Here is a 111776-nt window from a genome sequence, read left to right on the forward strand (position 1 = left end):
GGCAGGCGCAGCCCGATGCCAATTACCAGAGGATCGTCAGCAAGATCGGCAAGGCTCCCCCGCAGTACCCGGACATCGACGACGAGTGACGACGCACCGTGCCGCATCGAAAGGGTGGGTAATTACCCTCTCATGCGATGTAAAGAGAACAATGGCCGTCGGCTAATGTTCCACCGCACTAATTCAAGCGAGAGCCAACGAAAACCGAAACAACCATGCGGCATTGAATCAAATTCGAGTTGCGCGGGGCTTCGAGCGTGTTGCCGTTCTTGCCCGGGAGGAACAAACCACCGAGGCAAGATCAAGCAGCTAACCGCTAAAATCCAAATCGGATCCAGACACGCCGGCGATAACACCGCCTGCGCCGGTAGCCATAGCGCCAATAGCTGCGGCAGTACCGTCTCCAGACGCGGCGCCTGCGGCGGCGATATTGGCGGCGGTGCCAGTGGCGATGATAGACAGGCTCCAGATCCGCCTGCGTGCCATCGTCGTCGAAAGGCTCCGTATCCGGCGCGTCGAGCTCATCGAGAATGCCGGGGCCGACATTAGGAACCCCGGCCACCGCATTGAGTGGTCGAACCGCGCTGGCAAGGGCCGCTGCCCCCGCAACACCAAACATTGCCGTCAAGAATGATCGCCGATCCATAGAAGGCCTCCCAGTCTTAGCAACTCATGAAACAAGTGCGCGGCCTGCCATGGCAGGCATTGCGCACGGTGCAAATTGAGGGTTCACAAACCGCCAGTGGCGGCTCGCGAACCCTATCGGCGCAGGAAGGGACTAGACTGCGCAGATTCCATTCAAATTGTTCTTGTGTCATCTTGGAATTTAGCCAAGCGCTATTCCAATCGCCAAGAACATGATGGCGACCGCGAACATCGGTGCGAGTAACCAGCGGGCCTGGTCGACACTCTTCTCCATGAGTTCCTCCATACGCTTGTGGCGTGCAACGAAATACCGGCAATCGCGGTTCCGGCCGCCGCCCATGCAGTGGCCTATTGCGCCTGACAACTGCACAAAGGTCCCACACCGATTCAGACCGAAGGCCCTGCCAGGGAACGTTCGCAAATGCCTGGCGTTGGGGGAGCTTCTGGCGTGAAGACGATGTCGTCTGGCGCAACTCACACCACTAGGAGGAAACTATGAGAATCCATCTCACCGCGGCCGCTGCGGGGGTTTTGCTGCTCGCCGGTATCGGTGCGGCCGCCGCCGACACCGTGATCATTCAGCCGGAACAGGAAACCGTCATCCGGGAATATGTGAAGAAGCAGCCCCTGGCTTCAGTGACGCTTCCTGGGGTGGAGCTCAATATAGGCACGGCTCTGCCCGATACGGTCGAGCTTCGTGAAGTCCCCGACGTGCAATACCGCTACGTCGTTATCGACAACCGAACAGTCCTCGTGGATCCGGGCACGCGCAAGATCATCAAAGTTTACGAATGAGCCAAGCGCTTTTGCTGAAAGCCCGCCGCACAGAAATGAGCGGCGGGCTTTCAATTAAGAGGAGGAGCCGCCAATGTTGAACCGCGAGATCGGACGATCCCCCGCCTTGAAAATGCGCCCGTCCCTACTCTGGTTCACCCCTAAGGTCCCTGTGAAGACCAATGCCGGTCACCGTCGTCTGATCAGCAGTGTACAAGCTGCTTCCGAGGAACTCCTGACATGGACCAGGCGTGGCGCTCATTGGAACCGAGCGGCACGCGTTTGCATCGCCGCTCTGGCCGGTGAGGCGACACCGCAGGCGGCCAGGAGGTGCTTCAGGTTGTGCCATAGACGATGGCCGCCTCCTGCCACGCATTGAGGAGGACGACTGAGTAAAATGGCCCAGCGCGCCGGTGGCGCCAAGCACGGCGGGCCTTGACCGACCGGAATTGCGAGGCCAGCCGGGTTTTAAAATGATGTGCTGTCGGCGGCCCGCTCCGCAAGCGGGACCAGGGTCCGGTTTCTGCTGATCCTGGCATCGCGGAGTCGAACTTAACACCGGAGCGGCCCAGCGGTCGTGGCTGGGTGTGGGGTCGGCCGCCGGGCCTAACCGGCGATAGAGGGGGTAGTTTCGCCGGCTGGCTTATCCATAGGCCATTCGCGCATCTTTGCTAATTTGCCAAAATGGCCATGGCCCGAGCCGACATATCGGATGAACTCCGAGTCAAATCCGGTTGAGATAGAACGCTTGCGTCTGGCGCGGTAACCTCGTCAACGGCCGCAAACATCTGCGCAGCGAGGAAGGCTTGCGACACGCCTCGCCGCAGGATTTCCGGGAGGTATCAGTGGCATAGGCCACTGGGCCATTTGGTCACGTCCTCACGATCCTCAGCCTCGAAGAACCCCAGGGATCAGGACCAAATAGACGACCGCGGCAACGAGCAACCAGCAGACGGCCATTCCGATAACCACGGCAATGCCCAAGCGCTCCGCTCGCCTGGAGATGTCAGCGAAATCAGCTTCACTTGGGATGAGATCAAGGATGGAGCACTCACTGGCGTCAGGGGTATGATTGTCGTTTGCAGCTTGGCATACGGCATCATCAACGTTTTGATCGCGCGACGAGATATGGTTCACACATCGGCCTCGTTAAATCGGTGCCCGCCGCCGGGGGACAACAGCGGGCACCGAGGTTGACCGCCGATGAAGGACTTCATACTCGGCAGTCCATTCCAATGTCTTGGCGAGGCATCGGTTTCCACCCTAAGGCCTTTGCCGCTGAAGCTGAGACTTCAGTCGGACCCTCATAGGACCGTAGCCCACAGGCGGAACGAATGCCTTGAGGCTCCGTTTGCATCCAGTGAACCTAGAGGGGAGGACGTCATGGCTGACGGACCAACTGTTGTAAATTCAGGGGGTGGAGGCACCGAAGGTCGAGGCGCCAGCAACATCTTCGGCACCTGAGCCGGCAGCCCCGGCTTCCGCACCGGCCCCGGCAACCCAGAACCGGCTCCCGCTAACGGCGGTTGAGCGAGTACGGCGGAGGCTCCAGCGTCGGTGGGAGGTGCGCTGGAGCCTTTAACTCAGCGATAAAGGAGCGAAGGCATGGACGATCGGCAGAACAGCATTATGGAGGCTCGGTGGCTTCTTGCAGTGCCCGCCTCGCTTCTCCTTACGGTCGTTCTGGCTGCCTTCCTGCTTGCCTAAAGCTTATCACTCCGTTGGCGGTTCGGAGCTTTGACTCGGCCATCTGGTAACCATAGCCTCATCCGCCAGAAGCCGGGCTAGATGATCGCGGCTCAGGCCCAACGTTTGCTTGAGAAACAATAGGAAGGTGCGCGCGCTATCTATCGACTGCCCGGTTTCCTCTGCGTGAGCCACCACCTCAAGCTGACGCGCTAATCGCTGCTCAATCTCGCGGATGTGCTGTTCGACCCGTTCGATTTCGGCGGAATAGGGCGTCATGGCTTAGTCGTTCTTGTCCTGCGCCCTTGCATTGTAGCCTATTCGACCGGCCCTAGTAATGGCCGGTGCAACGGGGGCTCCTTGGGGTGCGCTGCACCGGCGCCGCCCGTTTTGAACATGGTCTCAGGAACCTTTCATGCGCGAGCCGCTTTGTGTGCATGTCCAAAGCCGTTGAACCACCCTTATTGCCAAAGGGTAGCCCAGATCGGGAGGCCAACTGTGAAGTCGCCATGGAAGCCGCATTCGCAGCGCTGGTGACTGCCTCAGAAGCGCAGGGCTGGACGCCGCGCGAGACGGCTGCCGCCTTGCTGAAAATCGCTACGGAGCATGCCCGGCAGTTCAGGCTTATGCCGGCTGAGCCGCCAAGGTGGCAAACGCGAAGAGGTATATTGATCGCGTGTGCCGCGCTCGTGTTTTTGCTGTGTGCCGCCACCGTTTGGTGGATGCTTAGGTGAAATCGGAACAAATGGGATCGACGCCGGTTAACAATCGAAGGGACTGCGACGAGTGCGGGAAAATGGTTGATCTCTTGAACTTGGAATTGGCAAAGGCCAGACAGCGCGTGAAACGAGCCGAGAATTCTCTGAAGCGCGCGAATGAGTTGCTGGACGAGGATTGCGGCGTCGGAATCAACATCGCGTTGTGCAGCCGGATAAGGTCCGAGCAAAGGCGTGTGGTCGAGGCGAGGGAACGTCTGTCGAAGATCGATCCCGTCAGTACTGACAGCGTCCGCGCGGGTTGAACCATCCGGCCGCCCAGGGGCGACTGGCCCAACCGGCCTAGCTGCCTCGCCCGGCGAAACTCGTCCGTCTTTTGCTCAAGGAACTCGTCGGCATGTTCCGTCGACGACGGCAGTCTGGCGCTGCTGGCGTTGGTTTGCCGAAATCACCGCGGCGGTAAAGCTGCTGGCTCTGCCGCCGCTCGGCGGCCTGCTGCTGCTGGTCGGCTGCCTGGCCATCCTGTCGCATAGCGTTCGGCGCGCCGCGTACAGGCCAATGATCAATAGAGGGTGAAAAACACCGGCAGCACGCCGCTGTTCCTCAATTGCTCGGCCAGCTCGATGATCGGGAACAAGGCTAGGAAATAAAGCCCGTCCCGGAACGTCCGCTTCAAGGTGCGCGTCGAAAACTGGCGCTCGGCCTGGTCGTTGTAGAGCAACGGGTTCGGCCAGAACCGCGGCGTGCGCTCCGTATAGGCGCTATAGGCCGGGCCGAACTTTCCGAGCAGGAACTGGGCTTCCTTGCGCGCCGTGACCCTGAAGACGACGAAGCTGGCCAGACCCAAGGCCGCGGCGGCCAGCACGGACCCGTACATCAATCCAACACCTGTCGCTCCGACGGTGGAGAAGAAGTAGAGCGGGTTCTGGGTGACCGAAAATGGTCCCGCCGAAATCAGTTCGGCGTTCTTCTTGCCACCGACATAGAGGATGCTCCACAGACGCCCGAAGAAGCAGACGAGAACAAATCCGACACCGAGCATTCGACGATTTCGTGCCCGTTCGAGCCCTCGCCGAGGAATGGCTTCGCAAAAGCAGCGAGACAACGGCGACGACTGCCGCGACCTGTACGACGACCAGGCGTTTGTGCTGCTCGAACACCTTCACCGCCGGCTTGAGGGACGCGTCGCTCATCGTATGTCCGCAAGTCCGGGGTCGGTGGAGATAGCCCGACGCCATCCATTAGCCGTTTCGCATGGCGAGGTACCTGCGCGGGATCTTGGCCATTCTTACGAACTTGTAAGCGGCGAGACAGAGTGCGGCCTGGGCCTCAGTCTCGTGCCGGCGATCGCCGACCTGCATGGCGCATCGGTCACGCTCGAGGATCGCCATCCCGGCCTGACCGTCGCTTTCCCGGCGCGCCGGTCACTCAGAGCATGTCGTCGAGGCTCCAGTGATTGTTCCAGCGGGCATCGATCTCGTCGTCGACATTCTGGTAGCGGATATCGGTCGAAAGGCGGATGCGCCTGTCGGCGCTTTGATTGGTCGTGGAAGCGTGGATCATGAAGGGTGAGTGCAGCACCACGTCGCCGGCCTCGTAGTCGGCGACCAGCCATCGCGTGTCGAAGCGCTCGGCCATGTAGGGAAGATCCTTGGACACCCAGCCGCCCTCGGTCATGGTTGCGATTGAAGGCGCTGATCCGCTCCTCAGGCGCAACAGCGGCATTGGACTTTTCGAACCGGGCCTCCATCGCCGTCCCGATCGCATGAGAGCCTTCCAGATAGGCAAGGCCACCCATCTCGATGGACGTGTCGCCGATGGGTATCCAGGCGGTGACCACGCGGCTCGTGCCGCCGCGCAGATAGACCAGATCGTAGTGCGCCGGGGTTGCGGTCGGCGTTCCGGGCTGCGTGAACCGCATGAGCTTGCGCTTGTGCAGATAAGACAGGCCGCCGAGAAACTGGTCCATGAAGCCGGAAAGGTGCGGCTGGGCGCAAAAGCCCTCATAGGCGGCCGAACGCACCAGCGACATCAGCCGACGGTCGGCGAGGCTCTTGTCGAGCATGCCGTCGGCCGCGATGCCCAAGGCAGGATCCGAGCCGGGCTCGATCAGCCCGGTATCGGCCAGGCGGGAAAACACCCAGCCGCGGAAATCGATGACATCGGCCCGGCTGAGAAAACCCTTCAGCCAGACATAGCCTTTTGCCTCGTAGAGTGCGCGGATTGCCGCGACGCCGACAGCCGGATCGGTCGGCACGAGATGGCCGAGCCGATCGGGCGCGCTCGACAGAGTCTTGCCATTGGCGACGAGGTTGACCGGCGCGACGGCTCGAGGTCCGAACATCTAGAGGACGGAGTATCCGGCATTCGCGCGCTCGCGCCGAAAATCCGATGGCGACATGCCGGCGAGCTTGCGGAACGATTTGTTGAAGGCGCTCAGCGACCCGAAGCCCGAGTCCATGGCCACGCGCAGCACATTGGCGTCTTCATGCATCAGCAGCGCCTGGGCGTAGCTCAGCCGCAGCAGGTTGACATATTCGTTGAGCGTCATGCCGGTCGACTTCTTGAAGATGTTCATGGCGTATTTCGGGTGGATGTCCGCCGCCCCGGCGATGTTCACGCAGTCGATCTCGTAGAGGAAGTTTTCGGCGATGAAGTCGCACATGCGCCCGACATTGCGCGAGGATTGCTGGTCGAAGGGGCTGCCGGCTGCCTGCCCGACCGGATTTTCGGGCACCAGCCAGTAAGGCTCAAAGCGCATCCGCTCCAGCCTGAGCAGCAGCTCATTAACGGCATGCTCGGCTTTCGCCGGATCGCCCGAGCGGACATAGCGGTTCCAGCGCTCGAAATTGTCGTCGTCCGACTGATCGGTGGCATTGCTCACCAGTGTCGCGCCGGTCATCAGCCGATGCCGGACATCGGTGGGCAAATGCAGCCGGAAGAAATGCACCAGCGGCAGATGCGCGCCGGCATAGACGGCATCGTCGCTGAGATCGTCCATCTGGTGCGGCAGGCCGCCCCAGAACAGGCACATGTCGCCGGCCGACAGCGAAATCTCATGATCGTTCATGCGGTAGTGCACGCTGCCGCGGACGATGAAATTCACCTCGACCTGGGCATGCCAATGCGACTTGAGCATCACCAGGGGCTGCGTGTGGAACATCTGCAGCAAGAGCGGCAGGCCCTCCACGCTGCTGGCGCCAGGCTGATAAAACGGCCTCTCCGGCATCTTACTTTCCGCCAATTTCTTATTCCCTTTGTCGGGGACAAGCCTTCCGCGCTGCCTAATGTAGCCACGCTCACCAAAAGAGAGCAAATGAAATGGGAGGATTTCAATGCGCACCATACTGACCTGCGCCGTGCTCGCGCTTGCCCTGGGCTCCGGCCCGGCCATGGCGCAATCCGGCGAAATCACGATCTGGAGCTGGAACATCGCGGCTTCGTCGCTGAAGGCCACCGTCGCCGGGTTCAACAAGCAATTCCCCGATATCAAGGTGACCGTCGAGGACCTCGGCAACCAGCCGACCTATGATAAATCGATTGCCGGCTGCGCCGCCGGCGGCGTCGGCCTGCCGGATATCGTCTCGGTCGAGAATGGCGAGGCCGAGAACTACTGGAGCCAGTTCCCCGACTGCTTCGTCGACCTCCACACGCTCGGCTACACCGCCGAGGACCAGAAAAAATTCCCCGACTTCAAGCGCACCGAGCTCGAAGTCGGCGACAAGGCCTATGCGATGCCTTGGGATTCCGGCCCGGTCGCCGCCTTCTACCGCCGCGACTTCTATGAAAAGGCCGGCGTCGATCCTGCCTCGATCAAGACCTGGGACGATTTCATCGCCGCCGGCAAGAAGATCCAGGCCGCCAATCCGGGCGTGACCATGACCAACGCCGATTTCAACGGCGACACCGAATTCTTCCGCATGATCGCCAACGAACAGGGCTGCGCCTATTTCGCCGCCGACGGGCAGTCGATCACGGTCAACCAGCCCAAATGCGTCGATACGCTGGCCAAGATCAAGGACATGAAGGACGCCGGCATCATGGCGTCGGCTGACTGGGGCACCAAGATCACCAACAACACCGCCGGCACCGTCGCCACCCAGGTCTATGGCGGCTGGTACGAAGGCACAATCCGCACCGAATCGGCTGGCGAAAACGGCAAATGGGGCGTCTATCTGATGCCGGGCCTGACCGCCGACGGCCCGCGCGCCGCAAATCTCGGCGGCTCCTCTTTAGCCATCACCTCGGCCAGCAAGAACAAGGAAGCCGCCTACGCCTATCTGAAATACACGCTGGCGACCAATGAGGGCCAGATCACCATGCTGAAGGATTTCGGCCTGGTGCCGTCGCTGATCTCGGCGCTCGACGACCCCTATGTTTCGCAAGGCCTGCCCTACTGGGGCGGTCAGGCGGTGTGGAAGGACATCCTCGCCACTCTGCCCAAGGTCGTGCCGAGCCGCGGCACGCCGTTCCAGAGCGACGCCGAGATCATCATGCGCGCCGTGCAGACCAAATATCTGGCCGGCGGCTATCCGGACGCCAAGGCGGCGCTCGACGATGCCGCGAACCAGATCGCTTCGGCAACCGGCCTGCCGATCAAGTAAGCGATCAGCTCCCCTTCTCCCCGTCACCATACGGGGAGAAGGGGCAGGCAGGCGGATGAGGGGCGGCGCTGACATAGACAATTGACGCTGCCGCTAAACGTCCGGAGGCTGAGCAACAACACGCCACCCAGCAGGCGTAAGGCGAAAGAATGGGAGGAAACGATGCGCTATCAGAACGCCACGGCCTATCGTTTCCTGGCGCCCTATCTGCTGATCTTCTCGGTCTTCTGGGTGTGGCCGATCATCAGCTCGTTCCTGATTTCCTTCCAGGCGACCCGCACCGTGCCGTGGCGCTGGGCCCCGACCTTCAACTGGGGCCGGCTGATCGGCGACCCGGCCTTCTTCAATGCGCTGAAGAACACGCTGCTCATCCTCGTCATCCAGGTGCCGGTGATGATCTCGCTGGCGATCGTGATGGCGGTGCTACTGAATTCGCCGCTGCTCAAGGCGCGCGGCCTCTACCGCTTTGCCTTCTTCGCCCCGGTCGTGGTCGGCGAGGTCGCGTACTCGGCGGTGTTCCGGCTGATGTTCAACCTCAATTTCGGCATCATCAACAAACTGCTGAACAGCGTCGGCCTGCCCAGCATCGACTGGTTTTCCAACGTCACGCCGGCGATGGCGCTGATCATGATCGCGGTGACCTGGCGCTGGGCCGGCTACAACGCCATCATCCTGCTGGCCGGCCTGCAATCGATCCCGGATGACGTCTATGAAGCAGCGACGCTGGATCGCGTCAGCAAGGTCAAGCAGTTCTTCTACATCACCCTGCCGCTCTTGAAGCCGATCATCGTCTTCTGCGCCGTGCTGTCGATCATCGGCACCATGCAATTGTTCACCGAGCCGTTCCTGATCACCGAGCGCGGCGGACCGGGCGGCGGCACCGAGACGCTCGGCCTACTGCTTTACCGCCAGGGCTTCCGCTCGCTGAATTTCGGCTATGCCTCGGCCGTTGCCTACACCATGGCCGGGCTGGCGATCGCCATTACGCTGGTGCAGCTCTGGCTGACGAAGGAGCCGAAATGAGCTCACGTTCGCAAGCAAGGCTCGGCCGCAGCATCGCGCTGCATCTCTTCCTGACGCCGCTGGCGCTGATCTGGCTGTTTCCGCTGTGGATGATGGTGGTGTTTTCGACCATGCCCGACAACGGCATCTTCAGCCCCGGCATCGAGCTTCTGCCGCACGACAATTTCGTCGAAAATTTCAACAACCTGCAGCGCGACACCAATTTCGTCGGCGCCATCGGGATCTCCGTCTCGGTGGCGGTGACCTACACTTTCCTCTCTGTGCTGCTGACGTCGATGGCCGGCTGGGCACTTGCCCGCTACCAGTTCGTCGGCAAGGGCGTGGTGGTCGCCATCATCCTTGGCACCATCACCCTGCCCTATGCCGTGGTGCTGATCCCGCAGTTCATCATGGTGGCGCGCGATTTCCAGCTTGCCAACACCTGGGTGGCGCTGATCGTGCCGCCGCTGTTCAATTCGCTCGGCGTACTGTTCATGCGGCAGAGTTTTTCGATGATGCCGGGCGATCTGTTCGACGCGGCCAGAGTCGAAGGCGTCAAGGAATGGCGCATCTTCCTGTTCGTCGCTCTGCCGCTGGCGCGGCCGATGCTGGCGGCGCTCGCCATCATCCTCTTCCTTGCCTCCTGGAACAATTATCTCTGGCCGCTTTTGATCAACAGCCAGCCCGGCGCGATGACCGCGCCGGTCGCGCTCGGCACGCTGATCGGCCTGACCAAAGTGTCATGGGGCGGCATCATGGCGGGCGCCGTCATGCTGACGGTGCCTATGCTCGTCGTCTTCGTGCTGCTGCAGCGCCATTTCATCGCCGGCATAGCTGCCGGCGCCATCAAATAGGATAGGACGAGATGGCCGCCGTCACGCTCAGCAATGTCGTCAAGCGCTTCGGCGTCTACGAGATCATTCATGGCGCCAACATCGACATCGCCGATGGCGAGTTCGTCGTCTTCGTCGGCCCTTCCGGCTGCGGCAAGTCCACGCTGCTTCGGATGGTCGCCGGGCTGGAGGACATCAGCGGCGGCGAGATCGCCATCGGCGGCAAGGTGATGAACGACGTCGAGGCGGCCGAGCGCGGCATCGCCATGGTTTTCCAGTCCTACGCGCTCTATCCGCACATGACGGTCGAGCAGAATCTGAGCTTCGGCCTCAGGATGAACGGCAACCCGAAGGCCGACACCGAGCGTCGGGTGAAACGCGCCGCCGAGATCCTCTGCATCGACGAACTGATGCAGCGGCGGCCGAAACAATTGTCTGGCGGCCAGCGCCAGCGCGTCGCCATCGGCCGCGCCATCGTGCGCGAACCGCAGGTGTTCCTGTTCGACGAACCGCTGAGCAATCTCGACGCCGAACTCAGGGTGCAGATGCGGGTCGAGATCTCCAGGCTGCACAAGGAGCTCGGCGTCACCATGATCTATGTGACGCACGACCAGACCGAAGCGATGACGCTGGCCGACCGGATCGTCGTGCTCAAGGCCGGCAATGTCGAGCAGATCGGCGCACCGCTCGACCTCTATGACGACCCGGCCAACCGCTTCGTCGCCGGCTTCATAGGCTCGCCGAAGATGAATTTCTTGGCCGCGAAGGTGGTTGAGACCGGCGATGGCGCGGCAACGATCGAGCTCGTGAACCATGCCGGCGCGCGGTTCAAAAAACCGCTTCAGACCACACCGCCCGCGGTCGGCGCCGATGTCGTGCTTGGCGTCCGGCCGGAGCATTTCTTCGATGCCGGTCAAGGCGACTGCGACATCTCGGTCAAGGCCGATGTCGCCGAGCATCTGGGATCGGTGAGCTATGTATACGCCGATGCCGGCGACACAGAACTGATCATCGAGCGCGAGGCATCGCGGCATCGCGCGAGCGGTGACCATCTGGTGGTGTCGATCAAGGCCGGCAAGGCGCTGCTCTTCGACACCAAGGGCGCACGCATTCGCTAAGCGCCAGAACTTTCTTTGCCGGACCCGACGCGTCGAGGCGGCCCCAAGGAGATTTGAAATGAGTTCCGAAGCTAGAAAAATTCGCTGGGGCATTCTTGGGCCCGGCAGCATCGCCAAATCCTTTGCCGGCGGCGTGGCCCAGTCGCGCACCGGTACGCTTGTGGCACTCGGCGCCCGCAATCCAGGCAAGTCAGGCCTTGCCGAGACCTTCCCCGGCGCTCGCATCCTCGAAGGCTATGACGCGCTGCTCAACGACGCGGAAGTCGACGCCATCTACATTTCGATACCGCATCCCGGCCATGCCGAGTGGGCGATCAAGGCGGCCGAAGCCGGCAAACATGTGCTGTGCGAAAAGCCGCTTGGGCTGACCGCCTTCGAGGCCGACGCGATGATCCATGCGGCGCGCAAGGCCGGCACGTTCCTCGGCGAAGCCTTCATGTACCGGCTGCATCCGCAGACGCTGAATCTGGTGGAATTGATCAAGTCTGGCGCGATCGGCGACGTCCGCATGATCAAGTCGAGCTTCGGTTTCGCCATGCCGGGCTTCATGCCGGAGCATCGGCTCTATGCCAACGACCTCGCCGGCGGCGGCATTCTGGATGTCGGCGGCTATCCGGCCTCCATGGCAAGGTTGATTGCCGGCGCGGCATCCGGAAAACCCTTCGCCGAACCCGACAAGGTGACGGGCGCCGCCCACCTCGGCCAATCCGGTGTCGATGAATGGGCCTCGGCGCTGCTTCATTTCCCCGGCGGCATCGTCGCCGAGATCTCCTGCAGCATCTCGCTGACGCAGGACAATGTGCTGCGCATCTTCGGCACCAAAGGTCACATCGAGGTGCCGGATTTCTGGTTCGCCGGTGGCAACCGCGACGTCGGGCCGGGCAGGATCGACCTGATCCGGGCCGACGGGACCCGCGAGACCATCAGCGTCAACGAAACCCGCCATGTCTACTCCTTCGAGGTCGATGGCGCCGGCGACGCTATCCTTGCCGGGAACCAGGAATTCGCCTGGCCGGGCATGGGCTGGGCCGACAGCCTCGGCACGCTGCGCGTGCTCGACAAATGGCGCGCGGCCGTCGGTCTCGAATACGAGATCGAGAAACCGGCAAGACGCATCAACACGATATCGGGCCGGCCGCTCAGCACCGATGGCACCAGCATCCCGAAGCGCCGGATTCCCGGTCTGCCGCGACCCGCCTCGCGCCTAGCGCTCGGCTTCGAGGATTTCCGTACGTTTTCCTCGGGTTCAATCCTGCTCGATGCCTTCTTCGAGGCCGGCGGCAATCTGTTCGACACCGGCTATGTCTATGGCGGCGGCTACACCGAGGCGCTGCTCGGCCAGTGGCTGAGGAACCGCGGCGTGCGCGAACAGTCGGTCGTCATCGGCAAGGGCGCGCATTCCCCGCTTTGCTATCCCGATGTCATCGGCAAGCAGCTCGCCCAGACGCTGGACCGGCTGCAGACCGACCATGTCGACATCTATTTCATGCACCGCGACAATCCGGACGTGCCGGTCGGCGAATTCGTCGACGCCATGGACGCGGAGGTCAAGGCCGGCCGCATCCGCGGCCCGTTCGGCGGCTCGAACTGGACGATGGCGCGCATGGACGAGGCGATTGCCTATGCCGAAAAGACCGGCAAGCAGAAGCCCGGCGCGCTCTCCAACAATTTCTCGCTGGCCGAGATGCTGGAGCCGATCTGGGCCGGTTGCGTCACCTCCTCGACAGACCAGTGGAAGGCCTGGCTGACCGCGCGGCAGATGCCGAACTTCGCCTGGTCGAGCCAGGGCCGCGGCTTCTTCACCGACCGCGCCGGCCGCGACAAGCGCGACAATGAGGAACTGATGCGGGTCTGGTACTCGGACAGGAATTTCGGCCGTCGCGACCGGGCGATCGAGCTGGCGAACCGGCTGGGCAAAAGCCCGATCCATGTCGCGCTGGCCTATGTGCTCGCACAGCCCTTCCCGTCAGTCCCGCTGATCGGCCCGCGCACGCTGGATGAGCTGGAAGACAGCCTGCAGGCGCTTGATATTGCGCTTTCGCCGGATGATTTGGAGTGGTTGGACAGCGGTGCGCAGCAACGCAAGGCGCGCGGCGCTGGTTGATTTCCTTCTTCGCCGCAGATTCGCGAAAGCCGAAGTGAAGGCCGATATGCCTAGCAAAGCAGAGGGGGTGCTGTCCCGCCGGCCTCTCGGTTGGTGATCACTCGTTGAGATAGGTTCGTGCGTGAAAGCCAGCCAAGGTTAGCGATCGTTCCCACCCCCCTCTGGCCTGCCGGCCATCCCCCCGCAAGGCGGAGATCGGTAGCTCGGCTGTCCCCGCCAATCTCGAGCAGGGGCCAAACTAGCGATCGATCCTTGTCGACAAAATAATCGACGACGACGTCCGCTCCACCCCGTCCATGGCGCCGATCTGGTCGAGCAGCGAATCCAGGTCCCTGATCGACGGCGCGTCGACGATGACGATCATGTCGAAATTGCCGCTCACCGAATGCAGCGTCCTGACCGGCGGCAAGGCCTGCAGGCTGCGCACCACCTTGTCGGCAAGCTTGGGCGTCACGGTGAGCAGCACATGCGCCCGCACCAGCCCTTGCTCGTAGTCCGGCGAAAGCCGCACACCATAGCCGGCGATGATGCCGCGCTGCTCCAGCCGCTCGATGCGGCTCTGCACGGTCGTACGCGACACACCGAGCTGGCGCGCCAGTTCGGCGGTCGAGGCGCGAGCGTTGGTACGCAGCAGGGAAAGCAGAGCCTGTTCGGCATCACTGATCATTTCGACGAACCTTGTCGGCATATTGCGCAAGTAGCCATTTCATTCCGAACAATTCCACGCTTCCTTTCGACAGGCAAGCTGCGATTCTACCCCTCGCTATTAACTTTCGGGCGAGGGAACCGGTCATGAAGAAAATTGTTGTCGTCGGCGCCGGGAAGATCGGCTCGACCATTGCCGAAATGCTCGCCGCGACCGGCGACTATCATGTCACCCTCGTCGACCGCGCGGCGGCGCAGTTTGCCACGGCCGAACTGCCGGCCACGGTTGCGACGCTGGAGCTCGACATCGCCGCCCCCGGCGCCCTCGAAGCAGCACTGGACGGCGCCTTCGCGGTACTTAGTGCAGCACCCTTCCATCTGACCACCCGCATCGCCGAGGCCGCGGCAACCGTCGGCGTGCACTATCTCGACCTCACCGAGGATGTTGTCAGCACCCGGAGGGTCAAGGAACTGGCTCGCTCCGGCAAGAGCGCCTTCATCCCGCAATGCGGCCTGGCGCCGGGCTTCATCTCGATCGTCGCCAATGATCTCGCCAGCCGTTTCGACACGCTGGAGAGCGTGCGCATGCGCGTCGGCGCCCTGCCGCAATACCCGTCGAACGCGCTGAACTACAATTTGACCTGGAGCACCGACGGCGTCATCAACGAATATTGCGAGCCCTGCGAGGCCATCGTCGAGGGCGAGCTGATCGAAGTGCCGCCGCTGGAAGAGCGCGAGGAATTCTCGCTCGATGGCGTCACCTACGAGGCGTTCAACACTTCAGGCGGGCTGGGCACTTTGGCCGAAACGCTGAAGGGCAAGGTGCGCACGCTGAACTACCGCACCATCCGCTATCCCGGCCACGCCGCGATCATGAAGGCGCTGCTCAACGACCTCGGCCTGCGCCACCGCCGCGACGTGCTGAAGGACATCTTTGAAAGCGCCCTGCCGTCGACGCTGCAGGACGTGGTCATCGTCTTCGTCACCGTCAGCGGGCTCAGGAACGGCCGCCTGTTGCAGGAGACCTATGCCAACAAGATCTACAGCCAACGCGTCGGCCAGGTGGTGCGCAGCGCCATCCAGATCACCACGGCCTCCGGCATCTGCGCCGTGCTCGACATGCTGGCCGACGGCAGCCTGCCGGCGACAGGCTTCGTCAAGCAGGAGGACATCGCCCTCGACGCCTTCCTCGCCAACCGCTTCGGCCGCGCCTATGCGCAGCACGAGATGGTTAGCCGGCTGGCGAGCTGATATATTTATCGCCCCTGAAGCCCCGCGCTTTCGCATCCTGGGGCGAAGCAAGGAGCGAAGCGACGCGGCGCAGACCCTAGGATCCATGCCGTTACATTGAAGCGTTGCCCCAGTGCAGCATCCTCTCCGCCGCATTCGTCGGCGAAGATCACGGCATGGATCCTCGGGTCATGCCCGAGGATGACGAAGGGATGGCGGTATCGCGGGTATCGCGCCCGATACCCTCACTTGCGCAGGATCATGGGACGACCCAAGAGAAACCGGATAAAGTTTCCCGCGGTTCGCGAGGCCTTGGCTGAAGTGTAAGACAGTTGCGGCGGCCTCTCCTTTCGCAGGGGCTCCCGCCTTTCGATCTCGATGCCAGGTCGACCCACGGTGAAGGACGGCTCCGCGACCGGCTTGCCCCTGAGCACATTGGCGGCATTGTTGTCATGAATGACGATGCACCATTGCGCGTCCTTCGAGGCCGCCACGACGGTGTTGAAGCGCGTCGCCATCTTGGCATGGTGGTCGCTATAGACACCTTTCATTTCGGCTGATCGCTTCTCGACCAGGGTGCCGAACGCCGACGTGACATACTCGTGGTGCGTATAGCGGCCGGTCGCCGTGTCGAAATTCTGGCCGTCCGGAAAGGCGATATATAGCGGCTGCTGGCTCACCGCGCCTTTTTCGATCTCCCGGCGCGCATAATAGTCGATCCGCTCCATGAAGCCCGGCGCCAGCGCGTCATCGCTGTCGAGCCGCGTCAGTGAAACGAACTCGGCATCCGTGTCGCCCTGGACGAACGCGTTGAAGCAAAGACTGTAGGTCTCATGCGCTTCGACGAGAACCGGCCTGACGTCGATACCGGCCACGCAATTGCAGACAGTCCGAACATAGTTCTCGTGCGTGTCGGCATCGAAGGCGATCAGGACGGTAAAGTCCTTCAGCGACTGGGCTTCGAGAGACGGCGCGCAATATCCATCAAACAACGCCAGCCGCTCGACCAGCCATACGGGATCGAGATTGGCGCGGCCCTCTCCGTTCCACTGGCTCGGTTTGAAACCGGTGGGGGCGTTGTAGCGAATCGCAATGTATTTCTTCAGTTCCATAGCCACGGAAAGACACCAGTCTGTCCCCTTACGCAATCGATCAGCCCAACATAGCCGCCGCAGCTAAATATGCAGTGCATGCCCGAGCGCCTTCAGCGCCGCCTCCTGGAACCCTTCGCCCTGTGTTGGATGCGCGTGGATGGTGCCGGCGATATCCTCCAGCCGCGCGCCCATTTCGAGTGCCAGGCCGAAGGCCGTCGACAGTTCCGACACGCCCTGACCGACCGCCTGGATGCCGAGCACCAGATGATTATCGGCGCGAGCGACAACACGAACAAATCCATCTTCGCCAAGCTTCGTCATGGCGCGGCCGTTGGCGGCGAAGGGAAACAGCCCGATCTTGATCTCGCCACCAAGCGCCTTGGCCTCTTCCGGCGACAGGCCGGCTGTCAGCAGCTCCGGATCGGTGAAGCAGACCGCCGGGATCGCCCGCTTATCCCAGCTACGCTTTTGGCCGGCGACGACCTCGGCGACCATTTCGCCTTGCGCCATCGCCCGGTGCGCCAGCATCGGCTCGCCGGTGACGTCGCCGATGGCGAAGATGCCGCGCATCGAGCTGCGGCACTGGTCGTCGATGCGGATGAACTTTCCCACCATGTCGAGGTCGATCTGCTCGAGGCCCCAGCCTTCGGTCACCGGTTTGCGGCCAACCGTGACCAGGATTTTGTCGGCGGCGAGTTTGGAGTTCTTGCCGTCCGCCGTTTCGACCAGCAGTGCATCGCCCTTGGTCGACAGCCCCTTGGCCTTGGCACCTAGCATCACCTCGATGCCGAGTTCGGCCAGCCGCTTCACCACCGGCCGCGTCAGCTCGGCATCATACTGCGCCAGCACGCGCGGCAAGGCTTCGACCACGGTGACCTCGGCACCCATCTTGGCGAAAGCGATGCCGAGCTCCAGCCCGATATAGCCGCCACCAACTACGGCGAGCCTCTTCGGCACCTCGCTCAGCGCCAGCGCTTCCGTGGACGAAATCACCGGTCCGCCGAACGGCAGGAACGGCAGCTCGACCGGCGCAGAGCCGGTGGCGATCACCACCGCCTCTGCCCGGATCACCTGCGTCCCGGTCTCGGTCTCGACCTCGACGGTCTTGCCATCGCGGAACGTCGCCCAACCGTGCACGGTCTTGACCTTGGCCTTCTTGAGCAGGCCGGCAACACCGCTGTTCAGCCGGCTAACGATGCTATCCTTCCAGGCGACCGCTTTTGTCAGATCGAGCGTCGGCGCGCCGACCGAAATGCCGAGCGGGCTCTTGCCGCCGGCCATATGCGCGACCTTCTCGAATTCTTCTGCCGCATGGATCAGCGCCTTGGACGGGATGCAGCCGACATTGAGGCAGGTGCCGCCGGGCCTGCCGGCTTCGACGATCACCGTATCGACGCCGAGCTGGCCGGCACGGATGGCGCACACATAGCCGCCGGGACCGGCACCGATGACGAGCAGCTTGCAGGAGATTTCTTTCATGTTGATACCCCATCTCGTCGCCGCGCAGGATAATGCCGTGGCTCAGAAAGAACGTTCTGTAGCGTCCCTTCGCGCCCCTGTGTCCTGCCGGACATCTCCCCCACGAGGGAGGAGATTGGCTGCTTTGGCGCCCCGTTCACTGCTCCATGCTGAAGATTGGCGAAAGCCGGCGTGACGTCCGATCTCCCCCCTTGTGGGGGAGATGCCTGGCAAGGCAAAGGGGGGCGCTGTCCCGCCAGCATCTCGATCGTTCCCACTAATCCACAAAAATCAGCGCCGGCGTTTCCAGCAGCGTCTTGATGCGCTGGACGAACACGGCGGCATCCCAGCCATCGATGACGCGGTGGTCGAAGCTGGACGACAGGTTCATCATCTTGCGCGGGATGAACTGGGTCCCGTCCCACACCGGCCGCACCATCATCTTGTTGACGCCGATGATCGCCACTTCCGGATGGTTGATCACTGGCGTCGTCGCCACGCCGCCCATGGCGCCGAGCGAGGTGATGGTTATGGTCGAGCCGGAAAGCTCGTCGCGCGTCGCCGTGCCCGACTTGGCCGCCTCGGCCAGCCGGTTGAGCTCGGCGGCGCACTCCCAGATGTCGCGCGCTTCGGCATGCTTGACCACCGGCACCACCAGCCCCGACGGGGTCTGCGCGGCAATGCCGATATGCACGCCGCCATGCTGGTGGATGATGCCCCCCTCGTCGTCGAACAACGCGTTGAGGTTGGGCTGGTCGGCAATCGACTTGACCATCGCCCGCATCAGGAACGGCAGCAGCGTCAATTTCGGCCTGTCTGCGCGCTTCTCCTTGTTGAGCGCCGCCCGCAGGTCTTCGAGCGCGGTGACGTCGATCTCCTCGACATAGGTGATATGCGGGATGCGCGATTTGGCGAGCGTCATCTTCTCGGCGATCTTGCGCCGGAGCCCGATGACCTTGATGTCTTCGACAGCATCGTTGCGGGCAAGGCCGGATATCCTCGCGACCTGCGGTCCGCGCGCCAGGAAGGCCTCGATGTCCTCATGGCTGATGCGGCCGGCCGGACCGCTGCCTGCGACCTGGCGCAGGTCGATGCCGGCCTCTCTTGCCCGTAAGCGGATGGCGGGCGACGCCAACGGTTTTTCGCCTTCGGCACGCGGCGCACCTGAGACGGTACTCCGGGTCGTGCTTTTCGGACTGGCCGGAGATGGCGCCGGTCTCGCTTTCGCCTCGCCAGCCGCCGGTGATGCCTTCTGAGCTGGCGTTGCGGCCTCGGGCTTCGGTGTTGCGAGCTTCGCCGGAGGTTCGACCTTGATGGTTTCTGCTGCCGGGCTGCTCTCCGGCTTCACATTGCCCTCGCCGGCCACTTTCAGCCGCACGATAGGCGAGCCGATCGCCACCGTGTCGCCGATCTCGGCGCCGAGCCACAGGATCTCGCCATCGACGGGCGACGGGATTTCGACCGTCGCCTTGTCGGTCATGACGGCGGCGAGCACCGTGTCCTCGCGCACGAGGTCGCCGACCTTAACATGCCACTCGACCAGCTCGGCCTCGGCGACGCCTTCACCGACATCGGGCAGCTTGATGATGTGTTCGCCCATTTGTCAGGCCTCCCCTAGGCTTCCAATGTTTCGCGCAAGGCGCGGCCGACCCGGGCTGGGCCGGGGAAATAGTCCCACTCCTGCGCATGCGGATAGGGTGTGTCCCAACCGGCAACGCGCGCGACCGGCGCTTCGAGGTGATAGAAACAATTCTCCTGCACCAGCGCCGAGAGTTCGGCACCGAAGCCCGACGTCAGCGTCGCTTCGTGCACGACCACGCAGCGCCCGGTCTTCTTCACCGAGGCGACGATGGTGTCGAGATCGAGCGGCAGCAAGGTCCTGAGATCGATGATCTCGGCATCGATGCCGGTTTCCTCGGCCGCGGCCTGCGCGACATAGACCATGGTGCCGTAGGCCAGCACGGTGACAGCCGAACCCGGCCGGCGGATGACCGCCTTGCCGAGCGGGACCGTGTAGTGGCCGTCTGCGACTTCGCCAAGCTCATGCTTCGACCACGGCGTCACCGGACGGTCGTGATGGCCGTCGAACGGGCCGTTATAGAGCCGTTTCGGCTCGAGGAAGATCACCGGATCGGGATCCTCGATCGCCGCGATCAAAAGCCCCTTGGCGTCATGCGGGTTGGACGGCACAACGGTCTTCAGGCCGGATACATGCGTGAACAGCGCTTCCGGGCTCTGGCTGTGCGTCTGGCCGCCAAAAATGCCGCCGCCGGTCGGCATCCTGACCACGATCGGACAGGTGAAATCGCCATTCGAACGGTAGCGCAGCCGCGCCGCTTCCTGCGTCAGCTGGTCGTAGGCCGGGTACATGTAGTCGGCAAACTGGATCTCGACGCAGGGCTTCAGCCCGTAGGCCGCCATGCCGATGGCCGAACCGACAATACCAGACTCGTTGATCGGCGCATCGAAGCAGCGACTTTTGCCGTACTTGGCCTGCAGACCTTGCGTGCAGCGGAAGACGCCGCCAAAGAAGCCGACATCCTCGCCAAACACGATGACGCGTTCGTCGCGCGCCATCGACACGTCCATGGCATCACGAATTGCCTCGATCATCGTCCGTCTTGGCATGGTCAGACCCCCGCCTGCTGGCGCTGGCGCCTGAGATGCGGCGGCATCTCGGCGTAAAGGCCTTCGAACATGTCGCGCGTCGACGGCTTGCCGCCGGCATGCAGCGTTCCGTGGCTCTCGGCCTCCTTCTGCGCGGCGATCACCGTCTCGAGGATTTCGGCTTCGGCCTGGGCATGGCGCTCGTCCGACCAGACGCCGCGCTGGATCAGATGGTTCTTCAGCCTGACCACCGGATCGCCGAGCGGCCAAGCGTCGGATTCGGTCTTGGGCCGGTAGGCGGACGGATCGTCCGAGCTCGAATGCGCGCCGGCCCGGTAGGTGACATATTCGATGAGCGTCGGCCCGAGATTCTTGCGCGCCCGCTCCGCCGCCCATTTGGCCACGGCATGGACGGCGAGATAGTCATTGCCGTCGACGCGCAACGCCGGGATGCCGAAGCCGAGCCCGCGTGCGGCAAAGGTGCCGGAGCCACCGCGCGCGATGCCCTGGAAAGTCGAGATCGCCCACTGGTTGTTGACGACGTTGAGAATGACCGGCGCCTTGTAAGTCGAGGCGAACACCAGCGCCGAATGAAAGTCGGACTCGGCGGTCGAGCCGTCGCCGATCCAGGCGGCAGCGATCTTGGAATCGTTCGATATCGCCGAAGCCATCGCCCAGCCGACAGCCTGGATGTATTGCGTCGCCAGATTGCCGGAGATCGAGAAGAAGCCATGCTCTTTCGACGAATACATGATCGGCAGCTGCCTTCCCTTCAGCGGATCGGCTTCGTTGGAATAGATCTGGTTCATCATCGTGACCATCGGATAGCCGTCGGCGATGAGCAGCCCGGCTTGCCGGTAGGTTGGAAAATTCATGTCGCCGTCGGCGAGCGCCTTGCGGAAGGCGCAACTAACCGCCTCTTCGCCCAGATGCTGCATGTAGAACGAGGTCTTGCCCTGGCGCTGCGCCATCTGCATGCGCGCGTCGAAGCTGCGCAATGTCATCATGTGGCGCAGGCCCTCGAGCAACTCCTCGTCGGAAAGCAGCCCGGCCCACGGCCCGACCGCTTCGCCGTCGCGGTTCAGCACCCGGATGATCGAAAACGCCATGTCGCGGACGGTGCGCGGATCGACATCGATCTCGGGGCGCGGGGCCGAACCCGCCTTGGGGATGGGCACGTTGGAGAAGTCAGGCGTCCCGCCCGGCCGCACCTCCGGTTCGGGAACATGGAAGCGCAACATTCCAGCATCGGCCATGACCTTCGTCCTCCAATGTTGCCGGCAGGATATTTGCACATCCTCGCCGCCAGACCAGTGCCAATTCGTCGGGTACGTTTTTTGATTGGTCTGCTGCCGCCTAGCCTCAGCCAGGCGACACCCCCTCGCTGCGGCTTAAAATGACGACACGCGGCCGAAATTTCCTATCTAACTTCGGCCGCGACGCGCAATTTGGGGCAAGATTGCGCCGGGTTTCCCGCCAGATAAGGCAATTTGCGGATTGGGGTGGTTAGCGCCGCGGCCGAAGCTGCCAATCTCCCCCCTTGTGGGCCCGGCAGGGCAGAGGGGGGCGTGAAGGAACGCCAACCTAGCCCGACCTGCGATCAGCCGGGGGCGCAATTGGTTTTGATTGATAGGTCGGTAGGACAGGGGCCCCCTCTGTCCTACCGGACATCTCCCCACGTGGGCCCACGAGGGGGGAGATTACTCTCCGTTCACTCCGCTCCCTTGCCATGCTAACCAGCAATCATGGCACAGAAGAAAGCTTACGAGGTCGATTCCTGGCTGGCGCGGCCGGAGCCGCGCATCTCGATCGTCCTGCTCTACGGTCCCGACCGCGGCCTGGTCGCCGAGCGTGCGAAGGCTTTTGCCGTCAAGACCGGCCTGCCGCTCGACGATCCGTTCTCGGTGGTCCGGCTTGACGGTTCGGAGGTCGACCGCGACGAAGGCCGCTTGCTTGACGAGGCCCGCACCGTGCCGATGTTTTCGGACCGGCGCCTGCTCTGGGTCCGCAACGCCAGCGGCCAGAAGGCATTGGCCGATGACGTCAAGGCGCTGACATCGGAGCCCGCGCCGGATGCGATCATTCTCATCGAGGCGGGCGATCTGAAGAAGGGCGTCGGCCTGCGCGCCGTGGTCGAGGCGGCGGACAATGCCATGGCCCTGCCCTGCTACGCCGACGAGGCCAGGGATATCGATGGCGTCATCGACGATGAATTGCGCAAGGCCGGCATGTCGATGACGATGGAGGCCAGACAGGCGCTGCGCCGCAATCTCGGCGGCGATCGGCTGGCCTCGCGCGGCGAGATCGAGAAGCTGGTTCTCTATGCCCATGGCCAGAAGGAGATCGGCCTCGACGACGTCAGGGCGATGTCCGGCGATGTCTCCGGCGCCTCCTTCGACGACGCCGTCGATGCTTTGCTCGAGGGCAAGATCGGCGACTTCGACACCGCCTTCACCCGCCATTGCCAGTCCGGCGGCCAGCCCTTTCTGGTGCTGTCGTCGGCAATGCGGCAATTGCAGGCGATCCAGGCCATGCGCGGCCAGATGGAAGCAGGCGGCCGCAACGCGGCAGCGGTGGTTGCCGCAGCCCGCCCGCCGGTGTTTTTCTCCCGGCGCAAGCTGGTGGAAAAGGCGCTGGAGCGTTGGAACGTTGAAGCGCTGGGGCGGGCGTTGAACCGACTGCAGACTGCTGTGCTGCAGACGCGGCGTCGGCCGGATCTTTCGGTGGCACTCGCACGGCAAGCACTGCTTGGCATTGCGGTGGAGAGCAATCGACTGGCGCAACGGTAGGAGATCAGCCAATCTCCCCCACAAGGGGGGAGATTGGCAGCCTCGGCGATTTCGCCAATCCCCAGCGTTGCAAAAAGAGAAAGGGCTGGCAATCGCCAGCCCTGGCCAGTCCGCGCTTGATCTTAAGCCAGAAGATTATTTGCCGGCTAAACACCTTGGCATCTTAGCAACCTACCGCTCCTGCTTCAACCGCCGGCACAATTCATCAAGCTGATCCAGCGTCCGATAATTCACACGGAGCACGCCGCCGCGCTCCTTGTGCTCGATCGAGACGATCATGCCGATCGTGTCGGTCATCAGCTTTTCCAGCGCCAGCGTGTCGGGATCCTTCCCCGGCGTGCTCGGTGCCGCCTTGGTCTTGGCCGGCGTGGGACCGGCCGGCATCTGCGCCAGCGCCTCGGCCTGGCGCACTGAAAGCCCTTCCTCGACGATCCGCTTGGCCAACCCCGCCGGATCCTCGGCCGTGACCAGCGTGCGGGCGTGGCCCGCCGACAACGCGCCATCGACCAGCATGTCGTGGATGACGGCGGGCAGCTTCAACAGCCTCAGCGTGTTGGCGACATGGCTGCGGCTCTTGCCGATCACCTGGCCGAGATCGGCCTGGGTATAGCCGTGCTCGTCGATCAATTGCTGATAGCCCTGCGCTTCCTCGACCGGGTTCAAGTCGGCACGCTGGACGTTTTCGATGATCGCCAGTTCGAGCGCCGTGCGGTCGTTGACGTCGCGGACGATGATCGGGATTTCGGTCAGGCCGGCGCGTTGCGCCGCGCGCCAGCGCCGCTCGCCGGCGATGATCTCGTAACGGCCGGCTTGAGTCGGCGACGGTCGCGCCACCACCGGCTGCACCACGCCGTGCTCGCGGATCGACTGGGCAAGATCGGCGAGCTCGGCCTCGCCGAAATGGCGGCGCGGATTCTTCGGGTTCGGGCTGACAAATTCGATCGGCACCTTGCCGTCGGCCGCCGGGCTCTGTTTTTCCGGGATCGCCGGACGATCGATTTCGCCGATCAGCGCCGCCAGTCCGCGGCCCAGTCTTTTTCTAGAAAGGTCTTCAGTCATAATCTGTCCAGATCGTTACGGTATCGAATCGGCGTCAAATAGGATCGGCGTCAGGCGGCGCGCAATTTGCGCTCGCGCCGGATCACTTCGGAGGCAAGCTGCAGATAGGCCTGGCTGCCCGAGCATTTGAGGTCGTAGAGGATCGCCGGCTTGCCATAGGACGGCGCTTCGGAAACGCGGACATTGCGCGGAATGATGGTCTCGTAGACCTTGTCGCCCATATGCTGCCGTACATCCTGCACCACCTGGTTGGCGAGGTTGTTGCGGCCATCATACATGGTCAGCACGATGCCCTGGATGGTGAGATCCGGATTGATCGTCCGACGCACCTGCTCGACCGTTTCGAGCAGCTGGCTCAAGCCTTCGAGCGCGAAGAATTCGCATTGCAGCGGCACCAGCACCGAATCGGCGGCGGCCATCGAATTCAGCGTCAGCAGATTGAGCGACGGCGGGCAGTCGATCAGCACATAGCCGAAAGGCGCCGAGCGCTCGGCCGCGGCGCGCAGCGCATTGCGAAGCCTGAGCACCCGATCCGGTGCCGAGGCGATTTCCATCTCGATGCCGAGCAGGTCGAGCGTCGACGGCACGATCGAAAGGCCGGGCACGGCCGTCGGTATCGCCGCCGCTTCCAGACCCAGTTCGCCGGTGAGCACGTCATAGGACGATACGGTGCGATCCTTGCGGTCGATGCCGAGGCCGGTGCTGGCATTGCCTTGCGGGTCGAGGTCGACGATCAGCACCTGTTCGCCGATAGCCGCCAGCGCCGTGGCCAGATTGATGGCCGTGGTGGTCTTGCCGACACCACCCTTCTGGTTGGCGACGGTGATGATACGGGGTCCGGTTTTCATGGGTCTATGCCAGTAATTCATTGCGGGTCGCCGGGCGTAGATTTGACAGTTCTAGGATGACCCCATGCGGGTCGGTCATGCTCGGATGTTCTACCAGATCGAATGCCCATCGGTGAGTGCTTTCTTCCACCTCGGCCCGGTAATCCCGGCCTTTGTGGAACAGCGCGCGAGCCCCCTTGGTCAGCCAGGACGCCGACAGATCGAGCAGGTCCGGCAGCGATGCCAGCGCTCGCGCCGTCACGATTTCAGGTGCAGAAACAAGCGGATAGCTGTCATCAATGCGCCGCGCGATGACCCGCGCCGGCAAACCGAACTGGCCGATGACCGCCTGCAGGAACGACGCTTTCTTGCGATTGCTCTCAACCAGATCGATCGAAGCCCCATCGCGCTCGACAAGTAGGAACGCCACCACCAAGCCGGGAAAACCGCCGCCCGAGCCGAGATCGACCCAGCGCTTCGCCTGGGGCTCGATTCGGCCTAGTTGCGCGCTGTCGAGGATATGGCGGCCCCAGACATCGTCCAGCGTCGAAGGCGCGGCGAGGTTGATGCTGCGGTTCCATTTCAGGAAGAGCTGTTCGAACGCCATCAGACGCTCGAATGTTTCACGTGAAACCGGACCCGCAGCCTCTTGCAGACCTGTCCATGAGGCAGCGCTCACGCGACATCCCTTTGCACGGCGGCCTCGGCATTGCGGACATGCGCAACGATGATCGCCAGCGCCGCCGGCGTCATGCCTTCCATCCGCTGGGCATCGGCAATCGAGCGCGGCTTGCGCGTCAGCATCTTCTGCTTCAGCTCATTGGAGAGCCCGGGCACATTGGCAAAATCGACAGCGGCCGGGATCAGCCGGCTCTCCTCATGCCTGATCTGCGCGACATCCGCTTGCTGTCGGTCGAGATAGACCGAATATTTCGCCTCCGTCTCAAGGCGCTCGGCCGTCTTGGCGTCGATTTCACCGAACCGGGGCTCGATCCGAACCAGCCAGGCAACGTCGACATCAGGATAGGCCAGCAATTCATAGGCCGAACGGCGCACGCCATCCTTGTTGATTTCGAGCCCATGCCGCGCCGCTTCGTTGGGCGTAAAGCTAACCCCCAACGCCAGCTCGCGGGCCCTTTTAAGGTCCTGCATGATGTTGTTAAAGCGTTGCATCCGCTCTGGCGACGCGATCCCCAACCTCTCAGCCAGTGGCGTCAGCCGCTCATCGGCATTGTCAGCCCTGAGCGACAGGCGGAACTCCGCGCGCGAGGTGAACATGCGATAGGGTTCGGCGATACCGCGGCTGGTCAGATCGTCGACCATGACGCCGATATAGGCCTCGGTGCGGCTGAGCACGACCGGATCACTGGCGGACACCTTGCGCGCTGCATTGAGGCCGGCGAGCAGCCCCTGCGCGCCGGCCTCTTCATAGCCGGTCGTGCCGTTGATCTGCCCGGCGAGGAACAGGCCACCGATGCGTCTGGTTTCCAGCGTCGGCTGCAGTTCGCGCGGATCAACATGGTCGTATTCGATCGCATAGCCGGGCTGCAGCATCGTTGCTCGCTCCAGCCCAGGGATGGTCTTCAGAATATCGAGCTGGACATCTTCCGGCAGCGAGGTCGAGATGCCGTTCGGATAGACGGTGTCGTCGTCGAGGCCCTCCGGCTCGAGGAAAATCTGGTGCCCTTCGCGATCGCCGAACTTGACGATCTTGTCTTCGATCGAGGGACAATAACGCGGCCCCACGCCTTCAATCGAACCTGAATACATCGCTGACCGGTGCAGGTTGAGGCGAATCAACTCATGCGTCGCCGGCATTGTGCGCGTGATACCGCAATGAATCTGCGGGTTCTGGATGGCGTCCGTCATCAGCGAGAACGGCACCGGATCTTCGTCCGCGGCCTGGCTCTCCAGCGAGGACCAGTCGATGGTGCGGCCGTCGAGCCGCGGCGGTGTTCCGGTCTTCAGCCGCCCGAGTTTGAAGCCCGCGCGGCTCATCGTCGCCGACAGGCCGATGCTCGCCTGCTCGTTCATGCGCCCGGCAACGATCTTCTTTTCGCCGATATGGATCAGTCCGCGCAGGAAAGTACCGGTGGTCAGCACCACGGCGCCGCAGGCAAGCCTGCGTCCGTCCGCCAGCAGGACAGCCGATACGCTTTCAACGGCGATCTCGAAATCCAGAACCTCGCCCTCGACCACCTCGAGATTTGCCTGTTCGCGGATCGCCGCCTGCATGGCGAGTCGATAGAGCTTGCGATCGGCCTGCGTGCGCGGACCGCGCACGGCGGGGCCCTTGCGGCGGTTGAGCAGGCGGAACTGGATGCCAGCCGCATCGGCGATGCGACCCATCAACCCGTCCATGGCGTCGATCTCGCGCACGAGGTGACCCTTGCCGAGACCGCCGATCGCCGGGTTGCAGGACATGACGCCGATCGTGTCGAAGCGCAGCGTCACCAGCGCGGTCCTGGCGCCGGCGCGCGCGGCTGCGCTGGCCGCCTCGCAACCAGCATGGCCGCCGCCCACCACAACCACGTCATAGTGATCGTTCATTCTACGATTCCAGGTTCTGAAAGTTCTCGGAGACATGTCCCCGAGAGCCTTCGCTGTCAAGGTTGCAAGTCGAGTTCGTTTCACGTGAAACAATAGAAGCCGGACTACAGCCTCCCAACTTCGTCATTCTAGGGCGGAGCAAGGAGCGAAGCGACGCAGCGCAGCCCCTAGAAGCCATGCGTGACATCCGAGCCGATTAAACCCGAGGATGACGAACGACGCCCCCGTGTTTCACGTGAATCACCAGTCCGCCGCCGTGCTCCGATGTTTCACGTGAGTCATTTACCAATGCAGAACTGCGAGAAGATGACATCGAGCAAATCTTCGACGTCCACGGCCCCGACAATCCGACCGAGCCGATCTGCAGCCAGGCGCAACTCTTCCGCTCGCAACTCCTGTCCGTGCCCTGACAGGGCCGAGGTCAAGAACCCCTTCGTCTCGTCGAGCAACTCCACATGCCGCAGTCGCGACGGCAGAATGTCGCCGGCCCTGCCGATCTCCGCCGCGGCGCGGCGCGCGACGTCGTCCAGCAAATCCGTCAACCCGGTCCCGTCCCTGGTGGAGATCACCGCATCATAATCTTTCGGCCCACCTGCCAGCTGCTGGCCCCCGACCAAATCGGCTTTGGTTCCAATCTTCAGTATCTGCGCGTCGGATGGCACCAAGCCGGCGTCGACGGGATCGACCATGTCCTCCAGCAACAGCAGCAGATCCGCACCGCGCGCCTTCGCCCGGGCCTTCTCGATGCCGATCGCCTCTACCTTGCCGGGCGCTGCACGCAATCCCGCCGTATCCGTGATCCGGACCCGCATTCCCTTCAGGTCGAGCACCACTTCGAGCAGATCGCGCGTCGTGCCGGGCTCATCCGTCACGATCGCCGCTTCGCGTCGGGCCAGCGCGTTGAACAGGCTGGATTTCCCGGCGTTCGGTGCGCCGAGGATGACGACCTCGTACCCGTCGCGGATGATCTCGGCGGCGTGAAAACCGTCGATGTGATGACCGATCTCGCCGATCATCGCGCGCACGTCCGACCAGACCGCATCCGAAACAGAACCCGGCACATCATCCTCGTCGGCAAAGTCGATCTCGGCCTCGATCATGGCGCGCGCGTGGATGAGGCGCCGGCGCCAGCTCGAGTAGAGCGCGCTCTGCGCGCCCTCGGCGTTCTGCACGGCGAAGCGCCGCTGCGCCTCAGTCTCGGCATTGACGAGATCCGCCAGCGCCTCGGTCTCGACCAGATCCAGCTTGCCGTTGAGAAAGGCGCGACGTGTGAATTCCCCTGGCTCGGCATGGCGGACGCCATCGAAGCCGGCGATCGTCTCCAGCATTTTCATCGATACCGCGCGACCGCCATGAACATGGAACTCCGCGACATCTTCGCCGGTGAAGCTTCCAGGACCCGGGAAGAATAGAACCAGGCCATTGTCGATCACCGATCCCTCCGTCGCCCGGAATTTGCGCAGGGTCGCGACACGGTCCTTAACCATACCGCCAGCGATCGTTTCGATCGCGAATCGACTCCTTGGGCCGGAAATACGGATCACGGCGATGCCGGCGGGCAGGCGCCCGCTGGAAAGCGCAACAATGGACTGAGCTGAAATCATTTGCCCGCTCTACTGAACCGCCCTAGCTTCTGATGAACCGCCCCGGCTTCCCAGCAACCGAGCTTGCCCATTGACCTTGCCTGCCAAAAACCTGCTGGCCGAAGAGGCCAGCCCCTATCTGCAGCAGCATAGCGGCAATCCGGTGCATTGGCGGGCCTGGTCACCTGCTGCACTCGCCGAAGCCAAGGCGCATGAGCGGCCGATCCTGCTTTCGATCGGCTATGCCGCCTGCCACTGGTGCCATGTCATGGCGCATGAAAGCTTCGAGAACGACACTGTCGCTGCCGTCATGAACCGGCTGTTCGTCAATATCAAGGTCGATCGCGAGGAGCGGCCCGACATCGACCAGATCTATATGGCGGCGCTGCATGCGATGGGCGAGCAAGGCGGCTGGCCCTTGACCATGTTCCTGACCCCCGACGGCAAGCCGTTCTGGGGCGGGACCTATTTTCCACGCGAGGCGCGCTACGGCCGTCCGGGCTTCATCCAGGTGATGGAGGCGGTCGACAAGGCCTGGCGGGAGAAGCGGCAAAGCCTCGCTCAGAGCGCCGACGGCCTGACCAGCCATGTCGAGGCAAAGCTGGCCGGCGCCCACGCCAAGGCCGTGCTCGACCGCGCCACGCTCAGCGATCTCGCCGGCCGCATCGACGGCATGATCGACAGGGATTTGGGCGGCCTGCGTGGCGCTCCAAAATTCCCCAACGCACCGTTCATGCATACGCTCTGGCTGTCCTGGCTGCGCGACGACACCGCATCGCACCGCGACGCCGTGCTGGTCAGCCTCGAAAAGATGCTCGCCGGCGGTATCTACGACCATGTCGGCGGCGGCTTGAGCCGTTATTCGACCGATGCCGAATGGCTGGTGCCGCATTTCGAAAAGATGCTCTATGACAACGCCCAGCTGATCCGCCTGTGCGACTGGGCCTATGCGGCAAGCGGAAACGAGTTGTTCCGGCTACGAATCGAAGACACGGTGGAATGGCTGCTGCGCGAAATGCGCGTCGATGGCGGCGCCTTCGCCGCCAGCCTCGATGCCGACAGCGACGGCGAGGAGGGGCTTTTCTACACCTGGAGAAAGGACGAGATCGATTCCGTGCTCGGGGACGATTCGGCCCGGTTTTTCAGATACTTCACGCTTTCGGCCCCGCATGGCTGGGAAGGCAAGCCAATCATCCACCAGACAGAGGCTCAGCAAAGCCAAAGCATCGCCGATCGCGACCAGCTCGCCCCGCTCAAGCACAGATTGCTCACGGCCAAGGAACAGCGCATCAGGCCCGGTCGCGACAGCAAGACGCTCACCGACTGGAACGGTCTGATGATCGCGGCATTGGCCGAGGCAGGCCGCGCCCTGACCCGTAGCGACTGGATCGACGCAGCAGCGCGGGCCTTCTCGCACATTGCCGAAGCCAGCCAAGAAGGCCGGCTGCCGCATTCCATGCTCGGCGGCAAAAAGCTGTTCCCGGCGCTGTCCAGCGACTATGCCGCGATGACCAATGCGGCGATTTCGCTGTTCGAAGCCACCGGCGATTCGAATTATGTCGAGCGGGCCAGGCATTTCGTCACCCAGCTCGACCATTGGCATCAAGACAGCGACAAGACCGGATACTACCTGACCGCTTCGGATAGCGGCGACGTGCCGATCCGCATCCGGGGCGATGTCGACGAGGCGATCCCGTCGGCCTCAAGCCAGATCATTGAAGCCTTGGTGCGGCTGTCGTCAGTCACAGGCGACGGCGACCTAGGGGAAAAAGCCTGGGCGATAGCCGAACATGCCATGGGGCGAACCGCGCAACAGGCCTATGGCCAGGCCGGCATCGTCAACGCCTGCGCCCTGGCACTCGAGCCGCTAAAGCTGGTGCTTGTCGATGCAACAGAGAGTCCACGCCTCGTTCCGGTTGCGAATCGAAACCCTGACCCGAGGCGGGTCGATATTGTCGTCCAGGTCGGCACGGAAGCGAATCGACCGACATTACCGGGCGGCGTCTTGCCGCCGACCGAAAAGCCAGGTGCTTGGCTTTGCACCGGGCAGGTTTGCCTGCCTGTGATTACGGATACTGATGAGCTGGAGCGCCTGTTGCGCCGTCGGTAGGGATCTTCGTCATCCCAGGGCGAAGCAGGAGCGAAGCGACGATGTCGCGGCATGGATCCTCGGGTCAGGCCCGAGGATGACGAAGGCGAGGGGTGCTCCCTCGCCAGTCGCCTACGTGTTCATCGAATCGAAGAAGTCGGCATTGGTCTTGGTCTGCTTGAGCTTGTCGATGAGGAACTCAATCGCGTCGGTGGTTCCCATCGGCGCCAGGATGCGGCGCAGCACGAAGATCTTCTGCAGGTCGGCGCGCGGGATCAGCAGGTCTTCCTTGCGGGTGCCGGACTTCAGGATGTCCATAGCCGGATAGATGCGCTTGTCGGCCACCTTCCGGTCGAGCTGGATTTCGCAGTTGCCGGTGCCCTTGAACTCTTCGAAGATGACCTCGTCCATGCGGCTGCCGGTATCGATCAGTGCTGTCGCGATGATGGTCAGCGAACCGCCTTCCTCGATGTTGCGGGCCGCGCCAAAGAAGCGCTTCGGCCGCTGCAGCGCGTTCGCATCGACACCACCGGTCAGCACCTTGCCGGATGACGGCACCACGGTGTTGTAGGCGCGGCCGAGGCGGGTGATGGAATCGAGCAGGATGACGACGTCGCGGCCGTGCTCGACCAGACGCTTGGCCTTCTCGATGACCATCTCGGCGACCTGAACGTGGCGCACCGCCGGTTCGTCGAAGGTCGATGAGATCACCTCGCCCTTCACCGAACGCTGCATATCGGTCACTTCTTCCGGCCTCTCGTCGATCAGAAGCACAATCAGATAGCATTCAGGATGGTTGGCGGTGATCGAATGGGCGATGTTCTGCATGAGAACCGTCTTGCCGGTACGCGGCTGCGCATTGATCAACGCGCGCTGGCCCTTGCCGATCGGCGCGACCAGGTCGATGACGCGCGGCGAGATGTCCTTGCTGGTCGGATTGTCGATCTCCATCTTCAGCCGCTTGGTCGGATAGAGCGGCGTCAGATTGTCGAAGTGGATCTTGTGACGGATCTTTTCCGGATCGTCGAAATTGATGGTGTTGACCTTGAGCAGCGCGAAATAGCGCTCGCCTTCTTTCGGGCTGCGGATCGGCCCTTCGACCGTATCGCCGGTTTTCAGCGAAAAGCGCCGGATCTGCGACGGCGAGATATAGATGTCGTCGGGACCTGGCAAATAGTTGGCATTGGCGGAGCGCAGGAAGCCGAAACCGTCCTGCAGCACCTCGACCACGCCATCGCCGATGATCTCGATATCCTGTGCGGCCAGCTTCTTCAGGATCGCGAACATCAGCTCCTGCTTGCGCATGACGCTGGCGTTCTCGACCTCGAGCGATTCGGCATAAGCGATCAGCTCTGGCGGTTTCTTGTTCTTGAACTCGGTGAGTTTCATTTCTTGCATTAGATGGACTCTGGGTAGGCTTTGGGGAGAAAAAATCGGCGGGATGCGACAAATGCCGGGCGCGGCCGAAAGCGAAAATGGGGCGGCGCATGACGGGAAGGAAGACCCGTCTTGTATCGTCGGTCGGTTGAAAGAGCAAGCCGCCTTTTGCGGGTCGGCGTGATGTCAGAAAGGCTTCACGATGACCAGGACGACGATGACGATCATCAACAATGTGGGGATCTCGTTGACGATCCGCCAGTGCCTTGCCGGTTTTTCGTTCTTGTCCTCTGCGAATTTGCGCACCGCGCCGGCGAGATAGCCATGCAGCCCCGACAGCAAAAGCACCGCCGCGATTTTGGCGTGCAGCCAGCCGCCCTGGAATCCAAACCCTTTCCAGGCCAGCCAGAGGCCGAACACCCAGGTGACGATCATTGCCGGATTGATGATAGCCCTGAGCAGCCGGCGCTCCATCACCTTGAACGTTTCGGACTGGACAGAACCCTTCTCGGCATCGACGTGATAAACGAACAGCCGCGGCAGATAGAGCATGCCTGCCATCCAGGAGATGACGGCGATGACATGGATCGCCTTGGCCCAGGGATAGAAGCTGTCGGGCGCTACGAAAAAGAGGAGAGCGGTCAGCACGACCAAGACGCCGATACCAATCGCCATGCGCTTCATTGCGTGGCCGGTGCTGTTGGTGTTGCTCATGTCGGCCATCAGCGTGTCGCGCTCCGCACCAGATTCACCATTGCCTCGACATGCGCCACCGGCGTCTGCGGCGTAATGCCGTGTCCGAGATTGAAGATCAGCGGGCCATCGGCCAGCGCCTTCAAGATAGCGTCGACGCCATCGGTCAGCGCCTTGCCGCCAGCCACCAGCCGCAACGGATCGAGATTGCCCTGCACGGCGCCGCCGCGCTGCAATTCCTTCGCCATGGTCAGCGGCACGGTCCAGTCGAGGCCAAGGCCGGTAATCCCGGTCTTCTGTCGATAGTCGCGATAGCGCTCTCCAGCGCCCTTGGGAAAGCCGATGACTGGAACATCGGGGTGGACCGCCTTCACCTGCCTGACGATCTCCGCAACCGGCTCGACGCAAAAGGCCTCGAAAGAGACGTCGTCGAGCACGCCGGACCACGAGTCGAAAATCTGCACGACATCGGCACCGGCATCGATCTGGCGAATGAGGTAGGCGGCAGAATGATCGGCAAGCACTTTCAGCAGCCGGGAGAAGGCTTCCGGTTCGCGATAGGCAAACAGCCGGGCCGGCGCCTGGTCGGGCGTTCCATGGCCCGCGATCATGTAGGTCGCCACCGTCCATGGCGCGCCGCAGAAGCCGATCAGCGTCGTCTCATCGGGCAGTTTCGCCCGCAAACGGCGAACCGTCTCGTAGACCGGTTCGAGATTCACGTGAAACGTTTCGCTCTCCAGAGCCGAAATCTCCGCCGCGGTGATCGGCGTCAGCAGGGGCCCGCGGCCCTCCTCGAAGCGCACGTCACGCCCCAGCGCATTGGGCACCACCAAAATGTCGGAGAACAGGATCGAAGCATCGAAGCCGAAGCGCTCGATCGGCTGCAGTGTGACTTCCACCGCCAGGTCGGGATTGTAGCAAAGATCGAGGAAGGATCCGGCGCGCTTTCTGGTCTCGCGATATTCGGGCAGATAGCGCCCGGCCTGACGCATCATCCAGAGCGGTGGCGGAGACACCGCCTTGCCCTTCAATACGTCCAGCATGATCCGGTTGTGCCGCATGCAGCGTTCGCCTCTCCGGCCTCTTTCTAAATCAAATATCTTATTTCTAAGAATCTTCTGATTCTAAGAGTCTGTTGATTGTGGTGGTTGGCACCTGTCCAGCCTGACCACCAAAAAGGCCAGTCAGCATATTGTCGCGTGCTTCTCCGGCGGGATTGCAGGACTTTGTGGAAGACCCGGAATCCATTACTGGAGTCAATGGCTTGACGCCGGCGCAAGGAAAATGGCTCTGTGGATTGAGTAAGGGTGAAAACGCCAGTCCCCAGACTTGTCCCCAGCCGCCCGACGAAGCCTACAGCACATCGAATTGTGGACAAACTGCCATCTGATACAGTCGCCCCGGCCAGCCCTGATTTTTTGTTCGGCCTTATCCACATCCGCCCACAGCCTGGAATGACGCCTGTGAACAAACCCCAGAGCTTCTTTCACCTTCACCTGATTTCGGATGCCACCGGCGAAACGCTGCTGGCCGCCGGGCGCGCGGCTTCCGCGCAATACAAGGATGCGCGTGCCATCGAGCACATTTATCCGCTGATCCGCACGGAAAAGCAGGTGGCCAAGGTGTTCGAGGACATCGAGGAAGAGCCGGGCATCATCCTCTACACCGTCGTCGACCAGAAGCTGGCGCGCGGCATCGACGACCGCTGCGCGGCCATGGGCCTGCCTTGCGTGTCGGTGCTGGAGCCGGTGCTCAGCGTCTTCCAGTCCTATCTCGGCACGCCGGCAGGCCGGCGCGTCGGCGCGCAGCACGTGCTCGACGCCGAATATTTCCGCCGCATCGACGCGCTCAACTTCACCATGGAGCATGATGACGGCCAGCTGCCGGCCAATATGGACGACGCCGACATCGTGCTGATCGGCATCTCACGCACCTCGAAGACGCCGACCAGCATCTATCTCGCCAACAGGGGCATCAAGACCGCCAACATCCCAATCGTGCTCGGCGTGCCGGTGCCGGAAAGCCTGGTCAACGCCAGGACGCCTTTGATCGTCGGCCTGATCGCCACTGCCGAGCGCATCTCGCATGTCCGCCAGAACCGGATTCTGGGCAACAGCAGTTCTTATGAGGCGACCGACTATGTCGATCGCGCCTCCATCACCGAGGAACTGGCCTATGCCCGCCAGATCTGCACCAGGCATGGCTGGCCGATGATCGACGTCAGCCGCCGCTCGATCGAGGAAACGGCCGCGGCGATCGTTGCCCTGCGCGGGAAGTCGAGATAATGAGGCCGAAGAGCCGGGTCAGGTCTTGCCCAGCCATTCACGCCGCGAGGATCGAAGGTCACGGCATGGATCCTAGGGTCTTCGCTGCGTCGCTTCGCTCCTTGCTTCGCCCTAGGATGACGAAGGGACGATTGTCTCGGCTAATCTCGAAGGTTTGCGATTTGCCATCCTCGGCACCCCTTGTGCGGCGACACTACGGCCAATCTCCGACGTTTGTGATTAGCGGTGGAACATTGTGTCTTCGTAATCCTAGGGCGGAGCAGGAGCGAAGCGACGTCGCCGAGACCCTAGGATCCATGCCGCCACAGCGGCCGACGGGTGCAGCGGTCGCCTTCGCCCCACTAAGCCAGCATCTCAACTGCGGTTAATCAGGCGCGCAAAGAACCATGACCGAAAGAATCATCCTCGCTTCGGGCAGTCCGTTCCGCAAGGCGATGCTCGTCCACGCCGGGGCCGAGATCGAGGCGGTTCCGGCCGATGTCGACGAACGCGCACTCGAGGCGCCGTTGCAGGACAGCGGCGTTTCGCCCGAGGATGTCGCCCTCGTGCTCGCCGAAGCCAAGGCAACCGAAGTCAGCGAACGCAAGCCCGGCGCGCTGGTGCTCGGCTGCGACCAGACGCTTTCGCTCGGCGATGAGGTGTTTCACAAACCGGCCGACATGGAAGGCGCGCGCCGCCATCTGCTGGCGTTGTCCGGCAAGACGCATCAGCTCAACAGTGCCGCCGTGCTCTGCCGCAACGGTGAGGTGCTTTGGCGCCATGTCGGCGTCGCCAGCCTCACCATGCGCAACCTCGATCCGGCCTTCATCGGCCGGCACCTGGCGCGTGTCGGGGCCAAGGCGCTCTCCAGCGTCGGCGCCTATCAGATCGAGGGCGAAGGCATCCAGCTCTTCGAAAAGATCGAAGGCGACTATTTTACCATTGTCGGCCTGCCGCTGCTGCCGGTGCTGGCCAAGCTGCGTGAGCTCGGGGCGATCGATGGCTGAGACGTCGAAAAAGGCTTTCGTAACGGGACATCCGATCGCCCATTCGCGGTCGCCGAAGATCCACGGCCACTGGCTGGAAAAATACGGCATCGACGGCAGCTACCGGGCGATCGACGTCGCGCCGGACGATTTTGCAGCCTTTCTGAGCAGGCTGCGCGACAACGGCTACAGCGGCGGCAACGTCACCATCCCGCACAAGGAGGCCGCCTTCGCGCTGGTCGACCGTCGTGACGAGGCGGCCGAAGCGATCGGCGCCGTCAACACGCTGTGGTTCGAGGACGGCGCATTGTGGGGCGGCAATACCGACGGCCATGGCTTCGCCGCCAATCTCGACCAGCGCGCGCCGGGTTGGTCAGAGAATGGTCCGGCCGTGGTGCTCGGCGCCGGCGGCGCTTCGCGCGCGGTCATCCATGCGCTGGTTGAGCGCGGCATCAAAGACATCCGCATCGTCAACCGAACGCTTGCGAGGGCGCAGGAGTTGGCTCGCCGCTTTGGCGCCGGCGTCTCCGCCCATGGCGCGGAAGCGACCGGCGAATTGCTTGGCGACACCGGCCTGCTCATCAACACCACAGCGCTCGGCATGCATGGCAACGGGGCCCTCGCCGCCGACCCGGCCGGTCTGCCGGACCATGCCATCGTCACCGACATTGTCTATGTGCCGCTGGAGACGCCGCTTCTCGCCGCAGCGCGCGCGAGACATCTGAAGACGGTCGACGGGCTCGGCATGCTGTTGCACCAGGCCGTGCCCGGGTTCGAGCGCTGGTTCGGCATCAGGCCCGACGTCACTGCCGAGCTCCGGCAGATGATCGTCGCCGACATCGGTGCAAAATGATGATCGTGCTCGGCCTCACCGGATCGATTGGCATGGGCAAGTCGACGACCGCAAAAATGTTCGCCGAGGCCGGCGTGCCGGTGCATGATTCCGACGAGACGGTGCATCGTCTCTATTCCGGCAAGGCCGCACCGCTGGTCGAGGCTGCCTTTCCCTGCACGACCGATGCCGGGGTGGTCGACCGCGCCAAGCTCGCTGCACGCGTGCTTGGCGACGCCGCCGCGCTGAAGACGCTGGAAGCGATCGTCCATCCGCTGGTTCGCGCCGACGCCGACGCCTTTCTGGCCAGGCACCGCGCAGCCGGTGCGCCGCTTGCCGTGCTCGATATCCCGCTCTTGTTCGAGACCAGCGGGCGAAACCGCGTCGACAAGGTCGTGGTCGTCACCGCGCCGCCAGAAATCCAGCGCGCCCGCGTGTTGGGGCGGCCCGGCATGAGCGAGGAAAAGCTGGCGGCGATCCTGGCAAAGCAGGTTCCCGATGCCGAAAAACGCCGGCAGGCGGATTTCGTCATCGACACCGGTGAGGGCTTTGACGCCGCGCGCAAGGCGGTCGGCGTCATCATCGCCGAACTCTCCGGGGATAAGTCGGGCAGGGCAGGCTCCTGACGCCAGGCCGTCAGCATTGCCCATTGCCATTTTGTTCTGGTGTATGATTCTGCTCCTTTAGAGCGGACTGATTCGATGCGCGAGATCATCTTCGATACGGAAACCACGGGCCTCGACTCGCGCGAGGACCGCGTCATCGAGCTTGGCGGCGTCGAGCTGGTCAACCGCTTTCCGACCGGCCGCACCTTCCATAAATTCATCAACCCGCAAGGCAGGCCGATCCATCACGAAGCGCAGGCCGTTCACGGTATCAGCGCCGCCGATCTCGTCGGCAAGCCGACTTTTTCCGAAATCGCCGACGAGTGGCTGGCCTTCACCGATGGCGCCAAGCTCGTCGCCCACAACGCCAGTTTCGATATCGGCTTCCTCAATCTCGAATTCGGCCGGCTCGACCATCCCGCCATCGATTCCGGCCGCGTCGTCGACACGCTGGCGCTGGCGCGGCGCAAGCATCCGATGGGCCCCAATTCGCTGGATGCCTTGTGCCGGCGCTACGGCATCGACAACGGCCACCGCACCAAGCACGGCGCCCTGCTCGATTCGGAATTGCTGGCCGAGGTCTATATCGAGCTCATCGGCGGCAAGCAGGCGGCGCTCATCCTGGACACCGTGGCGGTGCAGGTGAACGGCTCCGGCGATGTGGCAGACATCGACATCACCATCGCCACAAGACCAATCGCCCTGCCGTCGCGCCTGACCGAAGCCGATCGCACGGCACATGCGGGCCTGGTTGCCACGCTCGGCGAAAAGGCGTTGTGGCTGCGGGTCGGGGCAGGATGAATCGCGGCCCCTGCTCTGTTCGCAAACCGAAGCCTTCGCGTCTTCGTCATCCCGGGGCGGAGCAAGGAGCGAAGCGACGCAGCGCAGACCCTAGGATCCGTGCCGTGACATCGGCCGAAGAATGCAGCGGCTCAGGATGGCCGCCGGACAGGTTGCCAGTTACTTTCGGCCTATGACTGGCTATGTCTACATGGTCGCGAGCCAGAAGCGCGGCACGATCTATATCGGCGTCTCCAACGATCTTGGCCGTGGCATGCCGGAGCACAGTTCCGGCTTAAGGCTCACGCTTCACGAGCCGCTACGGCGTTCAGCGACTGGTCTGGTACGAGGAATTTTTCGACATTACCGCCGCCATCCAGCGCGAGAAGTCGCTGAAGCGTTGGCCGCGTCAATGGAAGATTGAGCTCATCGAGAAGACCAATCCGGAATGGTTCGAGCTTTTTCGCGGGACCGGATGGTGACGCTTCGAGGCTTGACCTATGTCGAAGCGTCGCCGGGCGGGTGCAGCCGGACAGAATTCTGCACCGTCGCAACGCTCTATTGTAACGGCATGGATCCTGGGGTCTCCGCTGCGTCGCGACGCTCCTTGCTACGCCCCAGGATGACGAAGGCGCGAAGGCTTCAGCCAATCACGAACGTCTGCCATGCAACCCGTGGATGCTGGTTGGGTGCAACCCACCAACAAAAAGCCCGGCGCGAAGCCGGGCTTTTCAAACGCTACCGAGCCACTGTTCAGCTCGCCTTGACCTTCGACGCGGCCTGGTCCTCGGCCAGCTTCTGCTGGAACATCTGCGCGAAATCGATCGGGTCGAGCATCAGCGGGGGGAAGCCGCCATTGCGGGTCGCCTCGGCGATGATCTGCCTGGCGAACGGGAACAGCAGCCGCGGGCACTCGATGAACAGGATCGGCAGCATATGCTCCTGCGGGAAGCCGCTGATGGCGAACACGCCGCCATAGACCAGCTCGACGTTGAACAGCACTTCCTGGTCGAAGGACGCCTTGGCGTTCAACGTCAAATTGACGTCGAACTGCTTGTCCGAGAGCGGATTGGCGTTGACGTTGACATTGATGGCGATGCCCGGCGCTTTGTCGCGGCCGCGCAGCGAATTCGGCGCGCCGGGGCTTTCGAAGGACAGGTCCTTCACATATTGGGCGAGCACGTTGAGTGCCGGCTGTGCTGCATCGCTGTTGCCGTTGGCGGCGCCGACCGGCGCGTCATCTTTGCTGGCCATGAGCCTTTATCCTTTTGCCTGGGCAGCAGTGCTGACCGGATTGAAACCGGGGGTTCGCTACCATGGTCGGCATGACAAGACAAGGTTTGCCGCCCCAGCTGAAGGTTGTCTTCCCGTCCCAGGTCTAATCGTCTTTGAGACGGCGCCAGGGCGAATTGTGGTCCGGGCCACGGCTGTAGTCGTCGGCGCGCGAGTAATCGCCGTCGTCGAGATCGATGACCTTGTCGCGCGGCCTCGTCCGGAAACCGCCGCTAAAGCTGGTCGCCAGCACGATCCGGCCTTTCAGCATCCGCCAGGCCAGGTCGCGCACCGGCGGCAGCAGCAACAGGATGGCGAAGATGTCGGTGATGAAGCCGGGAATGATCAAAAGGATCGCCGCCAGCACGATCATCGCGCCATGCGCGAGCTGGCGGCTCGGGTCGCGCCCGGCATCCATTTCGGCGCGCACGCGCGTCATGACGCCGAAGCCCTGGTGGCGTAGCAGCAAGCTGCCGGCAATGGTCGAGGCCAGCACAAGGCCGACCGTCGCCAGCGCGCCGATCTGGCTGCCGACAATGACGAAACCGGCGATTTCCAGCAGGGGAAGCGCGAGCAGGAACAGGGGAAGCAACGAAATACGCAAGTCTTGGCCGATCATTTCCATGTTTTGCCGGCCAGCGCGCAATCGCCGCTGGCACCGGAGCTGTTAGATAGGTATGCCTGCCTTTGATTTGAATGATTGCGCCTAGCGTTCTATATGCTTTGAATGTTGAACGCTATGCGACTGTGGCCTCTCGGCTGGCCGGGGTCCGGCCTGGGCAGGGATTGAATTGGCGGAAGATATGGGTTTCTTCGACTTCGGCACGATTTTCTTTCTGATTGCGGCGGTTGTGATCTTTTTCCAGCTGCGCAACGTGCTGGGTCGGCGCACGGGAAGCGAACGTCCGCCCTTCGATCCCTATTCGGCGAGCAGGGCCCGCGAGGACGCGGCGCAGAAGCCCGAGAATGTGGTTTCGCTGCCGCGCAAGCGCATGCCCGGAGAACCGGCCGCCGACACCTATGCCGCCATCGACGCCTTCGCCAAGCCCGACAGCGACCTCAACAAGGGCCTGCGGACCATCAAGGACAACGATCAGACATTCGATCCGAAGACCTTCGTCGACGGCGCCAAGATGGCCTATGAAATGATCGTCATGGCCTATGCCGACGGCGACCGCAAAACGCTGAAGAACCTGTTGTCGCGCGAGGTCTATGATGGCTTCGTCGCCGCGATCGGCGACCGCGAGTCGAAGTCGGAAAAGATCCAGTCCTCTTTCGTCGGCATCGACAAGGCCGATATCGTTGCCGCCGAGATGAAGGGCGGTGAGGCGCATATCACGCTGCGCATCGTCAGCGAGCTGATCTCGGCAACGCGCGACAAGGCCGGCACCGTCATCGACGGCGATCCCGAAACCGTCGCCGAGGTCAAGGACGTCTGGACCTTTGCCCGCGACACGCGCTCGCGCGATCCGAACTGGAAGCTCGTCGCCACCGAAGAAGAAGACTGAACCCGGAACCAGCGGCGGGCCTGTCGTGTCGCTATCTCCGGCTTTCAGCGAAACATCCTTTGACCGGCTGCCCGGCTGGGCCGATGACGACCACCTGGCCGCTTTTGCGGCCTTTCGCCGTTCGGCCTTGCATGTTCTGACAAAGCCCTATCGCACCGGCACGCTCGGTGTCGATTTCAATGCATTCACTGCAGCCTATGACGAGGCGCGCGCTGTTTCGCTGCCGAATCGATCCGAAGCCCGAAGTTTCTTCGAACGTCACTTCGTCCCGGCTCGCATCGGCGCTGAAAATGGCGGCGCCGGCCTCGTTACCGGTTTCTACGAGCCGGAGGTCGAGGCCTCGCCGCTGCGGACCGAACGGTTTTCGGTGCCGCTTCTGTCGCGCCCCGCCGATCTGGTCGATGTCGACGACGCCCACCGCCCGGCGGGCATGGACCCCTATCTCGCTTTCGCCCGCGATACGCCGAACGGGCCGGTCGAATATTTCGACCGCGGCGCGATCGAGCGTGGCGCGCTTGACGGCAAGGACCTGGCAATCGCCTGGCTCGCCGACAAGGTCGACGCCTTTTTCGTCCATGTCCAGGGGGCGGCGCGGCTGAAGATGACCGACGGCCGGCTCTGCCGCGTCACCTATGCCGCCAAATCAGGCCAGCGCTTCACCGGGCCCGGCAAGGTGCTGAGCGAGAGTGGTGAAATCCCGTTGGAAAAGGTGACGATGCAGTCGATCCGCGCCTGGTTCAAGGCGCATCCGGACCGTGTCGACGAGATCCTCCGGCAGAACCGCTCCTATATTTTCTTCCGCGAGGCAGTGGTCGATGACGCCAGCCTCGGTCCGATCGCCGCCGCCAAGGTGCCGCTGACGGCGGGTCGCTCGATCGCCGTCGACCGCCTGCTGCACACATTTGGCACGCCCTTCTATATCGACGCGCCGTCGCTGACCGCCTTCGACGCAAAACCGTTCCGGCGGCTGATGATCGCGCAGGATACCGGTTCGGCCATAACCGGCCCGGCCCGTGGCGACCTGTTCGCCGGGTCAGGCGACGCCGCCGGCGAGAACGCCGGGGTCGTGCGCAATGCCGCCGAATTCTACGCACTGCTCCCGCGAGCGCTCATTTCGGGTGCGGTGCCATGACGCGCCACATCGACAGGTTGAGCGAGGACGACCGTGTGCTGTGGAACCTGGTGGCGCGCACGGCCAAGCCGTTGAAGGGCAAGGCGGCAGTCGTCATTCCGGACATCGTTGCTGACCTCAAGCCGGCGCAGGCGCCCGCCGTCGGCAGTCCGGTCGTCGCCGCGAAACCGAAGACGCAGCATGTTTCACATGCGCTCGACGAGCCGACGCTGGACAAGCTGAAGAAGGGCCGGCTGCCGATCGAAGGCCGCGTCGATTTGCACGGCATGACCCAGGACGAGGCCTATTCGCTGCTGTTTTCGTTCCTGCATAGGGCGCATGCCGGCGGCATCCGTTACGTGCTGGTCATCACCGGCAAGGGCTCCTCGTCGGGCGGCGACGGCGTGCTGCGGCGCTCCGTGCCGGCCTGGCTGTCGACGCCCGCCTTCCGGCCGCTGGTCTCCAGCCACGACCATGCCGCCCGCAACCATGGCGGGTCCGGCGCGCTTTATGTTCGTCTGCGGCGGGTGCGTTCATGAAGCGGGCCCATGACGCCGTTCGGTGAAAAGCTGCGCGCGCTGCGAAACGAGCGCGGTCTCAGCCAGAAGGCGATGGCCGAAGCCATCGGCGTCAGCGCCGCCTATCTGTCGGCGCTGGAGCATGGCCGACGCGGCGCGCCGACCTGGACGTTGATCCAGAAGATCATCGGCTATTTCAACGTCATCTGGGACGATGCCGAGGAGCTGGCACGTCTGGCCGAGGCCTCGCATCCGCGCGTCAGGATCGACACGTCGGGCCTGACGCCCGCCGCCACCGAGCTTGCCAATCTCTTGGCCGAAAACATCGAGAAGCTCGACGAAGCCGAGCTTCGCCGCATCACCGCATCGATCCGCGTAGCACTTGGTCGGCGGGTGTAGCACGCAATTTTACGACAAGGGGACGCGAGTTCGCCCGCGCTGGCGCCGACGTTCGCTTCACCCGAACAGATGCCCGCCGGCGGACAGCCAGCGGGCAGCTGTGGTGAGATCATTTCTTGCCGGCCTGGCCGCCCTTGTCACCACGGCCATTATCGCCACGGTCGTGGCCGTTGTTTCCACCGCCCAGGCAGTTCGAGTCGCCAGCACCGCAACAGCGGCCGCTCCACAGATCGTTGGTCGACGTGCTGGCGCAGCTGGTGACGGTCTGATCGGCCAGAGCGGGCCCGGCCAGGGCCGACATCGCGACGGCGGCGAGAAAGGCATTACGCAAAAGTGCAGTCATTTGAAATCCACGGTTGGGTTACGGCTGTGTGTCGCCGGCCGGGAGGAAATGGTTCACGGAGACTGCGAAACTTATCGGAGGCGATGCGGGAGGTCCCCACTTTCGTCATCCACGGGCGAAGCGGACGCGCAGACCCGAGGATCCATGCCACGAACTACGAGCGCCGCGGCGGTGCAAAAAAGATCCAATATAGCGGTGCCAGCATAAAGATCACGGGACGCCTGTTCCTGCGCCGCTGCGGTCTTGGTTGATGTCACGGCATGGATCCCAGGGTCTCCGCGACGGAGCTTCGCTCCTGCTTGGCCCAGGAATGACGAAGCCAGGTTAGTCGTCCGCGGGAAAACTTACTGAACCGCGCCGACCAAAACCTGCTGGCCGTCGCGGATCGAGACCCAGCGGCCGGTATTGTCGATCGCCTGACGCTTGAGGAAGCGGTAGCCGGTCTCGTCCCACGAGCGGACCTTGTCGGTCAGATTGTCGAGGACGTAATCGCCCTTGTCGGTGCGCACCGTCAGCACTGCATGGCCCTCGCCATCCGGCTTGCGCACGACGGTCATCAGGAGATCGGCGAGCGATACACCCATGCGATAGAGGTCGCGGCGCTTCTCCAGGACATAATCCTCGCAGTCGCCGAGGCCGCTGTCCGGATAGGCCCAGACTTCATCCCTGCCGTAGATGTCATAGTCGCTCATCGGCTTGACGGCGGCATTCACCTTGGCGGTGACGCTGGTCAGCTTGCGCCAGAGCGCATCGGTCATCCTGGCCGGCGCGAGGCTGCGCGGCCGGATCGAGCATTCGCCGGGATTGGACTTGCAGAAATCGTAATGTCCGATCGGTTGAGACGTCATCCCGCCGGTCGCCATCGCGCCCGCAGCCGACGCCGGTCCCGCCCAGCATCCCGAAATCGCCAGCCCTGCGACTGCGCACAAGCGCAGCGTCCGTGCCATCGGTGAGGAAATCATCGTCCCCGTTCGCCCTTGTTGTTAACGAAACGTTAAGAGCGATTTACAGTCCGTGTCAATTATGACTGTGGTCCGATTGATGGCATGGTTACTTTCACCATCCTGACAGCGGCCATTGTGCAACAGGCGCGCACGCCCGGCGCCGCCGTTTGGTGTCTCAGTTGCGCGTCTCACCTTCTGGTAGAGTCAGCTCCTGGCGGAGCGCACCAGCCTCGGCTTTGCGGCAACGCGGTTCTGGCGGCCGTAGCTGGTGATGAAGTCGGCGATGCGCGGCACGATCTCGGAGCGGAAGCGCGAACCGTTGAAGACGCCGTAATGTCCGACCGCCGGCTGCATATAATGGGCGTGCCGGTCGGCCGGGATGTTGACGCACAGATCGTGCGCGGCCTGGGTCTGGCCGAGGCCGGAGATGTCGTCATTCTCGCCCTCGACCGTGAACAGCGCGACATTGCGGATTGCCGAGGTATCGACCAGATCGCCGCGATGCATCATCTCGCCCCTGGGCAGAGCGTGGCGCACGAACACCGTGTCGACGGTCTGCAGATAGAATTCCGCCGTCAGGTCCATCACCGCCAGGTACTCGTCGTAGAAATCGCGGTGCTTCTCGGCATTGTCGCCGTCATGCTTGACCAGATGCATGAAGAAGTCCTTGTGGGCGATGATGTGGCGGTCGAGGTTCATGCTCATGAAGCCCGACAGCTGCAGGAAGCCTGGATAGACTTCGCGGCCGAAGCCCGGCACCGGCCAGGGCGCCCGCATGATGACGTTGTCGCGGAACCAGCCGATGCCCTTCTCCTCGGCCAGCAAATTGACCGCGGTCGGATTGCGGCGGGTGTCGATCGGGCCGCCCATCAATGTCATGGTCGAGGGCACGAAGGGGTCGCCGCGCTTTTCCATCAGCGCCACCGCCGCCAGCACCGGCACCGAAGGCTGGCAGACCGCCATGACATGGGTATCTGGGCCGAGCGCATGGAACATGTCGATGATGTAGTCGATATAGTCGTCGAGGTCGAAGCTGCCGTCGGCCACCGGCACCATGCGGGCGTCGACCCAGTCGGTAATGTGCACGTCGGCATGCGGCAGCATCGCTTCGACCGTGCCGCGCAGCAGTGTCGCGTAATGGCCCGACATCGGCGCGACGATCAAAAGCTTCGGATCAGGCTTGCGTCCGGCGGGAACCGCGCGCTCGAAACGGACCAGATTGCAGAACGGCTTCGACCAGACGGTCTTTTCGGTGACGTCGACGCTTTTCCAGTCGACCACGGTCTTGGCCAGCTCGAACTTTGGCTTGCCGTAGCGGCGCGTGGTGCGCTCGAACAATTCGGCGGTCGCCGCGACCGAGCGGCCAAAGGACGTATGCGAGATCGGGTTGAGCGGATTGGTGTAGAACATCCGTACCGCATCGGCATAGAAGCGGGCGGGCTGCAGCGCCGCATGGTTCATTTCGTAGAGCTGGTAGAACATCAAGAACCCCGCTGCTGCATGCGACCGAAGGGACGACGAGCAGCGCCGAGCCTTGAATCTCTCGCGGCGAGGTTAACAACATATTGTTGCGATGCAATACGTCAATTGGTCTGACAAATGATTCTTTTGTCCAAAGCCTTGGAAATCAGCCTTGAGCGGTAGAGCCGGCTCAATGTGCGGTGCCGCAACATGTAGGAAATGTGTCCGGCCCTCTAGCCGGACATATCGGACATTTTAGACGCGGGCCATGCAGACGGCGGTGTGGCCCGAACCGATGAAGCCGAGCTGGCTGGCGGCTCCCTTCGACAGGTCGAGCACACGGCCCCTGATGAACGGACCGCGATCGTTGATGCGCACGACGACGCTGCGGCCATTGTTCTTGTTGGTCACCTTGAGCTTTGTGCCGAAGGGCAAGGTGCGGTGCGCGGCGGTCATTGCCGAGGGGTTCATGCGCTCGCCGGAGGCCGTGCGGGAGTGCAGCGCGTACCAGGAGGCACGACCGCACTGGGCGGCCGCGGAGGAGGCGGAGGCGCCGACCAGCAGGCCAGCCGCTATCGTTACCGCGACAAGCGCGGTTTGCTTGGATTTCAACATGTTGGGGGAATGGCTCCGTTTAGACAGACCCCAGCCGTTAAGGAACGATTAAGGCACGAAATGCGGCAATCGTCTGGCGGTTCCGTGGCGGAAGCACACGTTTGGAGTCGTTGGGAAACAGTTTGTCATGAGTCTTCCCGCATCGGGCAGCGTATCTGTGATGAACATCACGCCGGATCCCAGCCAGTTCTGGCAAGATCGAGCGTTAACAAGCAAGTAGAGATGGACGCGATCGGATCGTTTCCTTTGGCTCTTTCATTGCCGCAGTGACGCTGTTGACGATCGACTTGGAAAGGGAATTCCGCCGATGCGGTTGATGAGGAATTTGCTGGCGCTGATCGTGCTGGCCATCGGCGTGTTGTGGTCGTTGCAAGGCATCGGCCTTGTCCGGGGAAGCTTCATGACCGGCCAGTCGCAATGGCTCTGTATCGGTCTCCTCACCATGCTTGTCGGCTTGCTCGGTCTGGGCTGGGCAAACCGCTCGCGCATCTGATTGGGCCGCCTGCGACTTTCGCCCACTGGCTCGGTCGGTGCCGATATTGGCGATCCTTGCCTTGGGATCGCCAAGCTCGATGCGGCCCGCCATCGGCAAGACATCAAGCGTGACCTTTGCCGCCGCTGACGACCATGACCGTCGGCAAGGGCAGCGCCGTGCGTCCGGTTGGACAGACGGCGCCCGTTAGGATCAGGCTGCCTTTGCCGCCGGCTTGGCAGCCTTGACGTGAGTCACGCTACGGCGTCCGTCAACGCTGATCGGCACATCGCCGTCGACGGTGGCACGGCGCACGATCCGCTGCTGGCTTCCATAGTCATTCACCGCATAATGCTGGGTGGCTCGATTGTCCCAGATGGCGACGTCGCCAGCCTGCCACCGCCACCGCACGGTATTCTCGGGGGTGGTCACATAGGTTTGGAACAAGTCGTAGAGTCTTGAGGAGTCGCTCTTTGATAGGCCGACAAAGCGCTGGACGAAGTTGCCCAGCAGCAGGGAACGTTCCCCGGTTTCCGGATGCACGCGCACAACAGGGTGCTCGGTTTCGTAGATGGTCGAGGTGAAGACCTCCTCGAAATGTTTCTTTTCCTCGATGGTGGCGCGAGGACGAACGGCGGCGTAGTCGTAGGCATTGCTGTGAATGGCCCAGAGATTGTCTGCTAGTAATTTGAGCGGTGTCGGCAGGCTTTCGTATGCGGCATGTGTGTTGGACCAAATGGTATCGCCTCCGGCCGGAGGAATGACGACGCCGCGAAGGACGGAGAACTTCGGATAGGCGTCCACGAATGGGTCATCGCCACTCTCTCCGATCAATCCCGTCCCGCCCAGGGAACGAGCCGACGCTCGATCCGGCGGATGACGAATTCCAGCACGAAGGCAATTGTTGCGATCACCAGTATGCCCATCACCACGACGTCGGTGACCAGGAACTGGGCGGCCGACTGGATCATGAAGCCGAGCCCGCGCGTCGCCGCCACCAGTTCGGCGGCGACCAACGTCGACCAGCCGGCGCCGAGCGCGATGCGCAAGCCAGTCAGGATCGAGGGCAGCGCGCTGGGCAGGATGACGTGCCGGACAAGCTGCGCACGCGTGGCGCCGAGCGAGCGCGCCGCGTTGATGCGCTCCTGCGAGACGCCGCGCACGCCTGACGCCGTCGACAGCGCCACCGGCGCCAGCATGGCAATGGTGATCACCAGGATCTTCGACGGTTCGCCGATGCCGAACCAGATAATGACCAGCGGCAGATAGGCAAGCGGCGGGATTGGCCGCAAGAATTCCAGCAGCGGATCGAAGATGCCGCGCCCGATGGTGCTGATGCCGATGGCGAGCCCGACGGGAACGCCGACGAGAACCGCTGCGACCAGCGCTGCGAACACGCGGCCCAGGCTGGCGACGACGTGTTGGGCGAGCGTCGCGTCGACGAAGCCGTCACGGGCGACGACGACGAACTTGGTCCACACCGCGATGGGCGAAGGCAGAAAGACCGGCGACACCAGCTGCAGGCGAGCCGAAAGCGCCCATGCCGCCAGCACGGCCAGGATGGTGATGGCGCTGACCGCGCGTGCCGAAATCCCGCGCCGTTTCGGGTGCGGCCGCGACCACGGCACCGACAGCGCGCTGCTTTCGTCGGTCCTTGTGGTCGGCCGTTCGCTGTAAGAGGTAACGCTCATGCCGCCTCTCCTTCGAAGATCGCATCGGTCAGTTCGCCGCGCGCCGCCGCGAAGGCCGGGTCGGCCTTGATGGTGCGAATGGCCTCGCCGGCGGCGTAGCGCCGGCTGAAGCCGGTTTCGAATGTTCGCACCGCGCGGCCCGGTCCGGGCGCCAGCACGACGATGCGGGTGGCCAGCACCAGCGCTTCCTCGATGCCATGCGTGACCATCAGCACGCCGACACGGCTTGCCGCCCACAGATCGAGCAGGGTCGTCTGCATGCGTTCGCGCGTCAGCGCATCGAGCGCTCCCAACGGCTCGTCGAGCAGCAGGAATTCAGGTTCGGCGGCGAGTGCGCGGGCCAGGCCGACGCGCTGGCGCATGCCGCCGGAAAGTTCCCAGATGCGCTTGTCGCCGGCGCCATCGAGCTTCACCAGTTTCAGCAGCGAGTCGGCGCGGCGTGCCCGCTCGCCTGACGGCACGCCGCGCAGCCTGAGAGCAAAGGCGACATTCTCACGCGCGGTCAGCCACGGGAACAGCGCATCGTTCTGGAACACCACGGCGCGATCCGGGCCAGGTGCCGTGATCGGCCGGCCGCCGATGCTGGCGCTGCCGCGCGCCGGCTCGACCAGCCCGGCGGCGACGTTGAGCAGCGAGGTCTTGCCGCAGCCGGAGCGGCCGACCAGCACGACGAAATCGCCTTCGGCGACTGCGATTGAGACGCGCTCGACGGCCGGCGCCGCCTGGCCGTCATAATGAACCGAGATCTTGTCGAGCACGAGCTGAGGCATGGTCCCTCGCAGGAGGTTCTACAAATCCACCTGCCCCGTATCCGCTCATCGTCAGGGGGTCCGGGGCAGGCAGCACGCGTCGCGCGCGCGTTCAGTTCGAGGCCAGCGCCTCGGTGACGTATTTCGGCGACACATATTTCGAGTAGTCGGGCAGCACGGCGTCGATCTTGCCCTGCTCCTTGAGGAAGGCCGAAGCCGCCTCGATCGCCTTGACCGTGCCGCCGCCGAGGAATTTGGTGGAGGCCTGCTCCTCGAGTGTCGGGAAGCCATAGCCTTTCAAGAGTTGCGGCACTTCTTCCAACTTGGCGCCGGTGATCTTGGCGATCTTGGCCGCCTGCGGCGACGACACCGACCATGCGTCGGGCTTGGCCAGGAATTCGGCATAGGCGGCACCCGTCACCTTGACGAAATCGCGCACTGCTTCCGGGTGTTTTTCGGCAAAATCGGTGCGCACGATCCAGGCGTCAAAGGTCGGCGCGCCCCAGGCGGCAACCTGCGAGGAATCCAGCACCACCTTGCCCGACGTCTTGATCTGGCCGAGCGCCGGATCCCAGACATAGGCCGCGTCGATGTCGCCGCGCGCGAAGGCGGCGGCGATTTCCGGCGGCCTGAGATTGAGAATCTCAACCGACTTCGGATCGACGCCTTCATGCTTCAGCGCGGCAAGCAGGCTGTAATGCGTCGTCGACACGAACGGCACCGCCACCTTCTCGCCGGCAAGGTCGGCAATCTTCTCGATGCCGGAACCGTTGCGGGCGACCAGCGCTTCGGATTGGCCGATCAGGCCGACGACGAAGATGGTCTGGATCGGCAGCTCGCGGCTCGCCGCGGCCGCCAGCGGGCTCGATCCGACATAGCCGATATCGACGGAGCCGGACGCGACCGCCGCGATGACATCGGCGCCGGAATCGAATTTCCGCCAGTCGATCGCGGCCTTGGTCGCCTTCTCATAGGCGCCGTCGGCTTGCGGCACTTTCGAGGGCTCGACCACGGTCTGGTAGCCGATGGTGATTTTGAGGTCGTCGGCCTGTGCCGGACCGAGGAAGGCGGCACCGGCAAGTGCCGCCGACGAGAGCAGTATGATGCGTCGCGAAATGGTCGACATGATGGGCTCCATGAAAAAGCGAAAATCGGATTGCCTTTTCATAGTCCGCTAATTCTATCGTTCTTGTAGAGTTAAATACTTCCAACCGAGGCGGGCTTGTTGGAAAAAAGCCACTGGTGAAGGGATAGCGAGGCGCAAAGTGCGGCTGCTACCGGCGCGACCGCTACAGATGGCACTGGTCCGCCAACGCCGGCCGAAGCCTGCGAGTTCGTCATCCAGGGCGGAGCGACGCGAAGCGGAGCGCAGACCCCGTGACATCAAGGCGTCGCCACGGTGCAGGCTTTCTTTGATTGGAGGAGCAGCCTTCATTCTGCGCCGCTGCATTCTTCGACCGCCGTCACGGCATGGATCCCAGGGTCGCCGCGACGTCGCTTCGCTCCTGCTGCGCCCTGGGATGACGAAGTCCACCGTTACCAGCTGCCAAGAACCGAGGTTGCCAGGAGAAGCCTCGTTCGACAAATCCATGCTTCAAACTCACGCCGAATTGAAACCCCATTCCTGTTTTCGAGGGTAACTATAGTATTCTTATCGACATAGGGAGTTGAGCACGATGAGCGACCATACCCACCGCTTCCCGACGAACGCTCGTGGCATCGAGTCCGGGCCACAGGTTCCTCTACGTGCAAGGCGGGTTTCTGTGTCCTCGGCGTCACAAGCCCAGCCTAAAATCGCGCTCGCGGCTTGAAAACCAAACAAATTCAAAAGCGATCGGCTTGTATATCATGTCACTAGAATTTATGTGTCATGACTGCTTGGACGCGGCGGGGAGGCACGCCAAGCGTTTCGCAACTGATGGCAGCAAGCCATCGCATGACAGAGAAACGTTCGGCTCATGCTCACCAAAAAGGGCAAGTACGGCCTCAAGGCGCTCGTCCATCTCGCGCACTTGCCGGTTGGGCAACTCGCCTTCGTCGGCGATATCGCCGCTGGCAACAACATCCCGAAGAAGTTTCTCGACGCCATCCTCGGCGAATTGCGCAATGCCGGCTTCGTCCAAAGCCGCAAGGGCAAGGAAGGTGGTTATCGACTGGCGCGCCCGGCCGACGAGATCAAGGTCGGCCATGTCGTGCGTGTGCTCGACGGGCCGCTTGCGCCGATCCCCTGCGCCAGCCGTACCCAATACCAGCGCTGCGAAGACTGCAACGAGGCGACATGCCAAGTCAGACATCTGATGCTGGAGGTCCGGCAGGCGATCGCCGAGGTGCTGGATCAGCGCAGCCTCGCCGAGATGCGCGATATCGGCCTCGACGACCTTACGGTCGCGAGGGACATCGACGACCTTCCGGTAGCGGCGAAGATCCAGGCCTGAACACGCCAAGGCAGGCGGTGTACGCATGACCATCGGGCGCGCAAACTCGATCATCATCGTCGGCGGCGGCGCCAGCGGCGTCGTGCTTGCCGCGCATCTGCTGAAATCGCCCAATCCGGATCTGCGCGTCACGCTGATCGAGAAGCGTCCGCATTTCGGCCAGGGCATGGCCTATTCGACGCTGCTGTCGGCGCATGTGCTCAACGTCAGCGCCGCCGGCATGAGCGCCTATGCCGACGACCCAGGCAATTTCGCGCACTGGCTGCTGGAGCGCGGCCTGGCCAATCCGGACCAGGGGCCGTTCTATGCGCCGCGCAGCCTCTATGCCCGCTATCTGAAGGAGTTGCTCGATGAGCTCGAGGCCCGCGAACGTGAGACCGGCCGCCTGCGCCTGATCCGCGAGGAGAGCCTGTCGATCTCGCCCACTGCCTCCGGCGTCGAGGTGGCTTTGGCCAACGGCACCAGCGTGGTCGCTCATCTCGCCGTGCTCGCCACAGGTCATGACGAGCAGCCCGGCGCCGGCCAGGGCCATGCGATCAGGATGGGGACCGAAGCCGACACCGCGCTCGACCCTGAAGCCCGAGTCCTTGTGCTGGGCACCGGCCTTAGCATGGTCGATGCCTTCCTTTCGCTCGAACAGCGCGGCCACAAGGGCGAGATCGTGGCCGTGTCGCGGCGCGGCCTGCTGCCTTCGCCGCACCGCAAGGGCAATCCGATCAAGCTCGACGTCGCCGACATCCCGCTCGGCACCCAGCTTTCCTATTTCGTCGGCTGGTTCCGCGACCTGATCCGCGAAAACCAAAAGGCCGGCATCGACTGGCGCGACGTCGTCGATGGTCTGCGGCCCTTCAACCAGAAGATCTGGCAGAATTGGCCGTCTTCGGCCAAGCGCCGTTTCGTCGAGCACACCAAGGCCTGGTGGGACATCCACAGGCATCGCCTGGCACCCCAGGTCCATGCCCGCGTCACCGAGGCCGTTCAGTCCGGTCGCATCCGTCCTGTCGCCGGCCGTGTCGTCGGCATCGAGGCGGACGACGCCTTCACCGTGCAGATCCAGTCCCGCCACACGCAGGCGCTCGAAACGCTCGAAGTCGCCCGCCTCTATGATTGCACCGGCATCGCCAGGGACATCTCGACCACCTCGAACAGCGTCGTGCGCTCGCTGGTCGAGCGCGGGCTGGCACGGCCGGACCCGCTGCGGCTCGGCCTCGACGTGTCGGCCAATTGCGAGATCATAGGCAGCGACGGGAGTGTATCGGCCAAGATCCTCGCCGTCGGGCCGCTGACCAGAGGCACCTTCTTCGAGATCGACGCCATCCCGGATATCCGCGTCCAGTGTGCCAGGCTGAGCAAGCAATTGCTGGGGTAGGCTGTGATGCCGGCCTGCGACCTGACCTGAATCTCAGCACACCCTGGCACCATGCGGGCCGAATGGTAGGAATTTCATTCCCCGTCTGGCCGTCGGATTGGCACGGTCTATCTTCTTTCCAACGGCGATCGGCTGGAAAAGACGCTAGGTTTGACCATGGAGCCTCTGATATGAGCGCGCACACAATCGCCGCACCTGGCGGTGCCCCTTCGGACAGCGCGATGTCCCGGTTGCGTCCGCCCTATGCCTCGGTGCTCGACCTGATCGGCCAGACGCCCATTGTCGAACTGACCAAATTCGACACCGGCAAGTGCCGGCTGTTCATCAAGCTCGAAAGCCAGAACCCCGGCGGCTCGATCAAGGACCGCATCGCGCTGTCGATGATCGCCGCCGCCGAAAATCAGGGCAAGCTCAAGCACGGCGGCAGCATCGTCGAGGCGACCGCCGGAAATACCGGACTCGGCCTTGCCCAGGTCGGCATCCCCAAGGGCTACCGCATCATCCTCGTCGTGCCCGACAAGATGTCGCGCGAAAAAATCCAGCATCTGCGCGCGCTCGGCGCCGAAGTGCGCATGACGCGTTCCGATGTCGGCAAGGGCCATCCAGAATATTATCAGGACATGGCCGAGAAGATCGCATCGGAAGTGCCCGGCGCCTTCTACGCCAACCAGTTCGCCAACCCGGCCAACCCGCTGGCACATGAGACCACCACCGGCCCCGAAATCTTCACCCAGCTCGAAGGCGACATCGACGCGGTGGTCGTCGGCGTCGGCTCCGGCGGCACACTGACCGGGCTTGGCCGCTATTTTGCCAAACACTCGCCGAAGACCGAGATGGTGCTGGCCGATCCCGTCGGCTCGGTGCTGGCGCCGCTGATAAAGACCGGCAAGATGGAAGAGGCCGGCAGCTGGACCGTGGAAGGCATCGGCGAGGACTTTGTGCCGCCCAACGCCGATCTGTCGTTGGTGAAAAAGGCCTACTCCATCCCCGACAAGCAGAGCATGCTGGCGGTGCGCGATCTTCTATCCCGGGAAGGCATTTTGGCCGGCTCGTCGTCCGGCACGCTGCTGTCGGCGGCCCTTCGCTATTGCCGCGAGCAGACCGTTGCCAAGCGCGTGGTCACCTTCGTTTGCGACAGCGGCAACAAATATCTGTCGAAAGTGTTCGACGATTTCTGGCTGGCCGAGCAGGGCCTTGCCGAGCACGAACAGCATGGCGACCTGCGCGACCTGGTGATGCGCTCGCACCGCACCGGCGATACGGTCTATGTCGGCCCGGACGAAAGCCTGCTCAACGCCTATGGCCGCATGCGCCGCTCCGATGTCTCGCAACTGCCGGTGCTCGACGACGGCAAGCTGGTCGGCATCGTCGATGAAAGCGATATCCTGGCCAACGTCGACGGCCCCTATGACGGCCGCTGGGACCGCTTTAATGCCCCGGTCCGCACCGCCATGACCTCCAATTTGCACACGCTGCAGGCCAGCCAGACGCTCAACGCGCTGCTGCCGGTCTTCGACCGCAACGAGGTTGCCATCATCTTCGACGGCGAAGAGTTCGTCGGCCTGATAACCCGCATCGACCTGATCAACCATTTGAGGCGCGCACGATGACCATCAACGCACCCGTAACCGGCAAGAACCGCCTGGCCTTCTCGACGCGCACCATCCATGGCGGCCAGAGCCACGACCCGCTGACCGGCGCGGTGATGGTGCCGATCTACGCCACCTCCACCTACGGCCAGCAGTCGCCCGGCGTGCACAAGGGGTTTGAATATGCTCGCAGCCAGAACCCGACCCGCTTCGCCTTCGAACGCGCGGTGGCCGATCTCGAAAGCGGCTCTGCCGCCTTCGCCTTCGCGTCCGGCCTGGCCTCGATCTCGACCGTGCTGGAACTGCTCGATTCCGGCGCCCATATCGTCGCCACCGACGACATCTATGGTGGCACCTTCCGGCTGCTGGAGCGGGTGCGCAAACGCTCGGCGGGCCTGCAGGTCTCTTTCGCCGACTTCACCGATCTCGCCGCGGTCGAGGCCGCGATCCGCCCGGAGACAAAACTGCTCTGGGTCGAGACGCCGACCAATCCGCTGCTGCGCGTCGTCGACCTCGAAGCCGTTGCGGCACTGGCGAAACGCAAGGGCTTGCTCAGCGTCGCCGACAACACCTTCTGTAGCCCCTATCTGCAGCGCCCGCTGGAGCTCGGCATCGACATCGTCGTCCACTCGACGACAAAATATTTGAACGGCCATTCCGACATGGTCGGCGGCGTGGCGATCGTCGGCGACAACAAGGATTTGGCCGACCGTCTGAAATTCCTCCAAAACGCCATCGGCGCGATTTCCGGCCCGTTCGACAGCTTTCTGGCGCTGCGCGGCATCAAGACGCTGGCGCTGCGCATGGAGCGCCATTCCTCGAATGGGCTGAAGATCGCGCAATGGCTGGAAAGCCGCGCCGATGTGCGCCGCGTCATCTACCCCGGCCTCGCCAGCCATCCGCAGCATCAAATTGCCAGGCGCCAGATGCATGCCTTCGGCGGCATGATCTCGGTCGAGCTCGACCGCGACCTTGCCGGTACCAAACGCTTCCTCGAGCGCACGCAGCTCTTCACCCTGGCCGAAAGCCTCGGCGGCGTCGAAAGCCTGATCGAGCACCCGGCGCTGATGACCCACGGCTCGATCCCCGCCGAAAAGCGCGGCGTCATCGGCATTTCCGACTCGCTGGTGCGCCTGTCGGCCGGCATCGAGGACGGGGACGATCTGATTGCGGATTTGGAACAGGCTCTGAGGGCCTAGGCGACTCCTGGCCCCCGCCCTGGCCCAAAAGTCCGGACTTTGCAATTTCGGATTCCACTCTAAAGTGAGCCGACTTTGCGATCTCCGGAGGCGTCATGCGCGTGATCGTGCTGGGTGGCGGCGTCGTTGGCGTCACCACTGCCTATCAGCTGCAGAAGGACGGCCACGAGGTCGTGCTCCTCGAGCGTCAGGCACAGGTCGCCACTGAGACCAGCTGGGGCAATGCCGGCATGATCGCGCCGGGACATTCCTTCGTCTGGTCGTCGCCCAGGGCGCCGATGATCCTTCTGAAATCGCTGGTGCTGAAGGACCAGGCGCTGCGCTTCAAGATCTCGGCCGATCCCAGGCTCTACAGCTGGTCGTGGCTATTCCTGTTGGAATGCACGGCCGAGAAGGCGCGGCGCAACACGCTGCTCAAGCACCGCCTTGCCGCCTATTCGCAGTCCGTCCTGCACGAAGTCATCGCCGACGAGGTCATCGACTACGACCGCAACGATCGCGGCATCCTCTATTTGCATCGCAGCCAGCAGGCGCTCGACAAAGGCGTCGAGCATATGAAGCTGCTCGAGTCCGACGGCCAGGTGATAAAAGTGCTCGACCGCGACGGCGTCGTCGCGCTCGACCCATCGCTGGCCTCCGCAAAGGAAAAGATCGCCGGCGGCATCTATTGCCCGACCGACGAGACCGGCGATCCGGCCAAGTTCACCAGAGCACTGGCGGCAAAAGTCGTCGAGCGCGGCGGCGCCATCCACATCGGTACCAACATCACCGGCATCGAGACATCGGGCGGCGGCGTCACGCAAGTGCTGACCGATAAAGGCAACTTCAAGGGCGATGCCTATGTGCTGGCGCTCGGCTCCTACAGCCCGATCCTTGCCAGGACGATCGGCATCAGCCTGCCGATCTATCCGATCAAGGGCTATTCGCTGACCATTCCCGTCGGCAACCGGCCGCAGCCGCCGACCATCGCCTCGGTCGACGAGCACAATCTGGTCGCCATCTCGCGCTTCGGCGACCGCATCCGCGTCACTGCCACGGCGGAATTCGCCGGCTACGACACCAGCCACAAGCCCGCCGACTTCGCCTTCATGAAAGGCGTGACCGAGGAGCTTTATCCCGAAGGCGCCGATTACGACCGCGCCGAGATGTGGGCGGGTCTGCGGCCCATGACGCCGAACAATCTCCCGGCCTTCGGGCGGCAGCGCTTGCGCAACCTCTACCTCAACACCGGCCACGGCCATATCGGCTGGACCATGTCGCATGGCTCGGCCCGCATCACCGCCGATCTGATCGCCGGCCGCCCGCCGGCCATTGCCATGGACGGACTTTTGAACTGAGAGCATGATCTCAGCCGGTCCTTGGGATCGGAAGAGAAGATGAAAGGGAACGCCATGTCCGCCAACCTTGCCGCCGCCCGCCTTCCCTCTTCCGGGCCGATCGATCTCGGCGTACTTCCGTCGGAGCTCGATGGCGGCCTCGCCTCACGCGCCGCGATCGGCCTTGCCATCCTGGCCACCGACCAGACGCTGGAACATGAATTCCGCGCGCTGGTGCGCATTCCCGGCGTCGCTTTTTACGAGGCCCGTGTCTTCAACGACCACAACATCACGCCGGACACGCTGCGCGCCATCGGTCCCCGGATCGCGCCATGCGTCGACCTCATCCTGCCCAGCCTCCCGCTCAACGTCGTCGGCTTCGGCTGCACCTCGGCGACGATGACGCTCGGCGAAGAGGCGGTGTTCGCCGAGATCAGGAAGGCGCGGCCAGGCGTCGCCTGCACCACGCCGGTCACCGGGGCATTTGCCGCCTTCAAGGCGCTTGGCGTCAAGGGCATCGGCTTGCTCACGCCCTATTCACCCCGCATCAACGAAGGGCTCGTCGCCTATTTCACCGGCCGTGGCCTCGACATAGCGGCCGTCGCCACCTTCGACCGGCAGGACGACCGCGAGGCCGCCCGTATCTCGCTAGCCTCGATCGAAGCCGCGGCGGAAAAAATGGCGGCTGCACCGGGGGTGGAGGCGATCTTCATCTCCTGCACCAGCCTGCGCGTCGCCGAAGCGGTGGCCGGCCTCGAGCAGCGCATCGGCATCCCCGTCACCTCCAGCAACCATGCCATGGCCTGGCATTGTTTGCGGCTCGCTGGGATTGACGATGTCGTGCCCGCAGGCGGCAGGCTGTTCGAGCTACCGGCCAGCTGATCGCCTGGTTTGCTGATCTCCGGGTTCGAAATCCGCGGATTAACTAATCGGAAGGGGTTGCTTAACCGTTCGCGGCTATGTCCCGCCTGGGGGGCATGACAGAGTGAGCACGATGAGCGACAGCCCCGACAAGCGCAACGAATGGCGCGCCATATTTTATGTGCAGGCCCGTGTCGCCATCCTGTTCGTGCCGGTCGTCGCCAGCCTGTTGATCATAGCTGCACTTGCCGGCAACGAGCGCAAATCCGTTCCCGATGCCATTGACCGGACCGTCACAGGCTCCGTGAAATAAACGGCGACGCAGAGCGCCTGTCGGCACAAATGTCCCGGCCGGTGCCAGTTCAATAAAAACGCGGGATCGGGCCGTTCTGCGGTGTCGCGCGGTCGCCGAGGTCGAGAAAGACCTCGTCGACATAGCACCAGGCCCAGCCTTCCGGCGGGTCGTAACCTTCGATGATCGGATGGCTGGTGGCATGAAAATGCTTGGTGGCGTGACGATTGGGCGAGTCGTCGCAGCAGCCGACATGGCCGCAGGTGCGGCAGAGCCGCAGATGCACCCACCACGAGCCGCTCTTCAGGCATTCCTCGCAGCCGAGCGCGCTCGGCGTCACGTCCTGGATGTCGCTCGCATGTCTGCATTCGTCCGCCATCACTGTCTCCTGGCCGCTTGAGGCGCGACGGCGTTGCCGCGCGCGAGATAGGCGTGCAATGCCGCCACCACCTGGGCGCCTTCGCCGACGGCGGCGGCCACCCGCTTGACCGAGCCGGAGCGCACGTCGCCGATGGCGAACACTCCGCTGCGGCTCGTCTCCATCAGGCTATGTGCCGGTGCAAGGTCCGGTCCGGTGCGCACGAAACCCTTGGCGTCCAGCGCCACATTGCATTTTGCCAGCCAGTCGGTGTTCGGCTCGGCGCCGATGAACAGGAAGAGATGGCGGATGGCGTGTGTCGTTTCCGCGCCGGTTGCGTGGTTGCGCCAGCGCACCGCATCGAGATTGCCCTCGTGGCCTTCCAGCGCCACGACCTCGGTCTCGGCCAATACCTCGATATTCGGCTGCGCCTTGATGCGCTCGACCAGATAGCGCGACATGGTCGCATCGAGACTGCCGCGGCGCGCCAGCAGTGCCACCTTGCGCACTTGGCTGGCCAGGTAGACTGCCGCTTGACCGGCCGAATTGCCGGCGCCGACCAGCGCCACTTCCTGGCCGCTGCAAAGCCGCGCTTCGATCGGCGAAGCCCAGTAGTGCACGGACGTCCCCTCGAATTGCGCCAGGTTCGCGACATCGAGGCGGCGGTAGCGTGCGCCACTTGCGATCACCACCGTGCGCGCCCGCACGGTCTCGCCATCGCCGACTTCGAGCGTGTAGCCACCTGCAGCAGCGCTGAGCAGCCTGGCTTCGTCGGGGATGACCATTTCGACCCCGAACTTCTGCGCCTGGTTGTAGGCGCGCGCCATCAGCGCCATTCCCGTAATGCCGGTCGGGAAGCCGAGATAGTTCTCGATGCGCGAGGAAGCGCCCGCCTGGCCGCCAAAGGCGCGGCAATCGAGCACGATCGTCGACAGCCCTTCGGACGCCGCATAGACCGCGGCCGCCAGCCCCGCCGGCCCGGCGCCGACAATTGCCACGTCGTAGACTTTGGTGGTGTCGATCGGCCGCAGCAGGCCGATGCAGCGGGCGAGTTCGTTTTCGCCGGGATTGTGCAGCAGCTTGCCGTTCGGACAGAGCACGATCGGCAGATGATGCGGGTCGACATGAAAGCGCTCGATCAGCGTCTTAGCGCACGGATCGCTGTCGGAATCGAGAGCGCGGTGGGGCTGGCCGCTGCGGGCCAGAAAACCCTGCAGCCGCAAAGTGTCGCCATTGCCGGCGGGTCCGATTATGACCGGTCCGCTCGAGCCGCTTTCCAAGAGCCCGACACGGCGCAGGATCAGCGCCCGCATGATGCGCTCGCCGAGATTGGCCTCCTGCACCATCAGGTCCCGCAGCCGCTGCGAGGGGATGACGAAGGCCTCGACCGACTGGGTGGCCTCGGCATTGACCAGCGACGGGCGGCTCGAAAGCTGCGCCAATTCGCCGATGAAGTTGCCCGGGCCGTGCGTGACGATCGTCTCGCGCCGGCCGAGCCCGGCATGCTGGGTGATATCAACCGTACCCGACAAGACGACGATCAGGCCGGGCGCCACCTCGCCGGCAGTGACGATGTGCTCGCCGGCGGCATAGGCACTGGCCTCGCCGAACCGGCGCATGCGCTCGATGTCCGCCTCGGCCAGGACGGGAAACATCTGGTCGCGACGGGTGATGGTGATCGGTTGGGCGGATTGAGCCATGGCTTCGACCGTACCGCCGAGGTCGTCGGGTTTGAAGTGGTTTGTTCAATGCCTGACCAGGAAGGCAGGTTGGCGCCAACAAAAAAGCCCGGACGAACCGGGCTTTTTCTTTGGGTCTCTGAACCATATCAAAGGCTCGAAACGGGAATTTGGTGCCCAGAAGAGGACTCGAACCTCCACTCCTTGCGGAACACGGACCTGAACCGTGCGCGTCTACCAATTCCGCCATCTGGGCTGGTGCGGGCTCATGTAAGCGGGCAAGCGACGGGTGTCAACGCGCTTTTTTCAAGCGGCCCAACCTGTTGCCGGCTCAGCCTTCCAGCACTTCCTTCGACGCCACGGTGGAATCGGCGTTGAGCTTGTAGATCACCGGCACGCCGGTGCCGAGTTCCAGCTTGACGATCTCCTCGCCGCTCTTGCCGTCCAGCGCCATGATCAGCGCGCGCAGCGAATTGCCGTGTGCCGCGACCAGCACGGTTTCGCCGCGCAGCACATGCGGCTGCAGATCGTGCAAATAGTAAGGCCAGACCCGCGCCCCGGTGTCCTTCAGGCTTTCGCCGTCTGGCGGCGAGACGTCGTAGGAACGGCGCCAGATATGCACCTGCTCCTCGCCCCACTTCTTGCGCGCATCGTCCTTGTTGAGGCCGGAGAGGTCGCCATAGTCGCGCTCGTTCAGCGCCTGGTCGCGGATCGTCTTCAGCTCGCTCTGGCCGACCGCGTCGAGAATGTGCTGGCAGGTTTTTTGGGCCCGGATCAGCGCCGAGGTGAAGGCGATGTCGAACTTCAGGCCGCGCGCCTTGAGCTTCGCGCCTGCGTCCTTGGCCTCCTTGTGGCCCTGTTCGGTCAGGTCGACGTCGCGCCAGCCGGTGAACAGGTTCTTCAGGTTCCATTCGCTCTGGCCATGGCGCACGAGCACGAGAGTTCCCGACATGTTTGCTCCTTCGAGTTTGAGAGCAATTCCAGGAAAAGTGTGTAGCGGTTTTCCGTCCGGAATTGCGTAAGAACAAGAAACTTCTGAAACGCCTCAGGCGAGCCCGAGCACGTCCCGCATCGAATACAGTCCAGGCTTCTTGCCGCGCGCCCAAAGTGCGGCCTTGACCGCGCCGCGGGCAAAGATCGCCCGGTCCTCGGCATGGTGGGCAAGCGTGATACGCTCGCCCGTGCCGGCCAGAACCACGGAATGATCGCCGACCACCGAGCCGCCGCGCAGTGAGGCGAAGCCGATCGAGCCCGTCTTGCGCACGCCGGTATGGCCGTCGCGCACGCGCACATCGTTGCCAGCCAGCGGAATGCCGCGCCCTGCGGCGGCTGCTTCGCCGAGCAGCAATGCGGTACCGGACGGGGCGTCGACCTTGTGGCGGTGGTGCATTTCCAGGATCTCGATGTCGAAATCGTCAGCGTCAAGCGCCTTCGCGGCCTGTTCCACCAGCACCGCCAGCAGGTTGACGCCGAGGCTCATATTGCCGGACTTGACGATCGTCGCGTGGCGCGCCGCCGCCGCGATCGCGGCATTGTCGTCGGCCGAGCAGCCGGTGGTGCCGATGACATGGGCAATGCGCGCCTGCGCCGCGTAGCCGGCGAATTCGACGGTCGCAGCCGGTGCGGTGAAATCGAGCACGCCGTCAGCCTTGGCGAAGGCCGGCAGCGGATCGTCGACGATCGGCACGTTGATGATGCCGATGCCGGCAAGCTCTCCGGCATCCTTGCCGAGATAGGGCGAACCCGGCCGCTCGACCGCGCCGGCGACGCGCGCGCCCGGCATCGTATGGATGGCACGGATCAGCGTCTGGCCCATGCGGCCGGCCGCGCCTACCACCACCAGGCCCATATCGCTCATGCTGTTCTCCCGACCACCTTCTTCGCGCGGCTGCGCGGCAGCGGAGTTTGGATTGGCTTGGCGTCGTCGACAAGCCCCAGCCCCTTCTTGCCCTGCACCCGGTGGAAGCGGGCATAGACGCTGTGCGGGTCGGCCATCAGCGCCGCATGCGTGCCTTCCTCGACCAGCCGGCCCTCTTCCAGCACGATGATGTGGTCGGCATTGACCACCGTCGACAGCCGGTGCGCGATCACGATGGTGGTGCGCCCTTCCATGACATGGGTCAGCGCTTCCTGGACGCGCGCTTCCGCCTCATTGTCGAGCGCCGACGTCGCCTCGTCGAGCAGCAGGATCGGCGCATTCCGCACGATGGCGCGGGCGATCGACACGCGCTGGCGCTGGCCGCCCGATAGCGTCACGCCGTTTTCGCCGACGGGGGTGTCATAGCCCTCCGGCTGCTGGCGGATGAATTCGTCGGCCGCGGCCTGCATTGCCGCCTGCTCGATCTCGGCATCGCTGGCGGAGGGCCGCCCATAGCGGATGTTGTCGCGGATGGTGCCCTCGAACAGATAGGGCGCCTGCGAGACATAGGCGATCGAACCGCGCAGCGACTTCTTGGTCACCTTTGAGATGTCCTGGCCGTCGATCATTATGTTGCCTTGGTCGACATCGTAGAAGCGCTGCAGCAGCGCCACCAGCGTCGATTTGCCGGCACCCGAGGCGCCGACGATGGCCGTCATCTTGCCGGCCTGGGCGGTGAAGCTCAGCTCCTGCAGCACCGGCGTTTCCGGCACATAGCCGAACGAGACGTTGTTGAAGTGCACCTCGCCGGTGGTGACCCTGGCTTCGACTGCGCCCGACGTATCGCCCTGCTGCGGCTCGATGTCGAGAAGCTCATAGATCATGCGCGCATTGACCAGAGCGCGTTCCATGCCGACCTGCATACGCGCCAGCCGCCGCGCCGGATCATAGGCGAGCGTCAGCGCCGTGATGAAGGAAAACACCGCGCCCGGCGGCTGGCCGAGAACGGTAGCCCGGTAGCCGGAATAAGCGATGACGCTGGCGAAGGCCAAACCTGCCAGCAGTTCGGAGATCGGGGTGAGCCGTTCCGAGACGCGGGCGATCTTGTTTGACCGCTGTTGCGCATCGTCGGCGAGCTTGCTGATGCGACGCGACAGCTCGTCCTCCATGGTGAAGGCCTTGACGATGGCGATGCCTTGCGTGGCTTCCTGCATGGCGCCGATCAGGCGCGAATTGATCTGCACCGATTCACGGGTGATGCGCCGAACCCGTCGCATCAGATAGGTCACGGTGTAGATCAGCGGCGGTCCGATCAGCAGGGAGCTGAGCGAAAGCACCGGATCCTGGTAGATCATGACGCCGACCAGAGCGACCAGCGAGACAGCATCGCGCGCGGTCGAGGTTATCGTCATCGACAGCAGGTCGCGAATGCCGTTGACGTTCTCGTTGACCTGCGCCGCCAGCCGGCCGGAACGGGTGTCGTTGAAGAAGCTGACGCCGAGCTTCATCAGATGGTTGAAGATGCGCTGCTGGTAGCGCGCCACCAGATTGTTGCCGATCCTGGCCATCGTCACCGCCTGACCGTAGCCGGCAAGCCCGCGCAGGATGAAAGCCCCGAGCAGTGCGGCGCAGATCCATGGGATCAGATCGCCGCGCCGTTCATAGAAGATCTGATTGACGACCGGACTCATGATCCAGGCGGAGAGGGCCGTCGTCGCTGACACGGTCAGCAGGCAGAGTATCGTGAAGACGTACGACCACCGATAGTCGCGGCCGTTCTCTTCGAGAATGCGGCGAATGACCGCCACGACCTCGCCCGGCCGAGCTCTCGCATGGTGTTGGGATGATTGGTTCAAGTCGCTGGCGTTCCGTGGGTCCGTCGTCTGGTCATGCCGCAAGAGCGGAATTCGGCACCCCTCTTAGCGCCCTGTCTGCGGCTTGCCTATGGCGAAACTTCGTCGCGGGGCGGCGCGATCCCTACGCGCGCCAGCGCCGTCCCGCCGTCTGGACGCCGAACAGCGAGGGGTTCCGGGCATAGGCGGCAAGGCCGAGAAGTGCTGCCAGCGGGTGCGTAATGACATAGACCGGCATGGCGCGCATCAGCTCGCTGTGCGGCGCCTTGTCCTCGAAGGCGGCGCGGAAATTGCCGGCTTTCAGTGCCGGCACGATCTTTTGTGCGATGCCGCCGGTCAGGAAGACGCCACCACGGCTCATGAACACCAGCGCCAGATCCCCGGCGGTGCGGCCGAGGCAAGTGACGAACATCGACAGCGCCTCTACGGCCACCGGGTCCAACTTCGCCAATGCCGCGGCAGTGATTTCCGCCGGCGTGGTGAAGGGCGCCGGCTTGCCGTCGGCCTTGGCTACGGCGCGATAGAGATTGACCAGGCCGCGCCCGCACAGGATCTGTTCGCCGGAGATGCGGCCTTCCAGCCTTTCAATATGCGGGAAAACCTGGAAATCGCGCGGCGAGCGCGGTCCGATGTCCATATGGCCGCCTTCGCCGGGCACCGGAATCCAGTGGTCCAGCGCATGGATCAGCCCGGCAACGCCAAGCCCGGTGCCGGGACCGAGCACCACGCGGCCAGCATTGGCTTCCGGCGTGCCGCCGCCGATCTTTTCCATATGCTCTTCGCCGAGCGCAACCACGGCCAGCGCCTGCGCCTCGAAATCGTTGAGCACGACGATGTCGCTGAGGCCAAGATTGGCGAACATTTTCCTTGGCTTGACCACCCACGGGCAGTTGGTCAGTTCGATCTCGTCACCGTCGACCGGACCGGCCACCGCCAGCACCGCCGAATTGGGCCGGATCGAGGAGCGGTCGAGCACCGCCACCTGGATCGCCTCGTCGATCGTGTTGAAATTGGCCGTCTGGACGATCTGCGGCTCGGTCGCTTCCGAATTCGCGTCGAGCACGATCGAAAAGCGCGCATTGGTGCCGCCGATGTCGCCGATCAGGACCGGAAACCGCAGCGCTGTCTCGTCGTCACCTTGCATGGCTCTTGGTCGTCCCTATTCCGGCAGTCCGCCGCTGTTTCTCGTGACTAGCGCATGACTTCGGAAAGGGAAAGCCGCTTCCGCGTCAGTTTCCCGGCCGCGGTCGCGGCAGCGGGATGCCGATCTCGGGTGTCGGCGCGAACGCGCTTGCCGAGGCCGGCAGCGCCGCTGCGTCGCTTGGCACCGTCGTTGCCGCCGGCAGCACTTCCGCAGGCTCGGCGGCGACAGCGATCGGCACGCCGCCGCCATGATAGGTGGCGGCTTCCGCCGAGGCCGGAGCCGGCGCGTCGAGCACGGTCTGGCATTGCCTGGGCAGGTTCGCCATCGTCATCAGGTCGCGTGCCTTCGGCGCATCCGGGTTCTTGTTGGGCCGCCATGGCTCCTCGGTGAACCACCAGGCCAGCGGCTTGCCGCAGCCGTCGTCAGCCGCGGTCGCTTCCTGCCCCTTGCAGTTCGGCGAACCCGGCTGGCAGCCGATGCGCACGTGGAAATGATAGTCATGGCCCCAGAACGGCCGGATCTTGCGCAGCCAGGAGCGATCGCCGGTGACGGTATCGCAGAGCTTCTTCTTGATGCCGGGATTGACCAAGATGCGCTCGACTTCCGGGTAGCTGGCGGCGCGCTTGAGGAGCCGCGTATGCATCGGCTTCCACAGCGTATCCTTCACCAGATGGGTCTTCTCATCGACCATCAACGTGGCGCTCATCTCTTCGCGCTGGCGGGTCGAAAGCGGGCGACTGGGCATCGGCGTCAGCCAGATGTCGGCATCGAGGCCGATCTGGTGGGAGGCATGACCGGTCAGCATCGGTCCGCCACGCGGCTGCGAGATATCGCCGATCAGAAGCCCCGGCCAGCCGTCGGCGTGAGCGTCACGCGACAATTTCTCGACCAGCGCGATCATCGCCGGATGGCCCCAGCGCCGGTTGCGCGACGGCCGCATCACTTCCCAGGTCGGCCCGTCCATCGGGATGGCGATGCCGCCGGCAAAGCAGCCCCTGGAATAGAAGCCGAAGGATTGCGCAGCCGCCACGGCCGGCAGCTTCTTGGCGCCGAACAGGTCTTTTGCTCGCGGCTCGGCCGTCAGCGCGCCCGCGACAAGCCCGGTCAGGGCAAGTATGGACATCATCGCCGTCAGGAACGGCCTTCTGCCGGGCAATGATCGCATCGACATCGTCATGAAACCGCATCCCCTCCGTAACAGGCCGCGAACCATGGCGAATCATAACACGACCAGTGCTGCGCTTCGATCATGACCGCTTCATCGGGCTGCGCGCCTCGCCCTCGCGCCAGTTGCCGTTGGCCCACATATGGTCGAGCGCGCTGCGGTAATCAGGAAAGCGGAAGCTGTAGCCCGCCGCCTTGATCGCCGTATTGGCGACGCGCTTGTTCTCGCCGTAGAAGGAGCGCGCCATGGGCGAAAGTTGGGCGGTCTCGAACGGAATTTCCGGCGGCGGTGTGAGGCCCATCAGCGAAGCGGCATAAGTCACCACATCCTGCGGCGGCGCCGGCAGGTCGTCGGTGACGTTGAAGATGCCGCCGCGATTGCTGTCGATGAGATGCCAGAGCGCGCCGGCAATGTCGTCGCAATGGATGCGGTTGAACACCTGGCCCGGCTTGACCAGCCGCCGCGCGGTGCCGTCGGCCAGGTTGACCAGCGCGTTGCGGCCCGGACCATAGATTCCGGAGAGCCGCAGGATCGCCACCGGCCGTCCGGTCTCCTGGCCCAGTTTCAGCCAGTCCTGTTCGGCGGCGACCCGCATCACCGAACGTTTGGACATGGGCCGGCATTCGGCGGTCTCGTCCACCCAGCCGCCGCCATGATCGCCATAGACGCCGACGGTGGAGAGATAGCCGATCCACTCGAGCGCCGGCATATCCGCCAGGATCGCGTCGCGCGCGGCATTCAGCACCGGGTCGCCGACCTCTTCCGGCGCTACCGAGACGATGAGGTGGGTGGTTGTCCTCAAGGCCTCGCCGCTCTCCGGTGTCAGCGCGCCGTCGAAGTGCAACGGCGTGACTCCGGCCTGCCGGAGTGCTTCAAACTTCTCCGGCGAGCGGGTGGTGCCGAAAATCAGCGCCGCATCGCTGTTGGCCCGCGCAAAAGCCTTGCCGGAGTAGCCGGCACCGAAAACGAGGATATGCTTTCCGGTCATGCATGGATCTCGATTGGATTTGACTGCGCCAGAAGCCATTCACGGCGCACAGCCTCGTCGCGTTCGGTTTGCGCCGAGGCTGCCGCATGTTCGGCGAACTCGGCCTCGGGCACAAGCCGCGACAGCGCCCAGATAGCCGCGCCCCGCACCAGCGGCGAGGCATCGCCGAGCAGTTCGCGTACCGGGCCGGCTAGCGAATAATCACCCGAATTGCCGGCGGCGATCAGCACATTGCGGACAAAGCGGTCTCGGCCGATTCGTTTTATCGGCGAGCCTGCAAAGAACGAACGAAAAGCGGCGTCGTCGAGCAGCAAGAGCTCCGCGAGCGGCGGCTCACGCAAATCCGCGCGGGCGACAAGCTTCGCCTCGGATGCTGCTTGCGCGAACTTGTTCCACGGGCAGGCTGCAAGGCAGTCGTCGCAGCCATAGATGCGGTTGCCGATCTTTTCGCGGAACTCGTGCGGGATCGGCCCCTTGTTCTCGATGGTGAGATAAGAAATGCAGCGCCGCGCATCGAGCCGGTAGGGCGCCGGGAAAGCATCGGTAGGGCAGGCATCGAGGCAGGCGCGGCAAGAGCCGCAATGATCGTCCTCCGCCTTGTCGGGCACAAGCGCGGCCGTCGTGAAGATGGTGCCGAGAAACAGCCAGGAGCCGTGTTCGCGGCTGACCAGATTGGTGTGCTTGCCCTGCCAACCCAACCCAGCGGCTTCGGCCAGCGGTTTTTCCATCACCGGGGCGGTGTCGACGAACACTTTCACGTCGCCGCCGGCGCGCGCCACGATCTTGCCGGCGATCTCCTTCAGCCGGCCCTTCATCACCTCGTGATAGTCGCGGTTCTGCGCATAGGCGGAGATCGCGCCACGGTCGCGCTTTTCCTGCAGCGCGCGCGGGTCGTGGTCTGGACCGTAGTTCATCGCCAGCACGACGATCGAGCGCACTTCGGGCCACAGCGCCGCCGGCTCGCCCCGGCGCTCGAGCGTCTCGGCGATCCAGCCCATCGAGCCATGGAAACCATCGGCGATGAATTCGGCGAGCCGGGCCGGCGCCAGAGGGATCGCGTTGGGCGTGGTGACGGCGACGGCATCGAAACCGGCGCGCTGCGCCTCGCGGTCGATCAGCCCGCGCAGTTTTGCGGCGTCAGAAGTCGAGGTCCGCATAATGCGACACCGGAGACAGGCCGCGCACCCGGTCGGACAGAAGCGGCCGGAACGAGGGCCGCGATTTCACCCGCGTATACCATTCGCGCGCCGCGGCGTGTTCGCGCCAGTCGATTTCGCCGAGATAGTCGAGCACCGACAGCGCCGCCGCTGCCGCGAGGTCGGCATAGGTCACCTTGTTGCCGGCCAGCCAGTGGCGGGTGCCGGCCAGCCAGTTGGTGTATTTCATGTGCTGGCGGATGTTGGCGCGCGCAGCGCGGATCGCGCCCGAATCGGGCGAACCGCCGCCCGCCGTCTCCGGCATGATCGGCTTCAGCACGCGCTCGCGCACCAGGTGACGGGTCACCTCCCCTTCGGCCTTGCTGAGGTACCAGTCGGTCAGCCGGCGGATTTCGGCGCGCTCCATCGGGTCTTCGGCGAACAGCCGCTTGTCGCGCTTGAGCACGCCGCGCGTCTCGTCGAGATATTCGGCGATCACCATCGCGCCGACGATCGGCACGTCGCCTTCGGCAAGCAGGATCGGCAAGGTTCCGGCTGGATTCAGCGCCAGAAACTCCTTGCGCCGCGTCCACGGCTTTTCCTCGATCAGCGCCAGCTCCTCGCCATATTCGCCGAAGGCGAGGCGGACGAACCGGCAGGTGGCGAACATCGGATGGTGGAAGAGCGTCAGCATGGTCCCGCGATGATAAGGCGCACTGGCGAATCGCCGGCCGCGCCGGTAAGTCTTGGCCGCCCGCAAAGCGGACCGTCAGGGTGCTGCGACCTATAGGGGGACTTCCGCGCCATGACAAGCAAGCCCTTCTCCCAAGCCCGCCCGCAAATCCCGAGGTTACCATGGAAAGCCACACCATCGTCGAAGCCCTGCTGCTCGGGCTGCTGGAGGGCCTGACCGAGTTCATACCGGTCTCTTCGACCGGCCATATCCTGCTTGCCGGCCATTTCCTCGGCTTCCACTCGACCGGCAAGGCCTTCGAGATCCTGATCCAGCTCGGCGCCATCCTCGCCATCCTCAGCGTTTATTTCCGCCGTCTGTGGCAAATGCTGCTCGACCTGCCGCATGACCGGCTGACGCGGCATTTCGTCATCGGCATCCTCATCGCCTTCCTGCCGGCCGCCATCATCGGTGCGCTGGCGCATGATTTCATCAAGACCATCCTGTTCGAATCGCCACGGCTGATCTGCATCATGCTGATCATCGGCGGCGTCGTGCTGCTGACGGTCGACCGCATGAACCTCAAGCCCGTCTACCGCGACGTCGAACGCTTCCCGACCCGGCTCTATCTGCAGATCGGCCTGTTCCAGTGCCTGTCGCTGATCCCCGGCACGTCGCGCTCGGGCTCCACCATCGTCGGCGCGCTGCTTCTCGGTGTCGACAAGCGGGCGGCGGCGGAATTCTCCTTCTTCCTCGCCATACCGACAATGGTCGGCGCCTTCGCCTTCGACCTGTTCAAGAACCGCAACGTGCTGAGCAGCGCCGACCTGCCGATCATCGCCGTCGGCTTCGTCGCCGCCTTCATCACCGCGCTGCTCGTCGTCCGCTTTCTGCTAGGTTACGTCTCGCGCAACGGCTATTCGCTGTTCGGCTGGTGGCGGCTGGTGATCGGCGGCGTCGGGCTGGTGGCGCTGATGATCTGGGGGTGAGGACGCGTCGAGGCCCACACGCTTTCGTCATCCACGGGCGGAGCAAGGAGCGTAGCGACGCCGCGCAGACCCGAGGATCCATGCCGTGACGTGGGCCGAAGAACGCAACGGTCGCCTGGCGCTTAGTCGCCACCCTCGCCTCCACCGGCATCCCGGAGCTCGAGCAGCCGCCGATAGAGCGCCTGCTTCTGGCCGCCGGTCATTTTCGCCGCTTCCGCCGCCGCCTTGGAGGCCGGCATTTCGGCGGCGAGGGACAGCAGCAGCCGGTCGATGTCTTCAGGCTCGTCGGCCTTGGCCTCGGCCGGTCCGACACAGATGACGATTTCGCCCTTCGGCGTGTCGGCCGCTGCATAGTGGTCGGCGAGCGTTTGCAGCGTGCCGGTCCGCATTTCCTCGAAAGTCTTGGTCAACTCGCGCCCGATCGCCGCCTTGCGGGCGCCGCCCAAGGCCCCCACCATGGCGGCAAGCGTCTCGGCCAGCCGGCGCGGCGATTCGAAGAAGATCAGCGTTGCCGGCACGGCTTTCAACGCCTCCAGCCGCGTCAGGCGTTGCCCGGTCTTCACCGGCAAGAACCCGGCGAACAGGAAGGCGTCGGAAGGCAGGCCGGAGGCAGTCAGCGCCGCAAGCGCCGCCGAAGGGCCGGGGATCGGGACGACGCGGATGCCGTGGTCGAGTGCTTCGCCGACCAGCCGGTAGCCGGGATCGGAGATCAGCGGCGTGCCGGCGTCCGAGATCAGCGCCACGCTCTGCCCGGCTTCGAGCGCCGCGATCAGCTTCGGTCCGGCTTCGCCGGCATTGTGTTCGTGATAGGCGGTGGTGCGGCGGCGGATGCCGTAGCGGTCCAGCAGCACGCGCGAAACCCGCGTGTCCTCGCAGGCGACGATGTCGGCGGCGGCCAGTGTTTCCAGCGCGCGCAGCGTGATGTCGGCCAGATTGCCGATCGGCGTCGCCACCAGATAGAGCGCCGGCTCGAGCGGCCGCGCCGGTATCTCGGTCTGCCCGATCACATAGCTGCGTTTGTCGCCGGTCACCGGTGCCCTCTTGCGTGCCTTTGGTCCTGTTTGGCACGGCGCACGCCCGGTTGCAAAACGTGACGACGATGTAATGCGGCCGCCATGCCTTTGCCACAGTGCGGAACGAAACCAAGCCCGGCGAATTACCCCTGAGTCTCGGGAGGAGGACAGGATGGACAGCCTGAAGATACAGGACGTTTTCGAGCCCTATTATGCCGGCCGCAAGCGCTTTGCCGCGCGGCGAGACAAGAGCCAGCCGGTCGAAGCTCAGAACGATCCCGACAGCGCGGAAGTCAGGCATTGGCTATTGCGCCGCCTGCTGGCCGAACCGAGGACCATAATCGAGACCGAAACCGACAGCACGACGGAGCACTGACCGGACGATGCCCAATCGCTTCGATATCTTCATCACCCGTCTTGAAACGAAAAGCGCCCGCGAGGGCGGGCCGCCTCATCCAATGAACGACCAGCACAACGTCCGCCGCGACAAGGCCGATGCCAAACCGCAACGGAATGGAGAGGCGCATCCCGAGAAGGACCGCGGCAAGCGCCGCTTCAAGCACGACGCCTGACTAGCAAACCTCCGCGATTGGCCGAGACGGCCCTCCCTTCGTCATCCTGGGGCGAAGCAAGGAGCGAAGCGACGCAGCGCAGACCCCAGGATCCATGCCGTGACATCAAGGCGTTGCAACGGTTCAGGATTCTAGCGACGCATGCCTCGGCTGAGGTTGCGGCATGGATCCTCGGGTCAAGCTCGAGGATGACGAAGGCGCGGTAGCGAACGCCAGCCACGCCACTCAGCCCAGATATCGCGGTACCTTCGCCTCCAGAAGCCGAACCAACTCCGGGTCCATGAATTCATAGTCGTCCGGAATATCGAGGCAGATGACCCGAGCCGTCTTCAGGCTCGCCTTGTACTTCTTCTGCAGTTTGGCGCGATGCGCCGTTTCCATGACGAAGATGATGTCGGCCCAGGCGACGAGTTCATGCGTCAGCGGGGTGTCGGCGTCGTGATTGGTGCCGGCCGAGGCGACCTCGATGTCCCTTCGCTTTGAAAACACCTGCTCCGCCGTCGGGCTGCGCAAGCGGTTCTGGCTGCAGACGAAGAGGACGTTTTTCACCTGCTTCCATCTTTGGCCTGGCTATTCCTCATCCCATATCTCGCGTATCGTTTTGGTTAGAGGGATGTACTGATCGGGCGTAAGTCCGCACGGATCGAATTCTATCGAGTCCTCCTTAGCAGCCGCTCTAATATTTATCCCAACATATGTCATAAGATTGCCTACTACGTCGAACTCACTTAAGCCTGACAGATTAACTTTTCTGGTTCTTTGGTTTTTTGTGAATATTGCCTCCGCTTTATAGATGTCGTCGAACTCCAGGGATCTTGATATCTCTCCTAGTCCAAACTCGAAAACATCGTCCGTGTTCAATGTCCGCAGCGTCTCGTGGATCAGGAACTTCATGGCAGACCCCTATTGGACGCGGCGCGACGCGCCTTCAGACAAGCAAGCCAAATGTCTAGCATCCTTGCTGGAGCCCGATAAATCGTCCACCACAGTCCGATCATTTGGCCTCTTGGCTTATCGCGCCAGATCCGCCACCACCGCGTCGAGCACGATCATGCCGGCCGGCGTGGCGCGCAGGCGGGCATTGCCGATCGGCGCCACCAGTCCTTCGCCCTGCAGCACAGACAGCCGCGCGCTCGACAGGCCACGGCCGGAGAATGCCTCGTATCGGGAAAGGTCGATGCCTTCGGCCAGCCGCAGCCCCATCAGCAGGAACTCGTCGGCCTCTTCCGATCGCGTCAGGATCTCGCCACCGGTAACGCCATGGCCCTTGGCCTCGACCAGATTGGCCCAGGTCTCCGGCATTCTCTCGGCGATCGTCACCACGCGGTGCCCGTTCTCGACGAAGCGGCCATGCGCGCCGGGACCGACGCCGACATATTCGCCATAGCGCCAGTAGGTCAGATTGTGCCGGCTTTCGGCGCCCGGCCTTGCGTGGTTGGAAATCTCGTAGGCCGGCAGCCCGTGTGCTGAGGTGATCTCCTGGGTCAGCGCGTAGAGATCGGCGGCGTGGTCGTTGTCCGGAATGGCGAATTTCTTGGCCGCATGCAGCGCATGGAACGGCGTGCCTTCCTCGATGGTCAGCTGGTAGAGCGACAGATGGTCGGCGGCATGGCCGATCGCCTGTTCCAGCTCCGCCTGCCAGGCCGCCGGCGTCTGGCCGGGCCGGGCATAGATCAGGTCGAACGAGAGGCGGGGGAATATTTCCCGAGCGAGCCCGATAGCATGCAGCGCCTCCTCGACACTGTGCAGTCGGCCGAGAAAGCGCAGATCCTTGTCGTTGAGCGCCTGCACCCCAAGCGACACCCGGTTGACGCCCGCCGCGCGGTAGCCACGAAAGCGCTCGGCCTCGACCGAGGAGGGGTTCGCCTCCAGCGTCACCTCGATGCCATCAGGCACGGTCCAGTTTTTCGCCACCGCGTTGAGCACCGTCGCCACGGTTTCCGGCTTCATCAGCGATGGCGTGCCGCCGCCGAGAAAAATGCTGGTCACCTCGCGCGGCCCTGTGCGGGCGCGCATTGTCGCCAATTCCGTCTCGAAGGCGCGCGCAAAGCGCTCCTGGTCGACCGGCTGGTGGCGCACATGGCTGTTGAAGTCGCAATAGGGGCACTTGGCCGCGCAGAACGGCCAATGGATGTAGACGCCGAAGCCGGGGCTGCGGTCGAGCTGCATGGTCATGCCGTGCCCAATCATGCCATCAATCCGAACCGAGCCGGGCGCGCGCGAACTTCTGGAAGGCGCCGGCGCGGTGCGACAGCGCCGTCGGCTGGCCGGGCTTCCAGCCATGCTTCTCCTCGGCGCTCATTTCGCCGAAAGTCTTTTCGAAACCGTCCGGCAAAAACACCGGGTCGTAGCCAAAGCCGAGTGTGCCGCGCGGCGGCCACACCAGCGTACCCTCGGCCTCGCCGCGGAAATATTCGGCATTGCCATCGGGAAAGGCCAGGCAGATGACGGCGACGAAACGGCCTTTGCGCTGTGCCGGATCCACCGCGCCGACCTCCTGCAGCGCCACTTCCGTGCGCTGCATGGCCATGCCGAAATCGCGAGAACCATCAGGGGTTTCGGCCCAGTTAGCGGTGTAGACGCCGGGCGCGCCGTCGAGCGCGTCGACGCAGAGGCCCGAATCGTCAGACAGCGCCGGCAGGCCGGTCGCCTTGGCGGCGGCGAAGGCCTTGATGTAGGCATTTTCCTCGAAGGTGGTGCCGGTCTCGTCCGGTTCCGGCAGGCCATACTCCTTGGCCGATTTCGCCTCGAAGCCGAACGGCGCCATCAGGTCGGAGAATTCGCGCAGCTTGCCTTCATTGTGGCTGGCGACGACGATCTTTTGTCCCTCAAGGGAATGAAAAGTTGGCTGATGCATCAGAGGCCCCAGATCCTTGGCTCGGCGAATTCGATCGAATTGCCGGAGGGGTCGCGTATATAGATCGAGCGCCCGCCTTGCGGCCATTCGAACTCGCTTTCGATGGCGATTTTTTTCGCCTGAAGATGCGCCCGCCAGCCGGCGATCTCGCCCGCGCTCGCCGCGAAGCAGAGGTGACCATCGCCGACCGTGCCATGCGGCGGCACCTTCAGCCTGGCATCGGGCGCCGGCGGCACCGTGGTGGCCTCGGCGTTGAAGAGCAGCAGCACGCCATCGCCGCAGCGGAAGAACACATGCCTGCCCTCGACCTTGCCCAAGACCTCGAGCCCGAGCATGTCGCGATAGAAGGCTTCCGCGGCAGCCAAATCGGTGACGTAGAGGGCCGATTCGAGGATTGCGGAAGGTCTCATGGCAAGCCTATGCGACGGCCATCTGCTGCAGGCTGACGAGGCGCTGGATGCCCTTCTTGGCCAGGCCCATCAGCGCGGCGAACTGGTCTTCCGAGAAGGGCTCGCCCTCGGCCGTGCCCTGGATCTCGACGATGCCGCCCTTGCCGGTCATGACGAAATTGGCGTCGGTGCCGGCGGAGGAGTCCTCGATATAGTCGAGATCGATGACCGGTTGGCCGTCAAGGATGCCGCAGGAAATCGCCGCGACATGGTCCTTCAGCACCTTGGCGACGCTGGCCATTTGCCGCGCTTCCATCCAGCGCAGGCAATCGTAAAGCGCCACCCAGCCGCCGGTGATCGAGGCGGTGCGGGTGCCGCCATCGGCCTGGATCACGTCGCAGTCGACGGTGATCTGCTGCTCGCCCAGCGCCTGCAGGTCGACCACGGCGCGCAAGGAGCGGCCGATCAGCCGCTGGATTTCCAGCGTGCGGCCGCCCTGCTTGCCGGCGGAAGCCTCGCGGCGCATGCGTTCGCCGGTCGAGCGCGGCAGCATGCCGTATTCCGCCGTCACCCAGCCCTTGCCGGAATTGCGCATCCAGGCCGGCACCTTTTCCTCCAGGCTCGCCGTGCACAAGACATGCGTGTCGCCGAACTTCACCAGGCACGAGCCTTCGGCGTGTTTGGAGACGCCGCGTTCGAAGGAGATGGCGCGCATTTCGTCGGTTTGGCGTTTGGAGGGGCGCATTCAGGCCTCTTTCTTCTGGTTTTCCGGAATCGTGGGCGGCTTGTAGACGCATGCGGCCCATGGCGCAAAGGAAAATGGACCGGGTTGCGCGGGCACGGCCTAAGTCTATATTTGAGCCGGAGGTTTTTTGGCTCGAATGACCAAGGCAGTCGATCCCGCGTCGCAGTCGCCCGTGCTCCAGTCGCTCGACATGCGCTCGCGCGACATTTTTCGGCGCATCGTCGATTCCTATCTGAGGGATGGCGAGCCGGTCGGTTCGCGCAGCCTGTCGCGCATCCTGCCGTCGTCGCTGTCGCCGGCCACTATCCGCAATGTGATGAGCGACCTCGAACATCTCGGCCTGATCTACGCCCCTCACATCTCGGCCGGCCGCTTGCCGACCCAGACCGGCCTGCGCTTCTTCGTCGATGCCTTCATGGAGCTTGGCGACCTTTCCGACGAGGAGCGCCGCACGATCGAGGCGCAGGTGCGCGCCTCCGGCTCGGGCGCGACGCTTGAGCATATGCTGACCGAGGCCAGCCAGATGCTGTCGGGCATGTCGCGCGGCGCCGGCCTGGTGCTCGCCGCCAAGAACGAGGTGGCGCTCAAGCACATCGAATTCATCCAGCTCGAGCCGACCAAGGCGCTGGCCGTGCTGGTCTCGCAGAACGGCGATGTCGAGAACCGTGTCGTCGACCTGCCCGCCGGCATCACCGTCTCGCAATTGCATGAGGCCTCGAACTTCCTCAACGCCCATATCCGTGGTCGCACGCTGGCCGAGGCGCGCATCGAGATCGCCCGCATCAAAGAAGAGACCAGGGCCGCGCTCGACACGCTGTCGCAGGATCTGGTCGAGAAGGGCCTGGCGGTCTGGGCCGGCGCCGACAGCGGCCTGCCGGCGCGCCTCATCGTGCGCGGCCGTGCCAATCTCTTGGAAAACGTCACCGCCCAGGCCGACATCGAATTGCTGCGCCATCTGTTCGAGGACCTGGAAACGCAGGACGGGCTGGTCCAACTGCTCGACCTTGCCGAGGAAGGGCCCGGCGTGCGCATCTTCATCGGCTCGGAAAACAAGCTGTTTTCGCTGTCCGGCTCGTCGCTGGTCGTCGCGCCCTATCGCGACAAGGACGCGCGCGTCGTCGGTGCGCTCGGCGTCATCGGTCCGACGCGTCTGAACTACGCCCGCATAGTGCCGATGGTTGACTATACGGCGCAGCTGATTTCGCGCATGCTGCGCTAGGTGTATCGATATTCGGGTGAGACCGGTCTGCAAATGGCGGCGGCCTGACCCGAATCTCAACACACCTGGGAACGAACAGGCTGCAGAGGAGAAAAAGAATGGCGCTGGAATCGTTGAAGGCCCAGATCAGCCTGCTGCTCGAGGAAATGGTCAACCAGCCCGAGGACCAGCACGAAGTGCAGGAGCAACTGCGCGAGAAGCTGCAGGAAATGCGCGCCATGGGCCTTCCGCTGCCGGCGGATCTCGTTGAATTGGAAAAGCGTCTCGACGACGATTTCTACGCTGCCGGGACCTGAACCGGCGATCCTTCAAATCCCTGTGTGCCAAGGCCCTGCTCGGAACAAGCAGGCTGGTCTGCCCGTTTCGCTGGTCAAGGTGAACCGGAGACTACCATGATCCGACGTGTCGGTCTGGCGGTCGTTGTCGCCGCTCTGTTTGTCGTCCCCAGCAGCTTCGCGCAACAGGCGGAACAGCGATTGTTGGAAGGGAAGGCCGCTTTCGGCGACTGGAAGGCCGACAGACCGGGCGTGCGCCGGTTGATCAGGCCTGATGATATGCAAGCCCCTTACCTCACCGAATCCGCGTCCAACGGCGCCGGCCTTGCCGATCGCCCCGAAGGCGCCAAGCCAATTCTGCCGCCGGGCTTTTCGGTAGAGCTGATTGCCTCCGGCATCGACAGTCCGCGTGTCGTGCGCATGGCGCCCAATGGCGATCTGTTCGTCGCTGACAGCAAGGCCAACCAGATCCGCGTCTACCGTCTTACCGAGGGCAGCGGCAAGCCTGCCGAGGAAACCACTTTCGCCAAGGGCCTCAACCGGCCCTACGGCATCGCCTTCTACCCGCCGGGCGACAAGCCGCAATGGGTGTATGTGGCGAACAGGGATGGCGTCGTGCGCTTTGCCTATCGCGACGGCGACCTCAAGGCCGCCGGCGAGCCGGAAACCATCGTCGCCGACATACCCTCCAGCCACCATTGGACCCGCGACATCACCTTTTCGCCCGACGGCAAGACGCTCTATCTGTCGGTCGGCTCCGGCTCCAACATTGCCGAGGATATAGGCAAGGAACCGAAGGGCGGCGTCGAGCAATGGGCGAAATCGCAGCCGCTGGGTGCGGCCTGGGGCTCCGAGCAAGGCCGCGCCGACGTTCTGGCCTTCGATCCCGACGGCAAGAACCGGCGCAGCTTCGCCACCGGGCTGCGCAACTGTTCCGGCATGACCGTTCAGCCAGCCACCGGCGCGCTCTGGTGCGTCGTCAACGAGCGCGACGAACTCGGCGACAATGTCCCGTTCGAATATGCGACGACGGTCAAGGACGGCGGCTTCTACGGCTGGCCCTGGTATTACATCGGCAACAACGAGGATCCGCGCCACCAGGGCGAGCGTCCCGACCTTGCCGGCAAGGTGACTGTGCCTGACGTGCTGATGCAGGCGCATTCGGCGCCGCTCAACATTGCCTTCTATGCCGGCAAGAGCTTCCCGACCGAATATCAAGGCGATGCCTTCGTCGCCCTGCACGGGTCCTGGAACCGCAACATCAGGACGGGTTACAAGGTGGTGCGGCTCAAGTTCAAGGACGGCAAGCCGACCGGCGAGTATGAGGATTTCATGACCGGTTTCGTCATCGCCGATGACGCGGTCTGGGGTCGGCCGGTTGGCGTTGCTGTAGCCAGGGACGGTTCGCTGATCGTCACCGAAGACGGCAACGGCACGATCTGGCGCGTCACTTACAACGACGGCCCGACCTGAGGCCCTCACCCTCTGGCGCAATCGAATCCGGTTAACAGCCCAGGCGCTTTCGTGCGAAAAGGCGCCTTCACTCAAAGGCTGGACCCATGACCCTCACCGGTTTCATCGCCTACAGCGCCGCCCTCGGCATCGCCGCCGCCATTCCCGGTCCTGGCGTCACCGCGCTTGTCGCGCGCGCGCTCGGTTCCGGTTTCCGCTCGTCGCTGGCCATGTCGTTCGGCCTGATGCTCGGCGACCTCATTTATCTCACCGCCGTCGTGCTCGGCCTTGCCTTCGTCGCCCAGACCTTCGGCATGGTCTTCCTGGCGATCAAATGGCTGGGCGTCGCCTACCTTGCCTTCCTTGGCTGGCGTTTCTGGGCCAGCGGCATCACGCCGGAGACTGTCGAGGCAAAGAAGGGCAAGGGCGGACTGGTGGCGAGCTTCCTCGCCGGCCTCACCGTCACGATCGGCAATCCGAAGACGATGATCTTCTATCTCGCCATCACGCCAACCATCGTTGACCTGAAGACCATCACGCTGGTCGACTACGGCATCCTCGTCGCGCTCACCGTTGTCGTGCTCCTGGTGGTGCTGGTGCCCTATCTGGCGCTCGCCGCCAAGGCGCGCTGGTTCCTGAAGTCCCCAAGGGCGCTGAAGGCGCTGAACCGCACCGCCGCCGGCTTCATGGTCGGGGCGGCGGCAGCGATTGCCGCCCGCCAGTAAGGTGTATTGATATTCAGGTGATGCCGGCCTGCGAACGGCAGGTTCCTGCGCTTCCGGTGTTCACGTACTTCAAGTACGTTCCGCTCCGGTTCTCGGAAACCTCCATTCTCGGCGCGGCCTGACCTGAATCTCAACACCTTGGTGTGTGATCAGGCTGGTTTCGGCCAATCCATTCCGCGATTCGGGCTATCCGGAAAATACGTTTCCGGGATGAGAGCGTTTTCAGCAAGCGCCCCACTCGGATATTTTCGAGCGGCAGCCTATCTTGCGCGACCGAAAGCCCTATTCTGTCCGCCTATGTTAGTCCGACCATGTCAATTGCCTGACTTCTGGGAGCGAAACCAATGAACAAGCCCGTCTCTTCCACGCGTGTGCCCGGCCGCGGCCGCGTCTACAATTCGATCACCGAGACGATTGGCGACACGCCGCTGGTGCGGCTCGACAAATTCGCCAAGGAGAAGGGCGTTGTCGCCAATCTCCTGGCCAAACTCGAATTCTTCAACCCGATCGCTTCGGTCAAGGACCGCATCGGCGTCGCCATGATCGAGGCGCTGGAGGCATCGGGCCGGATCGCGCCGGGCAGGACGACGCTGATAGAGCCGACCTCCGGCAACACCGGCATCGCGCTCGCCTTCGCCGCCGCTGCCAAGGGCTACAAGCTGATCCTGACCATGCCGGAAACCATGTCGGTGGAGCGGCGCAAGATGCTGGCGCTGCTCGGCGCCGAGCTGGTGCTGACCGAAGGCCCCAAGGGCATGAAGGGTGCCATCGCCAAGGCCGACGAGCTGGCGGCCACCCTGCCCGACGCCATAATTCCGCAGCAGTTCGAGAACCCGACCAATCCGGAGATCCACCGCCGCACCACGGCCGAGGAGATCTGGAACGACACACAGGGCGAGGTCGATATCTTCGTCGCCGGCATCGGCACCGGCGGCACCATCACCGGCGTCGGCCAGGTGCTGAAGCAGCGCAAGCCTTCGGTGCATGTCGTCGCTGTCGAGCCGGAAGCCTCGCCGGTTCTGTCCGGCGGCCAGCCCGGCCCGCACAAGATCCAGGGCATCGGCGCCGGCTTCGCGCCAAAGATCCTCGATACCTCGATCTATGACGAGATCGTCAAGGTCTCGAACGAGGATTCGGTCGCCAATGCGCGCCTCGTCGCCCGCCTCGAAGGCGTGCCGGTCGGGATTTCCTCGGGTGCGGCCCTGCAGGCGGCTATCGTCGTCGGCTCGCGGCCGGAGAACAAGGGCAAGAACCTGGTGGTGGTCATCCCCTCCTTCGCCGAGCGCTATCTGTCGACCATTTTGTTCGACGGGCTGGGGGCTTAGCCCCCCAACGCTTCTTCATCCCAGGGCGGAGCGAACGCGAAGCGGAGCGCAGACCCTGGGATCCCATGCCGCGACCGTGGCCGAGGAATACCGCGGCGCAGAAATGAAAGCCGTTCTGAAAGGTCGGCACAGGGGCGCTATCCCGCCGGCATCAAAAGGTTACGCATTCGCCCCTGGACCGCTGAAAAAAGCACCGGTGGCGTCCGCCAACCGCTTGAGCGGCGCGCTGCTTCTGGTTCAAATCGCCGCCGGCCAGATTCGGGCTGGCGGAGGGATATCATGTACAAGCTCTACACCCGCCCCGGCAGCGGCGGCTTTGTCGTCGAGGCAGCGCTGGCTCTAGCCGGCGTTCCGTTCGACCAGATCGACGTGCCGAAGAAGGACCCGCCAGATCCGGCCTTTCTCGCCATCAGCCCTCTGAACCAGGTTCCGGTGCTGACCTTGCCGAACGGCGGCTCGATCACCGAATCGGCGGCGATCTGCATCCTGCTTGCCGAACGCCATCCGGAGGCGGACCTGGCACCGGTCGCCGGTTCGCCTGCCCGCGCCGACTTCCTGCGCTGGATGGCGTTCATGTCGTCGGCTCTCTATCCGGCAATCCTGCGGCTCTACTACGCCGATCGATACACCGCCGACGCCAAGGGGGTGAAAGCCGTGAAGCAGGCAGCGGTCGCCGAGATTGATCGCGGCTTTGCCATCATGGACAGGGCTCTTGCTGGCCGCGACTGGCTGGTTGGCGAGCGGCTTTCGGTGGCCGACATCTATCTCATCATGCTGGTGGCCTGGCACCCCGAGGTCGAGAAAGCTCGGGCCGCCTGGCCTGATATCGAGCGGCTGTGGGCCAGATTGCGCGATCATGAGCTGATCAAGAAGCTGAACGCTGCGCATGACATGTGGCCGGCCTGAGCCGCACTGAAGACTCAGTGCTTTGTCGCGTCGTTGCCGATTTCCGCACGCCGTTGCTGCAGGAAGCGACGCACGGCCGGGTCGCGTTCCAGGCCGATTGCCTGATCGTAGGCCTCAGCGGCTTGGCTGGTGTTGCCGAGCCTGGCCAGCAAGCCCGCACGCGCCGCCCAATAGGGCTGGTAGTCGCTAAGCCGCTTGTCGTCACCCAGCACGTATAGTGCTGCCAATCCCGCCGCGGCGCCCTCGGCCTCGGCAATCGCCACGGCGCGGTTGATCGCCACCACCGGCGAGCCGGCAATCGCCAGCAGGGCGTCGTAGAGCTGGCGGATCGCTGCCCAGTCGGTGCGGCCGCTCCGCCGCCGCGCCGTATGGGCGGATTGCACGGCGGCCTCGAGCTGGTAGCGGCCGATCACGGCCTTGGCGGCAGCGCGGGAAAGCAGCGCTTCCGCCTCGTCGATCAGCGTGTCGTCCCACAGCGCGATGTCCTGTTCGGCAAGCGGCACGAAATCGCCTTCGGGACTGCGCCGCGCCGCGCGGCGGGCCTCGGCGAACAGCATAAGCGAAAGCAGGCCCAGCGCTTCCGGTTCCTCCGGCATCAGCGAGGCTACCAGCCGGCCAAGCCAGATGCCTTCTGTGGCAAGATTGCGCCGCTGCGTCTCGGTGCCGGCCGGATCGGACCAGCCTTCCGCGAAGGCCGCGTAGATCGCCTCAAGCACTGCGTCGAGCCGCTCGCCGAGGTCGGCCCGTTCCGGTACGCGGAAGGGAATGCCGGTCTCGCGGATGCGGCTCTTGGCGCGCACCAGGCGCTGGCTCATCGTTGCCGGCGAGACCAGAAATGCCGAGGCGATCGTCGCCGCATCGAAACCGAGAACGGTCTGCAGGATCAGCGGCGCGCGTACGCTCGGCTCGATCGCCGGATGGGCGCAGGCAAACATCAGCCGCAGTCGCTCGTCGGGCAGCTCCTCGTCATTCATGCTCGCCTCCATTTCCTCGGCGACAAGCCTGAGATGGTCTCGGGCCGCCTCGCCGGTTAGCCGTCGCCGGATCGCGTCGACCCGGCGCCGCCGTGCCACTGCAAGCAGCCAGGCTTCCGGCCGGTTTGGCACGCCGGCCTTTGGCCAGCGCTCCAGCGCCGCCGCGAAGGCGTCGGCCAGCGCGTCCTCGGCGCCGGCGACATCGCGTGTGCGGGCCGCGAGCCAGGCGACCAGCTTGCCGTAGCTCTGCCGGGCGGCCGCTTCCGCCGCCGCCCGCGCCATCTCCGCGCCATTTTCCATCACATGGTCTGTTCCCAGATCGGCCGCAGCTCGACCGTGCCGACGCTGGCGGCGGGGCAGCGCGCCGCCCAGGCGATCGCGGCGTCGGCGTCCTCAGCCTCGATCATGTAGAAGCCGGCGAGCTGCTCCTTGGTGTCGGCATAGGGACCGTCGAGCACGTTGGTCTTGCCGTTGGCCATCCGCACCGAAGTAGCGGCCTGGGTCGGCTTCAGCCGGTCGCCGGCGAGCCAGGCGCCGGACTTCTTCAACGCCTCGGTATAGGCGCCATAGGCCGCGCTGATCTCGTAGGTCTTCTCAGTCGGCGCTGCCGCCATCGCGGCTTCGTTGACATAGATCAAAAGCATGTATCGCATGGTCTTCTCCCGGTTTCTCGAAGGCCGCTTCGTTGCTGGCCAACCCTATGTCGCGTTGCATCGACCGATTTCGACAGGCGCCGCGAAAATCCTTCGGCTTCGTCACGACGTTTCGGTCATTTCTCGGACAGGTATTCGGTCATTTCCCAGATCGGGCGCACCTCGACCGTGCCGGTGCTTGCTGCCGGACAGCGCCCAGCCCATTCGGTGGCCGTGTCCATGTCCGTCGCCTCGATCATGTAGAAACCGGCAAGTTGCTCCTTGGTGTCGGCATAGGGGCCGTCGAGCACGTTGGTCTTGCCGTCAGCCATCCGCACCGCGGCGGCCGCCTGGGTCGGGCGCAGCCGGTCGCCGGCCAGCCATGCGCCGGATGTCTTCAACGCTTCGGTATAGGCGCCATAGGCCGCCAGGATCTGCTCGGTCCTGTCGCGCGGCGCATTCGCCGTTGCGGCTTCGTCATTGTAGATCAAAAGCATGTAACGCATGGGTCTTCTCCCGTTTTTTCGAACGGCCGCTCCGTTGCGGGCCGACCCTATGTCGTGCGGTCTCGGCCGATTTCGACAGGCGCCGCAAAAATCTTTCGTCTTCGTCACGAGGTTTCGCAAGGACCAGGCTTCTACCACGCAACCATGGCCGATCGCGGGAAACGCCCAACACTGGCAGCGGTACCCTGCAGCCCTATCCTTTGTCGGGGGCCGGGCACATCGCGCAAAAGATGGGAGAAGAGAATGGAACTCGTGACCCACAAGAAATTCAAGAGCGGCCGCTTGATGCCATGGGGAAAAGGGACGGTCGTCAGCGGAGCGAAGGGAACTGTCTACCTTTGCGGAAACACGGCGACATCGGACGATTACGATCCGGCTGGCAAAGAAGGTGGCTTCGCCGGCGATGCGGCGGCGCAGTGGCGCGCGGTTCTCGGCAACATCAAATCGGATCTGGAGGAGCTGGGCAGCGGGCTCGAACATCTGATCAGGCTGACCTTCTTCGTCAGGGGGCCATTTCCCGACGGCGGCGTTCTCAGCTCCCCCAATTATCGCCTCGACGTGCTGGACGCGTTCTTTGCCAAGCACAGCCCGAAGCACTGCAGTGACAACAATCCGCCGCCTTCGGAGGTGATCGGCGTTGCAGCGCTTGCCCAACCCGACATCGTTATTGAAATCGTCGCGGTCGCGGCGCTGCCGGACTGAGCGGGGCGGCTGAAACAGAACGGGATCTTGAGCGCTCGCCCTGGTTTTCCGCGAACCCTCAGCCGTTCGTCTAATGGATCCGATTGCGGGTTGGCATTTGTCGCCTGCTGTCTAAACTCGCCCCGGTTCGTGCTGGAAGGCGGTGCGGCGCCAATATTTCAGGGAGGAAATCGCATGCTCAATTTCAGGACCAAACTTGTTGCTGCCGGCGCCGTGGCGCTGTCGCTCGGCCTTGGCGCGGTGCCGGCCGGGGCGCAGGAATTCATCAACGTGCTGACCGGCGGCACCTCCGGCGTCTACTATCCGCTCGGCGTCGCCCTGTCGGAGATCTATGGCAAGGGCATAGAGGGCGCCCGCACCCAGGTACAGGCGACGAAGGCCTCGGTCGAGAACCTCAATCTGCTGCAGCAGGGCAAGGGCGAGATCGCCTTCGCGCTCGGCGACTCCGTCAAGCTCGCCGCAGAGGGCAACACCGAAGCCGGCTTCCCCGGCAAGCTCGACAAGCTGCGCGGCATCGCCGCCATCTATCCCAACTACATCCAGATCGTCGCCAGCCAGGAGTCGGGCATCAAGACGCTCGCCGATTTGAAGGGCAAGAGCCTGTCGGTCGGCGCTCCGGCTTCCGGCACCGAACTCAATGCGCGCGCCATCTTCGCCGCCGCCGGGCTGAAATACGAGGACCTCGGCCGCGTTGAATACCTGCCCTTCGCCGAATCGGTCGAGCTGATCAAGAACCGCCAGCTCGACGCCACGCTGCAATCGGCCGGCCTCGGCGTCGCCTCCATCCGCGACCTGGCCACCTCGGTGCCGATCAATGTCGTGGCCGTGCCGGCGGAAGCCGTCGCCAAGATCGGCTCGCCCTATCTCTCCGTGGTCATCCCCAAGGGCACCTATGAGGGCCAGAGCGAGGATGTCGCCACTGCCGCAGTCGGCAATTTCCTCGTCACCCGCGCCGACGTCTCCGACGAGACCGCCTATCAGATGACCAAGCTATTGTTCGAGCATCTCGACCAGCTAGCCGCCGCCCACGCCGCCGCCAAGGCGATCGATCCCGCCAAGGCGCTCGACGGCATGCCGGTGCCGCTGCATCCGGGTGCCGAGAAGTATTACCAGGAGAAAGGGCTCATCAAGTAAGCCGTCCCCCTCCCCCTCGAGGGGAGGGTGGCCCGCAGGGCCGGGAGGGGTCCTCGGCGACCTGCTCCACCTTTTAGGCGGTTGAGGTTACCCCACCCGTCCATCCGCCTTCGGCGGCTGTCCAACCCTCCCCTCGAGGGGAGGGACGCCACCAGGAGCCCGCCAATGACTGAAACGCCAACCGTTCTTTCCCCCACTGCCGAAGAAACCGTCGAAGGCCTGCCGCCGGGCTTTGGCGAAGGCACCGCCGGCAAAGCGGCCTTTCTCATCGCGGTCGCCTTCTCCGCCTTCCAGATCTATGTCGCCGCCTATGGCAGCCTGCCCAGCCAGGTGGTGCGTGCCATGCATGTCGGCTTCCTGCTGCTGCTCGGCTTCGCCCTGATCGCCAATCTGCGCGCCAAAAGCATGCCGGCGAAGGCGGCATTCTGGGTTGTCGGCCTGCTCGGCTTTGGCACCGGGCTCTACAACTGGGTTTTCTATGCCGACTTGATCCGCCGCTCCGGCTTCCTGACCACGCCGGACCTGATCGTCGGTTCGCTGCTGGTTGTGCTGGTCTTCGAGGCCGCCAGGCGGCTGATGGGGCTGCCGCTTGCCATTATCGCTTTCGTCTTCCTCGCCTATTGTTTCGTTGGCAATCATTTGCCGCCGCCCTTCATCCATCGTGGCTATGATTTCGCCCAGCTGGTGGACACCTTCGCCTTCGGCACCGAAGGCATATACGGCACACCGGTCTATGTTTCCGCCGCCTATATCTTCATCTTCGTGGTCTTTGCCGCCTTTCTCGAACGCGCCGGCATGATCGCGCTGTTCAACGATTTCGCGCTTGGGCTGGTCGGCTCCTGGCGTGGCGGCCCGGCGCAGGTCTGCGTGCTGTCCTCGGCGCTGATGGGCACCATCTCCGGCTCGGGCGTCGCCAATGTCGTGGCCAGCGGCCAGTTCACCATACCGCTGATGAAGCGCTTCGGCTTCCGCCCGGCCTTCGCCGGCGCCGTCGAGGCGACCTCCTCCATGGGCGGCCAGATCATGCCGCCGGTGATGGGCGCGGTCGCTTTCATCATGGCCGAGACGCTGAATATCCCTTATGCCGAAGTGGTCAAGGCGGCGATCATCCCGGCGCTGCTCTATTTCGGCGCCTGCTTCTGGCAGGTGCATCTGGAGGCCGGCAAGGCCGGCCTGCACGGCATGGCCAAGGCGGAGTTGCCCAATCCCTGGGACGCGGTGAAGAAACACTGGCCGCTGATACTGCCGCTCGCGGTGCTCATCTATCTCCTGTTTGCCGGCTACACACCGATCTTCGCCGGCACGATGGGTCTGGCGCTGACCATCGTGCTCATCCTCGGCACGCCGCTGGCGGCATTGATCGGGCCGCTCGCGTTTCGCATCGTCTTCTGGCTGGCGCTAGGGCTTGCCGCCTCCTCCTTCATGCGGTTCGGCGTCAACATCCTCAGCCTCGTTATCGCCGCGCTCATCGTCGCCTGCGTCACCTTCAAGGGCGGCCGTGAGACGCTGCGGATCTGCGTCGACTCTCTAGCAGAAGGGGCGAAGAACGCGCTGCCGGTCGGCATCGCCTGCGCCATCGTCGGCATCGTCATCGGCACGCTGACGCTCACCGGCATCGCTTCCACCTTCATCGGCTGGATCATCTCGATCGGCGAGAACAATCTGTTCCTGTCGCTGGTGCTGACCATGCTCACCTGCCTGGTGCTCGGCATGGGCATCCCGACCATCCCCAATTACATCATCACCTCGTCGCTGGCCGGGCCGGCGCTGCTGTCGCTTGGTGTGCCGCTGCTGGTCAGCCACATGTTCGTCTTTTATTTCGGCATCATGGCCGACCTCACCCCGCCGGTGGCGCTGGCCGCTTTCGCCGCCGCACCCATGGCCAAGGAGAGCGGCCTCAAGATCGGCATCCAGGCCACCAAGCTTGCCATAGCCGGCTTCGTCGTGCCGTTCATGGCGGTCTACACCCCGGCGCTGATGCTGCAGGATGCCGGCCCGCTCGCCGCTCAGTTCGGCTATCCCGTCGAGGTCGCTTATGTCGTCGTCAAGGCCTGCATGGGCATCGTGCTCTGGGGTGCGGCCGCCGTCGGCTTCCTCGTTCGGCGCATGGCCTGGTGGGAACGCCTGGTCGCCTTCGCAGCCGGCGTGCTTCTGGTTGCGGCACTTCCGCTTACCGACGAGGCCGGCTGGACGCTTTCCCTGATCTGGATCTGCTGGCATGTCTGGCGCGCACGCCAGGCATCCAGCGCCGCATGAGCCTCTGCATCCTCGCCGCCGGCAAGACGGTCAAGCTAGCTGTCGCCGCCTTCACCCTGTCCTGGACGCATTCGGTGGAAAGGACGCGCTGGCAGGAAGACTGGACCGTACTGCCATCCGGGCTGCAGGTCGTCGAAGCACGCGTCAAAGGGTCTGGCGCCGGCATGGAGCCGCCCGAGGGCGCGGTGCTGCGGGACGGCTGGTGGGCCTACACGCCCGGGATTGGACCTCAGCCGCGCCTCGTGCTCGCCGCATCCGGCGCGACCGGCGAAGGCTGGACGCTGTGCACGGATCAGGGCTGCCGCGAACTGGGCAAGGCGGCTGGCGACACGATCGTGCTGGAATCGTGCGCCGGACCATGATCGCGAAGAACTTTTAGCCGACAACCGGTCGGAGCCGTTTGACAACAACCGATATCTGGCCGGCGCACGTCCAAGTCCGCATAGCCTCATCGAACAATTGCGAAGCCGGACGATCGGCGATTGACATGCAGGTATTTACCTGCATATTAGTCTCACAACAGAGTGAGGCCGATGGACGCCGACAAGGTTTTCAAAGCGCTGGGCGACCCGACACGCAGAAAGCTGCTTGACCTTCTGTGCGAGCAGAACGGGCAGACGCTCGGCCAGCTTTGCGAAAACCTGGAGATGGCAAGGCAATCCGCCACCCAGCACCTCGACCTGCTGGAGGCGGCCAACCTGGTGAGCACGGTCAAGCGCGGCCGGGAAAAGCTGCACTTCATCAACCCCGTGCCACTGCACGACATCTACGAGCGGTGGGTGCGAAAATTCGAACGGCAGCGGCTCAGCCTGCTGCACGACCTGAAGCAAGAACTCGAAGGAGAGGACCGATGACCAGAGAGACGACCAGTTTTGTCTACGTGACCTATATCCGCTCGACGCCGCAAAAAGTGTTCGAGGCCATAACCAGGCCCGATATCGCAAGGTGCTATTGGGGCCACGAGAACGTGTCCGACTGGAAGGCCGGTTCGAAATGGGAACATATCCGCGCCAATGACGAGCGCACCGTCGAACTCGTCGGCAAGGTCGTCGAGATCTCGCCGCCGACCCGTCTCGTGATGACCTGGGCGAACGCCTCGCAGGCCGACGACCCGTCGCAATACAGCCGGGTGACGTTCGGCATCGAGGAATACGACACTATGGTGCGGCTGACCGTCACCCATGACGAGCTCGAAGCCGGCAGCGGCATGGCGAAAGGCATCAGCCAGGGCTGGCCGGCGGTGCTGTCCAGCATGAAATCCTTCCTCGAAACCGGCAGCGGCATCGACATTTTCGCCAAGCCGAAATCGGCCTGATCCCAGCGGGAGAATGACAATGACCAAGCGCTATACCGGCGGATGCGCGTGCGGCGCGATCCGCTTTGAAACAAGCGGCGAGCCCATCTTCCAGAACCACTGCCAATGCCTCGATTGCCAAAAGCGCAGCGGCACTGGCCACGGATCCTATCTGACCTTCGGCAGGCGCGCCGATATGGCAATTACCGGCGAGGCGAGCACCTGGCGCGTGGCGGGCGCCAGCGGCAACCAAAAGGTGCACGCTTTCTGCCCGACCTGTGGAACGCCGGTCTATCTGACTTCTGTCGCGATGCCGGAGCTGATAGCAATTCACGCGACCAGCCTCGATAACCCCGGCGATTTCGAGCCGCAGGCGGTGACCTACACGATCCGCGGCCATGGCTGGGACATTATGGATCCGTCATTGCAGGCATTCGAGCGAATGCTGCACGGATAGTTCCTCTGGACGCAATCCAGCTTGCTTTTACGCAATTCCGGACAGAAAAACCGCTACACGCTTTTCCTGGAATTGCCCTAATGCCGTGCCGAGTGCTCGTCGCTTGCGAGTGCTTCCGCCTGGTGGCGGTGTCCGAACGCTTCGTAGCCGACGACAGTCACGACCGGCGCCAGCATCAGAACGATCAGACAGACCGCCATGTCGACGCCGGCAAGCGCGGCGAGAATGGCAAGTGCGACGACGGCCACGGTCGCGAGCAACAGCCAGATGTGAAACGGATCGAAGCGCGGAACAAGGTAGTAGTAGAGCGCATAGATCAGTCCCAGGAAAACACCCACGGGGATGGCGGCCGTAAGCAGCGTCGCGAGCGGACCGATGTGAGACTTGTGCTCGATGAAATAGGCCGCCACGTGGAGCCCGGCGCCGGTCGCAACGATGGCGGTCACGATCAGCATCTGCCCATAACCCCAGACGAATGCGCGATCGCGGTGGGCATGAAGGATCCGCGCGGAAGGCAGTATGTAATAGACCCACCACATGCCGAAGGTCAGCCCGGTGCCGGCGATGCAAACCAATGCCGCATCCATGGTCCAGCCCTGCTCCTCGACCACGGCCGACAGCGACGCGAGCGTGCCGACGACACCCTCGCCGAGCGCGATGATGGCGAACAGGCTATGACGCTCGGCAATATGATGGGCATGCCAGGGCGTGCCGCCATCCTTGTGTTCGGCAATCACCGGCCCCGCCAATTCGACCAATGCGAGGACACAGGCGAGTACAAGGCTGACGCCGACCGAGAAATCGGCGAGGATCTGCACCACCCAGCCGACCTGGGCCACCGATATGGCTGTGGCGTAGGTCAGGCAGGCCCGGCGCCGATCAGGGTCCTGTCGGGCGGCGCGCAGCCATTGGAACACCATGGCCAGGCGCATGATCACGTAGCCCAGCACCATGACCGAATTGTCGAGGTGCTCGCCGTGCTCGATCGAGGCGAACATGCGCGGCAGGCCGATTGCCAGCACCAGCACGCCAATCATCTGCACCATGGTGATGAGGCGGAAAATCCAGTCATCGGTATCGTAGGCCGAGGAGAACCATGAAAAATTGACCCAGGCCCAGCAGATGGCGAAGCTTGCGAAGCCAAAGCCCAGCAGGGCCGCCGCATAGTGGCCTTCAGCCAGCGCATGCGCGAACTGGGATGAGGCAAGGCCGAAAGCTGTTACGAAAGTCAGGTCGAACAGAAGTTCGAGCGGGGTTGCGACGCGATGCTCCTCATGCGGATGGCGTCCAGCCATGCGTCGGACGTGATGATGGAGCGTCTCGGAACTGACAGGCGTGGTGTTCATCGCGCGCTCTTCGTTGGGCCTCGTCGACCGACACTAGAGGCACGGCAGAAAGCGTCAAGGCGCGCCGACTGCACGCGGCCAAAGGCCAGCGCGTTTGTAGCCTCGCGCCGTCCAAACGGCCTGGCCAGGCAGCCGGCTCACTGCCGTCTCGGCCATCGCATCTGCCAGGCTCAAGCCCCATTGCTGGCGGCAATAGTCGCGGAAATCGAAGCACGGCAGGCCGGGACAAACCTCGAACTCGATGAGATGAACGCGGTCGGCGGCCTCGATCCTGACATCGATGGAAAACACATCGCGCAGGCCAAGCGCGACGACCAACCGCTCGGCGATGCCGCGGATTTTTGCGTCGGCTGCCGGCAGGCTGGCAGCAACCGGAACAAGCACGGGTTCGGTATAATGGCCGGCAGCCTTTGCCGCTTCGCCGGTTTCACCATAGAGCACCAGACTGTCTGCCATGGTCTGGAAATCGCCGCCCGAATCGACAAAAGCGATGCCGAGCGCCTCGACGCCGGTATCCGGCTTCAGGCCAAGGAAACTGGCGCGCGCATTGCGGCCGGGGATATAGGGCTGGACGACGACATCGTCGCGATAGGCGGCAAAAACACGCCGGCTAAGCTCCAGCGCGTGGCCGAGATCATAGCAGCGGGAGTCAGGCCAGATGCCGATCTTGGCGCCGAGCCGGTTCGGCTTGACGAACCAGCCATCCGCCGAGGCCGGCGGCTCGACCAGCCAGCTTCCGTCGCGCGCCAGGCCGGCCTGCGGCACCGGCAGGCCGAGCGCGCCGAGCACGGCGCCGGAGCGGAACTTGTCCTGGCAGAGCGCAAACAGCGCGTCATCGGCGCCGATCGTCTTCAGGCCGTTCAGCCGCGCCTGTACAGGGCCGGCCGCGCCGCGAAAATAAGCAATGCCGTCTGTCAGCGTCCATACCAGCGTGGTGCTCGGATCGGCTCCGGAGAGCACACCCGTCGCATCGTCGAGCGCCACCGGCACGAAGCCGAAACCACGTTTGTCACAGGCGGTGGCAAGCGCATCGAATTCGCGGGCGAGATCGGTCGACTGCGCCAGGTAGGACGAAATCTCGGCGGCGCGTCCCGGTACATGACCATCGGCGACCAGTCGGTCAAAACAGGCCTGTTCCGGCTCGTAGACGAGGATCAGTTTTGGCTGGCGGCTCGACATCGATCAACTCCCGGCAATGCACCACCTTCGCATGGCGCCTGCCATTGGCTTTCGCGAAACCGACCGCTGCGGACGGTCGCGTAACAGCGTCCTCCAATCAGGAGAGTCAGGCGATCAGCACGCGCGGCTCGAAGCGGCCGTTGACGGGAATATCGATCAGAAAGGTCATGCCTGCTTGCGGGTCGAGCTTGCGCTGCTTGTCGTCCTTGCCCTTCCAGGCCGAGGTCACCGCCAACCTATCGGCCTTCGCGCCGACAAAGGCGGGACAGGACGGCTGCGTCACCGGCATGGCGACTTCGCGCAGCAGTGTGCCGTCGGGCCCATAGGCCTTGACCGCCTTGCCGCCCCAGACGGCGTTCCACAGCACGCCGTCGCGGTCGACGACCGAGCCGTCGACATAGCCCTTGGCCAAACGGTGATCTACGAAGACCTTCGGCTCGCCGACGGGCAAGCCGGTCGCCGGATCGCAGGCGACGCGCATCAGCAGCCCGGTGCCGGTGTCGGTGTAATAGGCGACCGCTCCGTCCTCGGAAAAGCAGATCGAGTTCGACACGGTGATGCCGGAATACAGCTTGCGCAACTCACCCTTGAAGAACCAGTAGATTGAGCCTGCACCTTTTTCTTCGCCCTTGCCCATCGTGCCGACCCAGAAGGCACCGCAGGGATGGACGCGCGAATCGTTCGAGCGCGTCAGCGGGTTGTCGGCCTCGATCGGCGTGTGCAGCGTCAGCTTGCCGGTTGCGACATCGCGGATATGCAGGCCGGTTTCGCTGGCGATCAGCTGGCGCTTGTCATCGATGATGGCAATGGCGCTGGCCATCAGGCCAAGCTCATGGATCTTCAGCGCGCCGGAGGTAACGCCCTGCTCCAACAGCAGGCCATTGACGATCTCGAACCAGAACAGCGCATCGGTGCCGGGATCATAGCTCGGCCCCTCGCCGAGCTGACAGATCTGGTCGCAAAAGACCGAAACCGTGTCCATCATGCACCCCCGAAAGCCATGTCCCAGGCCGCCACCGCGGCGCGGGCGCGGGCCGCCACCTGGTCGACGCGCATGCCCGGTTTGAACAGGCTGGAGCCGAGGCCGAAGACGGTGACGCCAACCGCTTTATAGCCGGCAAAATCTTTTTCCGAGACGCCGCCGACGGCACCGATCAGCGTGTCTGCCGGCAGCACCGCACGCACGGCCGAGATGCCGCCCGCACCCAGCACGCTGGCCGGAAAGAATTTAAGCGCCGAGGCGCCGAGCCGGATGGCCTGGAACGCTTCGGTCGGCGTGAAGACGCCAGGCATCGTCACCATGCCGTGGTCCATGGCGCGGCGCATCACGTCGGCGTCGATGTTGGGGCTGACCAGCAGCCTGCCGCCGGCCTTGTGCAGGCCGTCGACATCGACCGGTGTCAGCACCGTGCCGGCGCCGACCAGCGCGGTCGCCGGAAGCGCCTCGGCGATGCTGGCGATCGAGGAAAACGGGTCCGGCGAATTGAGCGGCACCTCGATTGCCTCGATGCCGGCCTCGAAAACCGCTGTGCCGACGGCCACCGCCTCTGCGGGCCTCAGCCCGCGCAGGATGGCGACCAGGCCGCGCTTGAGCTGAGGAAAAGGTGCGGTCTGGGTCACGTTGCAACTCCACTTCTGGCAATCATGCCGTTTTCGCGCGCGGCCTCGACCAGGCCGGCTCGCACCGCCTCGTCGGCGTCGACGCTCCTGACGGCAAGCCCGGCAAGGTCGAGTGCTGCTCCATAGAGACTGGCAAGCGCGCCGGAGGCGACCAGCGCGACGGGTGCCGCACCTGCCCCATAGCGGCGCTTTGCCGAAGCGATCTCGCCGCCGATCAGCAGGCCGGACAGGCAGGCGGCGGCATCGTCGGGCTGCAGGTCCTGCAGCAGGCCTGCAGCGCGGATCGAAAACAGCTTTGAGGTGACGTCGCCGCCCTCGGCCAGCGCGCTGCGGCACCACTCCTGGAAGAACGGACTGTCCGGCGCGACAGGCTTCGGCTGCTCGCCCAGCGAATGGCGCAGGATCGAATGCGCCGCAAGCACCGAGAACAGCTCGCCGGTCGGCCAGGTGCCGAAGCCGGCAACCGCGCCGTCCTCGACCAGGACCCATTTCGAATGCGTGCCCGGCATGCAGACGAGATGGCGGCCGTTTGCCGGCAAACCGGAGCCGGCAAGCTGGGTTTCCTCGCCGCGCATGACATCGGGCGCATCGGCGAGGCGCTGGGCGAGGCCGGGCACGATGCGGATATCACGCTGCTGGCCGGGAACACGGGCAGCACCGGCAAGGATGGCGCCGATCGGCGCCGGCACGGCGACATAGGGCGCCTCGAGCCAGCCCTGGCGGGAGCCGGCCATGCCGCAGACAATGACCGGTAGCGCCTCCGGTGCGCCGAGAGCCGCGAGGTGCCCTTCAAGTATGGTGGAAAAGCCTTTCTGCTGCGCGGTGATCAGCCCGTCGTCGCCGCGACGCTCGGCGAGAACCTTGCCGGCTTCATCGACCAGCCAGACCCGCATCCGGGTCGTGCCCCAGTCGACGGCCGCGACCGCCGGTAGCGCGCTCACAGGAAGCCTCCATCGACGATCAGCATCTGGGCGGTCAGCATGCGCGAGGCGTCGGACGCCAGGAACAGCACCGTGCCGACGATATCATCGGGCTGCATGACCTCCTTGATGCACTGCTTGGCGACATGAGCGGCGAGCCCCTGCTCGGTGACCCAGAGCTCCTTCTGCCGTTCGGTGATCACCCAGCCGGGCGCCAGCGCGTTGACGCGGATGCGGTCGGCGCCGAGTTTGCCGGCGAGCCCCTTGGTGAGGCCGAGGATACCGGCCTTGGCGGCCGTATAGGCCGGCATGTCCGGGTGGTTGATGAGGTAGGACGTCGAGGTGAAATTGATGATCGAGCCGCCGCCGGCCCGCTTCATGCCCGGTGCCACAGCCTGCGCGGTGAAGAAATGCGGACGCAGGTTGACCGCGTGGTTGTTGTCCCAGAACTCGACGGTGACGTCCTCGACAGCATGGCGGTCGTCGAGCGCGGCGTTGTTCACCAGCACGGTGATATCGCCATGCGCCGCGGCCGCTTTGGCGGCTGAGGCCCGCAGCGCCTCGATGTCGCGCAGGTCGGTCTTGAGGTAGAGCGGCCGTCGGCCAAGTTCGTTTTCGATGCGATCGGCAAGTGCTGTGCTCGGGCCGTCGGCGATGTCGATGAAGGCAACCTTCGCGCCCTGCCGGGAGAAGCCTTCGGTCAGCGCGGCGCCGATGCCGGAGCCGCCGCCGGTGATCAGCACCGAAGCGCCCTCAAGGTCGGCGAAACGCGCCGATGGCATCATGTTTTTTCTCTCCGTTATGGACGGCGCGCATCCTAGCCAGCGATCTCCAGCGAGCAAGGGCGAAAAACAGATTTTGGCGCTTATGTCTGACAAAATGGACGGAGGCGCCCCACCGGGCCGCCGGATAGGCGAGGCTGTGACGGGAAACGCCGTCAGATCGCCTTGGCGCGCAAGGCACCGCGATAGGAGTCGCGAAGATAGCCGAGCGTGGCGTCGGCGTCGACCGGCTTGCCGAACAGGTAGCCCTGCCCGCCGGCGCAGCCGAACTGGACGAGGCGGTCGGCCTGCGCCTCTTCCTCGATACCCTCGGCGACCACGTCCATGCCGAGCCCCTCGCACATTGCGAGAATGGCGCGGATGATGTGTTCCGAAGGCCGGTCGTCGAGGATGGAGGAGACGAAGGCACGGTCGATCTTGAGCTTGTCGAAATGGAACTCGCGCAGGCGACCGAGCGAGGACTGGCCGGTGCCGAAATCGTCGAGCGAAACGCGGATGCCGACGCGGCGCAGATCCTCGACGATCTTCTCGGCCGAGGCCGGATCGTTCATCAGGCCGGTTTCGGTGATCTCGATCTCCAGCCGGCGCGGATCGAAGCCGGTGCGGTCGAGGATCGCCAATATGTGCAGGCCGGTGTTCTGGTCGACGAGCTGCGACGGCGAGAGGTTGAAGGACAGGAACAGATCGTTCGGCCAACTGCGGGCGGCCTCGGTGGCCTTGCGCAGCACCAGCTGCGACAGCGGGCCGATGATGCCGCGTTCCTCGGCGATCGGGATGAAGACGCTCGGCGGCACCATGCCGAGGTCGCGATCGGTCCAGCGCGCCAGTGTCTCGAAGCCGATGGTGCGGCGAGTGGTGAGATCGACGATGGGCTGGAAATGCGGCTCCACCTCGCCGGCCGAAACGGCGCGGCGCAGTGCCTGCTCGATGCGGGTAACGCGCTTGGCGGCTTCCTCCATCTCGCGGGTGTAGACGACGACCCGACCCCGGCCAGAGCGCTTGGCGTGGTAGAGCGCAGTTTCGGCCTTGTTGACCAGGATCTCGGTGGTCTCGTCGCCGGAGTAAAACAGCGAGCAGCCGACCGAGGCCGAAAGCCTGGCGGTGCGTTCGCCGACATCATAGGGCGCCGAAAGGATCTCGATCAGCATGCGCGACTTTTCCGCCGCCGCCTCCTCGCTGAACACCATCGGATAGAGATAGGCGAACTCGTCGGCACCGATCCGGCAAACGGTGGAATAGCTGTCCATCGACGCGCGCAGCCGCATCGCCACCTGGATCAGGATGTCGTCGCCGGCCTTGTGGCCGAACAGGTCGTTGATCGGCTTGAAGCCGTCGAGGTCGAGGATGCCGACGGTAAAGGGCGCCGGATCCTCGGACCGATCGCTGATCAGGCGGTCGACCTTGTCGAAGAAACGGCGATGATTGCCAAGCCCGGTCAACGCATCCGTGAACGCCAGATCCGTGTTTTCCTTGGCGGCCTGCCCGGTGCCAAACGTCGTTTGCATCGGTGTTCCTGTTTGCACCTCTGAATTCATGCGCAGACTGGCAGCAAACCCTTTAGGAAACGTATCGCGAAATCGATTTTTTCGTCGGCTGAAAAAAGGCCGCCGATCGTATGAATTGTCCGACTTTGAAGGGGCGGATGCCGTCAGGCGCCTTGCCGGACACGATAGAGTTCGATCGGGTTTCCCTTGGTCTCTGCCACCGGCTCGAGCCAGTCCGGCACGCTGCCGTGCATCAGCCCGGCGAGAAAGCCTTGCGGCGCCTTTTCGGCCAGGAGCTCGCTTTCCGCGCTGCCGCGGCAAAGCGCGACCAGTCCGACGTGATGATCCGCCACGATCTTGCGCGCATCGTCGGCAGAGCCCAGGAAGGCATCGAGCGCCAAGAGGTTGCCGGCGATGTTGCGATGATAGGGCCCGGCGAACACGCGATGTCCCGAATATGCCAGGACCGGCGCGCCGAGATTGGAGATCGCCAGCACGGTGGTATCCGGCATGTGGCCGAGCGGCGCAAAGCTCGCCATGCGGTAGCAGCGATTGTCGGTTTCGCTGCCGGCCGCCACAGTGTTCTTGGATTCGAGCACCACCGAGGTTGCCGCCGCAGCACCAGTCCAGACAGCGTTCACCGACACCAGCCAGGCCGCGGCCATGCGCAGGACGACGCCGCGTGAAGAGCTGACCTCGACGCGCTGGCGCCATTTGGCGATCCAGGCCGACAGCGGGATGACGGCGAAGCCGATCGAGAATGTCGAGCCCCGCACCTGCCAGGCGCTGACGACAAAAGCGACGACCAGCAGCGCAGCCACGAGGCTTTCCTGCCGCCGCCAGTTTCCGCGGCTAAAGCTGATCGCCATCAGCACGATGGCCACCAGCGGCGTGGCGTAGCGGGCCGCGACGTGGGCCGGCTCATGGGCGAGAAGCGTCAACAGCGACTGGGCTTCGTCGATGTGATCGAGCCACAGTTCCTTGAGGCGCGGATCGAGATTGGCATAGGGAGCCGCCAGGCATTGCGGGAACAGCGACACGACGACCGCGGCAATGGCTGCGGCGAGCAGGCCGAGCGCTGCGAGGCGCCGTTGCCAGCTGCGAGAAGCGGCATCGATCGAGGCGATGGCGGCAAGGCCGGTTCCGGCAAGTGCCGCCACGACGAACTGCACGGTCGAGAAGGCGTCGCATTGCGCCTGGCCCCATGCCGAGAAGGGGATGGTGGCAATGAAGACCAAGGCCGAGACACCGGCAAAGCCGAGGCCGAAATCCCGGGCGATCCGGCTCTCGCCCGACCTGTCGACGACAAACAGCAGAGCGACCGAGACACCGATGGTGGCGACATAGGGGACGGTTTCCATGCCGACGGCCAGCGTCAGCGCGGCGCAAAGTCCGGAGAGAAGCGCTGCCGTCCGCCGCACCGGCGCCTCCAGCAGCAGGCAGAGGCTTGCCATGGTCAGCATCAGCTGGACGTTGTGATGATCGAGCGCCCCCGTCGAATAGATGCCGATGAAATGATACGCCGCAGCGCCGACGACGACGGAGGGCAAAACCGCGCTCTCGCCGGCGACACTGCGCGCCGCGCGGGTGGTGAAGAACACGGTCAGGAAGAACAGCAGCGACGGCCAGGCAATCTGGGCGACATCCTCGGCAAGAGCAGTGCTGCCGGTCAAAGCCTGCACAACAAGAATGATGGTGGCGATCGGCGTGTCGACCAGCCGCGACCAATGCATGACGAAGCCGCCTTCCAGCCCCATCCGGTACTGGTGCAGGTCGAACCAGCCCTGGCCGCCCAGCATGTCGCGGACCTCGACCAGACGCAGCAGATTGTCATTGTCGCCGCCGGCATCGGTCAATTCGCGGAAGCCGGTGCCGGCATTGACGGCCAGCGCCACCAGCATGGCAAGCAACGCCAGCATCAAATCGGACTTCCAGGAGGAAGCGCCGGCCTTGCCTGAGCTCATCGTCATGACCTTTGTCGGAAGGAATGCGGCTTAAACCTAGCCTTAACGGCTTCAATAAATAGTAAAGCCGCCTGAGCGAGGCCGGCATTTGCGCGGCCAGCGTGCCGAAACAGGCCTCCGGAGACGAAAATGCCGCATGAAGTCCGCCACGAGCCCGACATCGCCGTGCTCCTGCCTTGCTACAATGAGGAGCCGACGATCGCCGAGGTGGTGCGGCGCTTCCGCGAGGCGCTGCCTTCGGCCGCGATCTATGTCTACGACAACAATTCGCGCGATCTGACGGCGCTGCGAGCCCGCGCGGCCGGTGCCACCGTCATCCGCGAGCCGCGCCAGGGCAAGGGCAATGTCGTGCGGCGCATGTTCGCCGATATCGAGGCCGACATCTATCTGATGGCCGATGGCGACGGCACCTATGCGCCGGAGGACGCGCCGCAGCTGATCAACACGCTTTTGACCGAACGCTGCGACATGGTGGTGGGCACCAGGCGCGGCGTCACCGACGACGCCGGCCGCTCCGGCCATGCCTTCGGCAACCGCATCTTCAACAGCCTCTACAAGCGACTGTTCGGTTCGGACTTCACCGACATCTTCTCCGGCTACCGCGTCTTCACCCGGCGTTTCGTCAAGAGCTTTCCCGCCGTTTCGGGTGGCTTCGAGATCGAGACCGAAATGTCGGTGCATGCCTCGCAGCTCAAGCTGCCGGTCAGCGAGATCGCGCTCGACTATGGCCGGCGGCCGGAAGGCTCGTCGTCGAAACTGTCGACCTGGCGCGACGGCGCCAAGATCCTCTGGATGTTCGCCATGCTGATGAAGGAGACGCAGCCGCTGCGCTTCTTCGGGGCCTTTGCCGTGTTCTTCCTGGGGGCGAGCCTGTTCCTGATGACGCCGGTGCTGATCGAATTCGCCGAAACCGGTCTGGTGCCGCGCATGCCGACCTGGGTGCTATCGGTCGGTCTGTTGCTCCTGTCCATGCTGGCGGCGGTGACCGGGCTGATCCTCGATTCGGTATCGCGCGGCCGCGCCGAACAGAAGCGCATCTTCTACCTGTCGATGCCGTCCGGCCGCGTCGAACGGCGTGAACGGGCCGCTGAGCAGACTGCCCTGAACCCCTCACCGGGCAAGACTCCCCGGGCGGCGTAGAACCGTGAACCGTCTCCTTCGCTTCATCCTTGCCGGCGGCGTCGGTTTCGTCGCCGATGCGGCAGCACTTTGGCTGCTGCTGGCCGTCACGCCGCTTGGCCCGCTTGTCGCCCGCGTGCTTTCGATCGGCTTTGCGCTGGCCGTCACCTGGCAGTTCAACCGCCATTTGACCTTCTCGCCGTCGAGCCGCGGCATCGCGACAGAGGGCGCTCGCTATGGCGGCGTCGGCATCGCCACCAGCATCATCAACTACGTCGTTTATTGCGCGATCCTGTTTGCCCTGCCGGCGATGCCGCCGCTGGCGGCGCTTGCCGTCGCCTCGCTGATCGCCATGGCGCTTTCCTTCCTCGGCTATTCCCGCCTGGTCTTCGACCGATAGGCTCTGGCTGATTGGCATAAGCCGCCGAGTTCCTTATATCGGCGACAAGGATCGCGCCGGAGACCCAAGATGCCCTTGAAAATCGCCGTCCAGATGGACCATGTCTCGTCGGTGTCGATCGCCGGCGACACTTCGTTTGCGCTGTCGCTGGAGGCGCAGCGGCGCGGCCACCAGCTGTTCCACTACACGCCCGACCGGCTGTCGATGCGCGACAGCAAGGTATTTGCCCGCATCGAGGAAATGCAGGTGCGCGACGAGAAGGGCAACCACTATTCGCTGGGCGAGAAGGTGCGCACCGACCTGTCCGAGATGGACGTCATTCTGCTGCGCCAGGATCCGCCCTTCGACATGAACTACATCACCACCACGCACATCCTCGAGCGCATCCACCCGGAGACTCTGGTCGTCAACGACCCGGCCTGGGTGCGCAACAGCCCGGAAAAGATCTTCGTCACCGAATTCCCGGACCTGATGCCGGAAACGCTGATCACCAAGGACCCCATGGAAGTCGCCGCCTTCCGCAAGGAATTCGGCGACATCATCGTCAAGCCACTCTACGGCAATGGCGGCGCCGGCATCTTCCATCTGCACGAGGCCGACCGCAACCTCGCCTCGCTGCTCGAAATGTTCGGCCAGATGTTCCGCGAGCCCTATATCGTGCAGCGCTATCTGAAGGACGTGCGCAAGGGCGACAAGCGCATCATCCTGATCGACGGCGAACCGGTGGGCGCCATCAACCGGGTGCCGGCCGAGCACGATTCGCGCTCCAACATGCATGTCGGCGGCCGCGCCGAAAAGACCGAGCTGACCGAGCGCGAGCGCGAGATCTGCGCCCGCATCGGGCCATCACTGAAGCAACGCGGCTTCATCCTCGTCGGCATCGACGTGATCGGCGACTACATGACCGAGATCAACGTGACCTCGCCGACCGGCGTGCGCGAAGTGCAGCGTTTTGGCGGTGCCGATATTGCGAGCTTGTTCTGGGACGCAGTTGAGGACAAGAGGCGGTAGGACGCAGCGCCTTGCCTGGTGGAACCGCAACGTTCCGCATCGACAGCCTGCATAGTTGCGCGGCGAGCGGCGGCGTGTTGCGCGGACACGCTTAGAGCTACGGCGGGTAGCATCCTCGCACTCGACATTGCCGGCGGCGCTTTCTTCCGTGATGCGCTGCCGAGACAGCATTTCGGCAAACATAACGGATACCAATTCGTCCGAAGGCATCGCGTCACGCAGATTGCAGGCGGCACTGCATGCCGCCCTACCAATCCGCGTCTAGACCACGAAGAAGTCGTCCGCGGTGAGCCGGATGCCTGGGTGCACGGTGGCGAACTGGACGGTCGCCGCTCCGCCCACCCCGTCCACATCGAACAGCAGAGCACCTGTCGTGTCGTCGTAAAGGATATGGTCGCTGTCATCGATGGCCTTGTTGCCGAGCGCGAAGACCGCAGCGAAAAGCGGGCCGTCCGACAGCCCGACGAATACGGAACTGTCCAGCTGGAACATATCATCAAGCGCATTGAAGTCGTCGATACTGTCGTAGTTCGCCGGCCCAAGCGCGTCGAACACGAAGATATCCCTGCCCGCGTCGCCGGCCAGCCGGTCGCGGCCGGCGCCGCCATTGAGGATGTCGTCGCCAGCGCCGCCTCGCAGGTCGTCGGAGCCAACGCCGCCATCAAGGAAATCGTCGCCCGTATCACCTCGGATGGCGTCTGTGCCGGCACCGCCGCTCATCTCGTCATTGCCGGCGCCCCCCTTCAGCCAATCGGTGGCCGCGCCGCCGATGATCGTGTCGGCGCCTTCGCCGCCGAACAGCTGATCGTGGCCGGCGCCGCCGTCGAGCGTATCGTTGAACGGGGTGCCGCTGACGCGGTCGTCGCCGCCCAGTGCGGCGACGCCAACGGCACGATCGTAGCTTCCATAGCTCACGGTGTTCGTGGCGTCGCTCAGCGCGATGGATTCGGCCGGTGGTGTGACTGTGATCGTAATCGTCGCCACATCGCTGTTGCCTTGGCCGTCGGTGGCGTAAACCGTAAAGCTGTCGGTGCCGACGAAGCCGGCCTCGGGCGTGTAGTCGAACAGATTGTCGCTCAAAAAGCCCGCATGATAGTGCAGGCTGGCGCCGACGTGACCTTGGTGAAACGGGTAGTAGTTGCCGTCGAAATTCGTGCTCGGCTCAAGGGTGCCGTGGTCCGGCCCGTCCAGGACGACGAAGTTCAGGAGATCGTAGTCGGCATCCGCCGCGCTGAATTTGATATCGTCGAGAAATTCCCCCTGCGAAACCGATACATTCAGATTGGCGACCGTGGGCGCGTGATTGACGAAGGTGTCGGGCTGAAGCGCGCCGCCCTCCAGGATGATCTGATGCTGGCCGTACTGGGTGTTTTCGCCACCGAAATATTCGTTGCCCCCGACCCAAGTCACCGTGATGGTGTCGGGGCTGTCGGCGTTGACGGAGACGATCCGGGCCGACAGGTAGGCCGCCTGGTCGGTCAGGGTGCGGATGAAATTACCTTCGTTGTCGAAAACCTGCGATTCCACCGTCGACCAGGTCTCGGTCCTGCCCTCGTGGGTGAAGCTGGTGATGGTGAAGAAGCCGTCGAAGACATCGACCGAAGCCAGGTCGATCCCACCGAATGGGAAATCCGCCTTTGCCCCTATCGGTCCGATCACGTCGCCGTCGGTTTCCACAATGCTGAAAAGCACCGCGTCAGGGCTCGGACTGGGAAAATCGGGTTCTTCCCATACGGTGAGCTCACTGCCATTGCTTAAGGTCGGCATCCAGTCTTCCTCGCTTTTGCGCCTGGCGCGCTGCGGATGTCCCCCGACTTCCGACCATAACATCGTATGCGAGTCGGATCGGTGACAAACCCCTTCACCTTTTCCATGTTGGTTAATTCTGTCTCGGGCGGCGGCAGTCCGATGGAGTTCTGTGCACTGCGATGACATCCCGTAATGTTCTTGGCTAAGTCGAAAATCTGTGCTTGTCTTGCTCGACGTCGCTTACGGCCAGATTGCACCGGCTTCGAGCGAGCCAGTTCCTGGGCTTGAGAAAAGATGGTGGCGCCGGTTCGCACGGTTGCTTTACAGGCATCGAGGCCGTGCCGGTCGATGTCCAGATGATGATCGCGCCGGGCAAGGTCGGCATGCAAATGTTAGGGCGGATTAATTTATTGCCGCTGGTGCGTTGAGCTGGAATCTGGGCCGGTTTACATAGCAGCTTTGCCACCGCCTGGAAGCGGACATAGCCGGCGACCACTCTGGAAGTCGCGGTTGCGCCAGAACCGGCCATTCAGTTGACACACGTCCAACGGCGGGAGTTGACCTCTTAGCGGAAGTTAGAACCACTGCCCCTCAAGAATGCGCAAGCAGCCTCCTAGACGCCAAAATTCACACGGCAACGCAACTCACGACGCTGGACGAGCTGTCGGCGTTAGATGGGGTTGGTCAATCGAACCTGTTCACTCGCCCATCGTCTTTAGAGCCCGGGCGTGATTTTATTCAAAGCGCATGTCGATCCGCCGGGGGCTGGTTCGTCGACTTATTAGCGAGACTGTTCAGCGGCCATCACGTCCGCGGCTCGCCTCAGGAGGAGTTCTCAAATGCGCTTCATGTCGTTCGTCACTTCCGCCCACGCTGGACCGCCAACGGCGGAACTCATCGAGGCGATGAACAAGCTCGCCGACCGGGAAATCAAGGCCGGCCGCATGGTCGACATGGGCGGGCTCACGCCGGTAGCGATGGGCGCGCAGGTGCGCATCGCCGATGGGAAGCTCAGCGTCATCGACGGCCCGTTCGTCGAGGCGAAGGAGGTCATCGGCGGCTACGCGATCATGGAGTTCCGGAACAAGGAAGAGGCCGTGGCGTCGGCGGTGGAGTTCATGCAGCTCCACAAGGATTTCATGCCGGATTGGGAGGGCACGTGCGAGGTCCGCGCATTTGCCGGCCCCTGAGCCGACGTTCCTGCAGACGCGGTCGGCGGCCATGACGGTCGCCGACGCCCATCGCACGATCCTCGCCGTGTGGCGGATCGAGCAGCCTCGGCTGATCACCAATCTGGCGAGGATGCTGCGCGATGTGCCGCTGGCCGAGGATTTGACGCAGGAAGCCCTGCTGGCCGCCCTTGAGCGGTGGCCCGCCACAGGCGTTCCGGAAAAACCCGGCGCCTGGCTGATGGCGACCGCCAAGCGCCGGGCCCTGGATCATCTGCGCCGCAGCCGGATGCTCGAGCGCAAGCACGACATTATCGCCTGGGACATGGAGGAGGAGCAGCAGGCCATGCCCGACCTCGACTCGGCCCTGGACGACGACATAGGCGATGAACTACTTCGGCTCATTTTCACCGCCTGTCACCCGCGACTGTCGCGCGAGGCGCGCGCGGCGCTGGCACTGCGGATGATCTGCGGCCTGACAACCGAGGAGATCGCCAGGGCCTTCCTGCTGCCGGAGGCGACGATCGCCCAGCGCATCGTGCGCGCGAAGCGGACTCTTTCGGAATCGGGGCTGGCCTACGAGACCCCAAGCGGCGAGGAGCTCTCAAAGCGGCTCTCCTCGGTGCTGGAGGTCGTCTACCTCATCTTCAACGAAGGCTACACCGCGGCGAGCGGCGAGGACTGGCTGCGCCCCCAGCTCTGCAATGAAGCACTTCGCATGGGCCGCGTGCTCACCTCCATCGTGCCGCACGAGCCCGAAGCCCATGGACTGCTCGCTCTGATGGAGCTGAACGCCTCGCGCACGGCGGCCCGTACTGACGCAGAGGGCGAGCCAATCCTCATGCTGGACCAGAACCGCGCACTCTGGGACCAGCTCCAGATCCGGCGCGGGATGCAGGCGCTCGGGCGAGCACGCGAATTAGGCGGAGCCGGCGGCATTTACGTCCTCCAGGCGACGATTATCGCCTGCCACGCCCAGGCGAGGAAGGCGGGCGATACCGACTGGTCGCGCATCGCCGGACTTTATGCGGAGCTGGCGGCTGTCGTGTGCTCGCCAATCATCGACCTCAACCGCGCGGTTGCCGTCGGCATGGCCGAGGGCCCAGAAGTGGCGCTGGTGATCGTGGACCGCCTTGCGCGCGAGCCGGCGCTCAAAGGCTATCACCTGCTGCCGAGCGTTCGCGGCGACCTACTCCACAAGCTCGGCCGTTACGAGGAGGCGCGCGCCGCGTTCAAAGCGGCCGCGGCGCTGGCGGGCAACAGGCGGGAACATGACCTGCTGAGACAGCGCGCCGCCGAGGCGGCCGACGCAGCGATGTATCCCGGAAGGCGCGGGTCCTTGTAGAGGTTGCGCATTTTGCCCAGCGCTTAAAGTATGTGTTTTTCCAGCTTTCGGTCTTCGGCTGATTGCCGTTTTCCGGCGGCAAATGCGTCCGAGCCCGGCGCCGATCGCCGGTGTCGCTTCCGTCATTGACGGCGACACGGTCGAGATTCACGGGCAGCGTATCCGTTTCAACGGCATCGACGCGCCCGAGTTACATGCGCTTGGGTAAACGGTCTTGTCCGAGATCCGAGATCCGAGGTCCGAGAGCCGGGTGCGGAATGTGGTGCCGGTAGTCATGTGGCGCGGGTCTCAGAAGGCAGTGTCCTCAGGCCGTGGCGCGATTTTCGAAGGCCACATAACAAAGTGATCAACAGTAATCGAACCTTCCCCTCGATCAGAAGTCCGATGCCATGTTCGAAGCCCTATTCACCCACCCCAAAATCCTGGCACGTCACCAGACGGGTCCGACGGCAGCCGACCGAGAACGGTGACCAAATAGGGTTGCCAGTCACCTGCACCGACGACAGCCGTACCTGCATGAAAGAGCAACCTCGCCCTTCCAGGACCGGCCTCGCAGATAGCCAGCCTCGAGCCGGTTGTCTGGAGCACGCCCCCAGCTTACGCCGGCTATTGGGCAGGAGCGGCGGGCGCAGGCGTAGTTGAGCCAGTCGCCATAGGTGCCGGCGCGGGATCTGTCCGGCGTCAGCACCCGTGAGGCAGGGTCGAGTTAACGGGGGAGAGAGGTTTTCTGGCTCGTCGTTGCCCTTCAAACGAGCGAAGACGAGACAGACCTCCAATCAGACGATCCGAAGCTGATCGGCTGATGACTTGCCGGAACGTTGGTCCTGCACCAGTTCAGTTCGTAGCTGACCTTCTGGCGATCCAGCGAGCCATTGCTTTTCGGCCCGCATCGACGGGCATAATTCCCGTCGATGATCTCAAGCCGGCCCCGGTGCGTATAACGGCCAATTGCACCGATCAGCGCCCCATCGTTGCGTCAGGTCTCGGCCTGTCGCGCCGGCGGTTCTTTCGCCGCTGCGGCTTCCTCTGGACTGAGGGCGCCCGGCCGGAGCTTGAACAAGATCAGGAGCGGCCCAGCGACGAAGATGGAGGAATAGGTCCCGGCGAGGATGCCGAAGATCATCGCGATCGTGAAGGACTGGATGACCTCGCCGCCCCAGATCGAAAGCGCCGCCAGCGCGAACAGCGTGGTCACGCCGGTCAGGACCGTTCGCGCCAGCGTCTGGTTCATCGACAGGTCGAGCAGCTCGGCAATCGGCATCTTTTTATAGCGGCGCAGATTCTCGCGGACCCGATCATAGACAACAACTGTATCGTTGATGGAATAGCCAACAATGGTCAGGATCGCGGCTATCGAGGTCAAATTGAACTCTATACCCGCGACGACGTAGAAGCCGACCATCAGGATGACGTCGTGGAACGTCGAAATGATGGCGCCGAGCCCGAACTGCCACTCGAACCTGATCCAGATATAGACGAGCATCGCCAGCAGCGAGGCGAGCACGCCCATTGTACCGTTGAACGCGAGTTCGGAGGACACTGTCGGACCGACAACCTCGATGCGGCGGAACTCGTAATCGGTTTCGAGCGCGCTTCTCACTTTCGCAATGGCGGACTGTTCGGCAATGTCGCCACCCCCCTGGGTGCCAATGCGGATCAGCACATCCCGGGTCGACCCGAACTCCTGCACCTGCACCTCACCCAGTTCGAGACCCGTCAGGCGCTCACGGATGTCGCCGATGTCGGCCTGCTGGCCCTTTGCCTGCACCTCGATGCTCGAACCGCCGCGGAAGTCGATGCCGTAGTTCATGCCGACAGTGAAGAACAGCGCAGCCGAAGCGATCGACAATAGCAAGGACAGCGTGAAGGCGTACTTTCGGAATGCCATGAACGGCACGCGCGTGTCGTCGGGCACCAGGCGCATGACACCGCTGGGCATGGCTTTCGGGCGCTGCCGGCGAAGCCAGAACGCGACCAGCCAGCGCGTCAGCGTGAAGGCCGTGAACACGGTGGTGACGATGCCGATGGCGAGTGTCACGGCAAAACCCTTGATCGGGCCCGAGCCGAGGAAGAACAGGATGACGGCGGCAATCAGCGTCGTCACATTGGCGTCGACCACGGTCGCCAGCGCCTGTTTGAACCCGGAATCCATCGACTGCACGATCGAGCGCCCTTGGCGGTTTTCTTCGCGGACGCGCTCGAAGATGATGACGTTGGAATCGACCGCCATGCCCATCGTCAGCACGATGCCGGCGATGCCAGGCAGCGTCAGCGTCGCGCCGAGAACGGACAGGACGGCGATGATCAATGCGACGTTGGCCAGAAGCGCGATATTCGCGATCAGTCCCAGTCGCCCATAGGCAAACAGCATGAAGCCGACGACGAGGAACCCGGCGATAATTGACGCGAACTGGCCCGCCTCGATCGAATCGCTACCGAGGCTCGGACCGACGGTGCGTTCCTCGACGATGGTGAGGTCGGCAGGCAGTGCGCCAGCGCGCAGCAGGACCGCAAGGTCGTTCGCGCTCTCCACCGTGAAACTGCCGGATATCTGCCCGGTGCCGCCCAGGATTGGTTCGCGGATCTGAGGCGCTGAGATCACCTCGTTGTCGAGGATGATCGCGAACAGGCGCCCGACATTGCTCTGAGTAGCCTGACCGAAGCGGGTGGCGCCGCGGTTGTCGAAGCGAAACGAGACCACCGGCTCGTTGGTGCGCTGGTCGAAGGTTGCCTGCGCATCGACGAGGTTTTCGCCAGAGACGATGACCCGGTTCTCGATCAGATGGGGAACCCGCGGTTCGTCCGTCGAATGCATCACCGTCGAGCCCGCCGGCGGGCGGCCGGAGATCGCCTCCTCTACCGGAATCGACTGGTCGACCATCTGGAAGGTCAGCTTCGCGGTCTGTCCGAGAATATCCTTCAGCCGCTGCGGATCCTGCAGGCCCGGCACCTGGACCATGATGCGGTCAGATCCCTGGCGCTGGACGATCGGCTCGGTCGTGCCGAGCTCGTTCACGCGCCGGCTCACCACCTCGATCGATTGAGTCAGCGCCGCGGCGACCCGGTAGTCGACCCCGCCTTCGGTCAGCGTAAAGCGCAGCAGGCCCGGTTCCGGCTCGGCCATCTCCATCTCGGTCACGGAGCCGCTCATGAAAAGGCCGGTCGAGATCGGCTGCGTCAATCTTTCGAGCGCGCGCTTCGCAGCTTCGATCTGACCTTGGTCGCGAATGCGGACCTGGATGGAATTGGCGGTGCCGGCAAGCCCGGTATAGCCGATCTGGGCTTCGCGGAGCGATGTGCGGATCTCGTCGCGTGCCGATTCGAGGCGTTCGTTGGCGAGGTCCTGCTGATCGATCTGGAGCAGGATGTGCGAGCCGCCCTGCAGGTCGAGCCCGAGCGTCAGCTGCTGCTTCGGCAGCCAATTCGGCAGCGATGCCAGAGTGGAGGCGGGAACCAAGTTGGGGGCTGCGTACAGGATACCGGCCAGGACCGTCAGCCAGATGAGAATGGTCTTCCAGCGCGAGAAATGCAGCATATTCTTGTCCGTTCAGCCCATATCGGGCGGAAACCGCCTCCGACAAGTGCTCTGGCATTCCGATCGGCGAGCAACTCGACTAGATGTGAGCTTTCAGAAGGTTGTCCATTCGGACCGGACCGAGGAGACTGGAGTTACCAGGCTTCAGCACTCGTCGGAGGGTCCGAATGGACAACCATAAGAATGCCCGTCTCACGCCGCTGCGTCGAGAGGAGATGGCGCTGGCGGTGATAGAAGGCGGTTTTTCCAAAGCCAATGCGGCGCGGACGTATGGTGTGTCGGCGAAGATCGTGGCGCGCTGGGTCGAGCGCTACAAGGCCGAGGGCAGCAAAGGCATGGCCGACCGCTCGTCGCGGCCCACCGTCATGCCGAGCATGACCGAACAGGCCGTGGCCGAGCGCATCGTCGCCTTGCGCCGCCAGCGGCTGACCGGCAAGCACATAGCCATGGAGGTCGGCGTGTCGCCCGCCACCGTCAGCCGGGTTCTCAAGCGTGCTGGACTGTCGCGGCTCAGAGACATCGAGCCGGCCGAACCGGTCCGACGCTACGAACGCGAGCATCCCGGCGACATGATCCACATCGACATCAAGAAGCTCGGGCGATTTGAACGGGTTGGCCACCGCATCACCGGCGATCGCACCGGCCAGTCCAACAGTCGCGGCGTGGGCTGGGAGTTCGTTCATGTCTGCATCGACGACGCTTCGCGCGTCGCCTTCTCGCAAATACTGCCCGACGAGCGCAAGGAAAGCGCCATCGCCTTCCTCAAGGCAGCGGTGGCCTATTATGCCAGCCTTGGTATCTCAGTCGCGCGCGTCATGACCGACAACGGCTCGTGCTACAGATCGAAAGCCTTCGCCAGGACCTGCCGCGAGCTTGGCCTCAAACATATCCGCACAAAGCCCTATACGCCGAAGACCAATGGCAAGGCAGAGCGCTTCATTCAGACCGCGCTCAGGGAATGGGCCTACGCCATTGCCTACCCGACCTCCGATCATCGTGCCGGAGAACTTCCCGTCTGGCTGCACCGATACAATTGGCATCGACCGCACGGCAGCCTAAAGTCCAAAACACCAATCAGCCGCCTCGGCCTAACCGAGGACAACCTGTTGAGGTTCCACAACTAGAGCCCGAACGGAACGCGGTGTGAAAGTTTTGAGAGTCGCCCAATGGCATCGAGGTCGCCGCTCTTCCTGCCGACCATTTAGACGACTTACGGAAGAACGTGCTCCATGCGGTTTATCGAGAGAAAATCTACGCTGACACACCGCTTCGGCAAGCCCTTATCGATGCGGTGACTGCAAAATGACGGTCTGGCCACTTAAGTTTCGCGAGTGTGGCGATGGAGAATTTCTGCTCACCGATGATGCCGGCTGCTTCTTCCTCAGCAGACAACCGTTTCTCGAACGGTATGCCGCCGGCGAATTGTCGCCAGTCGATCAGGAATTTCTTCGCGAAAACGGTCATGCGTTCGAACCGGAAAGCGCCGATGACCACCGACACGCCGCTCACTCGCTACAGCGCTACTAACGGCGCGCTCGCGAGCGGCTTCGTAACCGCCGAGCTACACCACCTGATGGGACACGACCCGCGTGTGGACAAGCCAATTTGGCAATTCGCTCCTCTCCGAAAGCTATTTAGACCTCTGGCCCTGCAGGCCATGGCCAGCCCTATTTCTCAATTCCACTTCGGTTCAAACGGGGACGGCCATCTTTAGCTCGAACATGCTGCTTGACGAGATCGGTATTCGCCCTCAGGGGCCATACCGTGGGAGGATTGATCGTTG

At 63.7% G+C, this 111776-nt stretch carries 108 protein-coding genes, 1 tRNA gene and 5 pseudogenes; 53 read left to right on the forward strand and 61 right to left on the reverse strand.

The genetic code is table 11. The features are described from left to right. Positions 1-1140 precede the first annotated feature (1140 nt). Both D3227_RS23980 and D3227_RS23985 read left to right on the forward strand, forming a co-directional pair. Positions 1141-1440 (forward strand): DUF1236 domain-containing protein, encoded by a 300-nt coding sequence (locus D3227_RS23980; RefSeq protein WP_120016764.1) that lies wholly within the window; start codon positions 1141-1143, stop codon positions 1438-1440. Between the two features lie 112 nt (positions 1441-1552). Beyond that, positions 1553-1798: a DUF982 domain-containing protein gene (locus D3227_RS23985; RefSeq protein WP_120016859.1), complete on the forward strand. Its 246-nt coding sequence runs from the start codon at positions 1553-1555 to the stop codon at positions 1796-1798. A 509-nt stretch (positions 1799-2307) separates the two neighbouring features. On the opposite strand, the gene D3227_RS23990 is transcribed toward D3227_RS23985, so the two are convergent. Continuing rightward, positions 2308-2556, reverse strand: coding sequence for a hypothetical protein (locus tag D3227_RS23990; protein ID WP_120016765.1), 249 nt, complete (start codon positions 2554-2556; stop codon positions 2308-2310). Positions 2557-3132: 576 nt separating this feature from the next. Then, complete coding sequence (locus D3227_RS23995; protein WP_120016766.1) at positions 3133-3384, reverse strand: hypothetical protein; 252 nt, start codon at positions 3382-3384, stop codon at positions 3133-3135. Between the two features lie 517 nt (positions 3385-3901). Here D3227_RS23995 and D3227_RS24005 point away from each other — a divergent pair. Then, positions 3902-4126: a hypothetical protein gene (locus D3227_RS24005; RefSeq protein WP_245451852.1), complete on the forward strand. Its 225-nt coding sequence runs from the start codon at positions 3902-3904 to the stop codon at positions 4124-4126. A gap of 257 nt (positions 4127-4383) precedes the next feature. On the opposite strand, the gene D3227_RS24010 is transcribed toward D3227_RS24005, so the two are convergent. The 3 genes and pseudogenes from D3227_RS24010 to D3227_RS24020 form a co-directional block, all read right to left on the reverse strand. Further along, positions 4384-4863, reverse strand: a complete 480-nt coding sequence (locus tag D3227_RS24010; RefSeq protein ID WP_342634010.1) for a methyltransferase family protein — start codon at positions 4861-4863, stop codon at positions 4384-4386. Between the two features lie 386 nt (positions 4864-5249). Continuing rightward, positions 5250-6165, reverse strand: a pseudogene (locus D3227_RS24015) (phytanoyl-CoA dioxygenase family protein). Continuing rightward, complete coding sequence (locus tag D3227_RS24020) at positions 6166-7050, reverse strand: helix-turn-helix domain-containing protein (protein ID WP_120016769.1); 885 nt, start codon at positions 7048-7050, stop codon at positions 6166-6168. It abuts the pseudogene before it with no gap. A 106-nt stretch (positions 7051-7156) separates the two neighbouring features. On the opposite strand from D3227_RS24020, the gene D3227_RS24025 reads away from it, so the two are divergent. The 5 genes from D3227_RS24025 (at position 7157) to D3227_RS24045 (ending at position 13482) form a co-directional block, all read left to right on the forward strand. After that, positions 7157-8425 (forward strand): ABC transporter substrate-binding protein, encoded by a 1269-nt coding sequence (locus D3227_RS24025; protein ID WP_120016770.1) that lies wholly within the window; start codon positions 7157-7159, stop codon positions 8423-8425. Positions 8426-8587: 162 nt separating this feature from the next. Continuing rightward, complete coding sequence (locus tag D3227_RS24030; RefSeq protein WP_120016771.1) at positions 8588-9448, forward strand: carbohydrate ABC transporter permease; 861 nt, start codon at positions 8588-8590, stop codon at positions 9446-9448. Then, positions 9445-10281 carry a carbohydrate ABC transporter permease gene (locus D3227_RS24035; RefSeq protein WP_120016772.1) on the forward strand — a complete coding sequence of 279 codons (837 nt, stop codon included), beginning with the start codon at positions 9445-9447 and terminating at the stop codon, positions 10279-10281. Before D3227_RS24030 ends, D3227_RS24035 begins: the two co-directional genes overlap by 4 nt. 11 nt (positions 10282-10292) lie before the next feature. After that, positions 10293-11378 (forward strand): ABC transporter ATP-binding protein, encoded by a 1086-nt coding sequence (locus D3227_RS24040; RefSeq protein ID WP_120016773.1) that lies wholly within the window; start codon positions 10293-10295, stop codon positions 11376-11378. A 58-nt stretch (positions 11379-11436) separates the two neighbouring features. Beyond that, positions 11437-13482, forward strand: a complete 2046-nt coding sequence (locus D3227_RS24045; RefSeq protein ID WP_120016774.1) for an aldo/keto reductase — start codon at positions 11437-11439, stop codon at positions 13480-13482. Positions 13483-13720: 238 nt separating this feature from the next. On the opposite strand, the gene D3227_RS24050 is transcribed toward D3227_RS24045, so the two are convergent. Further along, entirely contained in the window at positions 13721-14149 is a 429-nt protein-coding gene (locus D3227_RS24050; RefSeq protein WP_120016860.1) for an Lrp/AsnC family transcriptional regulator, read from the reverse strand. A 125-nt stretch (positions 14150-14274) separates the two neighbouring features. On the opposite strand from D3227_RS24050, the gene D3227_RS24055 reads away from it, so the two are divergent. Next, positions 14275-15378, forward strand: coding sequence for a saccharopine dehydrogenase family protein (locus tag D3227_RS24055; RefSeq protein ID WP_120016775.1), 1104 nt, complete (start codon positions 14275-14277; stop codon positions 15376-15378). A 224-nt stretch (positions 15379-15602) separates the two neighbouring features. On the opposite strand, the gene D3227_RS24060 is transcribed toward D3227_RS24055, so the two are convergent. The 5 genes from D3227_RS24060 to D3227_RS24085 form a co-directional block, all read right to left on the reverse strand. Next, positions 15603-16469 carry a glycosyltransferase gene (locus D3227_RS24060; RefSeq protein ID WP_120016776.1) on the reverse strand — a complete coding sequence of 289 codons (867 nt, stop codon included), beginning with the start codon at positions 16467-16469 and terminating at the stop codon, positions 15603-15605. Positions 16470-16532: 63 nt separating this feature from the next. Further along, positions 16533-17930, reverse strand: coding sequence for a dihydrolipoyl dehydrogenase (gene lpdA / locus D3227_RS24065; RefSeq protein ID WP_120016777.1), 1398 nt, complete (start codon positions 17928-17930; stop codon positions 16533-16535). Between the two features lie 256 nt (positions 17931-18186). Further along, on the reverse strand, positions 18187-19509 hold the full coding sequence (locus D3227_RS24075) for a dihydrolipoamide acetyltransferase family protein (RefSeq protein WP_120016778.1): 1323 nt from the start codon (positions 19507-19509) through the stop codon (positions 18187-18189). Positions 19510-19523: 14 nt separating this feature from the next. Further along, a complete protein-coding gene (locus D3227_RS24080; protein ID WP_120016779.1) occupies positions 19524-20537 on the reverse strand; it encodes an alpha-ketoacid dehydrogenase subunit beta in 1014 nt (337 codons plus the stop codon). Between the two features lie 2 nt (positions 20538-20539). Beyond that, positions 20540-21772, reverse strand: a complete 1233-nt coding sequence (locus D3227_RS24085) for a 3-methyl-2-oxobutanoate dehydrogenase (2-methylpropanoyl-transferring) subunit alpha (protein WP_120016780.1) — start codon at positions 21770-21772, stop codon at positions 20540-20542. Positions 21773-22261: 489 nt separating this feature from the next. Here D3227_RS24085 and holA point away from each other — a divergent pair, with 489 nt between their 5' ends. After that, positions 22262-23305: a DNA polymerase III subunit delta gene (holA, locus tag D3227_RS24090; protein WP_120016781.1), complete on the forward strand. Its 1044-nt coding sequence runs from the start codon at positions 22262-22264 to the stop codon at positions 23303-23305. A gap of 171 nt (positions 23306-23476) precedes the next feature. On the opposite strand, the gene D3227_RS24095 is transcribed toward holA, so the two are convergent. The 5 genes from D3227_RS24095 to mnmE all read right to left on the reverse strand — a co-directional run bounded on the left by D3227_RS24095 (position 23477) and on the right by mnmE (position 29345). After that, the gene (locus tag D3227_RS24095; protein WP_120016782.1) at positions 23477-24364 is read right to left on the reverse strand and encodes a ParB/RepB/Spo0J family partition protein; all 888 of its coding nucleotides are present in this window, start codon (positions 24362-24364) and stop codon (positions 23477-23479) included. Between the two features lie 50 nt (positions 24365-24414). Beyond that, positions 24415-25212, reverse strand: coding sequence for a ParA family protein (locus D3227_RS24100; protein ID WP_120016783.1), 798 nt, complete (start codon positions 25210-25212; stop codon positions 24415-24417). Between the two features lie 4 nt (positions 25213-25216). Beyond that, entirely contained in the window at positions 25217-25798 is a 582-nt protein-coding gene (gene rsmG, locus D3227_RS24105; RefSeq protein ID WP_425374539.1) for a 16S rRNA (guanine(527)-N(7))-methyltransferase RsmG, read from the reverse strand. 68 nt (positions 25799-25866) lie between these two features. Further along, complete coding sequence (gene mnmG, locus D3227_RS24110; protein WP_120016785.1) at positions 25867-27741, reverse strand: tRNA uridine-5-carboxymethylaminomethyl(34) synthesis enzyme MnmG; 1875 nt, start codon at positions 27739-27741, stop codon at positions 25867-25869. A gap of 278 nt (positions 27742-28019) precedes the next feature. Then, positions 28020-29345 carry a tRNA uridine-5-carboxymethylaminomethyl(34) synthesis GTPase MnmE gene (gene mnmE, locus D3227_RS24115; RefSeq protein ID WP_120016786.1) on the reverse strand — a complete coding sequence of 442 codons (1326 nt, stop codon included), beginning with the start codon at positions 29343-29345 and terminating at the stop codon, positions 28020-28022. Between the two features lie 70 nt (positions 29346-29415). On the opposite strand from mnmE, the gene D3227_RS24120 reads away from it, so the two are divergent. Next, a complete protein-coding gene (locus D3227_RS24120) occupies positions 29416-31434 on the forward strand; it encodes a thioredoxin domain-containing protein (RefSeq protein WP_120016787.1) in 2019 nt (672 codons plus the stop codon). A 111-nt stretch (positions 31435-31545) separates the two neighbouring features. Here the strand turns inward: D3227_RS24120 and rho are convergent, their stop codons facing one another. The 3 genes from rho to hemE all read right to left on the reverse strand — a co-directional run bounded on the left by rho (position 31546) and on the right by hemE (position 34544). Further along, positions 31546-32811: a transcription termination factor Rho gene (gene rho, locus D3227_RS24125; RefSeq protein ID WP_081482260.1), complete on the reverse strand. Its 1266-nt coding sequence runs from the start codon at positions 32809-32811 to the stop codon at positions 31546-31548. 165 nt (positions 32812-32976) lie between these two features. Continuing rightward, on the reverse strand, positions 32977-33513 hold the full coding sequence (hemJ, locus tag D3227_RS24130) for a protoporphyrinogen oxidase HemJ (RefSeq protein ID WP_120016788.1): 537 nt from the start codon (positions 33511-33513) through the stop codon (positions 32977-32979). Further along, a complete protein-coding gene (hemE, locus tag D3227_RS24135; RefSeq protein WP_120016789.1) occupies positions 33513-34544 on the reverse strand; it encodes a uroporphyrinogen decarboxylase in 1032 nt (343 codons plus the stop codon). The genes hemJ and hemE overlap by 1 nt, the downstream gene beginning before the upstream one ends. A 309-nt stretch (positions 34545-34853) precedes the next feature. Between hemE and D3227_RS24140 the strand changes: the two genes are divergently transcribed. The 6 genes and pseudogenes from D3227_RS24140 (at position 34854) to D3227_RS42875 (ending at position 39432) form a co-directional block, all read left to right on the forward strand. Continuing rightward, positions 34854-35768, forward strand: coding sequence for a pyruvate, water dikinase regulatory protein (locus D3227_RS24140; RefSeq protein ID WP_425374541.1), 915 nt, complete (start codon positions 34854-34856; stop codon positions 35766-35768). Between the two features lie 386 nt (positions 35769-36154). Next, positions 36155-36754, forward strand: a complete 600-nt coding sequence (locus D3227_RS24145) for a Maf-like protein (protein ID WP_120016790.1) — start codon at positions 36155-36157, stop codon at positions 36752-36754. Next, complete coding sequence (locus tag D3227_RS24150) at positions 36747-37586, forward strand: shikimate dehydrogenase (protein WP_120016791.1); 840 nt, start codon at positions 36747-36749, stop codon at positions 37584-37586. The genes D3227_RS24145 and D3227_RS24150 overlap by 8 nt, the downstream gene beginning before the upstream one ends. Further along, positions 37586-38191 carry a dephospho-CoA kinase gene (coaE, locus tag D3227_RS24155; RefSeq protein WP_120016862.1) on the forward strand — a complete coding sequence of 202 codons (606 nt, stop codon included), beginning with the start codon at positions 37586-37588 and terminating at the stop codon, positions 38189-38191. The genes D3227_RS24150 and coaE overlap by 1 nt, the downstream gene beginning before the upstream one ends. A 75-nt stretch (positions 38192-38266) precedes the next feature. Next, entirely contained in the window at positions 38267-38971 is a 705-nt protein-coding gene (gene dnaQ, locus D3227_RS24160; protein ID WP_120016792.1) for a DNA polymerase III subunit epsilon, read from the forward strand. Positions 38972-39143: 172 nt separating this feature from the next. Next, positions 39144-39432, forward strand: a pseudogene (locus D3227_RS42875) (GIY-YIG nuclease family protein). 271 nt (positions 39433-39703) lie between these two features. Here the strand turns inward: D3227_RS42875 and secB are convergent. Together secB and D3227_RS24175 are read right to left on the reverse strand one after the other, a co-directional pair. Further along, positions 39704-40204, reverse strand: a complete 501-nt coding sequence (gene secB, locus D3227_RS24170; protein ID WP_120016793.1) for a protein-export chaperone SecB — start codon at positions 40202-40204, stop codon at positions 39704-39706. A gap of 124 nt (positions 40205-40328) precedes the next feature. Continuing rightward, entirely contained in the window at positions 40329-40826 is a 498-nt protein-coding gene (locus tag D3227_RS24175; protein WP_120016863.1) for an FxsA family protein, read from the reverse strand. Between the two features lie 199 nt (positions 40827-41025). Here D3227_RS24175 and D3227_RS24180 point away from each other — a divergent pair, with 199 nt between their 5' ends. The 4 genes from D3227_RS24180 to D3227_RS24195 are packed head-to-tail and all read left to right on the forward strand — an operon-like array spanning position 41026 to position 43758. Then, positions 41026-41730, forward strand: coding sequence for a Tim44/TimA family putative adaptor protein (locus D3227_RS24180; RefSeq protein WP_120016794.1), 705 nt, complete (start codon positions 41026-41028; stop codon positions 41728-41730). Between the two features lie 25 nt (positions 41731-41755). Continuing rightward, the gene (gene mltA, locus D3227_RS24185) at positions 41756-42862 is read left to right on the forward strand and encodes a murein transglycosylase A (protein WP_120016795.1); all 1107 of its coding nucleotides are present in this window, start codon (positions 41756-41758) and stop codon (positions 42860-42862) included. After that, positions 42859-43380 carry a Smr/MutS family protein gene (locus D3227_RS24190; RefSeq protein WP_120016796.1) on the forward strand — a complete coding sequence of 174 codons (522 nt, stop codon included), beginning with the start codon at positions 42859-42861 and terminating at the stop codon, positions 43378-43380. Before mltA ends, D3227_RS24190 begins: the two co-directional genes overlap by 4 nt. Positions 43381-43389: 9 nt before the next feature. Further along, on the forward strand, positions 43390-43758 hold the full coding sequence (locus D3227_RS24195; RefSeq protein WP_120016797.1) for a helix-turn-helix domain-containing protein: 369 nt from the start codon (positions 43390-43392) through the stop codon (positions 43756-43758). A gap of 109 nt (positions 43759-43867) precedes the next feature. On the opposite strand, the gene D3227_RS24200 is transcribed toward D3227_RS24195, so the two are convergent. The 4 genes from D3227_RS24200 to D3227_RS24215 form a co-directional block, all read right to left on the reverse strand. After that, positions 43868-44101 carry a hypothetical protein gene (locus D3227_RS24200; protein ID WP_120016798.1) on the reverse strand — a complete coding sequence of 78 codons (234 nt, stop codon included), beginning with the start codon at positions 44099-44101 and terminating at the stop codon, positions 43868-43870. Positions 44102-44445: 344 nt separating this feature from the next. Beyond that, a complete protein-coding gene (locus tag D3227_RS24205; protein WP_120016799.1) occupies positions 44446-45063 on the reverse strand; it encodes a transglutaminase-like cysteine peptidase in 618 nt (205 codons plus the stop codon). A 186-nt stretch (positions 45064-45249) separates the two neighbouring features. After that, positions 45250-46527, reverse strand: a complete 1278-nt coding sequence (locus D3227_RS24210; protein ID WP_120016800.1) for a polyhydroxyalkanoate depolymerase — start codon at positions 46525-46527, stop codon at positions 45250-45252. Between the two features lie 234 nt (positions 46528-46761). Further along, positions 46762-47121, reverse strand: coding sequence for a septal ring lytic transglycosylase RlpA family protein (locus D3227_RS24215; protein WP_120016801.1), 360 nt, complete (start codon positions 47119-47121; stop codon positions 46762-46764). A 307-nt stretch (positions 47122-47428) separates the two neighbouring features. Here D3227_RS24215 and D3227_RS41735 point away from each other — a divergent pair, with 307 nt between their 5' ends. After that, positions 47429-47614 carry a hypothetical protein gene (locus tag D3227_RS41735; RefSeq protein ID WP_167480820.1) on the forward strand — a complete coding sequence of 62 codons (186 nt, stop codon included), beginning with the start codon at positions 47429-47431 and terminating at the stop codon, positions 47612-47614. A 192-nt stretch (positions 47615-47806) separates the two neighbouring features. Here D3227_RS41735 and D3227_RS24225 read toward each other — a convergent pair. From D3227_RS24225 to tauA, 4 genes and pseudogenes are all read right to left on the reverse strand, one after another. Further along, positions 47807-48409 (reverse strand): annotated as a pseudogene (locus tag D3227_RS24225) (TauD/TfdA dioxygenase family protein); the annotation flags it as partial. 14 nt (positions 48410-48423) lie between these two features. Then, complete coding sequence (locus D3227_RS24230) at positions 48424-49284, reverse strand: ABC transporter permease subunit (RefSeq protein ID WP_120016802.1); 861 nt, start codon at positions 49282-49284, stop codon at positions 48424-48426. Further along, complete coding sequence (locus D3227_RS24235; protein ID WP_120016803.1) at positions 49281-50054, reverse strand: taurine ABC transporter ATP-binding protein; 774 nt, start codon at positions 50052-50054, stop codon at positions 49281-49283. Before D3227_RS24235 ends, D3227_RS24230 begins: the two co-directional genes overlap by 4 nt. Before the next feature lie 91 nt (positions 50055-50145). Continuing rightward, the gene (gene tauA / locus D3227_RS24240; RefSeq protein ID WP_120016865.1) at positions 50146-51159 is read right to left on the reverse strand and encodes a taurine ABC transporter substrate-binding protein; all 1014 of its coding nucleotides are present in this window, start codon (positions 51157-51159) and stop codon (positions 50146-50148) included. An 832-nt stretch (positions 51160-51991) separates the two neighbouring features. Between tauA and D3227_RS24245 the strand changes: the two genes are divergently transcribed. From D3227_RS24245 to D3227_RS24275, 7 genes are all read left to right on the forward strand, one after another. Next, entirely contained in the window at positions 51992-52468 is a 477-nt protein-coding gene (locus D3227_RS24245) for an RrF2 family transcriptional regulator (RefSeq protein WP_120016804.1), read from the forward strand. Positions 52469-52493: 25 nt separating this feature from the next. Next, positions 52494-53837, forward strand: coding sequence for an FAD/NAD(P)-binding protein (locus tag D3227_RS24250; RefSeq protein ID WP_120016805.1), 1344 nt, complete (start codon positions 52494-52496; stop codon positions 53835-53837). 170 nt (positions 53838-54007) lie between these two features. Continuing rightward, a complete protein-coding gene (locus D3227_RS24255; protein WP_120016806.1) occupies positions 54008-55447 on the forward strand; it encodes a pyridoxal-phosphate dependent enzyme in 1440 nt (479 codons plus the stop codon). After that, positions 55444-56625 carry a cystathionine gamma-synthase gene (locus D3227_RS24260; protein WP_120016807.1) on the forward strand — a complete coding sequence of 394 codons (1182 nt, stop codon included), beginning with the start codon at positions 55444-55446 and terminating at the stop codon, positions 56623-56625. The genes D3227_RS24255 and D3227_RS24260 overlap by 4 nt, the downstream gene beginning before the upstream one ends. Positions 56626-56720: 95 nt before the next feature. Next, a complete protein-coding gene (locus D3227_RS24265; protein ID WP_120016808.1) occupies positions 56721-57962 on the forward strand; it encodes a D-amino acid dehydrogenase in 1242 nt (413 codons plus the stop codon). A gap of 39 nt (positions 57963-58001) precedes the next feature. Then, on the forward strand, positions 58002-58823 hold the full coding sequence (locus tag D3227_RS24270; protein ID WP_245451854.1) for a maleate cis-trans isomerase family protein: 822 nt from the start codon (positions 58002-58004) through the stop codon (positions 58821-58823). Between the two features lie 112 nt (positions 58824-58935). Next, positions 58936-59115 (forward strand): hypothetical protein, encoded by a 180-nt coding sequence (locus D3227_RS24275; protein WP_120016809.1) that lies wholly within the window; start codon positions 58936-58938, stop codon positions 59113-59115. Positions 59116-59164: 49 nt separating this feature from the next. Here the strand turns inward: D3227_RS24275 and D3227_RS24280 are convergent, their stop codons facing one another. From D3227_RS24280 to D3227_RS24330, 11 genes are all read right to left on the reverse strand, one after another. Then, positions 59165-59473, reverse strand: a complete 309-nt coding sequence (locus D3227_RS24280) for a UBP-type zinc finger domain-containing protein (protein WP_120016810.1) — start codon at positions 59471-59473, stop codon at positions 59165-59167. Beyond that, positions 59473-61152, reverse strand: coding sequence for an FAD-dependent oxidoreductase (locus tag D3227_RS24285; protein ID WP_120016811.1), 1680 nt, complete (start codon positions 61150-61152; stop codon positions 59473-59475). Before D3227_RS24285 ends, D3227_RS24280 begins: the two co-directional genes overlap by 1 nt. Positions 61153-61302: 150 nt before the next feature. Next, a tRNA-Leu gene (locus D3227_RS24290) sits at positions 61303-61387 on the reverse strand. Between the two features lie 75 nt (positions 61388-61462). Continuing rightward, on the reverse strand, positions 61463-62083 hold the full coding sequence (locus tag D3227_RS24295; protein ID WP_120016812.1) for a 2,3-bisphosphoglycerate-dependent phosphoglycerate mutase: 621 nt from the start codon (positions 62081-62083) through the stop codon (positions 61463-61465). A 93-nt stretch (positions 62084-62176) separates the two neighbouring features. Continuing rightward, positions 62177-62989 (reverse strand): 4-hydroxy-tetrahydrodipicolinate reductase, encoded by an 813-nt coding sequence (dapB, locus tag D3227_RS24300; RefSeq protein ID WP_120016813.1) that lies wholly within the window; start codon positions 62987-62989, stop codon positions 62177-62179. Then, positions 62986-64797 carry an ABC transporter ATP-binding protein gene (locus tag D3227_RS24305; protein ID WP_425374542.1) on the reverse strand — a complete coding sequence of 604 codons (1812 nt, stop codon included), beginning with the start codon at positions 64795-64797 and terminating at the stop codon, positions 62986-62988. Before D3227_RS24305 ends, dapB begins: the two co-directional genes overlap by 4 nt. A 169-nt stretch (positions 64798-64966) precedes the next feature. Continuing rightward, positions 64967-65986, reverse strand: coding sequence for a glucokinase (locus D3227_RS24310; RefSeq protein ID WP_120016814.1), 1020 nt, complete (start codon positions 65984-65986; stop codon positions 64967-64969). 85 nt (positions 65987-66071) lie between these two features. Beyond that, on the reverse strand, positions 66072-67163 hold the full coding sequence (mepA, locus tag D3227_RS24315) for a penicillin-insensitive murein endopeptidase (protein WP_120016815.1): 1092 nt from the start codon (positions 67161-67163) through the stop codon (positions 66072-66074). 70 nt (positions 67164-67233) lie between these two features. Further along, the gene (locus tag D3227_RS24320; RefSeq protein WP_120016816.1) at positions 67234-68139 is read right to left on the reverse strand and encodes an SDR family oxidoreductase; all 906 of its coding nucleotides are present in this window, start codon (positions 68137-68139) and stop codon (positions 67234-67236) included. Further along, complete coding sequence (queG, locus tag D3227_RS24325) at positions 68136-69296, reverse strand: tRNA epoxyqueuosine(34) reductase QueG (RefSeq protein ID WP_120016817.1); 1161 nt, start codon at positions 69294-69296, stop codon at positions 68136-68138. Before queG ends, D3227_RS24320 begins: the two co-directional genes overlap by 4 nt. Continuing rightward, a complete protein-coding gene (locus tag D3227_RS24330; RefSeq protein ID WP_120016818.1) occupies positions 69277-69969 on the reverse strand; it encodes a glutathione S-transferase family protein in 693 nt (230 codons plus the stop codon). The genes queG and D3227_RS24330 overlap by 20 nt, the downstream gene beginning before the upstream one ends. A 161-nt stretch (positions 69970-70130) precedes the next feature. Between D3227_RS24330 and D3227_RS24335 the strand changes: the two genes are divergently transcribed. Further along, positions 70131-70937, forward strand: coding sequence for an undecaprenyl-diphosphate phosphatase (locus D3227_RS24335; RefSeq protein WP_120016819.1), 807 nt, complete (start codon positions 70131-70133; stop codon positions 70935-70937). A 122-nt stretch (positions 70938-71059) separates the two neighbouring features. On the opposite strand, the gene rsmI is transcribed toward D3227_RS24335, so the two are convergent. Further along, positions 71060-71968, reverse strand: coding sequence for a 16S rRNA (cytidine(1402)-2'-O)-methyltransferase (gene rsmI, locus D3227_RS24340; protein WP_120016820.1), 909 nt, complete (start codon positions 71966-71968; stop codon positions 71060-71062). 154 nt (positions 71969-72122) lie between these two features. Here rsmI and D3227_RS24345 point away from each other — a divergent pair, with 154 nt between their 5' ends. After that, a complete protein-coding gene (locus D3227_RS24345; RefSeq protein WP_120016821.1) occupies positions 72123-72326 on the forward strand; it encodes a hypothetical protein in 204 nt (67 codons plus the stop codon). A gap of 7 nt (positions 72327-72333) precedes the next feature. Next, positions 72334-72522, forward strand: a complete 189-nt coding sequence (locus D3227_RS24350) for a hypothetical protein (RefSeq protein ID WP_120016822.1) — start codon at positions 72334-72336, stop codon at positions 72520-72522. 225 nt (positions 72523-72747) lie between these two features. Here D3227_RS24350 and D3227_RS24355 read toward each other — a convergent pair whose 3' ends face one another. The 6 genes from D3227_RS24355 to rph form a co-directional block, all read right to left on the reverse strand. After that, positions 72748-73071 carry a low molecular weight protein tyrosine phosphatase family protein gene (locus D3227_RS24355; protein ID WP_120016823.1) on the reverse strand — a complete coding sequence of 108 codons (324 nt, stop codon included), beginning with the start codon at positions 73069-73071 and terminating at the stop codon, positions 72748-72750. Positions 73072-73092: 21 nt separating this feature from the next. After that, positions 73093-73416, reverse strand: a complete 324-nt coding sequence (locus tag D3227_RS24360; protein WP_120016824.1) for a hypothetical protein — start codon at positions 73414-73416, stop codon at positions 73093-73095. Positions 73417-73533: 117 nt separating this feature from the next. After that, the gene (hemW, locus tag D3227_RS24365) at positions 73534-74712 is read right to left on the reverse strand and encodes a radical SAM family heme chaperone HemW (RefSeq protein ID WP_167480821.1); all 1179 of its coding nucleotides are present in this window, start codon (positions 74710-74712) and stop codon (positions 73534-73536) included. A gap of 4 nt (positions 74713-74716) precedes the next feature. After that, entirely contained in the window at positions 74717-75379 is a 663-nt protein-coding gene (gene rdgB / locus D3227_RS24370; RefSeq protein ID WP_120016825.1) for an RdgB/HAM1 family non-canonical purine NTP pyrophosphatase, read from the reverse strand. Next, positions 75379-75789 carry a VOC family protein gene (locus D3227_RS24375; protein WP_120016826.1) on the reverse strand — a complete coding sequence of 137 codons (411 nt, stop codon included), beginning with the start codon at positions 75787-75789 and terminating at the stop codon, positions 75379-75381. Before D3227_RS24375 ends, rdgB begins: the two co-directional genes overlap by 1 nt. A gap of 7 nt (positions 75790-75796) precedes the next feature. Further along, positions 75797-76513, reverse strand: coding sequence for a ribonuclease PH (rph, locus tag D3227_RS24380; protein ID WP_120016827.1), 717 nt, complete (start codon positions 76511-76513; stop codon positions 75797-75799). A gap of 136 nt (positions 76514-76649) precedes the next feature. Here rph and hrcA point away from each other — a divergent pair, with 136 nt between their 5' ends. The 6 genes from hrcA to D3227_RS24410 all read left to right on the forward strand — a co-directional run bounded on the left by hrcA (position 76650) and on the right by D3227_RS24410 (position 82415). Further along, complete coding sequence (hrcA, locus tag D3227_RS24385) at positions 76650-77732, forward strand: heat-inducible transcriptional repressor HrcA (RefSeq protein ID WP_120016828.1); 1083 nt, start codon at positions 76650-76652, stop codon at positions 77730-77732. Between the two features lie 98 nt (positions 77733-77830). Continuing rightward, positions 77831-78028, forward strand: coding sequence for a hypothetical protein (locus D3227_RS24390; RefSeq protein ID WP_006205367.1), 198 nt, complete (start codon positions 77831-77833; stop codon positions 78026-78028). A 96-nt stretch (positions 78029-78124) separates the two neighbouring features. Further along, a complete protein-coding gene (locus tag D3227_RS24395) occupies positions 78125-79480 on the forward strand; it encodes a PQQ-dependent sugar dehydrogenase (protein WP_120016829.1) in 1356 nt (451 codons plus the stop codon). Between the two features lie 86 nt (positions 79481-79566). Next, positions 79567-80184 (forward strand): LysE family translocator, encoded by a 618-nt coding sequence (locus tag D3227_RS24400; RefSeq protein ID WP_120016830.1) that lies wholly within the window; start codon positions 79567-79569, stop codon positions 80182-80184. A 344-nt stretch (positions 80185-80528) separates the two neighbouring features. Beyond that, complete coding sequence (gene cysK, locus D3227_RS24405; RefSeq protein ID WP_120016831.1) at positions 80529-81509, forward strand: cysteine synthase A; 981 nt, start codon at positions 80529-80531, stop codon at positions 81507-81509. Positions 81510-81788: 279 nt separating this feature from the next. Continuing rightward, positions 81789-82415: a glutathione S-transferase family protein gene (locus D3227_RS24410; protein ID WP_120016832.1), complete on the forward strand. Its 627-nt coding sequence runs from the start codon at positions 81789-81791 to the stop codon at positions 82413-82415. Positions 82416-82429: 14 nt separating this feature from the next. Here D3227_RS24410 and D3227_RS24415 read toward each other — a convergent pair whose 3' ends face one another. From D3227_RS24415 to D3227_RS24425, 3 genes are all read right to left on the reverse strand, one after another. Then, positions 82430-83689: an RNA polymerase sigma factor gene (locus tag D3227_RS24415; protein ID WP_120016833.1), complete on the reverse strand. Its 1260-nt coding sequence runs from the start codon at positions 83687-83689 to the stop codon at positions 82430-82432. Further along, a complete protein-coding gene (locus D3227_RS24420) occupies positions 83689-84042 on the reverse strand; it encodes a YciI family protein (protein ID WP_120016834.1) in 354 nt (117 codons plus the stop codon). The genes D3227_RS24415 and D3227_RS24420 overlap by 1 nt, the downstream gene beginning before the upstream one ends. A 116-nt stretch (positions 84043-84158) precedes the next feature. After that, on the reverse strand, positions 84159-84527 hold the full coding sequence (locus D3227_RS24425; RefSeq protein WP_120016835.1) for a YciI family protein: 369 nt from the start codon (positions 84525-84527) through the stop codon (positions 84159-84161). 243 nt (positions 84528-84770) lie between these two features. Here D3227_RS24425 and D3227_RS24430 point away from each other — a divergent pair, with 243 nt between their 5' ends. The 7 genes from D3227_RS24430 (at position 84771) to D3227_RS24460 (ending at position 90370) form a co-directional block, all read left to right on the forward strand. Further along, on the forward strand, positions 84771-85229 hold the full coding sequence (locus tag D3227_RS24430) for a RidA family protein (protein WP_120016836.1): 459 nt from the start codon (positions 84771-84773) through the stop codon (positions 85227-85229). 174 nt (positions 85230-85403) lie between these two features. Next, positions 85404-86363 (forward strand): TAXI family TRAP transporter solute-binding subunit, encoded by a 960-nt coding sequence (locus tag D3227_RS24435; RefSeq protein ID WP_120016837.1) that lies wholly within the window; start codon positions 85404-85406, stop codon positions 86361-86363. A gap of 165 nt (positions 86364-86528) precedes the next feature. Next, on the forward strand, positions 86529-88619 hold the full coding sequence (locus D3227_RS24440; RefSeq protein ID WP_120016838.1) for a TRAP transporter permease: 2091 nt from the start codon (positions 86529-86531) through the stop codon (positions 88617-88619). Continuing rightward, on the forward strand, positions 88616-88981 hold the full coding sequence (locus tag D3227_RS24445) for a DUF1850 domain-containing protein (RefSeq protein ID WP_120016839.1): 366 nt from the start codon (positions 88616-88618) through the stop codon (positions 88979-88981). The genes D3227_RS24440 and D3227_RS24445 overlap by 4 nt, the downstream gene beginning before the upstream one ends. A gap of 171 nt (positions 88982-89152) precedes the next feature. Continuing rightward, positions 89153-89473 (forward strand): ArsR/SmtB family transcription factor, encoded by a 321-nt coding sequence (locus D3227_RS24450; protein ID WP_120016840.1) that lies wholly within the window; start codon positions 89153-89155, stop codon positions 89471-89473. Beyond that, positions 89470-89934, forward strand: coding sequence for an SRPBCC family protein (locus D3227_RS24455; protein ID WP_120016841.1), 465 nt, complete (start codon positions 89470-89472; stop codon positions 89932-89934). Before D3227_RS24450 ends, D3227_RS24455 begins: the two co-directional genes overlap by 4 nt. Before the next feature lie 19 nt (positions 89935-89953). Then, the gene (locus D3227_RS24460) at positions 89954-90370 is read left to right on the forward strand and encodes a GFA family protein (RefSeq protein WP_120016869.1); all 417 of its coding nucleotides are present in this window, start codon (positions 89954-89956) and stop codon (positions 90368-90370) included. Between the two features lie 77 nt (positions 90371-90447). Here D3227_RS24460 and D3227_RS24465 read toward each other — a convergent pair whose 3' ends face one another. The 8 genes from D3227_RS24465 to D3227_RS24500 form a co-directional block, all read right to left on the reverse strand. Beyond that, the gene (locus tag D3227_RS24465; RefSeq protein ID WP_208646423.1) at positions 90448-91716 is read right to left on the reverse strand and encodes a low temperature requirement protein A; all 1269 of its coding nucleotides are present in this window, start codon (positions 91714-91716) and stop codon (positions 90448-90450) included. 54 nt (positions 91717-91770) lie between these two features. Next, positions 91771-92895 (reverse strand): D-alanine--D-alanine ligase family protein, encoded by a 1125-nt coding sequence (locus D3227_RS24470; protein ID WP_120016842.1) that lies wholly within the window; start codon positions 92893-92895, stop codon positions 91771-91773. A gap of 106 nt (positions 92896-93001) precedes the next feature. Beyond that, positions 93002-93877 carry an SMP-30/gluconolactonase/LRE family protein gene (locus tag D3227_RS24475; RefSeq protein ID WP_425374543.1) on the reverse strand — a complete coding sequence of 292 codons (876 nt, stop codon included), beginning with the start codon at positions 93875-93877 and terminating at the stop codon, positions 93002-93004. Next, positions 93877-94515, reverse strand: coding sequence for a 2-dehydro-3-deoxy-6-phosphogalactonate aldolase (locus D3227_RS24480; protein WP_120016844.1), 639 nt, complete (start codon positions 94513-94515; stop codon positions 93877-93879). The genes D3227_RS24475 and D3227_RS24480 overlap by 1 nt, the downstream gene beginning before the upstream one ends. Next, a complete protein-coding gene (locus D3227_RS24485) occupies positions 94512-95456 on the reverse strand; it encodes a 2-dehydro-3-deoxygalactonokinase (RefSeq protein ID WP_120016845.1) in 945 nt (314 codons plus the stop codon). The genes D3227_RS24480 and D3227_RS24485 overlap by 4 nt, the downstream gene beginning before the upstream one ends. Beyond that, on the reverse strand, positions 95453-96220 hold the full coding sequence (locus D3227_RS24490; RefSeq protein WP_120016846.1) for an SDR family NAD(P)-dependent oxidoreductase: 768 nt from the start codon (positions 96218-96220) through the stop codon (positions 95453-95455). Before D3227_RS24490 ends, D3227_RS24485 begins: the two co-directional genes overlap by 4 nt. A 152-nt stretch (positions 96221-96372) precedes the next feature. Continuing rightward, a complete protein-coding gene (locus tag D3227_RS24495) occupies positions 96373-97722 on the reverse strand; it encodes a putative bifunctional diguanylate cyclase/phosphodiesterase (protein ID WP_120016847.1) in 1350 nt (449 codons plus the stop codon). 143 nt (positions 97723-97865) lie between these two features. Further along, positions 97866-99671 (reverse strand): GtrA family protein, encoded by a 1806-nt coding sequence (locus tag D3227_RS24500; protein ID WP_245451855.1) that lies wholly within the window; start codon positions 99669-99671, stop codon positions 97866-97868. Positions 99672-99794: 123 nt separating this feature from the next. Here D3227_RS24500 and D3227_RS24505 point away from each other — a divergent pair, with 123 nt between their 5' ends. The 3 genes from D3227_RS24505 to gshB all read left to right on the forward strand — a co-directional run bounded on the left by D3227_RS24505 (position 99795) and on the right by gshB (position 102195). Continuing rightward, complete coding sequence (locus D3227_RS24505) at positions 99795-100805, forward strand: glycosyltransferase (RefSeq protein ID WP_120016848.1); 1011 nt, start codon at positions 99795-99797, stop codon at positions 100803-100805. A 4-nt stretch (positions 100806-100809) separates the two neighbouring features. Next, entirely contained in the window at positions 100810-101184 is a 375-nt protein-coding gene (locus D3227_RS24510) for a GtrA family protein (protein ID WP_120016849.1), read from the forward strand. 69 nt (positions 101185-101253) lie between these two features. Then, complete coding sequence (gene gshB / locus D3227_RS24515) at positions 101254-102195, forward strand: glutathione synthase (protein WP_120016850.1); 942 nt, start codon at positions 101254-101256, stop codon at positions 102193-102195. 261 nt (positions 102196-102456) lie between these two features. Here the strand turns inward: gshB and D3227_RS24520 are convergent, their stop codons facing one another. Beyond that, entirely contained in the window at positions 102457-103962 is a 1506-nt protein-coding gene (locus D3227_RS24520; RefSeq protein ID WP_120016872.1) for an Ig-like domain-containing protein, read from the reverse strand. A 276-nt stretch (positions 103963-104238) separates the two neighbouring features. Here D3227_RS24520 and D3227_RS41740 point away from each other — a divergent pair. The 4 genes and pseudogenes from D3227_RS41740 to D3227_RS42260 form a co-directional block, all read left to right on the forward strand. Next, a pseudogene (locus tag D3227_RS41740) lies at positions 104239-104342 on the forward strand (ATP-binding protein); the annotation flags it as partial. 441 nt (positions 104343-104783) lie between these two features. Beyond that, complete coding sequence (locus D3227_RS24525) at positions 104784-105134, forward strand: YciI family protein (RefSeq protein WP_027156019.1); 351 nt, start codon at positions 104784-104786, stop codon at positions 105132-105134. Between the two features lie 31 nt (positions 105135-105165). Further along, positions 105166-106458, forward strand: coding sequence for an RNA polymerase sigma factor (locus tag D3227_RS24530; RefSeq protein ID WP_120016873.1), 1293 nt, complete (start codon positions 105166-105168; stop codon positions 106456-106458). A gap of 82 nt (positions 106459-106540) precedes the next feature. Beyond that, a pseudogene (locus D3227_RS42260) lies at positions 106541-106648 on the forward strand (thermonuclease family protein); the annotation flags it as partial. A gap of 786 nt (positions 106649-107434) precedes the next feature. Here the strand turns inward: D3227_RS42260 and secDF are convergent. Next, complete coding sequence (gene secDF, locus D3227_RS24540) at positions 107435-109993, reverse strand: protein translocase subunit SecDF (protein WP_120016851.1); 2559 nt, start codon at positions 109991-109993, stop codon at positions 107435-107437. Positions 109994-110160: 167 nt separating this feature from the next. On the opposite strand from secDF, the gene D3227_RS24545 reads away from it, so the two are divergent. Then, complete coding sequence (locus tag D3227_RS24545) at positions 110161-111117, forward strand: IS481 family transposase (protein WP_120016852.1); 957 nt, start codon at positions 110161-110163, stop codon at positions 111115-111117. Positions 111118-111244: 127 nt separating this feature from the next. On the opposite strand, the gene D3227_RS24550 is transcribed toward D3227_RS24545, so the two are convergent. Further along, on the reverse strand, positions 111245-111493 hold the full coding sequence (locus tag D3227_RS24550; protein WP_147377666.1) for a hypothetical protein: 249 nt from the start codon (positions 111491-111493) through the stop codon (positions 111245-111247). Between the last annotated feature and the right edge of the window lie 283 nt (positions 111494-111776).

The organism is Mesorhizobium waimense (assembly GCF_003601975.1).
Classification (GTDB): Bacteria; Pseudomonadota; Alphaproteobacteria; order Rhizobiales; family Rhizobiaceae; genus Mesorhizobium; species Mesorhizobium waimense.

Excerpts from the sequence above, each read along its gene's own strand:
- D3227_RS23980 (WP_120016764.1), top strand. The coding sequence starts at position 1,141 with ATGAGAATCCATCTCACCGCGGCCGCTGCGGGGGTTTTGCTGCTCGCC.
- D3227_RS23985 (WP_120016859.1), top strand. The coding sequence starts at position 1,553 with ATGCGCCCGTCCCTACTCTGGTTCACCCCTAAGGTCCCTGTGAAGACC.
- D3227_RS23995 (WP_120016766.1), bottom strand. The coding sequence starts at position 3,384 with ATGACGCCCTATTCCGCCGAAATCGAACGGGTCGAACAGCACATCCGC.
- D3227_RS24005 (WP_245451852.1), top strand. The coding sequence starts at position 3,902 with ATGGTTGATCTCTTGAACTTGGAATTGGCAAAGGCCAGACAGCGCGTG.
- D3227_RS24010 (WP_342634010.1), bottom strand. The coding sequence starts at position 4,863 with ATGCTCGGTGTCGGATTTGTTCTCGTCTGCTTCTTCGGGCGTCTGTGG.
- D3227_RS24020 (WP_120016769.1), bottom strand. The coding sequence starts at position 7,050 with ATGCCGGAGAGGCCGTTTTATCAGCCTGGCGCCAGCAGCGTGGAGGGC.
- D3227_RS24025 (WP_120016770.1), top strand. The coding sequence starts at position 7,157 with ATGCGCACCATACTGACCTGCGCCGTGCTCGCGCTTGCCCTGGGCTCC.
- D3227_RS24030 (WP_120016771.1), top strand. The coding sequence starts at position 8,588 with ATGCGCTATCAGAACGCCACGGCCTATCGTTTCCTGGCGCCCTATCTG.
- D3227_RS24035 (WP_120016772.1), top strand. The coding sequence starts at position 9,445 with ATGAGCTCACGTTCGCAAGCAAGGCTCGGCCGCAGCATCGCGCTGCAT.
- D3227_RS24040 (WP_120016773.1), top strand. The coding sequence starts at position 10,293 with ATGGCCGCCGTCACGCTCAGCAATGTCGTCAAGCGCTTCGGCGTCTAC.
- D3227_RS24045 (WP_120016774.1), top strand. The coding sequence starts at position 11,437 with ATGAGTTCCGAAGCTAGAAAAATTCGCTGGGGCATTCTTGGGCCCGGC.
- D3227_RS24050 (WP_120016860.1), bottom strand. The coding sequence starts at position 14,149 with ATGATCAGTGATGCCGAACAGGCTCTGCTTTCCCTGCTGCGTACCAAC.
- D3227_RS24055 (WP_120016775.1), top strand. The coding sequence starts at position 14,275 with ATGAAGAAAATTGTTGTCGTCGGCGCCGGGAAGATCGGCTCGACCATT.
- D3227_RS24060 (WP_120016776.1), bottom strand. The coding sequence starts at position 16,469 with ATGGAACTGAAGAAATACATTGCGATTCGCTACAACGCCCCCACCGGT.
- lpdA (WP_120016777.1), bottom strand. The coding sequence starts at position 17,930 with ATGAAAGAAATCTCCTGCAAGCTGCTCGTCATCGGTGCCGGTCCCGGC.
- D3227_RS24075 (WP_120016778.1), bottom strand. The coding sequence starts at position 19,509 with ATGGGCGAACACATCATCAAGCTGCCCGATGTCGGTGAAGGCGTCGCC.
- D3227_RS24080 (WP_120016779.1), bottom strand. The coding sequence starts at position 20,537 with ATGCCAAGACGGACGATGATCGAGGCAATTCGTGATGCCATGGACGTG.
- D3227_RS24085 (WP_120016780.1), bottom strand. The coding sequence starts at position 21,772 with ATGGCCGATGCTGGAATGTTGCGCTTCCATGTTCCCGAACCGGAGGTG.
- holA (WP_120016781.1), top strand. The coding sequence starts at position 22,262 with ATGGCACAGAAGAAAGCTTACGAGGTCGATTCCTGGCTGGCGCGGCCG.
- D3227_RS24095 (WP_120016782.1), bottom strand. The coding sequence starts at position 24,364 with ATGACTGAAGACCTTTCTAGAAAAAGACTGGGCCGCGGACTGGCGGCG.
- D3227_RS24100 (WP_120016783.1), bottom strand. The coding sequence starts at position 25,212 with ATGAAAACCGGACCCCGTATCATCACCGTCGCCAACCAGAAGGGTGGT.
- rsmG (WP_425374539.1), bottom strand. The coding sequence starts at position 25,798 with ATGGCGTTCGAACAGCTCTTCCTGAAATGGAACCGCAGCATCAACCTC.
- mnmG (WP_120016785.1), bottom strand. The coding sequence starts at position 27,741 with ATGAACGATCACTATGACGTGGTTGTGGTGGGCGGCGGCCATGCTGGT.
- mnmE (WP_120016786.1), bottom strand. The coding sequence starts at position 29,345 with ATGATTTCAGCTCAGTCCATTGTTGCGCTTTCCAGCGGGCGCCTGCCC.
- rho (WP_081482260.1), bottom strand. The coding sequence starts at position 32,811 with ATGCAAGAAATGAAACTCACCGAGTTCAAGAACAAGAAACCGCCAGAG.
- hemJ (WP_120016788.1), bottom strand. The coding sequence starts at position 33,513 with ATGGCCGACATGAGCAACACCAACAGCACCGGCCACGCAATGAAGCGC.
- hemE (WP_120016789.1), bottom strand. The coding sequence starts at position 34,544 with ATGCGGCACAACCGGATCATGCTGGACGTATTGAAGGGCAAGGCGGTG.
- D3227_RS24145 (WP_120016790.1), top strand. The coding sequence starts at position 36,155 with ATGACCGAAAGAATCATCCTCGCTTCGGGCAGTCCGTTCCGCAAGGCG.
- D3227_RS24150 (WP_120016791.1), top strand. The coding sequence starts at position 36,747 with ATGGCTGAGACGTCGAAAAAGGCTTTCGTAACGGGACATCCGATCGCC.
- coaE (WP_120016862.1), top strand. The coding sequence starts at position 37,586 with ATGATCGTGCTCGGCCTCACCGGATCGATTGGCATGGGCAAGTCGACG.
- dnaQ (WP_120016792.1), top strand. The coding sequence starts at position 38,267 with ATGCGCGAGATCATCTTCGATACGGAAACCACGGGCCTCGACTCGCGC.
- secB (WP_120016793.1), bottom strand. The coding sequence starts at position 40,204 with ATGGCCAGCAAAGATGACGCGCCGGTCGGCGCCGCCAACGGCAACAGC.
- D3227_RS24180 (WP_120016794.1), top strand. The coding sequence starts at position 41,026 with ATGGGTTTCTTCGACTTCGGCACGATTTTCTTTCTGATTGCGGCGGTT.
- D3227_RS24190 (WP_120016796.1), top strand. The coding sequence starts at position 42,859 with ATGACGCGCCACATCGACAGGTTGAGCGAGGACGACCGTGTGCTGTGG.
- D3227_RS24195 (WP_120016797.1), top strand. The coding sequence starts at position 43,390 with ATGACGCCGTTCGGTGAAAAGCTGCGCGCGCTGCGAAACGAGCGCGGT.
- D3227_RS24200 (WP_120016798.1), bottom strand. The coding sequence starts at position 44,101 with ATGACTGCACTTTTGCGTAATGCCTTTCTCGCCGCCGTCGCGATGTCG.
- D3227_RS24205 (WP_120016799.1), bottom strand. The coding sequence starts at position 45,063 with ATGATTTCCTCACCGATGGCACGGACGCTGCGCTTGTGCGCAGTCGCA.
- D3227_RS24210 (WP_120016800.1), bottom strand. The coding sequence starts at position 46,527 with ATGTTCTACCAGCTCTACGAAATGAACCATGCGGCGCTGCAGCCCGCC.
- D3227_RS24215 (WP_120016801.1), bottom strand. The coding sequence starts at position 47,121 with ATGTTGAAATCCAAGCAAACCGCGCTTGTCGCGGTAACGATAGCGGCT.
- D3227_RS41735 (WP_167480820.1), top strand. The coding sequence starts at position 47,429 with ATGCGGTTGATGAGGAATTTGCTGGCGCTGATCGTGCTGGCCATCGGC.
- D3227_RS24230 (WP_120016802.1), bottom strand. The coding sequence starts at position 49,284 with ATGAGCGTTACCTCTTACAGCGAACGGCCGACCACAAGGACCGACGAA.
- D3227_RS24235 (WP_120016803.1), bottom strand. The coding sequence starts at position 50,054 with ATGCCTCAGCTCGTGCTCGACAAGATCTCGGTTCATTATGACGGCCAG.
- tauA (WP_120016865.1), bottom strand. The coding sequence starts at position 51,159 with ATGTCGACCATTTCGCGACGCATCATACTGCTCTCGTCGGCGGCACTT.
- D3227_RS24245 (WP_120016804.1), top strand. The coding sequence starts at position 51,992 with ATGCTCACCAAAAAGGGCAAGTACGGCCTCAAGGCGCTCGTCCATCTC.
- D3227_RS24250 (WP_120016805.1), top strand. The coding sequence starts at position 52,494 with ATGACCATCGGGCGCGCAAACTCGATCATCATCGTCGGCGGCGGCGCC.
- D3227_RS24255 (WP_120016806.1), top strand. The coding sequence starts at position 54,008 with ATGAGCGCGCACACAATCGCCGCACCTGGCGGTGCCCCTTCGGACAGC.
- D3227_RS24260 (WP_120016807.1), top strand. The coding sequence starts at position 55,444 with ATGACCATCAACGCACCCGTAACCGGCAAGAACCGCCTGGCCTTCTCG.
- D3227_RS24265 (WP_120016808.1), top strand. The coding sequence starts at position 56,721 with ATGCGCGTGATCGTGCTGGGTGGCGGCGTCGTTGGCGTCACCACTGCC.
- D3227_RS24270 (WP_245451854.1), top strand. The coding sequence starts at position 58,002 with ATGAAAGGGAACGCCATGTCCGCCAACCTTGCCGCCGCCCGCCTTCCC.
- D3227_RS24275 (WP_120016809.1), top strand. The coding sequence starts at position 58,936 with ATGAGCGACAGCCCCGACAAGCGCAACGAATGGCGCGCCATATTTTAT.
- D3227_RS24280 (WP_120016810.1), bottom strand. The coding sequence starts at position 59,473 with ATGGCGGACGAATGCAGACATGCGAGCGACATCCAGGACGTGACGCCG.
- D3227_RS24285 (WP_120016811.1), bottom strand. The coding sequence starts at position 61,152 with ATGGCTCAATCCGCCCAACCGATCACCATCACCCGTCGCGACCAGATG.
- D3227_RS24295 (WP_120016812.1), bottom strand. The coding sequence starts at position 62,083 with ATGTCGGGAACTCTCGTGCTCGTGCGCCATGGCCAGAGCGAATGGAAC.
- dapB (WP_120016813.1), bottom strand. The coding sequence starts at position 62,989 with ATGAGCGATATGGGCCTGGTGGTGGTAGGCGCGGCCGGCCGCATGGGC.
- D3227_RS24310 (WP_120016814.1), bottom strand. The coding sequence starts at position 65,986 with ATGCAAGGTGACGACGAGACAGCGCTGCGGTTTCCGGTCCTGATCGGC.
- mepA (WP_120016815.1), bottom strand. The coding sequence starts at position 67,163 with ATGACGATGTCGATGCGATCATTGCCCGGCAGAAGGCCGTTCCTGACG.
- D3227_RS24320 (WP_120016816.1), bottom strand. The coding sequence starts at position 68,139 with ATGACCGGAAAGCATATCCTCGTTTTCGGTGCCGGCTACTCCGGCAAG.
- queG (WP_120016817.1), bottom strand. The coding sequence starts at position 69,296 with ATGCGGACCTCGACTTCTGACGCCGCAAAACTGCGCGGGCTGATCGAC.
- D3227_RS24330 (WP_120016818.1), bottom strand. The coding sequence starts at position 69,969 with ATGCTGACGCTCTTCCACCATCCGATGTTCGCCACCTGCCGGTTCGTC.
- D3227_RS24335 (WP_120016819.1), top strand. The coding sequence starts at position 70,131 with ATGGAAAGCCACACCATCGTCGAAGCCCTGCTGCTCGGGCTGCTGGAG.
- D3227_RS24345 (WP_120016821.1), top strand. The coding sequence starts at position 72,123 with ATGGACAGCCTGAAGATACAGGACGTTTTCGAGCCCTATTATGCCGGC.
- D3227_RS24350 (WP_120016822.1), top strand. The coding sequence starts at position 72,334 with ATGCCCAATCGCTTCGATATCTTCATCACCCGTCTTGAAACGAAAAGC.
- D3227_RS24360 (WP_120016824.1), bottom strand. The coding sequence starts at position 73,416 with ATGAAGTTCCTGATCCACGAGACGCTGCGGACATTGAACACGGACGAT.
- hemW (WP_167480821.1), bottom strand. The coding sequence starts at position 74,712 with ATGATTGGGCACGGCATGACCATGCAGCTCGACCGCAGCCCCGGCTTC.
- rdgB (WP_120016825.1), bottom strand. The coding sequence starts at position 75,379 with ATGCATCAGCCAACTTTTCATTCCCTTGAGGGACAAAAGATCGTCGTC.
- D3227_RS24375 (WP_120016826.1), bottom strand. The coding sequence starts at position 75,789 with ATGAGACCTTCCGCAATCCTCGAATCGGCCCTCTACGTCACCGATTTG.
- rph (WP_120016827.1), bottom strand. The coding sequence starts at position 76,513 with ATGCGCCCCTCCAAACGCCAAACCGACGAAATGCGCGCCATCTCCTTC.
- hrcA (WP_120016828.1), top strand. The coding sequence starts at position 76,650 with ATGACCAAGGCAGTCGATCCCGCGTCGCAGTCGCCCGTGCTCCAGTCG.
- D3227_RS24390 (WP_006205367.1), top strand. The coding sequence starts at position 77,831 with ATGGCGCTGGAATCGTTGAAGGCCCAGATCAGCCTGCTGCTCGAGGAA.
- D3227_RS24395 (WP_120016829.1), top strand. The coding sequence starts at position 78,125 with ATGATCCGACGTGTCGGTCTGGCGGTCGTTGTCGCCGCTCTGTTTGTC.
- D3227_RS24400 (WP_120016830.1), top strand. The coding sequence starts at position 79,567 with ATGACCCTCACCGGTTTCATCGCCTACAGCGCCGCCCTCGGCATCGCC.
- cysK (WP_120016831.1), top strand. The coding sequence starts at position 80,529 with ATGAACAAGCCCGTCTCTTCCACGCGTGTGCCCGGCCGCGGCCGCGTC.
- D3227_RS24410 (WP_120016832.1), top strand. The coding sequence starts at position 81,789 with ATGTACAAGCTCTACACCCGCCCCGGCAGCGGCGGCTTTGTCGTCGAG.
- D3227_RS24415 (WP_120016833.1), bottom strand. The coding sequence starts at position 83,689 with ATGGAAAATGGCGCGGAGATGGCGCGGGCGGCGGCGGAAGCGGCCGCC.
- D3227_RS24420 (WP_120016834.1), bottom strand. The coding sequence starts at position 84,042 with ATGCGATACATGCTTTTGATCTATGTCAACGAAGCCGCGATGGCGGCA.
- D3227_RS24425 (WP_120016835.1), bottom strand. The coding sequence starts at position 84,527 with ATGCGTTACATGCTTTTGATCTACAATGACGAAGCCGCAACGGCGAAT.
- D3227_RS24430 (WP_120016836.1), top strand. The coding sequence starts at position 84,771 with ATGGAACTCGTGACCCACAAGAAATTCAAGAGCGGCCGCTTGATGCCA.
- D3227_RS24435 (WP_120016837.1), top strand. The coding sequence starts at position 85,404 with ATGCTCAATTTCAGGACCAAACTTGTTGCTGCCGGCGCCGTGGCGCTG.
- D3227_RS24440 (WP_120016838.1), top strand. The coding sequence starts at position 86,529 with ATGACTGAAACGCCAACCGTTCTTTCCCCCACTGCCGAAGAAACCGTC.
- D3227_RS24445 (WP_120016839.1), top strand. The coding sequence starts at position 88,616 with ATGAGCCTCTGCATCCTCGCCGCCGGCAAGACGGTCAAGCTAGCTGTC.
- D3227_RS24450 (WP_120016840.1), top strand. The coding sequence starts at position 89,153 with ATGGACGCCGACAAGGTTTTCAAAGCGCTGGGCGACCCGACACGCAGA.
- D3227_RS24455 (WP_120016841.1), top strand. The coding sequence starts at position 89,470 with ATGACCAGAGAGACGACCAGTTTTGTCTACGTGACCTATATCCGCTCG.
- D3227_RS24460 (WP_120016869.1), top strand. The coding sequence starts at position 89,954 with ATGACCAAGCGCTATACCGGCGGATGCGCGTGCGGCGCGATCCGCTTT.
- D3227_RS24465 (WP_208646423.1), bottom strand. The coding sequence starts at position 91,716 with ATGAACACCACGCCTGTCAGTTCCGAGACGCTCCATCATCACGTCCGA.
- D3227_RS24470 (WP_120016842.1), bottom strand. The coding sequence starts at position 92,895 with ATGTCGAGCCGCCAGCCAAAACTGATCCTCGTCTACGAGCCGGAACAG.
- D3227_RS24475 (WP_425374543.1), bottom strand. The coding sequence starts at position 93,877 with ATGGACACGGTTTCGGTCTTTTGCGACCAGATCTGTCAGCTCGGCGAG.
- D3227_RS24490 (WP_120016846.1), bottom strand. The coding sequence starts at position 96,220 with ATGATGCCATCGGCGCGTTTCGCCGACCTTGAGGGCGCTTCGGTGCTG.
- D3227_RS24495 (WP_120016847.1), bottom strand. The coding sequence starts at position 97,722 with ATGCAAACGACGTTTGGCACCGGGCAGGCCGCCAAGGAAAACACGGAT.
- D3227_RS24500 (WP_245451855.1), bottom strand. The coding sequence starts at position 99,671 with ATGACGATGAGCTCAGGCAAGGCCGGCGCTTCCTCCTGGAAGTCCGAT.
- D3227_RS24505 (WP_120016848.1), top strand. The coding sequence starts at position 99,795 with ATGCCGCATGAAGTCCGCCACGAGCCCGACATCGCCGTGCTCCTGCCT.
- gshB (WP_120016850.1), top strand. The coding sequence starts at position 101,254 with ATGCCCTTGAAAATCGCCGTCCAGATGGACCATGTCTCGTCGGTGTCG.
- D3227_RS24520 (WP_120016872.1), bottom strand. The coding sequence starts at position 103,962 with ATGCCGACCTTAAGCAATGGCAGTGAGCTCACCGTATGGGAAGAACCC.
- D3227_RS24525 (WP_027156019.1), top strand. The coding sequence starts at position 104,784 with ATGCGCTTCATGTCGTTCGTCACTTCCGCCCACGCTGGACCGCCAACG.
- D3227_RS24530 (WP_120016873.1), top strand. The coding sequence starts at position 105,166 with ATGACGGTCGCCGACGCCCATCGCACGATCCTCGCCGTGTGGCGGATC.
- secDF (WP_120016851.1), bottom strand. The coding sequence starts at position 109,993 with ATGCTGCATTTCTCGCGCTGGAAGACCATTCTCATCTGGCTGACGGTC.
- D3227_RS24545 (WP_120016852.1), top strand. The coding sequence starts at position 110,161 with ATGGACAACCATAAGAATGCCCGTCTCACGCCGCTGCGTCGAGAGGAG.